We start from the raw sequence: 115,343 nt of genomic DNA on the forward strand, positions 1-115,343 counted from the left end.
CCCGAGGGACGGACGAACACGGCACCCGCCGGTTCATGAACGGAGAGACGATGACGACGGTACGCGCGGCGATTTCGCAGACCACCTGGACGGGCGACAAGGAGTCGATGCTCGACAAGCACGAAGGTTTCGCGCGCGACGCCGCGGCCCAGGGTGCGCAGGTGGTGTGCTTCCAGGAGCTGTTCTACGGTCCTTACTTCGGGATCACGCAGGACAAGAAGTACTACCGCTTCGCGGAGTCGTCCGAGGGGCCGATCGTGCAGCGGTTCGCCGCGATCGCGAAGGAGCTCGGGATCGTGACGGTGCTGCCGATCTACGAAGAGGCCGAGACCGGCGTGTACTACAACACCGCCGTGCTGGTCGGCGCCGACGGCACGATCCTCGGCAAGTACCGCAAGCACCACCTCCCCCATCTCGACCGGTTCTGGGAGAAGTTCTACTTCCGGCCGGGCAACCTCGGCTACCCGGTGTTCGACACCGCGGTGGGCCGGATCGGCATGTACATCTGCTACGACCGCCATTTCCCCGAGGGCTGGCGCGAGCTCGGCCTCAACGACGCGCACATCGTCTTCAACCCGAACGCCACGAAGCCGGGGCTGTCGAACCGGCTCTGGGAGGTCGAGGGTCCGGCCGCGGCCGTGGCGAACGGCTACTTCGTGCTGCAGCCCAATCGCGTGGGCCGCGAAGACAACGAGTACGGCGACCTCGCCGTGGACTTCTACGGCACGAGCCAGGTCATCGACCCGCGGGGCAACTTCGTGGGCGAGCGCGGCTCGGGCGAGCACGAGGAGCTGCTGGTGCGCGACCTCGACCTCGACATGGTGCGCGACATGCGCGACGACTGGCAGTTCTACCGCGACCGCCGGCCCGACTCCTACACGAAGATCGCGAAGCCGTGAGGAAGGCGGACTGACATGACCACCACACTCATCAAGGGCGGCACCGTCGTCTCGGCGACCGGCCGCGGCGAGGCCGACGTGCTCATCGACGGCGAGACCATCGCAGCGGTGCTCGCGCCCGGCTCGCAGCTTCTCGGGACGGATGTCGCGGCATCCGTCGACACCGTCATCGACGCGACCGGCAGATACGTGATCCCGGGCGGCATCGATGCGCACACCCACATGGAGCTCCCCTTCGGCGGCACGAACGCCTCCGACACGTTCGAGACCGGCACGCGGGCCGCGGCGTGGGGCGGCACGACGTCGATCATCGACTTCGCCGTGCAGCGCTACGGCGAGCGCGTGCAGGACGGCCTCGCCGCCTGGCACGAGAAGGCGGCGGGCAACTGCGCGATCGACTACGGCTTCCACCAGATCGTCGGCGGCGTCGACGAGGACTCCCTCGCGGCGATGCGGGGTCTCCTCGACGAGGGCGTCTCGAGCTTCAAGCTCTTCATGGCCTACCCCGGCGTCTTCTACTCCGACGACGCGCAGGTGCTCAAGGCCATGCAGGTGTCGGCCGAGACCGGGCTGCTCACGATGATGCACGCCGAGAACGGCCCCGCGATCGACGTGCTCGCCGCGCAGCTGGCCGACGCCGGCAAGAAGGCGCCGTACTACCACGGCATCGCCCGTGCGTGGCAGATGGAGGAGGAGGCCACCCACCGCGCGATCATGCTCGCGAACCTCACCGGTGCTCCGCTGTACACGGTGCACGTGAGCGCCAAGCAGGCGGTCGACCAGATCGCGTGGGCGCGCGACCAGGGCTGGAACGTCTTCGGCGAGACCTGTCCGCAGTACCTGTACCTGTCGCTCGAGGAGCAGCTCGGCGCGTTCAGCGAGGAGTGGGGGCAGTTCGAGGGCGCGAAGTGGGTGTGCTCGACGCCGCTGCGCAGCCAGAAGGAAGGCCACCAGCACCACATGTGGCAGGCGCTGCGCACGAACGACATCCAGATGGTGTCGACCGACCACTGCCCGTTCTGCATGAAGGGCCAGAAGGAGCTGGGGCTCGACGACTTCCGCGCGATCCCGAACGGCATCGGGTCGGTCGAGCACCGCATGGACCTGATGTACCAGGGCGTCGTGACCGGCAAGATCACGCTCGAGCGGTGGGTGGAGCTCACCTCGACCACCCCGGCGCGCATGTTCGGCCTGTACGGACGCAAGGGTGTCATCCAGCCCGGCGCCGACGGTGACGTGGTGGTCTACGACCCGAACGGCCACACCACCATCTCGGCGGCCTCGCATCACATGAACATGGACCACTCCGCGTGGGAGGGATTCGAGATCGACGGGCACGTCGACACCGTCATCTCGCGCGGCAAGGTCGTGGTCGACGGCGGCCAGTACCTCGGCGCCAAGGGCGACGGCCGGTTCCTCAAGCGCGGCCTCTCGCAGTACCTGATCTAAGGAACCCCATGGACTTCGGTGTCGTCCTCCAGACCAATCCGCCCGCCGCGCGGACGGTGCAGCTCGCCAAGCTCGCCGAGGCCCACGGCTTCAGCCACGTGTGGACCTTCGACTCGCACCTGCTGTGGCAGGAGCCGTACGTCATCCACTCCGCGATCCTCGCCGAGACGAAGCGCGTGACCGTGGGGCCGTTCGTGACGAACCCCGCGACGCGGGACTGGACGGTCACGGCATCCGTCTTCGCCACGCTCAACGAGATGTACGGCAACCGCACCATCTGCGGCATCGGCCGGGGCGACTCGGCGGTGCGTGTCACCAACGGCCGGCCGACCACGATGGCCGAGCTGCGCGAGTCGATCCACGTGATCCGCGAGCTCGCCAACTCGCGGCCGGTCGAATACAAGGGCGCGACCCTGCAGTTCCCGTGGAGCCGCGGCTCCGAGCTCGACGTGTGGGTCGCCGCGTACGGACCGATGGCACTCAAGCTCACCGGCGAGGTCGGCGACGGCTTCATCCTGCAGCTCGCGGACGTCGACATCGCCGCCTGGATGATCAAGACGGTGAAGGATGCCGCGGCCGCCGCCGGGCGCGACCCCGAGTCGCTGGCCTTCTGCGTGGCGGCGCCGATGTACATCGGCGACGACTGGGAGCACATGCGGGACCAGTGCCGGTGGTTCGGCGGCATGGTCGGCAACCACGTCGCCGACATCGTGGCGAAGTACGGCCACCACGGCGGAGGCGTGCCCGAGGCGCTCACCGACTACATCGAGCGGCGCCGGGGCTACGACTACAACACGCATGGCAAGGCCGACAACGACCACGTCGACTTCGTGCCCGACGACATCGTGGACCGCTTCTGCATCCTCGGAACGGCCGACGAGCACATCGCGAAGCTGGAGCAGCTGCGCGAACTCGGGGTCACGCAGTTCGCCGGGTACCTCCAGCACGACAACAAGGAGGAGACCCTCCGGGTCTACGGCGAGACGGTCATCCCGGCTCTTTCGGCCCACGTGACGGCCAAGAAGTGACGGCGGCCGCATGAGGCCCATCGGCTGGTCTGCCCGGCGACAGGGCGAGCTGCGTGGATGGATCGCAGCCGGCTGGGGTGCGCTCGGAGTGCTCGCCGTGCTCCTGCTGTGGGAACTGTACAAGTTCGCGGGCCCCAGCGAGGGCTTCGTCGTGGGCGGGGTTGCGGGCGAATCCGGTTCGGGCGTCATGATCCTCCCGCGTACGCACGACCGCGCCATGCCGCACATCTGGGACATGGCCGCCCGCCTGTTCGCGCCGACCAGCGGCGGCGACACCCCGCCCCTCTGGGTCTCGGTGGCCGGCGCCGCGCTGGTGACACTGGGCATCGCGGCGGTCGGCTGGCTGATCGGCGTCGCCGTGGGCGCAGTGCTCGGCCTCGTGATGCAGCGCTGGCGTCTGCTGGAGTGGGGCCTGCTCCCCTGGATCGTGGTGAGCCAGATCGTCCCGCTCATCGCGTTCGCTCCCGTCGTCAACGCCATCGGCAACCAGATCGACCGCGGAGGCGGCACGTGGCCGCAGTGGCTCTCGGTCGCCGTCATCGCCTCGTACCTCGCGTTCTTCCCGGTCGCGGTGGGCGTGCTGCGGGGCCTCGCGTCGCCGGACCGCATCCACCTCGACCTCATGAACAGCTACGCCGCCGGCTACTGGGCGACGCTGTTCCGCCTGCGCCTGCCGGCCGCGGTGCCCCACCTCCTTCCCGCGCTCCGGCTCGCCGCGGCGAACGCGGTGCTCGGCGCCGTCGTCGCGGAAGTGTCGATCGGCATGCGCGGCGGCATCGGGCGCATGCTCATCCAGCTCGCCGGCCAGGCCTCCTCGGACCCCGCCGCGCCGTGGGGTCCGACCTTCGGCTCCATCGCACTGGGCCTCATCGCAGCGGGCTCCGTGGCGCTCATCGGCCTCGGACTCGCCAACTACCGCAGAGGAGAAGCGACCGCATGACGGACCCCGCAGTCCACGCCGCCGGCGTCGGCAAGGTGTTCCCGACGAAGACCGGGGAGGTCGTCGCACTGACCGATGTCGAACTCGAGGTCGCGGCCGGGGAGTTCGTCTCGCTGATCGGCCCCTCGGGCTGCGGCAAGTCGACCCTGCTCCGCCTCATCGCGGACCTCGACCAGGCCACGAGCGGGATCCTCGAGATCTTCGGCAAGCCGGCCAAGCGCGCCCGCATCGACCAGGACTACGGCATCGCCTTCCAGCAGGCGGGGCTCCTTCCCTGGCGCACCGTCGGCGCCAACATCGGCCTGCCGCTGGAACTGCACGGCACCGGGAAGGCGGACCGCGCCGCGCGCGTCGCCGAGCTCGCGGAGCTCGTGGGCCTCTCGGACTTCGTCGATCGCTATCCCGATCAGCTCTCCGGCGGCATGCAGCAGCGCGTCGCGATCGCCCGCGCGCTCGCCGCGCGCCCGAAGCTCCTCCTCATGGACGAGCCGTTCGGCGCGCTCGACGAGATGACGCGCGAGCGCCTGCAGTCCGAGCTGACCCGCATCGCCGCAGAGACCTCTGCGGCCGTCGTGTTCGTGACCCACTCGATCCCCGAGGCGGTCTTCCTCTCCGACCGCGTCGTCGTGATGAGCCCGCGCCCTGGCCGCATCACCGACGTCATCGAGACGGACCTCGGCGACGTGCGCGACGAGGCCCTGCGCGAATCCCCCGAGTTCTTCGACCGCGTCACGGCGGTCCGCGAGGCACTCCACGGCACCCCCGTCACGAGGGCGAGGGAATCATGACGGATGCCGCGACCACGATGCTGCCCGCGGCCCCCGCACCGTCGGGCAAGACGCCGCGCCCGATGCCGGCGGAGCGGGAGCTTCCGGGCTGGCTGAAGTGGGTGGCGCCGATCGTCGTGGGGGTCCTCATCCTCGCGGGGTGGACCTTCTGGGTCGACGTGCTCGGCACGGCGCCGCGCATGCTGCCGAGCCCCATCGCGATCGCCGAGGAGTTCGTGCGGCGGTTCCCGATCATCCTCGACGACATGACGATCACGGCCACGAACGCGCTCATCGGCCTCGTGGTGGGCTCGCTCCTCGCGCTCCTGTTCGCGGGGCTCGCCGCAGCCGCCAAGCCGATCGACGGCATGCTCGCCCCTCTGGTGTCGGCGCTCGCGGTCATCCCCATCGTCGCCATCACGCCGATCCTCAACACGATGTTCGGCGCCTCCAGCCAGTTCGGGCGGCAGGCCGTGGCCACGATCGCCGCCTTCATCCCGGTGTTCGTGAACGTGCTGCGGGGCCTCAGACAGACCCGTCCGGTGCACCGCGACCTGCTGCGCGCGTCCGCGGCGTCCGGGTGGCAGACCTTCCGCGTGCTCACTCTGCCCACCGCGCTGCCGTACCTCATGACGGGCCTGCGCATCGCGAGCTCGCTCGCCGTGATCGCCGCGCTGGTCGCCGAGTACTTCGGCGGTCCTGCCGACGGCATCGGCACCGCGATCGCCACCTACGCGAAGTCCGGCCGCGCGGCACTGGCGTGGGCGTACGTGCTCGGCGGCATCATCATCGGCCTCGTGTTCTTCCTCGTCACCTCACTCCTGGAGCGGCTGGCGACGAGGCGGTCGTCGGCCTGAGCGTCGACGAGATCGACCACCGGCCACAGGCTCCACCGCCGAGGGAAAGACAACGCACCACACGAAAGGAACGCAATGAGACACAGCATCAGACGCGGCTTGGCCGCGGCATCCCTCCTCACCGTGGCGGCACTCGCGCTCGCCGCCTGTTCCGGGTCCGAGGACTCCGGCGACGGCGGAGGCGGGAGCGAGGACTTCGAGCCCCTCACGTCGATCAAGCTGCAGCTGCAGTGGCTGCCGCAGGCGCAGTTCGCGGGGTATTACGTGGCGCAGGAGAAGGGCTACTTCGAGGAAGAGGGGTTCGACGACGTCGAGATCATCCCGTCGGGCGGCGACATCGTGCCGCAGGACGCGCTCGTCGCGGGCGACGTGGACTTCGCGATCGCGTGGGTTCCCAAGGTGCTCGGCACGCTCGAGGCCACGGGCGTCGAACTCACCGACATCGCGCAGGTGTTCCAGAAGTCGGGGACGCTCCAGGTCTCGTGGGCCGGCGACGGCATCACCGAGGTCGCCGACTTCGAGGGCAAGCGGATCGGCTCGTGGGGCTTCGGCAACGAGTGGGAGATCTTCGCGGCGATGGCCGCGGAAGACCTCGACGCGACCACCGTGTCGATCACGACGCAGGACTTCTCGATGAACGCCCTCCTCGACCGCGACGTCGACGCGGCCCAGGCGATGACGTACAACGAGTGGGCGCAGATCCTCGAGGTCGTGAACCCGGCGACCGGCGAGCTCTACCAGCCCGAGGACTTCGACGTCATCTCGTACGAAGACACCGAGGGCGCGATGCTGCAGGACGCCATCTGGGCCGACACGCAGCGCCTCGAGGACGACCCGGCCTACGCCGACGCGGCGGTGCGGTTCCTCAAGGCGGTCACGAAGGGCTGGATCTTCGCGCGGGACAATCCCGAGGAGGCCGCGTCGATCGTGTACGACATCGCGTCGAACGCGGAGGCCGCATTCCCGGTCGGTCCCGTGCACCAGCAGTGGATGATGAACGAGGTCAACAAGCTCATCTGGACGGGCGCCGATTTCGGCCTCGTGGACGCGGCGGCGTGGGACAAGACGGTCGCCGGTGCGCTCTCGGCCAAGAACCAGGACGACCTGGAGCTCATCACGACCGAGCCCGCCGACTCGGCGTACTCGAACGAGTACATCGAGAAGGCGCTCGACGAGTTGAAGGACGAGGGCATCGAAGTCGCCGGCGAGTACACGCCGATCGAGGTCACCCTCACCGAGGGCGGCCAGTAGGCCCAACCACCAGCGGGGGCGCCACGCGAAGGCGTGGCGCCCCCGCGCCTCGACGAGGAGGATGAAGCGATGACCGAAGACCTCGACGCGCTCGCGAAAGAACTCGACCGCGAGCACGTGTTCCACTCCTGGTCCGCGCAGGCCGGCCTCGACCTCCCGGTGATCGCCGGCGGCTCGGGCACCGTCGTGTGGGACCACGCCGGCAACCGCATGCTCGACTTCTCGAGCCAGCTGGTCAACGTCAACATCGGGCATCAGCATCCTGCCGTCGTCGCCGCCATCCGGGAGCAGGCCGAGCGTCTCGCGACGATCGGCCCCGCCACGGCGAATCTCCACCGCGGCCAGGCGGCGCAGAGGATCCTCGACAAGGCGCCGGACGGATTCGCCAAGGTGTTCTTCACCAACGGCGGCGCCGACGCGATCGAGAACGCCATCCGCATGGCGCGCCTTCACACCGGACGCGACACGGTGCTCTCGACCTACCGCTCGTACCACGGCAACACCGGTGCGGCGATCGTCGCGACGGGCGACTGGCGACGGATGCCGAACCAGTTCGCCCGCGGACACGTGCACTTCTTCGGCCCCTTCCTGTACCGCACCGAGTTCTGGGCGACGACCCCCGAGGAGGAGTCCGAGCGGGCGCTGCACCATCTCGAGCGCGTCATCCAGTCGGAGGGACCGTCGACGATCGCGGCGCTGCTGCTCGAGTCGATCCCCGGCACCGCCGGCATCATGCTTCCGCCACCCGGGTACCTCGCGGGCGTCCGGGCGCTGGCCGACAAGTACGGGATCGTCCTGATCCTCGACGAGGTCATGGCGGGGTTCGGGCGCACCGGCCGCTGGTTCGCCTTCCAGGGCTACGACGTCGTCCCCGACCTCATCACCTTCGCGAAAGGCGTGAACTCCGGCTACGTGCCGGTGGGCGGCGTGATCATCTCGCCGGAGATCTCGGCGACGTTCGACGACCGCGTCTTCCCCGGCGGACTCACGTACTCGGGTCACCCGCTGGCCGCAGCATCCATCATCGCCGCGATCGATGCCATGGAATCGGAGGGCATCGTCGACAACGCCCGCCGCGTGGGCGAGGACGCCATCGGGCCCGGGCTCGCGGAGCTGGCGGAGAAGCACCCGCTCATCGGCGAGGTGCGCGGTGAGGGCGTCTTCTGGGCGCTCGACCTCGTGACCGACCGCGAAACGCGTGAGCCGGTCGGCGCCGACGTGATCGGCCGTCTCAAGAAGGAGCTCACGTCGCGAGGGCTTCTGCCCTTCGCCGCGGAGAACCGCATCCACGTCGTGCCGCCCTGCGTCGTCACCGACGGGGAGGTGCAGGAGGCGATGTCGATTTACGATGAAGCTCTGACGAAGGTCGAAGGCGACCTCGCGTGACACGTGCACGCCCTCTCACGAGGAGGGCTTCCGAAGGAGGAACACGATGACTGACACCCTGCCGCGCACCGAGACGGCGGTTCTCGACCACTGGATCAACGGCGCCCCCTGGGCCGGGACATCCGAGCGCACCGGCCACGTGTTCAATCCCGCACTCGGGACGGTCCAGAAGGAGGTGCGGTTCGCGTCGCGCGAAGACGTCGGGCAGGCGGTGGATGCTGCGTCCGCGGCGTGGCTGCAATGGCGCGACGCGTCGATCGCGAAGCGCCAGTCGGTGCTCTTCGCATTCCGCGAGCTGCTGAACGCCCGCAAGGAGGAGCTGGCCGAGATCCTCACCTCGGAGCACGGCAAGGTGCTCTCCGACGCGCGCGGCGAGATCGCCCGCGGCATGGAGGTCGTCGAGTTCGCGTGCGGCCTCGGGCATCTGACGAAGGGCGCCTACTCCGAGAACGTGTCGACCGGCATCGACGTCTACACGCTGCGCCAGCCGCTCGGCGTCGTGGGCATCATCAGCCCGTTCAACTTCCCGGCGATGGTGCCGCTGTGGTTCTTCTCGATCGCTCTGGCCGCCGGCAACGCCGTGGTGCTGAAGCCCTCCGAGAAGGACCCGACCGCCGCGAACTGGCTTGCGGGCCTGCTCACGGAGGCGGGGCTCCCGGACGGCGTGTTCAATGTCGTGCACGGCGACAAGGAGGCGGTCGACGCGCTGCTCGAGCACCCCGATGTGCGCGCGATCTCGTTCGTCGGCTCGACGCCGATCGCCAAGTACGTCTACGAGACCGCCACGTCGCACGGCAAGCGCGTCCAGGCGCTGGGCGGTGCGAAGAACCACATGCTGGTGCTGCCGGATGCCGACCTCGACCTCGCCGCCGACGCCGCCGTCAACGCGGGCTTCGGCTCGGCGGGCGAGCGCTGCATGGCGATCTCCGTCGTGCTCGCGGTCGACACGGTCGCCGACGCGTTCGTCGCGAAGGTCGCCGAGCGCATGGCGGGGCTCAAGGTGGGCGACGGCACGCGCGGCTGCGACATGGGTCCGCTCATCACCGGTCAGCACCGCGACAAGGTGACGTCGTACCTCGACGTGGCCGACGCCGACGGCGCCTCGGTGGTGGTCGACGGACGCGACGTCGAGATCGACGGCGACGAGAACGGCTTCTGGCTCGGACCCACGCTCATCGACAACGTGCCGACGTCGTCGACGGTGTACACCGACGAGATCTTCGGGCCGGTGCTCTCGGTCGTGCGCGTCGAGGGCTACGAGGAGGGCCTCGGGATCATCAATTCCAGCCGGTACGGCAACGGCACGGCGATCTTCACGAACGACGGCGGTGCCGCCCGACGCTTCCAGCGAGAGGCGACCGTGGGCATGATCGGCATCAACGTGCCGATCCCGGTTCCTGTCGCGTACCACTCGTTCGGCGGGTGGAAGGCGTCGCTGTTCGGCGACGCGAAGGCCTACGGCCCGCACGGCTTCGAGTTCTTCACGGCCGAGAAGGCGATCACCTCGCGCTGGCTCGACCCCTCGCACGGCGGCATCAACCTGGGCTTCCCCCAGCACGACTGACGCTCGCCCGCAGGAGGGCCCTCAATCGTCGACCGGCGGCGGGGCGAAGATCTTCACCGCCGCCGGCCGGGCGATGCAGCGCAGGCGGAACCCCGCGGCATCGCGCTGCTCGAGCTCGCCGTCGTGGACGAACACGGACGGGTGCCCGGGCTCGGGGCGAACGCCGAGGTCGAGCTCGCGCACCACGAGCCGCTCGATGTCGGTGTCGCGGGGGAAGAGCCGCAGCGCGCGCATCACCGCGGCCGTTCGCTTGCCGAACGCGAGCGACGCCAGAGCGCGCACCTTCGAGCCGCGGGCGTGGTGGATGCGCACGTCCAGCACGCCGGCATCGGCCTCCCGGCGCTGCATCGTGGCCACCCGGTCCGGGTCGTTGCGCCCGACGCTCACGAAGACCGACCACACGCGGGCACGGTGTCCGCTGCGCACGATCGTCAGGGGCTCGGCCCGTCGCAGAGCCACCGCGGTCGCCGCCACCCCTCCGAGCCACTTGCCGAGGCTGTTGCGGCGCTCCCGCTCCTCGATCAGTTCCGGGTAGGCACCGACCGACACCACGTTCAGCACCGTGAGCGGCGCATCGTCGTCCGCCCTCGCGTCGGCGACGCCGACCTCGACCGTCGAGCCGGCCTCATACGCGTCGACGGCGGCATCCACACTGTCGATCCCGAGCGCCCGCACGAAGTGGTTGAAAGTGCCGCCGGGCATGGCGAGGAGAGGCCGGTCGTACCGGCGGGCGAGATGCGCCATGCGCGACACCGACCCGTCACCGCCGTAGACGCCGAGCACCGTGGGTGGATCGTCGCCGGCCATCGCCACGGCGACGACGTCCTCGAGATCCTCGTCTTCGCCGATCTCGCGGATCTGCGCCGCGGGCAGCCGCGCGGCGAAGGTGCCGGCGGGATCCGCCCGCACCACCGCCGTGCCCGAGGCCGTGTTGCGGATGATGAGCACCCCGCGACCACGCGGTTCCGGCGCCGAGGCGGACTCCATACCCGCGACACTACCCACGCGCCGTCGCCGAGGCCTGGACTTGCGCCGCTGCCCCGGGGATGCACAGGGGCTCACCGCCCGCGGGTGCCGAACCGGAAACCTGCACCGAGACCACGGGCGACGTCCCCGGTCTCGACGGCGATGCCCTGGCTCGACGACCGTGCGGAGCTGCGCGGGTCGTCAGGCCGGGAGGATCGGGCGGTTCTCGTAGAACGTCTGCAGCACGACGGTCGTGCGGGTGTTGACCGAGGCGGCGGCGCGGATGTCGCGGATCAGCGACTCGAGGTGACGCGGCGAGGCGACCCGCACGAGAAGGATGTAGCTGGCGTCGCCCGCGATCGAGTGGCACGCCTCGATCTCGGACAGATGCTCGAGAAGCTCGGGCGCATTGTCGGGCTGCGCGGGGTCGAGCGGTGTGATCTCGACGAAGGCGGCGAGCGGCTTGCCGACGGCCTCGGCGTCGACCAGGGCGCGGTAGCCGGTGATGACGCCGCGGCTTTCGAGTCGGCGCAGCCGCGCCTGCACGGCGGACACCGACAGCCCGACCGCCGCCGACAGGTCGGCCAGCGTGGCGCGGGCGTCCTGGGAAACCTCGCGCACGATGGCGGCATCGATCGCATCGTCCAGGGCGGGCACGGCTCCACTCTAACCGCGGACAGGAAATTTTCCTGCTGAATCGTGCAGACAAGGGAAGTTCTCTAGAATCGAGAGCGAAACCGCACTCGAAGATCGGAGGTTCACCATGTCCAGCAGCGCCCTTCACACGACGAAGGCGATCGTCGGCGAACCCGAGGTCGTCGACGACGCCCGCATGGCTGAGACGAGCGACGCCTGGCTGCGCCTCAAGGCGGCCGCGACGGCGATCCAGAGCCTCCAGGCGCAGGACGGATCGATTCCGGATGCTGCCGCCCACGACGAGGCGCGCGCTCTCGTCTCCGAGATCACGGCCGGCATCCGCGCGCTGGCGCCCGCCTTTCCCCACGACGCCGAGTACCTGTCCGCCGCCGTGCGCGACTTCGAGCGCTGGGAGGACCAGGGGTTCGCCGTCCCCGACTTCCTCGACTCGCTCGAGGCCTTCCAGCCCCAACAGCAGCGGGCCGACGGCATTCGTCATCTCGTCGTGTTCCCGATGTACACGCAGAACGGCTCGCGCGACCGCCACGTCGAGGCGGTGCTCGTCGAGGTGATCTGGCCCGAGTTCATCGCGCAGCTCGAGGCCGGCGACTACGGCAACAAGCTGTTCGTGTCGCTGCGATTCGTCGACTTCACGCCCGGATACGACACGAACAGCGCGGTGCTGTTCCCTGAGACCGTCGCGATGCGCGAGATCCCCACCTTCACGTGGGGCGCGATCTTCCAGGACCGCGAGGCCGCGCGCTACCGCCGCGTCGTGCGCGCCGCCGCCGACATCACGAAGCTCGACCTGCCCGACGACGCCCTCCGCATGCTCGACGACCAGGAGCTCACCGAGAAGACGTTCGTGATGTGGGACATCATCCACGACCGCACCCACATGCGCGGCGACCTGCCGTTCGACCCGTTCATGATCAAGCAGCGGATGCCGTACTTCCTGTACTCGCTCGAGGAGCTGCGGTGCGACCTCACGGCGTTCCGCGAATGCGTCGCCATCGAGAAGCGCCTGGCCGCGCAGGAGTCGCTGACGACGGCCGAGGCCGAGATGCTCGAGCACGCGAAGCTCGTGCAGTACGCGGTCATCTTCGACCGCATCTTCCGGTTCTCGATCACCGGCTCGCGCGTGCGCAACTACGACGGGCTCGGCGGCCAGCTGCTGTTCGCCTGGCTGCACCAGCGCGACGTGCTGCACTGGACCGACACGGCGCTCGCCTTCGACTGGGACGACGTCCCGGCCGCCGTCATCGCGCTCGGCGAGGCGATCGACGAGCTCTACTGGCGCTCGATCGACCGGCCGAAGACCGCGCACTGGCTCGCGGCCTACGACCTGGTGCGTTCGACGCTGACGCCGAACCCCGCCTCGCAGTGGGCGCGGGGCCTGCCCGACGAGGTGCTCGCCGGCACTCCGAAGGGCTACACCGACGCGGTGCTGGACGACGAGTTCCCGCTGTCGATGTTCTTCGAAGCCCTCGACAAGAAGATGAAGCCCGTCATCGAATCGACGGCCGGGATCACGGGACGCGATTCCTGACGCGGGCGCGCGTTCTCGGCGAGACGTCGCTTCTCGCCGGGAGCGCTCGTTCGCGACGTGGGAGGCTGGAGACATGACCGTCTCAGGCAGACTCGTGATCATCGCCGGCGCGACCAGCGCTTCGGGCCTCACCGCCGCCCGCGTCCTGCGCGACGCGGGTGCAAGGGTGGTGGCCGTCGGCCGCGACGCCGGCAAGCTGCGGGACCTGGTGGACTCCCTCGACGCGGATGCTGAGCGCCTGGGCACCGCCCCGTCCGGAAGCGTTCGCACCGAGGTATGCGACCTCGGCGACGAGGACGCGGTCGCCTCTCTCGCCGAGCGCGTCCACGAGGCCGACGGACCCGTGGACGGCGTGCTGCACCTCGTGGGCGGCTGGCGCGGCGGAGGGGGCCTGGCGGGTCAGACGGACGCCGACTACCGCTTCCTCGAGGGCTCGCTCACCGCTCTCCGCCACGTCAGCCGCGCGTTCGACGCCGATCTCCGGGCGTCGGAGGCCGGCCGCCTGGCAGTGGTGTCGTCGACGGCCGTCACACGTCCCGTCGCCGCGGGCGCGAACTACGCCGCGGTGAAGGCGGCCACCGAGGCGTGGACGCGCGCCGTCGCGCAGGGCTTCGCGAAGGATGCGCGGGATGCGGACAAGCCGCTGGCCGCAGCATCCGTGATCTTCCGCGTGAAGAGCCTCGACGGACTCGAGGAGGCCCTCGCGCAGCGGTTCAGCGACCTCTGGCTCACCGACGCGGCGGATGTCAACGACACCATCGTCGAACTCACCGACCCCTCGCTCTGACGGCCGGCGGCACTCCCGCCCGGCCGCACGCGAACAAGATTGGACACCCGTGACCACGATCCACGACCCGAACCTGCGCGGCTTCGCCAGCGACAACTACTCCGGCATCCACCCCGAGGTCCTCGCGGCGATCGCTGCCGCCAACGACGGCCACCAGGTCGCATACGGCGACGACGTCTACACGGAGCGCCTGCAGGCAGTCATGGCCCGGCACTTCGGCGAGGGCGTCGAGGCGTACCCGGTGTTCAACGGCACCGGCGCCAACGTCGTCGGCCTGCAGTCGATGCTCCCCCGCTGGGGCGCCGTCGTCTCGGCCGGTACCGCGCACATCAACGTCGACGAGGGCGGCGCGCCCGAGCGCGTGGCCGGCATCAAGCTGCTGACCGTCCCGACGGACGACGGCAAGCTCACGCCCGAGCTCATCGACCGCGAGGCATGGGGCTGGGGCGACGAGCACCGCGCGCAGCCCCTGGTCGTCTCGATCACCCAGTCGACCGAGCTCGGCACCCTGTACTCGGTCGACGAGATCCGTGCGATCGCCGATCACGCACACAGCCTCGGCATGAACCTCCACATGGACGGCTCGCGCATCTCGAACGCCGCTGCGGCACTCGGCCTGCCGTTGCGCGAATTCACGCGCGACGTGGGCGTCGACGTGCTCAGCTTCGGTGGCACGAAGAACGGCGCGATGCTCGGCGAGGCGGTCGTCGTGCTCAACCCCGGCGCGTCGACGGGGCTGAAGTTCCTGCGCAAGCTCGACATGCAGCTCGCCTCGAAGATGCGCTTCGTCTCGGCGCAGCTGCTCGCCCTGCTCGAAGGCGACCTGTGGCTGCGCAACGCCTCGCACTCCAACGCGATGGCGCAGCGCCTGCGCAGCGGCATCGAGGCAGGTCTCGCCGCCGGCACGATCCGCGGCGTCGGGTTCACCCAGCCGACCCAGGCCAATGGGGTGTTCGCGACGCTGCCCGACGACGTCGCCGAGCGCCTGCGCACCTCGTTCCGGTTCTACGACTGGGATGCCGCGAAGAACGAGGTCCGCTGGATGTGCTCGTTCGACACGAGCGAGAACGACATCGACGCCTTCCTCGCCGCCATCGCGCGGGAGACCTCGGCCGCCTGATCCGGCGCGGCGACCGCCTCAACGGGTCAACCGGGCTTCCACAGGAGAGTCGTCGCTCGACGCTCCTGTATGGGCCCGGTTGCCTGTCGAAGAAGGGGCGGATGCCCCCAGACTCGGATTCCCCGCTCGGTGAACGAGCCGGGAACGAGTTGAGCGAGCGAGGGACGAGCGAGACGAAACGCCCCGAACCCCGGCGCGGGCCGCAGGTTCGAGGCGTTTCGTCTTCGGGCGCCAGAGCGCCCGCAGGCGCCGCAGGGGCCGCCGATCAGCCTTGGTTGTGCTCCTCGGCTGAGTGGGGGCGTTCGGACTCGGGCTGCTCGCCCTCGGGCTCGGTGGCCTCGTCGTGTTCGCCCTCGGGCTCGGTGGCCTCGTGGTGTTCGTCCTCGGGCTCGGTGGCCTCGTGGTGCTCACCCTCGCTCTCCTGGCCTTCGGACTCGGTGCCCTCGGCGTTCGTCACCTCGGCCTCGACAACCTCGGCCTCGACATCGACCGGGCCCGCAGCAGCCGTCGCCTCCGCTCCCTCGCCCTCGGCCTCGACATCGACCGGGCCCGCAGCAGCCGTCGCCTCCGCTCCCTCGCCCTCGGGCTCGGGCTCGGCCGTCGCGAGAACTCCCTCGGGGCGGATGAGCTCCTTGACCTCGGCCATGAAGCTCATGAGCTGATGCTGCTGCCAGCGCAGCTGTCGGGTGCGGTCCTCGGCGTCGCGCAGCACGGACTGCGAGTGCGTCGTGACCAGGTCGATGATGCGCTCGGCCTTCACGTGGGCGCGCTCGAGGTGCTCGCGGGCCCGCAGCTGCGCATCGGCCTCGATCTGCTGCGACTGGGCGCGCATGAGGCGCTCGAAGTCCTCGGCCTTCACCGAGACGCGCTGCGCGTGCTCGAGCGAGGCGGCGACCTGCTCGTTGGCGTCCTGCGTGATGCGCTCGGCGTGCGCGACCGCCTGATTGTGCAGCACGAGGAACTCCTGGTGCGCGTCGTCCTGGCGACGGGTGAGGGATGCCTCGAACTCGAGGGCGCGCAGCCGCAGCTCGCGCACCGTCTCCTCGGCCTCGGCGCGATCGCGGGCCGTCTCGCGGGCGACGGTCGAACGCAGCACGGCCGCGCCCTTCTCAGCCTCGGACCGGATGGCGGCGGCCTCACGCTCGGCCTGCGACACCTTCTCCGCCGCGTGGGCGGCCTCGCGCTCGAGGCGCGCCTCGTGCGCAGTGAGCTCGGTATCGATCTTCAGCTTGATCTGCTGGGCGTCGTGCTGGGCTTGCGAGACGATGGCATCGGCCTCTGCCTGCGCCGACGCGCGCCGGTTGGCGATCTCTTCCCGCGCGGCCTCGAGCAGGCGGTCGCCCTGGATCGTCGCATTGCGGATGAGCAGGCTCGCCTGGTCTTCGGCGACGCGCAGCACCTCCTCGAACTGCTGGCGGTTGGGCGACTCGGTCGTCGCGCCGACGAGCTCGTCGCTCAGGGTCTGCACACGCTGCTCGGCGTCGGCGATCTTCGCGTGCGCGAGCTCCAGCTCCGCCCGGAGCCGCTGGACGGCATCGCCCTCTTCCTCGCGGGCGGCGGATGCCTCGGCCGCGACGCGCTCGAGCTCCGCCTCGCGGGCCTGCTCGGCGTCGGCGAGGGCCGCTTCGAGCCGCTCGATCTCTTCCTGGCGGGCCGCCAGCGCGGCGTCGAACTCAGCCTGACGTTCTGCAATCGCCGCCTCGATCTCGGCCTGGCGACGCTCGGTGGCAGCCTGGAGCTCGGCCTCGAGACGCTCGGCCTTCGCGCGGCTCTGCGCGACCGCCGCACCGGCGCGACGCTGGTGCTGCTTCAGCTGCGCGACCTCGTCGGTGGCGGCGCGCATGCGCGCATCGAGCCCGGCGATGGCGGCGTCGACCTCTTCCTTGTCGTACCCGCGGAAGGTCGTCGTGAACCCCGACCCGAACGCGGTCGTCGCGGTGTCACCGATGAGGTTGTCGAACGGGGTCGGGTCGTCCTGACCCGTGTTTCCGGCGCTCTGAGCATGGTCGGACATCGGTTTCTCCGCTTTCTGTGGCGAGGGTGGTGCTGCGTCGGCGAGTGCTCGCGGCGGAGGCGTGCGGTATCGCGCCCGCCGCACCGGCGAAGTGTCGCCGCGCGCGCGAGCATCAGTGACCGCACCGTCCTCTACGACACCGGGGGGTGTGTCGCGGGTGACTGCGCTTCGGGGGTAGGTGAACCCTACAACGCCCGGCTGTGTGCGCGAAACGTCATTCGCCCGCCAGCCACCGACGGTACGCGTCGAACGAAGAGGGCCGTCCGAGGAACGCTTCGACGAGGTCCCGCGCGTCCCGCGATCCGCCCCGTTCCAGCACTTCCGTGCGGTAGCGGCGAGCGGCTTCGGGGTCCATCAACCCGGCAGCGAAACCGCTCAGCAGGTCGCGCGCGATCACCAGGCTCCACTGATACGTGTAGTAGCAGGCGCCGTACCCCGTGAGGTGGCCGAACCCGGCATACGGGTGCAGCCCGCGGAGAGGCTGAACCGGGCTGGATGCCGCGTACAAGCGCTCCGTCTCCGCCTGCAGGTCGGCCGGCCGGTCGACGTGCAGGTGGTACGACACGTTCGCGTGACCCAGCTGTCGGCGCACCTCGAGCGCGCGGCCGAAGGCGTCGGCGGTGCGCATGCGCTCGACGAGATCGGCGGGGATCGGCTCGCCGTCGGCATTCGCGCTGAACGAGGCGAGCACTTCGGCATCCCACGCCCATTCCTCGAGGAGCTGGCTCGGCGCCTCGACGAAGTCCCACTCGGTGGCGACTCCGCTGAACCGGGCGAACCGCTGCCGGCCGCCGAGTATGTCGTGCACGAGGTGACCGAACTCGTGGAAGAACGTCACGACCTCGTCGTGCTCGAGGAGGCCGCGCGAGAAGTTGCACAGCAGCGCCGCTTCGGGGAGCACGCGTCCGGCGACACCGGGCGCCAGCGGGAAGCACGCGGCGTGGCTGAACTTGCCCTCGCGCGGGTGCAGATCGAGGTGGATGCGGCCCAGGCGGTCGCCGCCCCGCACGACATCGAACGACTGCACGTCGTCGTGCCATGCGGGAACGTCGACGGGCACGTACTCGACGTCGAGAAGGCGCCCGGTCACGTCCAGCACGCCCTCCACGACCCGGTCGAACGGGAAGTACGAGCGCACGAGCTGCGCGTCGACGTCGTACTGCTCCCGCTTGATCGCGCCGAGCAGGTACCAGAAGTCGGCGATCGAGACGACGTCGGCGTCGGGGATGTCGCGGCGGAGGCGCTCGAGCAGGACCGGGTACTCGGCATCCGTCGCAGCCCGAGAGGCGTCGTCGAGACGCGAGAGGAAGGCCGGGATCTCGGCACCGCCACCGATCATGCGGGTCTCGGTCTCGTAGTCGGCCCAGTCCGGATAGCCGAGAAGGCGGGCGCGCTCGGCGCGCACCTCGAGCAGCTCGGCGAGGATCGCGTCGTTCTCGGGCCATGCGAGGTCGTTGTACGCGCTCACCAGCGCGACACGGGTCTGGCGGTCGTGCGCGTAGTCGCGGATCGGCATGAGATCGGGGTAGTCGGTCGACAGCGTCACCCGGCCGGCTTCGTCGGCGGGATGGGCGTCGATGAAGTCCTGCGGCATTCCGGCGAGACCGTCGGCCGGGACGGTGATCTCGCGGCGCCCGTCGCGGATGTTGCGGGAGAACGCCAGCGACAGCTCGGTGTCGCGGTCGGCCAGCCGGCGCGCCCGCTCGCGGTCCGCCTCGTCGAGCTCGACGCCGCCGCGACGGAAGTCGCGCAGCAGATGGGTGAGCAGACGCGTCTGATCGGCGTCGAGCGCCTCGGTCGAGGCATCCGCGAAAGCGCCCCAGAGGTCGCGGTTCAGCAGGCGCGCCGCCGACAGCGACTCGACCGCCTGCACCTGCGACTCCGCGGTCTCGCGCACCTCGGCATCGGGGTGCGCCTCGCTCACGACGTAGGCCTCGCTCAGCGCTTCGGCGAGCGCGATGTCGGCGTCGTTCCAGAGCTCCAGGCGTTCGGCGGTGCTCAGGCCGGTCTCGGAGGTCAGGCGCGCGTCGATCTCGTGCACGCGGGCGATGCGTTCAGCGGGGCGCTCGGTCACGAAGGCCGCCCACCCGGCGGCATCGGACGGGAAGGGCAGGGGTGCGAGGGTCACTCTGCGAGCCTAGGCGGGGACGGGGACACCGCGCGAGGGCGGGATCTCGGCCGCCGCGGAAGACGTCAGCGCAGCGCCCCGACGCTCGCGAGCGCCATGCGCACGAGCGTGCCGCGTCCGCCCTCCATCTCGGCGGAGAGGGCATCGGATGCCGCCTCCTCGGGTGTCAGCCATGTCACCTCGAGCGCGTCCTGTCGCGGCTCGCACGTGCCCGTGACCGGGACGACGAACGCGAGCGACACGGCGTGCTGACGGTCGTCGTGGTAGGCGCTTACACCCGGGAGCGGGAAGTACTCCGCCACGGTGAACGGCGTCGGCTGGGGCGGCAGCAGCGGGAAGGCCATCGGCCCGAGGTCGTTCTCCAGGTGGCGGAACAGCGCGTCCCGGATGGTCTCGCCGTAGCGCACACGGCCCGAGACGATGGTGCGCGAGATCTCGCCGATCGGGGTCGCCCGCAGCAGGATGCCCACCTGGGTGACCTGGCCCATCCCGTCGGTGCGCACCGGCACACCCTCGACGTACAGCATCGGCAGGCGGCGGCGGGCCTCTTCGAGCTCGATGTCGCTCAGCCACGCGGGGTTCGAGACGTTGCCGGCCGGCGGGCCGAACGGCTCGTCGCCCGCTGGTTCGGGGTCGGGAGTGCGCACGGACATGCCTCTTGTATACCCCGCGCGGACCGCTCGCGACGAGGATTCGCCCCCGCCGAGCCTCGGCCGTGTCGGCGCCGCGTGTCAGGATGAGGGCATGCCGGAAGCGCTCGTCCTCGATGCCGACGCCGTGCTCTGGTCGACCGACCCGTCGGCCCTCGCAGGGCGCCACCTCCTTCTGCTCCTGCACGGCTACGGCGCCGACGAGCACGATCTGTACCCGCTCCGCGGCTACCTCCCCGACGCGTTGGCCGTCGCCAGCCTCGCCGCTCCGCTGGTTCCGCCGTGGCCGGCACCGGGCCGTTCCTGGTACCCGATCGACGGGCTCGACGGCCGCGACCCCTCGCATGTGACGCGCGCCGCCGAGGCCGTGATCAGCTGGGTCGACGCGCACGCCGAGGGCGCAGCATCCGTGGGTCTTCTCGGCTTCTCGCAAGGGGGTGCGGTGTCGCTGCAGGCCATGCGGCTCGACCCGCAGCGGTTCGCCTTCGCCGTGAACCTGTCGGGCTACGTGACGCCCGGCGACCTCCCCAAGGACGCCGAGCTCGCCGACCGGCGCCCGCCGGTGTTCTGGGGCCGCGGCACGAGGGACGACGTCATCCCGGGGTTGCTGATCGAGCACACCACGCAGTGGCTTCCCGAGCGCGTCGACCTCAGCGGCCGCGTCTACCCGGGCCTCACGCACAGCGTCTCGGAGCAGGAGCTCACCGACGTGCGCGTCTTCCTCGACAAGCAGCTCGAAGAACTCACCACCGCCGACGCCTGACGCTCCCCCTCCCCTGGCCATGCCCGGGGATGTCGGCTATGGTGGCTGACGGCCTTGTCCCCTCCGTGAGGAACTCCCTTGAAGCTGATCGACGCGACCGCGCTGTAATCGCGCTGCTCCGTCGACTCTCGACGCACCAGCGCTTGAACAACTTCGCGCTGCCGTCGATCCGCCGCTTCCTCACTCGCTCCGGCATGCCCGGGCGACGTCCCGCGGCCCTCGGTGTCAGCGCACGTCTGACACAGGAGGCCTCATGCCCGCTCACACCCTTACCCCGGCGATCGTCCTCGACCGGGTCACCTTCACCTGGCCCGACGGCACGACCGCCCTCTCGGATGTCTCCGGCTCGTTCGGCACCGGCCGCACGGGCCTCGTCGGCCGCAACGGCTCCGGCAAGTCCACGCTCATGCGGCTCATCGCCGGCGAGCTCACGCCGTCCGGCGGTCACATCTCGGGGGCGACGGATGCTGCGTACCTTCCGCAGCGCCTGACCCTCGACGTCGACCGCCCCGTCGCCGACCTGCTCGGCGTGGGCGACACGCTCCGGGCGCTGCGCGCCATCGAGTCCGGAGACGCCGATCCTCGTCACTTCGACGCGGTCGGCTCCGACTGGGACATCGAAGCCCGCGCGCACGCGGCGCTCGCCGACGCCGGACTCGCCCCCGGCATGCTCGATCGGAGCGTCGGGCAGCTGTCCGGAGGCGAGGCGGTGCTCACCGCGATCGCCGGCATCCGGCTGCGCGGTCCGTCGATCGCGCTGCTCGACGAGCCCACCAACAACCTCGACCGCGAGGCGCGTGCGCGCCTGCACGACATGGTGCTCTCGTGGCGGGGTGCGCTCGTCGTGGTGAGCCACGACACGTCCCTGCTCGAGCTGATGGACGACACGGCCGAGCTGTACGCCAACGAACTCTCGACCTTCGGCGGCCCGTACTCCGAATGGAGGGCGTGGCTGGATGCCGAGCAGGGCGCCGCCCGCGACGCCGAGCGCGCCGCGCGCCAGGCCGTCAAGCGCGAGAAGCGCCAGCGCATCGAGGCCGAGACGACGATCTCGCGCCGCGCCGCGATGGGGAAGAAGGCGTTCGAGGAGAAGCGCGTGCCCAAGATCGTCGCGAACGGGCGTCGCATGGCGGCCCAGGTGTCGGCGGGCAAGCTGCGCGGCGAGAAGGCCGACCGCGAGGCATCCGCCCGGGAAGCGCTCGATGCCGCGGAGCGCCGCGTGCGCGACGACGACATCGTCAAGATCGACCTGCCCGACCCCGGTGTTCCCGCCGGGCGCCGCATCGCCACCCTCGGCGACGGCGAGCGCTCGTGGATCATCCAGGGCCCCGAGCGGGTGGCGCTCATCGGCCCGAACGGCGCCGGCAAGACGACGCTGCTCGAGAAGCTGGTCCGCCCAGCGGTTGGCAATTCAGGATCAACGGCCGCGATGCCGCAGGAGAAACACCGTGTGGACGCAACCATCCTGAATTACGCACACAGCGCGGTCCTGCACACCGACCGGGTCGGCTACCTCCCGCAGCGCGTGGACGGGCTCGATGACGCGGCATCGGTGCTCGAGAACGTCGCCCCATCGGCGCCGAACGTGACGATCGTCGAGCTGCGCAACCGGCTCGCACGCTTCCTCATCCGAGGGGCGGCGGTCGAGCGCCCGGTCGGCACGCTGTCGGGCGGAGAGCGGTTCCGGGTCGCGCTCGCGCGGCTCATGCTCGCCGATCCGCCGCCGCAGCTGCTCGTGTTCGACGAGCCGACGAACAACCTCGACCTCGACACGGTCGACAGGTTCGTCGAGGCGATCGCGGCCTACCGCGGCGCGGTGCTCGTCGTGAGCCACGACGACGCGTTCCTCGAGCGCATCGGCGTGGACCTCGTCATCGAGCTCGGCCGCGACGGCACCCTCACCGAGCGCTGACGCCCGGGCGCGGCATCCGTCTCTCGGGAATCGGGAGACGGATGCTGCGGCCCGCCCCCTCGCGGATCGGGGGCCTGCACCCGTGCGGTCACTCGCCGACGCGAGCAGGATGGGAGCATGAACGCACTCGTGAGACCTCAGCAGGGCCGATGGGTCGCCGGCGTCTGCGCCGCCATCGCCAACCGCTTCGGGTGGAACGTCACCCTCGTGCGCGCCCTCACCGTGATCGCCGTCGTCTTCTTCGGCCTGTCGCTGTGGATCTACATCCTGCTCTGGATCATCGTGCCCTCCGAGCGCTGACCCCTGGCGCGGCGGGGTCCCGCACGCCATGATGAACGCATGCATCGCCTGGTCCGCCCGGTGAAAGGGCGCATGATCGCGGGAGTCTGCCAGGGCATCGCCGACCGCTTCGGCTGCAGCGTGGTGCCGGTGCGCGTGCTCACGGTCGGCGCGACCGTGTTCTTCGGCATCTCGATCCTGCTCTACCTGGTGCTGTGGATCCTGATGCCGGACGAGCGCTGACCTCGGCTCACGGCTTCTTCTGCTGACCCGGGGCGTTGGCGCTGTTGCCCGGGGTGTCCGCGGTCTCCTCCGCCGGAGGCTGGGTCTCGGTCGGTGCGGGCGCGGGTGCGGGAACCGCCACGACCGGCTCCTCCACGGTTTCTTCGGGTTCGGTCGCCACATCCGGCTGCTCCACCGGTTCGACCGTCGGTGTTGAGGGACGCGACGGCGCGGTGGTGGGCACGGATGCCGAAGGGCGGGGCTCGGAGACCGGGGCGGGGTCGGCGGGCACCAGCGGCGGCGGGTTCTGCGACGCTCCGAGGATCGTCGTGACGACGACCAGGAGCGAGAGGCCCAGCGCACCGCAGAGGGCGCCGAGCCCGAACGTCTGCACGCGCCGGGAGCGCATCCACGAACGGTCGGCGAGCGCCGGATTGGTACGGCGGGTGAGCGGAGCCGGTGCCGTGGGCTCGCTCGAGGAGATCGGTTCCATCACGGGTCCTCGGCGGTGAGCGCGTGCCGGGGGTGCACGCACGCAGGGAGCTTACGCGACCCTCCTGGACGGAACCTGGCCCTATGTCGGTGATCGCGACGAAGATGGAGTGATGGGCGACGTCCTCGAGCGGTTCGGTCCTGCCACGCAGGACTGGTTCCGCGGCGCGTTCCGGGCGCCGACCGACGCCCAGAAGGGCGCGTGGCAGGCGATCTCCGCCGGCAAGCACGCGCTGGTGGTCGCGCCGACCGGCTCCGGCAAGACGCTGTCGGCGTTCCTCTGGGCGATCGACCGCGTGTTCCACGACAAGGCCGCGGCTTCGCCGGCTCCATCGGGTCGTAGGAAGCGGACGGATGCTGCGGCCCCCGCCACCCGGATCCTCTACATCTCGCCGCTCAAGGCGCTCGGTGTCGACGTCGAGCGCAACCTCCGGTCGCCGCTCGTCGGGATCGGGCAGTCGGCACGGCGCCTCGGACTCACCGTGCCCGGCGTGACGGTCGGCGTTCGCTCCGGCGACACGCCCGCGGGCGACCGGCGCAAGCTCGTCCAGACGCCACCCGACATCCTCATCACCACCCCCGAGTCGCTGTACCTCATGCTCACGAGTCGCGCGGGCGAGACGCTGCGCGACGTGCACACGGTGATCGTCGACGAGGTGCACGCCGTCGCGGCCACGAAGCGCGGCGCCCATCTTGCGGTGAGTCTGGAGAGGCTCGACGCGCTGCGGCGGTCGTTCGCCCCGGATTCTCCCCCGGCTCAGCGCATCGGGCTGTCGGCGACGGTGCGCCCGATCGATGAGGTGGCGCGGTTCCTCGGCGGTGCCGAGCCGGTCGAGATCGTCGCGCCGAAGGCGAGCAAGGCGTTCGACATGAAGGTCGTCGTGCCCATCGGCGACATGCTCAACCCACCGCCGCCACCGAGCCCCGTCACGCCCGACGGCGACGGGGCGTGGGAGGAGCCCGGCGCGGCGGCCGAGCCGATCGACGAGGACTGGTTCGCCGACGGCCAGTCGGCGGGCTCGGCATCGCGTGCGACCGGCGCCGGCGAGACGGAGATGACGGGCTCGGTCTGGCCGCACGTCGAAGAGGCGATCGTCGACCGCATCCTGCTGCACCGTTCGACCATCGTGTTCTGCAACTCGCGACGCCTCGCCGAGCGGCTGACCGGCCGGCTCAACGAGATCTACTCCGAGCGCCTCGGCCTCGAGCTGCCCGAGCAGACCGTGCCGGCCGCGATGATGGCGCAGGCCGGCGCGACGGCGGGCGCCGACCCGGTGCTCGCCAAGGCGCACCACGGCTCGGTGTCGAAGGAGCAGCGGGCGCAGGTCGAGGAGGAGCTGAAGTCCGGCGTGCTGCGCTGCGTCGTGGCGACCTCGAGCCTCGAGCTCGGCATCGACATGGGGGCGGTCGACCTCGTGATCCAGGTGGAGGCGCCGCCGAGCGCCGCCTCGGGTCTCCAGCGCATCGGCCGCGCCGGCCACCAGGTCGGCGAGGTGAGCCGCGCCGCCCTGTTCCCGAAGCACCGCGGCGACGTGCTGCACACCGCGATCGTCACCGAGCGCATGCTCGCGGGTCAGATCGAGGCGATCGCGATCCCGCAGAACCCGCTCGACATCCTGGCGCAGCAGACGGTGGCCGCCGCCGCCGTCGGCCCCGTCGATGTCGAGGGCTGGTACGAGACGCTCAAGCGCAGCGCGCCGTTCCGCTCGCTGCCCCGATCCGCCTACGAGGCGACGCTCGACCTCATCGCGGGGCGGTTCCCGTCGGACGAGTTCGCCGAGCTGCGTCCCCGCGTCGTCTGGGACCGTGACCTCGGTGTGCTCACCGGTCGCCCGGGCGCGCAGCACATCGCAGTGACGAGCGGCGGCACGATCCCCGACCGCGGCCTCTTCGGCGTCTTCATCGCCGGCGAATCCCAGAACGCGCGCGTCGGCGAGCTCGACGAGGAGATGGTCTACGAGTCCCGCGTCAACGACGTCTTCACCCTCGGCACCACGAGTTGGCGGATCGTCGAGATCACGCACGACCGCGTCAACGTGCTGCCCGCCTTCGGGCAGCCGGGCAAGGTGCCGTTCTGGCACGGCGACGGCATCGGGCGACCCGCGGAACTCGGCGAAGCCCTGGGCAGGTTCTCGCGCGAGGTGTCGGCGGCGAAACCCGACAAAGCGGAGGCGCGGCTGCGGGAGGCAGGCCTCGACGAGTTCGCGCAGGACAATCTGCTGGCCTACCTCGCCGAGCAGCGCGAGGCCACCGGCACCCTGCCCACAGACCGTCAGCTCACGGTCGAGCGCGGCCGCGACGAGGTGGGCGACTGGCGCGTCATCCTGCACTCGCCGTACGGCATGCAGGTGCACGCGCCGTGGGCGCTCGCCGTCAACGCGCGCATCCGCGAGCGTCTGGGTGTCGACGGGTCGGCGGTCGCAAGCGACGACGGCATCATCGCCCGGATTCCGGATGCGACGGCCGAGCCTCCTGGCGCGGACCTCTTCGTCTTCGATCCCGAGGAGCTCGACCAGATCGTCACCGAGGAGGTCGGAGGCTCTGCCCTGTTCGCCTCCCGGTTCCGCGAATGCGCGGCCCGCGCGCTGCTGATGCCCCGCCGCAACCCCGGCAAGCGCACGCCGCTCTGGCAGCAGCGCCAGCGGTCCGCTCAGCTGCTCGAGGTGGCCCGGCGGTACCCGACGTTCCCGATCATCCTCGAGACCCTTCGCGAGGTCCTGCAGGACGTCTACGACGTGCCGTCGCTCCTGCGTCTCATGCGCGGGATCGGCGAGCGCCGCATCCGGCTCATCGAGACGGAGCCCGCGCAGCCGTCGCCCTTCGCCCGCGACCTCCTGTTCGGCTACGTCGGCGCGTTCATGTACGAGGGCGACTCGCCGCTGGCCGAGCGCCGTGCAGCCGCCCTCTCGGTCGATCCGGCGCTGCTGTCGGAGCTCCTCGGCAAGGTCGAGATGCGGGAGCTCCTCGACCCCGACGTGATCGCCCAGTTCGAGCGCGAGGCTCAGCGGCTCGACCCCGAGCGCCGGGCACGGGGGCTCGAGGGCGTCGCCGACCTCCTGCGTCTGCTCGGCCCGCTCGATGCGGCCGAGGTCGCCGCACGGCTCGAGCCGGGCGTCGAGCCCGACGGCGCCGGGGCCGGTCACCTGGCCGAGGCCGAGGCATCCGCTCTCCTGGACGCCCTCGTCTCCGCGCGACGCGCGATCCCCGTCACGATCGCCGGCATCACCCGCGTCGCCGCGATCGAAGACGCCGGCCGCCTTCGCGATGCGCTCGGCGCGCCGCTGCCCGTCGGCATCCCTACCGCGTTCCTCGAGCCCGTTGCCGACCCGCTCGGCGACCTCGTCGCCCGGTACGCGCGCACCCACGGACCTTTCACGGCAGATGCTGCGGCCGACCGCCTCGGCATCGGCGTCGCGGTCGCACGCCTCACGCTGCAGCGACTCGAGTCGCAGGGACGCGTCACGAGCGGCTTCTTCCTGCCCGAGCCCTCGACAGTCTCAGGCGCCGAAGGGGCGACGCGCGCCGACGAGGTGGAGTGGTGCGACACGGAGGTGCTGCGGCGGCTGCGCATGCGCTCGCTCGCGGCGATCCGCGGCAGCGTCGAGCCCGTGCCGCAGCACGCGTACGCCCGGTTCCTCCCGGTGTGGCAGCACGTGACCCGACCGCTCGAGGGCATCGACGGCGTCGCGGCGGTCGTCGAGCAGCTCGCGGGCGTGCCGATCCCCGCAAGCGCGTGGGAATCGCTCGTGCTCCCGGCCCGCGTCTCCGACTACACGCCCGGCATGCTCGACGAGCTCACCGCCACGGGCGAGGTCGTGTGGTCAGGGCACGGCAGCCTCCCCGGCCGCGACGGCTGGATCGCCCTGCATCCGGCCGACGCCGTGCCGCTCACCCTCGCGCTCCCCGACGAGGCCGAGGAGATCGTCCCCGGCTCGCTCGATGCGCAGCTGCTCGCGGCCCTCGGGGGCGGCGGAGCGTTCTTCGCCGCGCAGCTGCGGCAGACCACCGGCGCCGAGAACGAGCAGTCGGTCGTCGACGCGCTGTGGCGGCTGACGTGGGCGGGCCTGGTGACGAACGACACCTTCGCGCCGGTCCGCTCTCTCGTCTCGGGAGGGTCCCAGGCCCACCGCGTGAGCCGTCGCACACCCCGGGCACGGCTGTACCGGGGTGCCGCGGTGCGGGCGGTCGCCGCATCCGTCCCTCCTCGCCCGCCGACGATCGGCGGGCGGTGGTCGCTGCTGCCGACGGCCGAACCCGATGCCGCGCTGCGGGCGACCGCGACGGCGAGCCTGCTGCTCGATCGCTACGGCGTGGTGACGCGCGGGGCCGTGCAATCGGAGGGTGTGCCCGGCGGATTCGCCCAGACGTACCGCGTGCTCGCCGGTTTCGAGGAGGCGGGCCACTGCCGCCGGGGGTACGTGATCGAGAAGCTGGGTGCTGCGCAGTTCGCGGCATCGGCCACCGTCGACCGGCTGCGCGAGTTCGCCGGGCTGGCCGACCCACCGCCGCTCCGAGCCGTCACGCTGGCGGCGACCGATCCTGCCAACCCGTACGGGGCCGCGCTCTCCTGGCCGGCGCTCGAGGGTGTGTCACACCGCCCGGGTCGAAAAGCCGGCGCACTCGTCGTGCTCGTCGACGGCGCGCTCGCCCTGTACCTCGAGCGGGGCGGCAAGTCGGCTCTCGCCTTCACCGGCGACGAGGCGGCGCTGGCCGCCGCGACGCGCGACCTCGCGGCGACGGCTCGCGCGCGGCGCCTCGACACGCTCACCATCGAGCAGGTGAACGGCGCGTTCGTCTACGGCACGTACCTGGGCAAGACACTGCGCGATGCCGGCTTCGTCGAGTCCCCGCGTGGGCTGACACTGCGCCGCCTCACGGCCGGCGACGCCCTTCGACAGGCTCACGGACCGGGCGCTCAGGGACCGGAGGACAGGGCGGGCGCCCGTGCCTGAGGGCGATTCCGTGTTCCAGGCCGCCCGGCGTCTGAACACCGCCCTCGCCGGGGCGACCGTGACCCGGTTCGAGCTGCGGGTGCCCCAGGCCGCGACAGTCGACCTCACCGGCGAGATCGTGCACAGCGTCGTCTCCCGCGGCAAGCATCTCCTTCACCGCATCGGCCCGTGGACGCTCCACACGCACCTCAAGATGGAGGGAGAGTGGCACGTCTACCGCCGCGGCGAGCGCTGGCGAGCCCCGGGTTTTCGCGCCCGGGCGGTCATCGGCGCGACGGCCCCCGACGCCACCGAGTGGGAGACCGTCGGGTTCGATCTGGCAGACATCGCCGTCGTGGCCACCACCGCCGAAGACGAGCTCGTCGGCTACCTCGGACCCGACCCTCTCTCCGACGCGTGGGACCCGGCGACGGCCACGGCGAACCTCCTCGCCGATACCCGCGCCGTGCACGTCGCCCTCCAGGACCAGCGCAACGTCGCCGGTTTCGGGAACGAGTACGTCAACGAGATCCTGTTCGTGCGGGGAGTGCTCCCGACGACACCCGCCAGCGAGACGGATGCTGCGGCCATCGTGGATCTCGGTGCCCGCATGATCCGCGCCAACCGCGACCGCATCGGCCGCACCTTCACGGGCGACTCCCGTCCCGGCCGGTCGACCTGGGTCTATCGCCGCGAGGGACGGCCGTGCCGCCGCTGCGGCACGCTTATCCGGGGCGGCAGTCTCGGCGCCGATCCCACGCGCGAGCGCATCGTGTTCTGGTGCCCCGCCTGCCAGCGCTGAGCCTGGCGCTGAGCCTGGATGCCGGCACCGCTGAACCCGGGTTCCAGCACGCTTTCATCACGATGCGAGACGGACGAAGTGTCGCAGATGATCGAAGGATCCGCCTGCCGCGGTCGTGTCCCGGCCGAAACCGCGCGGTTTCCTGGCCGTTACACAAGCTCGGACGATCTGTCCGGCCCAGGAGGATCAGCACCCCGGATCGTCTGGTTCGATCTGTCGCACATTGCGGGTGGCCAGTGCGGGTTATTGAATACCTCCACACCCGACCGGCCGTGCATCGTCGCGCGGCCCGCACCAGAAGGACCCTCACGAGGTGACGATGTCCACAGGCACGGCGACCGCAGCGCAGGCTTCGGCGGAGCAAATTCCCCCCGACGGCGATGGCGCGCGGGGGGCCGTACTCCTGTCGGGCATAACGAAGTACTACGGCGAGCAGCTCGCCGTCGACGACCTGTCGCTGAAGATCCAGCCCGGCGAGTTCATCTCGCTGCTCGGGCCGTCGGGTTGCGGCAAGACGACCACGCTGCGGATGATCGCGGGATTCGAGCATCCGGATGCCGGCGACATCCGCATCTCCGGTCGCTCGGTGCTTGCCGCGCCGCCGTACAAGCGCGACGTGAACACCGTCTTCCAGGCCTACGCCCTGTTCCCGCACCTGTCGGTCGCCGAGAACGTCGCGTACGGCCTGCAGCAGCGCCGCACCCCGAAGGCCGAGGTGCGCGAGCGTGTCACACAGGCGCTCGACATGGTGCAGATGCGTCGTTTCGGCGACCGCAAGCCGACGCAGCTGTCGGGCGGGCAGCAGCAGCGCATCGCGCTGGCACGCGCCCTGGTGAATCGGCCCGCCGTGCTCCTGCTCGACGAGCCGCTGGGGGCGCTCGATCGCCAGCTGCGCGAGGAGATGCAGCTCGAGCTGAAGCTCCTGCAGTCCCGCCTCGGCATCACGTTCGTCTTCGTGACCCACGACCAGGGCGAGGCCCTGTCGATGAGCGACCGCATCGCGATCATGCGCGCGGGTCGCATCGAGCAGCTCGCCGACGCCGACACCGTCTATGCGCGGCCGGCCTCGGCGTACGTCGCGGCGTTCGTCGGGCAGCAGAACTTCTTCCGCGGCCCCGCCGCCGAGGCGGGCGCCGCCATCACCTCGCCGTACGCGCTCGTGCGCGCCGCCTCACCGGTGCTCACCAGCACCAACCTGGGCGAGGCGGCCGTGCGCCCCGAGTTCATCCGCATCGAGAAAGCCGCACCGGCCGGCTCGGCGGCCGAGGCGATTCCCGAGGCCAACGCGACCCGCGGCGAGCTGATCGGGGTCTCGCACCTCGGCGACACCATGCAGTACCTGGTCCGCCTGGGCCCCGAGCAGAGCCTCATCGTTCGCCGGCCCACCCCCGACGCGCCCGCGCTCTCCGTCGGGGATCCCGTCTTGTGCACGTGGGCGGCGCACCATGTGCTGCTGTTCCCTGCCGCCGACGACGACGCGGCGAAGCAGGGCGGCTACATCGCACCCCCGACCGCCTGACCCCAGCCCCGAACGCCAGACGCACCACCCGCAAAACCCTTACGCCCGACGCACGCCCGCAGCCGCAGCATCCGCTCGCCCGGCTCCCTTTCTCGAATCCAGGAGTATCCGATGACTCAGCCTCGCACCCCGCTCCGCATCCTCGCTCCCGAGGGCGCCGCGCCCCTGATCGCGCGCGAGCTGTCGCGTCGGCGGTTCCTGAGCCTCGCCGCACTGGCCGGCGGCGCCACCGTGCTGGCCGCCTGCGCTCCCGGCGGCAGCGGCTCGCCCGCTCCGCAGGCGACCGGTGGCGAGCTCGAGGACAGCCTGTCGGTGTACACGTGGGCCGAGTACGACGCACCCGAGGTGGTCGAGGCGTTCACCGCTGAGCTGGGGCCGAAGGTCACGCTGGACTCGTACGGGTCCAACGAGGAGCTCATCGCCAAGCTCGTCGCGGCGAAGGGCACATCGGGTTACGACATCGTCGTGCCGACGGGCGTCTTCATTCCGCAGATGATCGAGCAGGGGCTGCTGCAGAAGCTCAACAAGGAGCTGCTGCCGAACATCTCGAACATGGACCCGGCTTTCCTCGGTCGGGCATGGGATCCGGGCAACGACTACTCGATCTGCAAGGCATGGGGGACGACCGGATACGTCTATGACAAGACCGTGATCACCCGCGAGCTGACCACGTGGGCCGACTACTTCGACGCCGCCCAGAACGAGGCGAGCGGCAAGACCGCGATGTCGGATGACCCCGCCGGCGTCGTCGGTTCGTACTTCTGGGCCAATGACCTGGACTGGAACACCGAGGACCCCGACGAGCTCGAGGCGGCACGCGCGTTCCTGGTCGAGAAGATCGCCCCTCATATCGCGGCGTTCGACTCCGCCGCGGGAGCCAACACGATCCCGCAGGGCACGCATGCCCTGCTGATGGCGTGGAACGGCGACGCACGGCTCGGCATCCAGGAGTCGTCCGAGCCCGACCGCTGGCAGTGGGTGCTGCCCGGGCCGCAGACCGAGCTGTGGATGGACAACTGGGCGATCGCGACCGGCGCAGCCCACCCCGAGGCGGCCCACGCGTTCATCAACTTCGCGATGGTCCCCGAGAACCAGCTGGCGAACCTCGAGTGGGTCGGCTACAACGTCGGCGGCAAGGACATGCAGGCAGCCGCTGAGGAAGCCGAGGTCGAGCGTCTCGACATGATCTTCTTCACTCCCGAGCAGCTCGAGAGCATGCACGAGCAGGTACTCAACGACTCGCTGAGCACGCGCGTGGAGATCTACAACGAGGTGAAGGCTGCCGCCGGTGCGTAATCGCGCCACCGGTGCGGTGGGGCCGGCGCTCGCGGTCCCCGCCTGGGCGTGGCTGCTCGTCTTCTTCGTCGCTCCGGTCGCGATGGTCGTGTGGTTCAGCTTCGGCTACAAGCCCGGCGTGTTCGGCACGCACGCGAACGACATCCTGTCGTTGGACCGGTACGTCGAGGCCGTCTCGCCGACGTTCCTCGCGACCTTCCAGAACACGCTGTGGGTGGGGATCATCGGCACGGTGCTCTGCTTCGCGATCGGTGCCCCGGTCGCGTACTGGATGGCCTTCAAGGTCAAGCCGGAGCGGCGCGGCATCCTGATCGCCCTGGTCCTCGTGCCGTTCTGGACCAACTTCCTCGTCCGCACGATCGGCTGGCAGGTGATCCTCGCTCCCGAGGGGTGGCTCTCGACGCTGCTTCAGGGGATCGGCGTGCTCGGCGGGCCGCTCGAGCTGCTGTACACCCGCACCGCCGTGATCATCGGCGTCGTCTACAACTACCTGCCGCTGATGATCCTGCCGCTGTTCGTGGCGTTCGACCGGGTCGGGCCTGCGCTGCGCGAGGCATCCAAAGACCTGGGCGCGGGCAAGATGACGACGTTCTTCCGGGTCACGCTGCCGCTGTCGCAGCCGGGCATCGTCGCCGGCGTGCTGCTGGTGTTCATCCCTCTGATGGGCGACTACATCACCGCTACGGTGCTGGGCGGCGCGAAGGGCAACATGGTGGGCCAGCTCGTCGCAGGACAGTTCCAGACCGCGCAGAACTGGGCTCTCGGCTCGGCCATGGCTGTGCTGCTCATGCTCCTGATCATGGTCACGATCGGGGTGTGCGCGGTGATCATCTGGCTGATCGCACTGCCCTTCCGCTCCCGCAACCGGCTGGTCCTCGGGTCGGCTCCCGAGATGGCGAAGACGGATGCTGCGCCCGCAGCGGCGATGGAGGTGACGAGGTGACCACCGAGACCCAGACGGAGACGATCCTCCAGGCAGAGGCGCGAGAGGCCCGCCCTGGGGCTGCGCCGCGCCGGCGTGCGCGCAGATCATGGTCGGACGTCGCCTTCGGCGTGTGGGGCGTGCTCGTCATGCTCTTCCTCTTCCTGCCGATCATCGTGATCGTCGTCCACTCGTTCAACACCGGCCGCCTGCTGGCGGTGTGGGACGGCTTCGGCTTCGACGCCTTCGGCTCGATCCTGGTGAAGCCGGCGATCCAGAACGCCGTGCGCGTGTCGCTCATCACCGCCCTGATCGCGGCGATCATCGCCACCGTGCTGGGCACGCTGGCCGGCATCGCCATGGCGCGGCATCCCGGCAAGTGGGTGTGGTGGTTCCTGGGGCTCCTGCTCCTGGTGTCGGTGACCCCCGAGATCGTCGACGCGGTCGCGCTGCTGCCCTTCATGGTGTTCCTGGGGCAAGACGTCGGGATCACGATGTTCAACGACGGCATCGTGCGCCTGTCGGTCGGATCGTCGCTGTTCGCGACAGCCGTGGTGTCGTACATCGTGCGGGCCCGGCTTGTCGGTCAGGACGCGCAGCTGGAGGAGGCATCCGCCGACCTCTACGCCACGCCCTTCACCACCTTCCGCCGGGTCACGCTCGCCCTCGCGATGCCGGCGGTGCTTGCGGGCTTCCTGCTGGCGTTCACACTGAGTCTCGACAACACGATCGTTGCCGCGTTCGTTCAGGTGTCGGGTACGACGCCGTGGCCCGTCTACGTGCTGAGTGCGCTGCGGACAGGCCTGCGCCCCGAGATCGCCGCGGTGTCGACGATCATGCTCGTGCTGACCCTCGTCGCCCTCGCTCTGGTCGCGCTCGTACTCAAGCGCGCGGGCGACTCCGCGACGCAGATCGCCCGAACGATGACGGGCGGCTGATCGCGCCTCGCGACCCTATGCTGTTGCGGTGACCCGACTCCTGCTCCTCATCGACATCCAGCGCGACTACTTCCCGGGAGGGCGGCATCCGCTCGTCGACCCGGACGCCGCCGCCGATGCCGCCGCACGACTGCTCGCCGGGTTCCGCGCGTCGGGTGAGCGTGTCGTGCACGTGCAGCACGTGTGGGACGGGCCGGATGCCGCGTTCTTCGCTCCGGGCACCCCCGGGGTCGAGTTCGATTCGAGGGTCGCGCCCGACGGCGAGGAGCACGTCGTCGTCAAGCACGAGCCGAACGCGTTCCTCGGCACCGGGCTCGAGTCGCTGCTGCGCGCAGCGGATGCCGACGAGATCGTCGTCGCGGGGATGATGTCGAGCATGTGCGTCGACGCCACGGTGCGCGCGGCGTCGGATCTCGGCTTCCGCATCTCCGTCGCACAGGATGCGTGCGCCGCGCCCGACCTCGCCTACGACGGCCGCACGGTACCGGGCGCCCAGGTGCACCTCGCTTTCATGGCGGCGCTCGACGGCACGTACGCGCGCGTCGCCGACGTCGACGCGCTGGTCGGCGAGCTCGTCGCCGGCTGACCCCGCGACAACCTGTCCGGCCCGCGCCGCAAGTTCCGACACGGAGCGCCCGCCGCGACCCGGCCCGCGGGTGAGGATGGGAGCACCACACACCGCATCGGAGTTGATAACCGTGGGCACGACCGTCTTCGAACGACAGCGGCCGGCAGCATCCGTCGTCCAGCACTCCCTCGCCGACACGAAGCACTCGGTGTTCTGGCGCGACGACCTTCCTGAGAACCTCCTACCCGATCGGCCCGCACTCGTCGGCACCCATCGCGCCGACCTGGTGGTCGTAGGCGGCGGCTACACGGGGCTCTGGACGGCCCTGCTCGCCACCGAGCGCGACCCCGGCGCGAAGGTCGTCGTCGTCGAGGCGCAACGCGTCGGGTGGGCCGCGTCGGGTCGCAACGGCGGCTTCTGCGAGGCCAGCCTCACCCACGGCCACGAGAACGGCATGGCCCGCTGGCCGAAGGAGATGCCGACCCTCGACCGCCTGGGCCGCGAGAACCTCGATGCGATCGAGGCCTCCGAAGCCCGCTTCGGCATGGACTTCCAGTTCGAGCGAACCGGACAGCTCGCGCCCGCCGTCGAGCCGCATCAGGTGGAATGGCTGAAGGAGTGGGCGGCCGAGGGCGAGGAGGGCGTGGTCTATCTCGACCAGGCCGAGGCCCAGGCATCGGTCCACTCCCCCACGTACCTCGCCGCGGTGTGGGAGAAGAATGCGTGCGGCATGGTCCACCCCGCACGCATGGCCGCCGAGCTCGCCCGCGTCTGCGAGGAGCGCGGAGTCGTGATCTTCGAGCGCTCGCATGTCACCGGGCTCGACACGAGCGGACCCGGCGTGGTCGTGATCACCGCCGATGGGCGGATCGAGGCATCCCGTGCCGCGCTCGGCACCAATGTCTTCCCGTCGCTCATCAAGCGCAATCGGCTCATGACGGTCCCCGTGTACGACTACGTGCTCATGACCGAGCCGCTCACCGACGCCCAACTCGGATCGATCGGCTGGCAGGACCGCCAGGGCATCGGCGACATGGCCAACCAGTTCCACTACTACCGGATCACCAAAGACAACCGGATCCTGTTCGGCGGCTACGACGCGATCTACCGGTACGGCCGCAAGATGAATCCCGAGTACGAGAACCGGCCCGAGACCTGGGCGAAGCTCGCGAGTCATTTCTTCACCACCTTCCCGCAGCTCGAGGGGCTGCGCTTCACGCACCAGTGGGCCGGCGCCATCGACACCTCGACCCAGTTCACGGCGTTCTTCGGCACCGCCCGCGACCGCCGCGTCGCGTACGCCGCCGGTTTCACGGGGCTGGGCGTCGGCTCCACCCGGTTCGCCGGCGAGGTCATGCTCGACCTGCTCGACGGTGTGAAGAACGAACGCACGCAGCTCGAAATGGTGCGCAAGCGCCCGCTCCCCTTCCCGCCCGAACCGGCGGCGTCGATGGGCATCAACGCGACCCGCTGGTCACTCGATCGCGCCGACCACAACGAGGGCAAGCGCAATCTCCTGCTGAAGATGCTCGACGCCCTGGGCCTGGGGTTCGACTCATGAACCCCGGGATCGTGACGGATGCCCTGCTCCTCCCGCTCGACCTCCAGCCGCTGCCCGCCGACCAGGTGGTGGACGGCACCCCGGCGACCGGCTACGTCGAGCTGACCGAGACCATCGGAGTGTGGGAGCACACACCCGGCACGTCGACCGACGTCGAGGCCGACGAGGTCTTCGTCGTGCTCTCCGGATCGGCGATCGTGTCGTTCGACGATCCGGCGATCGAGCCTCTTGAGCTCCGCGCGGGGTCGGTGGCACGCCTGACAGCCGGGATGCGCACGGTCTGGACGGTGACCGAGACCCTGCGCAAGGTCTACATCGCCGGCTGAGCACGCGTCTCACCACCGGTCGCCTCGGGTGCGGCGGTACCAGAGGTCGCACGGCTTGGTGGACCCCCGCCTCGCGCCGTGGCACGGCTTCACCTCGTCGGTCTTCGACCAGTAGACGTTCATCAGAACCTCGCAGTCGCAGAATCCGCCTCCGTCCTGGAGGCGGTCCTCGAGCGCGACGGCACGCGGCGCCCGCGCGTCGCGATACGTGCGCGAGAGGCGCAGCGATCCGTCACAGGGCGCGTCGCGCAGAACGCGATCGAGATAGCACGCGAGGCATTCGCCTTCCCTCGGAGCGACGATGGCGGCGGCGAGGTCGCGGACGAACGTTTCGGCTTGGATGTCGATGGCTGATTCCATGGCGAGAGCCTGCCGCCAACCTCCGACATTATGGCTACACTTTTCGCATGAGTGTGGACACAATCGGCATTCGGGAGCTCCGCGACGGACTCAGCAGGCACCTGGCCGACGTGCGAGAGGGCGGCGAGATCATCGTCACCGACCACGGCAAGCCGATCGCACGAATCGTGCCCTTCGGCAGCGAATCAGGACTGGAGAAGCTCGTCCGCGAGGGCATTGCGCGCCGGCCGACGTCGCCGCGGCGTCCGTTGCCTGAGCCGATCAAGGCGAACGGCACGGTCAGCGACCTCCTCGAGGAGAGTCGCGGAAGGTACTGAGTGCGCGCATACTTCGACAGCTCTGCGTTCGTTCCGCTGCTCATCGACGAGCCATCGACCGGGCGATGCACCATGGCGTGGACCTCCTCGATCGAGGTCATCTCGAGCGTCGTGACGTTCGTCGAGGTGCACGCGGCACTCGCAACAGCGGTTCGTTCGGGTCGATTGCACACGATGCAGCACCGGAACGCGATCGCCCACTTCGAGGTGATCTGGGAGGCGGTCACGCGGGTCGGCGTGGACGATGCCATGCTCCAGCACGCCGCAACTCTGACGGCCAGTCACCGACTTCGCGGCTACGACGCACTGCAGTGTGCGACGGCGTGGGCGGCAGCGTCCGACGATCTTCTCGCCGTGTCGGGCGATCGCGACCTCGTACGCGCGTGGGCCGACCTGGGAATCACGACGTTCGACACGACAGGCGACTCCTGACGCATAGGTTCGCTCGCCCAGTTTCAACGCGCGCGTCAGCGTCCTGCCGACCTCCGCACCAGCAGCGCCAGGTGCAGCGCGGTCTGGGTCTCACCGTCGTCGAGATCGGATCCGAGCAGTTCTTCGATGAGGGCGATGCGCTGATAGAACACCGACCGCGACAGATGCGATGCCCCGGCCGCCGCGGTGCGATTGCCCGGGTGAGCGAGCATCGCCTCGAGAACGTCGAGCAGGTCGCCCGAACGCGACAGGTCGTAGGAGATCAGCGGCGCCAGCATCCGCTCGCCATGTTCGAGCACGCGGTGGTCGTCGCGCAGGGCGGTCACGAGCTGCACGAGCGGCCGGTTCTCCGCTCGCCGTAGATGCGGACCGCGTCCCGAACGTCGCCGTCGGCCGCCCGCGAGGTCGACGGCCTCGTGCACCGAGGCGAGCGCCGCGTCGATGCCTTCGGCGGCCCGCCCGACCGACACCGTGACACGCTCCACATCGGCGGCGTCGACGAGCACGCGCACGAACGCGACCACGGCGGCATCGTCGAACACGGCATCCGGGGGCAGCGACACAAGCATCGTGGTCGCGGGTGCGACGACACCCGCCGGGCCCGAGCCCGCCAGCGCGCGCCCCCGGAGGGCGCGGGCCGCAGCATCCGCTCGCTCCACGGCGACTGACGCGCCAGAGACCACCAACCCGTAGAGCTTGGCGCCGCGCAGCGGGAGGCCGGCGGCTTCGAGCCGGGCGGCGGCGCCGCCGACCCCGGCGAAGCGTCCGGCGAGCAGTCCGTCGACGAGGCGCCGTCGCCCGATTCGCGCCCACTCGTCGGCCTCGCCGTCGGCGAGCCGGCCGACCGCGAGGGCGATCGCGCCCTGCTCGAGCACGGCGGTGCGCCCGGCTGCGTGCTCCGGCCCCGGCAATGCGATGAGATTGCCCCAACGGATGCCTCGTGCCTCGACCGGGACGATCAGCCAGTCGTCGGCGCCGGCGGGGATGCCGCGCTCGCGACGCTGCTCGGAGCGCCGGTGCGCGGAGCGCGACCGCAGCTCCCACTCGGTGAACAGCTCCTCCTCGATCGCCGGCGGCACCTCAGCGGCCACCACCTCGTAGCCCAGGTTCTCGAGCACGATGGGCGCGCCGAGGGTCTGCGCGAGCTGGTGAATGATGAAGTCGGCGGGCGATCCGCGCAGCACCAGGGAGGTGAAGCGCTCTCGCACCTCGTCGCGCGCGCGCAGGGCGTCGGTCTGCCCGGTGATGATGCGGCCGTGGACGGCCTCGGTGACGGTGACGAACTTGAGCTCGCGGTGAAGCACGATGAGGGCGAGTGCGCGTGCGCGGGCGGCCTCGACCACGACCGCGGGAACATAGCGGTAATGCGTACCCAGCTCGAGCACGAGACCGGACAGCCCCGCGTCGGCGAGCTCGTCGATGAATCGGCGCAGATCGTTCGGCTCGACCGGCCACGACGAACCGGTCGACAGCAGCATCTCACCGCCGTTCAGCAGGCGTGCGACCCCCGCGCTGTCGGAGACGTGCAGCCACCGCACGCGCGCATCGAGCGCCTCGTCGCCGACGAGCACCTCCGGCACGCCCTGCGCGACCGCCTCGAGCGCGATCACTTCGCGCACGGTCGGGAGGATCTCATCGGAGGATCTATCTGCCGGACGATCCGTGTGGATCGCCCGATCTTCGCGACGGTCGGGCACCGTGGCCGCCTCTTCTTCTCTGACAGGCTGGGACCCGTCAAGCCTAGGCGATCGCCGCACGATCTGTCCGACACCGAGGAGAAGCACCCATGAGCATCACCGAGACCTCCGTCGCCACGACCCGCAGCGATGCTGATGTGCGTGTCATCTCGCATTGGATCGATGGCGCCGAGCGCGCGTCGACGTCCGGCCGTACCGCGCCGGTGTTCAACCCGGCGACCGGGGCGGTGTCGGCGCGGGTCGCGTTGGCCGATCAGGCGGAGATCGATGCGGCGATCGCGTCGGCAGAGGCCGGTTACCGGGTGTGGAGGACGTACTCGATCGCGAAGCGTCAGGCGGTGCTGTTCGGCTTCCGTGAGCTGCTGAACGCGCGCAAGCGGGAGCTGGCGGAGATCATCACCGCCGAGCACGGCAAGGTGCTCTCCGACGCGATGGGTGAGATCCTCCGCGGCCAGGAGGTGGTGGAGCTGGCCACCGGGTTCCCGCACCTGATCAAGGGCGCCTTCTCCGAGAACGCCTCCACCGGGGTGGATGTGTACTCGCTGAAGCAGCCGCTGGGCGTGGTGGGGATCATCTCCCCGTTCAATTTCCCCGCGATGGTGCCGATGTGGTTCTTCCCGATCGCGATCGCCGCCGGCAACAGTGTGATCCTCAAGCCCAGTGAGAAGGACCCGTCCGCGGCGCTGTGGCTCGCGCAGCTGTGGCAGGAAGCGGGCCTGCCGGACGGGGTGTTCACCGTGCTGCAGGGCGACAAGCTCGCCGTGGACGGGCTGCTCACCAGCCCGGTGGTGCAGTCGATCTCGTTCGTCGGGTCCACCCCGATCGCGCAGTACATCTACGAGACCGCCTCCCGCCACGGCAAGCGGGTGCAGGCGCTCGGCGGCGCGAAGAACCACATGCTCGTGCTCCCCGACGCCGACCTCGACCTGGTCGCCGACCAGGCCGTCAACGCCGGCTACGGCGCCGCCGGGGAACGCTGCATGGCCATCAGCGTGGTCCTCGCCGTCGAGCCGGTCGCGGACGACCTGATCGGCAAGATCACCGACCGGATCGCGGGGCTCCGCATCGGCAACGGGGCGGGCATCGACGGCGTCGAGCCCGACATGGGGCCGCTGATCACCGACATCCACCGCAACAAGGTGTCCGAGTACGTCGACATCGCCGAAGCCGACGGCGCGAGGATCGTCGTCGACGGCCGCGGCTACACCGTCGACGGGCATGAGGACGGGTTCTTCTTCGGCCCCACCCTGATCGACGACATCCCCACCACCAGCCGCGCGTACCAGGAGGAGATCTTCGGACCCGTCCTCTCCATCGTCCGCGTGAACAGCTACGACGAGGGCCTCGACCTCATCAACTCCGGGCAGTTCGGCAACGGCACCGCGATCTTCACCAACGACGGTGGCGCCGCCCGCCGGTTCCAGAACGAAGTCGAGGTCGGCATGATCGGCATCAACGTGCCCATCCCCGTCCCCGTCGCCTACCACTCCTTCGGCGGCTGGAAGGCCTCCCTGTTCGGCGACGCGAAAGCCTACGGCGTCCACGGGTTCGACTTCTTCACCCGCGAGAAAGCCATCACCAGCCGCTGGCTCGACCCCGCCAGCCACGGCGGCATCAACCTCGGCTTCCCCCAGAACAACTGACCCCCAACATCCGGAATCTCACATGACCGACACGCTCGCAGACGCCGCCGTCTACACCGACCCGACCGGTGCCACCCGTGCGCTCCCCGACCCCGAGGCCGACGCCCGCGTGCGCGCGGACGACCGCGGCCACGTGTTCCACTCGTGGAGCGCGCAGGCGCTCATCGACCCGCTCCCCATCGCGGCGGGCGACGGCGCGACGTTCTGGGACTACAGCGGCAACGCCTACCTCGACTTCAGCTCCCAGCTGGTGAACCTCAACCTGGGGCACCAGCATCCCGATCTCGTCCGCGCCATCCAGAACCAGGCCGGCCGACTCGCGACGATCCAGCCGGCCATGGCGAACGACGTGCGCGGCGAGCTCGCCCGCCGCATCGCGGAGGTCGCCGGAGACGGGTTCGAGAAGGTGTTCTTCACGAACGGCGGCGCCGATGCGAACGAGAACGCCGTGCGCATGGCGCGCCTCGTGACCGGCCGGCGCAAGGTGCTCTCGATGTACCGCAGCTACCACGGCAACACCACGACCGCGATCTCACTCACCGGTGACCCGCGCCGCTGGCCGAACGAGCCGGCCGACGGCTCGACCGCGAAGTTCTTCGGCCCCTACCCGTACCGTTCGGCGTTCCACTCCTCGAGCGTCGAGGAGGAGACGCAGCGCGCACTCGAGCACCTCGAGCAGACCATCGTGCTCGAGGGTGCGACGACGATCGCGGCGATCATCATCGAGACGATCGTGGGCACGAACGGCGTGCTCGTGCCGCCGCCCGGCTACCTCGCCGGAGTGCGCGAGCTCTGCGACCGCTACGGCATCGTGTACATCGCCGACGAGGTCATGGTCGGGTTCGGCCGCGTGGGCGAGTGGTTCGCGTTCCAGGCGTTCGACGTGCAGCCCGACCTCATCACCTTCGCGAAGGGCGTGAACTCGGGCTACGTGCCGCTCGGCGGCGTCGTCATGTCCGACCGGATCGCATCCCACTTCGACACCGTGTCGTTCCCCGGCGGGCTCACGTACTCCGGCCACCCGCTCGCGTGCGCGGCGGGGGTCGCGACCTTCGAGGTGTTCGAGCGCGACGGGATCCTCGAGCGCGTGCGCGACCTCGGATCGCGCGTCGTGGAGCCGCGCCTGCGCGACATCGCGTCGCGGCATCCGTCCGTCGGAGATGTGCGGGGAATGGGCCTCTTCTGGGCGCTCGAGCTCGTCAAGGATCGCGAGACCCGGGAGCAGCTCGTGCCGTTCAATGCGAGCGGAACGGATGCTGCGCCCATCGCCGCGGTCGCCGCGGCGTGCAAGCGGGAAGGCGTGTGGCCGTTCACCCACTTCAACCGCGTGCATGTGGCGCCTCCGCTGGTGATCACCGAGGACGAGCTTGTGCGCGGCCTCGACGTCATCGACCGGGCTCTCTCGGCCGCCGACGAGTACGCCACGCACTGATCAGAGCCCCTTTCCGGCCCCGCGTCCGCTGAGGACGCGGGGCCGCGTCGCGCACCAGGCGAATCGTTCCGATGCGCGGGAATGAATCACCCCGGCCCGCCGTTATTCCTGTACTCAGCACTATGTGCTGCTCCAGGAGGGGAACGTGGGCAAGAACTACATCGACATCGAGAACGACCAGGGCGAGACGCTGCGCTACCGCAAGCACGTCAATGGTCGTGGCCTCATCGCGCATGGAGCGAAGGTGCACCCGAGCGCCATCGTCGAAGCGGGCGCGTATGTCGAACCGGGCGTGCAGATCGCCGCAGGCGCGCACGTCGGCCGTGGCGTGTGGGTCGAGACGGATGCCGTCATCGGGCCCGATGCCGAGATCGCACCGCACGCCCACATCGGGCCGCGCGCGGCGATCGGCCCGCGCGCCAAGATCGGCGTGCGCACCCAGGTGGGGCACGACGCCCGTGTGGCCGGAGGCTCGCTCATCGGCGACGACGAGACGATCGCAGACGGCGAGCGCGTCGCCACCGACAAGCGCGGGCTGCGCCTGGCCGCCTGACGCCGGCGGCCGGCGGCCGGCGGAACGTCGCCGCCACCGCCTAGGCTCGCGTCGTGGTCAGACGCGTCCTCCTCGGCATCCTGCTGCTCGCCGTCGCGGGTGGCGCGTACTGGTGGCTGATCGGGCGGGATGCGGGCTCGGAGGTCGCACGGCCGCCGGCGCCGGTAGGTTCGGCGACGATGCCGGCGATCCCGTCCGACGCATTCGAGATGACGGTCGAGAGCGTCCACGACGGCGACACGCTGCGCGCTCGCGTCGCGGTGCCGAACGCCGTCGTCGGCGATCTCGAGTCCACGCGCGTGCGCCTCCTGGGAATCGACACCCCGGAGATCTCCCCGGAGCTCGACTGCTGGGGCGCGGAGGCGACGGCGAAGCTGACGTCGCTCGTTCCCGTGGGATCGACGATCTGGGCCGCCGCCGACGTCGAGGTGCACGACCAGTACGGCAGAACGCTGCTCTACGTCTGGACGCCCGACGGCCGCTTCGTGAACGGCGAGCTCGTCTCGCAGGGCGACGCGCGGGTGGAGGTCTATTCGCCGAACCGAGCTCAGGAGTCGCTGCTGCGCTCGCTCGAGGCCGCGGCGGTCACCGCGGCGGACGGGCAGTGGGGCGCGTGCGGCTGAGCCGTCGGCTCAACGCCGGGCCCGGGCGGCGGAAGCCGGGCTCAGGCGAACAGGAAGAGCACGAACCCGATGAGCGGCAGCGTGCCCTGGATGAGCGCCGGCCGCAGGTACCGCAGCCCGGTCGTCAGCAGCACGAGTGCGGCGGCGACCATCGAACCGAGACTGAACAGCACCAGTGCGAGCCCCGCGGCAGCCACCGGCGAGCCGTCCGCGCCGGCGTAGATCAGCACGAGCCCGATCACGACGCCGACGGCGAGGAACAGGTTGTAGAAACCCTGGTTGTACGCCATCGGCTTCGTCGTGTCAGCCGCGGCCTGGTCGGCCACGCCGAAGCGCTTCCAGATCTTCGGCTGCGTCCACTGCACGCTCTCCATCACGAAGATGTACACGTGCAGCAGCGCCGCCAGCGCTGCGAAGACCGTTGCGAGGATCGTCACCATGAGCGAACCATATCGCCCCGGCTACGCTGAACAGCATGGCGAAAGGCGGGTCGCGCACGGGCGGACGAGGACGCGGCGCATCGGGCAGGCGTCCGGGCGCAGCATCCGGGTCCCCGAAGGCGAAGCCCGGCAAGGCCCAGCCGGCGAAGCAGCGTCGGCCTCAGCCCTCGCCCGGGCCGTCCCCGACCCCTCCCGTCGAGCCCGCCATGCCCGCGGCGTTCAGGCTCGGTGCGATCCCGGGCGCGACCCCCGGCAAGTGGATCGACATCTGGAACGAACGGATGCCGCAGACCAGCCTCGAACTCGTGCCGCTGGCTGCGGCCGATCAGCGCCGGGCCCTGCGTGACGACGAGGTCGACGCGGCGATCGTGCGGCTGCCGATCGACAAGGACGGCCTCCACGTCATCCCGCTCTACGACGAAGTGCCGGTGGTGGTCTGCGCGAGGGACTCGCACCTGACCGCGGCCGACGACGAGCTGGACGCCGCCGACCTCGTGGGCGAGGTGCTGATCGTGCCGCAGGACGACGTGCTCGGCATCCGTCTTCCCGGCACGGTGGCGCCGCAGTTCGATGCACCGGCCGACACAGGCCAGGCGATCGCCACCGTCGCGGCGGGTGTGGGAATCGTGGTCGTGCCGATGTCGGTGGCGCGGCTGCATCACCGCAAGGACGTCGAGTACCGCGCGCTCCGCGGCGGCCCGCTCTCGACGGTCGCGCTCGCGTGGGACGCTGCGCGCACCACCCCCGCGGTGGAGACGTTCGTCGGGATCGTGCGCGGCCGCACCGCGAACTCGTCGCGCGGCTGAGGACTGCGCTCCGCGAAGAGCGCAAGGGCGAGGGGCGCCGCCCCCCAGTCGTGTGCGGCACCCCTCAAGGATCGGCGGCGAAGACCTGCGATCGATTCTGCGTTCCCCAAGCGGGTCTTCTGTCAGCGCTGCCCGACCCCCGTCGGCGAAGCGCAAGCCGTTCCGCTGACCAGGAGCACGCGGCATCCGTCCTGATACACGGGAATGCGAGAAATCTCAGAACCCGGCGCCGTGCACCTGGAACGGGGCCACGATGCCGGTGCGAACGGTTGCCTCAGCCAGCGCTTCCGACGGCGCGACCCCCGCGGCGAGTCCCTCGTGCATCGCCCCCAGAAGCTCGCACGCCGCGTCGTCGGCGACGATCACCGGCGCGGCCACGACCGCACGGGTGCCGGCGTGCAGCCACACGCGCGTCATGCCGATGGCTTCCTCCCCCCAGCGCACCGAGGATCGCCCGACCTCGCACGCCGAGAGGACGACGGTGTCGGGAACCTCGGGGATCAGGTCGATGTCGTAGCCGAAGAGCGTCCCGTCCGCCAGCTCGAACCCCGAGAACATGGGGTTGTCGAGTGCGTGCCTGCCGTGCGCGGCCACGTGCAGCACATCGACGTCGCCTGCGAGACCCGTGACGGCGCGCACATCGGCTGCACCGCCTCTGAGTACCGCGGGATCGCGCCACGAACGTGCCGCCAGCTGTACCTCTTCGTCGCCGCGCGGCACCCGCGGTCCCACGGCGAACCCGGCGCGTGCGGGGCTTCTATACGGCTGCTCACGCCGGCGGAGCCAACCGCTCGCGGAGCCTGCCACCGAGATGGCGACGCCTCGAAACGCCGGCAGCATTGCCCATGGCACTCCCGCCAGCACACCAGGGATTGTGAGGACGACGCGGGCGGCACCGGTGCCGGCGAACCACGGCTGAAGGAGGCCTGCGGACAGAGCGGACAACCGATCTGCGAGCGATGCTCCCACGATGTCGGCCATCGGCCCCGTGGAGACGGTGGCATGCACGTCAAGGTCCGCGCGAAGGCCGCGCATCACTCGGCGGCACGCCGTCCAATCGAGCTCGGTGATCTGCGCGTCGTCGCCGTCGACGACCAGGACCGCGAGCCGCTCACCGTCGAAGACGAAGTTCGCGAGAACCTCTCCCGGCTTGATGCCGCCATGGACCTCTGCGAGTGTCGCTCGTCGCTGCACGCCGGCGACTCCGGTTCCCGACCACTGATGCTCCCGGGCGCGGTCCTGCAGCGCGCGTGCTCGGGGATCGGCCAGCCATTCTCCGTCGGGGCTGTTCATGCGCAGGACCCGGAGTTCCGCCAGATCGGCCGCGAGAACGGCATCGGGCGAGGGGCGCACGGGTACCACGCGCTCGCTTTGGAGCCGGGCACGCTCCGACCAGTCGAACACTGTCTGGGGCCGGCCGGATCGCAGAGCGGCCCCGAGGCCCGTGGTGAGCAGTCCGAGGCCTCGCATCATCACGGAGCCGTGCAGATCGAGGCTCGCGCCGTCGGAGAACGATGCGTCGAGCAGATCGAGTCCCCGCTGAGCATGACGGCGTGCCTCACCATCGCGGCGCCGCCGCACCGCGTCTGCCGCACGCAGTTCCTGGACCAGCAGCGCGGATTCGAGCCGGGTGCTCTTGGAGATCCGGAACCCCGGTGCGGGCGCGGCTCCGCCGCGTCGCACCCGCGCCAGGGCATCGGTGAGCACGAGCACCTCCGCGTCTGCGGAGAAGCCCAGATCCGCGAGTCGCCTCGCGACGCCGTCCACGGCTTCCTTCGAAGGCAGTCGTTTCGGGGGAGCGAGTGGATCGCCGGAGCGGTGGTGGTTCCTGGTCGACAACCGCGCGCGCAGGCGCACCGCCTCCGCCCGCGCCGCCCCGCCCGGGCTCCCCACACGACGGAATCGCCGGGCGGCGTTCCCGGCGACACGGGCCGCGCCTCCGGGGTCGTGATTGAGGAGGGAACGTGCCAGCTGATACTCCGCGGCCGCTCGTTCACTCGGTGCGTGATGACGCCCGAGCAAGGCCGCTACCGCGACGAGGCTCCGTTCGGCTTCCGTGGCCAGCCCGGCGTCGCGCAGCACCTCGGCACGATCCAGCTCGTTGATCGCGGCCCAGAGCTGCGATTCGCTGTCGAGGGGTTCGCGCACCGACTGCATCGTCCGCAGCGCGGCGACAAGGTCGCCGGCGAGCATGAGCGCGTAACCGCGGTTGTGCACCGCGAGGTTCGCCTCCTGCTCGAGGCCCGCGGTCCGGTAGACCTCTTCCGCCGCCTCGAGATCCCGGATCGCAGCGTCGAGCCTGCCCGTCTGCATCAGAGCGACACTGCGGTTCACGCGCGTGTTGGCCTGGCGCACGGGCTCGTCCGACAGACCGTGGATGCTCTTGCCGAACCACCCGATCGCTTCCTCGATCCGGCCGCGCTCGGTAGCGAGCATGCCTAGTTGCCCTTGCAGCTGAGCGACGGCCCCGGCCGAGAGTCCAGGCCGCTCGATGGCCTCGAGGCAGATGCGCTCGCCGGCGTCGGCATCGCCCAGCCGCGCCAGGACGTAAGCGGCGGTGCCGGCGATGCGTGCGCTGAGCTCGGTGTCGCCGTCGGCGTCCGCCGCGTCGGCTGCCGACGCGAGCGCGCGCCTGGCCTCGAGGTAGCTGCCGCGCGTCGCCAGATGACGCCCTCGTTGGTACAGCTGGTCTCCGGTCTCCCCCACAGAGCAATGATGGACCCGCCCGACACTCGGTGGCGAGCGGCAGGCGGGCCCCGCGTGCTACTTCTTCTTCGAGCGGTCCGCGTCGACGACCTTCCGCAGCGCCCGCTCGATCACTGCGTCCGTTGATTGGGCCACGGCGCCCGGATTCATCAGCCCCTCAGTCAATGCCTGGGCGATGATGCCCGAGACATACGGCGCGGCGAACGAGGTTCCGCTCCAGATGGCGAAGCCGCCGGAGTGATCGTCGGGGTCCAAGCTCTCTCGGAAACGGTCGTCGCTGTCGGCACGCGAGCCTGCCTGCACGCCGCCCTGGAACCTCGGGAAGGTGCTGACGATCGAGGTCCCGGGCGCGAAATGCGTGACCCACGGTCCGACGTTGCTGAACAGCGCGGCGGAGGTGCCCTGCGGATTCAAGGCGCCCACGGCGAGGTGCCGCGCGAGGCCCTCGGCATCGTCGAGTCCAAGGTCAGCGTCTCCGCCCTCCCGAAGGGCGGCGGGAAAGGCCGGCCTCTCAGTCGCGTCGTTGCCCGCCGAGCAGACGATCGCACAGCCCCGCGCGCGCAGTCGAACGAGCGCCTTGTACAACCGGTCGCTGTACTGCCCGTCCTCCGGGGTCTCGTGGTAGTAGCCCAGCGAGAGGTTCACGACGTCGAGCTTGTGCGGGTGCTCTTCCGAGTCTGCCTCGACCCATGCCGCCAACTCCTCCAGCGCGATGATCAGCTCGTTCTCGAGCGCCGTTCCGTTGCTGTCGGCCACCCGGATCGCGATGATGTCGGCCTCGGGAGCCACCTGGCGGACGATGCCGCAGACGAACGTCCCGTGTCCTGAGGCGGCGTCAAGATATCCGTCGAGCGGCCCGGATTGGTCGCCGTTCACCTCGGGATCCGTCAGGGGGTCTTGGAGACCGATGGTCTGTCCCCCTGGCAAGACCCCGCGGTAGACGATCTGAGTGGTGTTCTCCTTCATCACTACGACGTTCCCCACTTCCACCTTTCCGTACGGCGGAAGCCAGGGATGCACGCCACATCCGGTGTCTACGACGGCGACCACCGGCCTCCTGCCCTCGGCCGGATCCTTCGAGCGCACCGGCTCGGCTCCGATGAACGACACGATCTCGAGGCCGCCGTTGCCGGGATACGCGTAGCCGTCGGTGCCGGAAGGGTTGGTGATCGAGTGCGGGTTGGTGATCGAGTGCGGGTTCGTGATGCTGTGCGGGTTCGTGATGCTGTGCGGATTCAGTCCGATCGGATCGACGGTCAGAACATGATCCAGGCTGACGTTGCGCAGGCGCGTCGCGGCCACGGCGCGTCCCACGGCGCCGCGAGATCGGACCGGCGCGCGCCGAGAGGCGAACTCCTCGCGTTGGTTCGCCGCTTCGATGGCCACCTTCCGGCGCACTTCCGCCCGGATGCGACCTTCCTCGTCCGCGTCGTCGAGCGTCCGCGCGCTGGCCGTTCCCGCTGACCGCTCGGCGATCTCCGCCTGCTCGATCTCGAGCCGCCGAGCGTGCTGCAGCAGGCGCCAGGCGTCGACGGGGGGCACCGGCTCATCGTCGCGCGTCGGACTCGGCAGCTGGATGATCGTCGCCTTCCACATCTCCTCCTGCCCCGAGTCCTCGGGACGGATGCTGTCGACCTCCAGGTCCCAGCCGAGTTCCTGCGCCGCTGCGAGCAGTGCGCTCTCCGAGTCGGTCCTGTCGCCGAAGATCAGCAGATGACCCGGAGCGTACGCGGTCGGGAACGCCTCGTAGCCCGGTACCACGTTGCGCTCCGGGTCGAGGACCACTCCGCGTGGCGCTCCGGCTTTGACCCGATCCCGCCACGATCCGCTTGCGCTTGCCATATCCTCTTCTCCTCACACACATGGGTGCCGCGGCCCCCAGGCCGCGGCATCCGTTTCTCGAACTGGTTGTCAGACTTCGAACTGCGGGGTCTGGAAGTCGCGCAACGAGCCGTCGGCGTCGCGCACCACCAGGCGAAGCCGCGCCACCCCGGGCGTGACCTCGTCGAAGGCGAAGCGTCCGTGCTCGCCCGGTTCGGCCGACCACTCGCGGTCGCCCTGGATCAATCGGATGGCGAGGGCTGCGGCATCCACCCATCCGTCCACACGGCGCCCGCCTTCCTCCGTGGCGGTGACGTGCAGCAGCACGCTGGTCGTGCCGTCGCTGAACTGCAGTGTCGCGGTGTCGGTCTCGCCGCGCACGGCGGCGAACGTCCCCTCGACAAGCGTCAGGAGGGCGTACTCGCGCGACAGATCCTCGACGGCGACCGCGGCGACCATCCGGTCGACCAGGTCGGCCGGCACCGGATCCACGTCCTCCCACATGCGCCGCATTCGTGCGAAGAGCACGGCGTCGGCCGCGAAGTCCTCAGTGTCCATCGTCGTCACCTCTCCATCCGCCGCCCTCGAGGGCGGCGCGAAGCTTGGCGAGGCAGCGCTGGCGGGTCGGTCCGATCGACCCGATGGGCATCGCGAGATCTTCGGCGATGCGGGCATAGTCGGGGCGGTCCTCGAACGCGACGATCCGCAGCAGGCGCTGGCATCGGTCGTTGAGCGTCGCGACCGCTGTCCAGAGGCGACGGTTCTCGTCGTCCTGCGCGGCGGTCTGCTCGGCGGATTCGTGGACCGGAAGGTGCGGTTCGAGCGACTCGGCCTCGGTCGCATCGGCACGCCGATGCTGTTTGCCGACCCGCCACGCCTCGCGGCGTGCGCACATCGTGAGCCACCCCGACACCGCGAGGGGGTCGTTGATGGTCTCGTGACGGCGTACGAGCGTCAGCCAGGTCGTCTGCACGACGTCCTGCGCCAGCGAATGATCGAGCCCGTACGCCCTCACGACGTGCCACAGCGGCGGCGTCATCAGGCGGACGAGTTCGTCCATCGCACGGCTGTCTCCTTCACGCCACCGCACGAAGAGTGCGGCGGCGCGCTCCCATCGCGCCGGCTCCACGGAGTCGACGGAGGGTTCGGCGCCCGCCTGCGTCATAGCGCCCATTCTGTCCACACCATGCCCGAGCGCGATAGTGCGGGTTTGATACACGGATATCTCCTCGATATCCGCGGATTCCGGCGTTTCTCAGCTCGACCGGGCGGAGACCTAGACTGCGTGCATGACGACCGCGCCGCTGCTCTATGTCTGCGTGCGCCCGCAGCTGGGTGCGGCCGCCGCCGAATACGAGTCGTTCCGCACCGCGATGCACCTCGACCAGAGCCGCCTCGATCACCACGACCTCGTGCGCGAGCCCCTCCCCGACGACGCCTTCGAGCGATACGCCGGGTTCCTCGTGGGCGGCAGTCCGTTCAACGTGACCGACCCCGAGTCGACCAAGACAGACGCCCAGCGACGCCTCGAAGCCGATCTCGCGCGCATCGCCGAGCACACCGCATCGGGGGACGGGCCTGCCGCCATCTTCACCTGCTACGGCATCGGGATCGCCACGCGCACGCTCGGCGGTACGGTGAGTCGCGCCTTCCCCGAGGACACCGGTCCCGTGGCGGTGCAGCTGACGCAGCAGGCGTCGGCAGACCCGCTGTTCGGCCGACTCGCCCACCGCTTCACCGCCCTCACCGCCCACAAGGAGGGCACCGAGAGCCTGCCCCCCCGGGGCGATCCTTCTCGCCCGCAACGACGGATGCCCCGTCCAGGCGTACCGCGTGGGCGACCGGCTGTATGCGACCCAGTTCCACCCCGAGCCGACCACGAAGGCGTTCACCGAGCGCATGGCGGTGTATCGCGACGACGGCTACTTCGATTCGGCGGACTACGAGGCGATCGCCGGACGCGTGCTCGCGGCATCCGTCACGGAACCCATGCGTCTGCTGCGCGCGTTCGCGGACCGTTTCGCGGCCGCCTGATCACGCTTCCGCGTTGCGGAGGGCGATGACCTCGCGTGCCGCGGTGCCGATCGCCGCGGTACCGAGGATCACGGCGGCGACCACGATCGCCGTCACCCCGATCGCGGTGCTGTGGGGCTCGCCCGCGAGGCGGCCGACCGCGAGCCAGACGAGCCCCCAGGCGAGGGCGAGCGCGGGCGCGATGCGCCAGCGGCTCAGGGCCTCGATGGCGAGTCCGATGACACCGACGACGATCAGAACCACGACGCCCCACAGGTCCGCAGACGCCTCCCACTCGGGTGGGCCGATCGACGTCAGCCAGGCCGCGATGTTCGCCACGGTTGCGAGGGTCACCCAGCCGAGGTGGAGTCCGGTGACGCCGTCGACGAGCAGCCGGTCGGCCCAGCCCTCGGCGGGGTCGAGGACCGTCCGGCTGAACGTGACACCCAGGAGCGCCAGCAGCACGATGATCGCGAGCACGGTGAGGGCGAGCGACCCGAACTGGGCCGTCACGAGCCACAGCCCGTTGAGCGCCATCGTGCCCGCGATGAGGTAGCCGAGCACCCGCTGCCGCTCGCTGCTGCGCTGGCGCGGCAGCGCCTGCCACACCGTGTAGGCGAACAGGCCGACGTAGATCACCGTCCAGATCGAGAACGCCGGCCGCGCCGGCGCGAGGTACGAGCCGTCCTGGTCGAGCGCGCCGTCCTGCAGGTCCTGCACGGGGGTGCCGCCGAACAGCCCCGTGCCGACCATCGCCGCCACGATCATGAAGCAGAACGCGCTGATGACGACGATCTGCCGGGCGAGGTCCTTGCCGGTCATGCTCACACGCTAGGGCGGGCGGCACCCCTGGGCACCGGCTCTTGACATCGGGTCCCGCGGCCGGTACCGGCCTGCCTCATGCGCCGCGGGGCGGCTCGAGCAGCAGGGCGACCCGCTCCGAGAGGTACGCCTCGAGCGGCATGAGTCCTCCGGCGGCACTCCATCTCACGCTGGGCACGCCGTCGGCCGAGAAGAGCGGGGCGGATGCCTTGCCCCTGTCGACCGCGCCGGGCTGCAGCATCCGCCATCCGATGTGCACGGTCTCGCCCTCCGCGAAGCCGCCGCGACGTGCGGCGGCGGCGAGTTCTGCGCGGTGCCGCTGCGACTCGGCCGTGTAGCCGCGGCGCGCCTCCTGGCGGGCGCGGAGGATGTCGCCGGTGGCGAAGACGGCGTCGTCGGTGAGCAGCAGCACGCCCAGGTGCCATGCCGCACCCCGGCGCTCGATGCGCGGGGAGCGCGCGACGCCCAGGAAGCGCCGGGGCACGACCAGTTCGCCCAGGGCTTCGCGGGGCGCGTCGGCGAGCCGCGCGCGCGCGGCGTCGAGGAGCTCGAGGGTGCTCACGCCATGTCGTCCAGAAGCGACGGACTCGCCCTCAGGCGTTCGCCGCGCAGCGCCATGCCGAGGAGCGGGAACAGCAGCACGGAGAGCATCCCGCCGGCCACGAGCACCGTCTGCTGCGTCGTGTCGAGGATCTTCTCATCCACCCCGATCTGGGTCACGGCGACGATGATGGGCAGCCCGGTGGCCCCCAGGAGCGCGATCGAGAGGCGCTCGCGGCGGGACGATCCCTCGGGCGCCGCGAGGGTGGACGGCAGCCCGCGGACCACGAACAGCGCGACGAGCACGACGGGCACCAGCCAGAACAGCACGGGGTCGTCGAGCAGCGACTGCAGGTCGAAGGTGATGCCGGTGTAGATGAAGAAGATCGGCACGAGGAAGCCGAAGGCGACCCCCTCGATCTTGCTCTCCACGGCATGACGGTCGTGCTCGGACGCATCCCGCATCAGCAGGCGCCAGATGATGCCGGCGGTGAAGGCGCCGAGCAGCATGTCGAGGTCGAGGACGACGCTGAGCGCGACGAGGGCGGCGAGGATCACGAACACCACGCGGATCGCGAACTGCCCGGACGTGTGCAGGGTCGAGTTCACGAACGAATGCATCGCACCGCGCGGCACACGGAAGGCGAGCCAGATGGCGAGGCCCGCGAACAGGGCGAAGAGCACGAGCACGACGGTGGACAGGCCCGGTTCACGCCCGCCGAGGAAGATCGAGATGGCGATGAGGGGTCCGAACTCGCCGACGGCGCCGATCGCCGCGACCGCCTTGCCGAAGGGCGTCGGCAGCTCGCCGGCGTCCCGCAGGATCGGCAGGAGGGTGCCGAGAGCCGTCGAGCACAGTGCGACGCCGATCACGATGGCCGCCTCGCCGGGGGCGAGCAGCCAGCCTGCGGCGATGCCGGCGGCGAGGCTGATCAGCCAGCCGAGCGACGCGCGGCGGCCGAGCCGCCCTCGGAAGGACCCGAACTCGATCTCGGTGCCGGCGACGAAGAACAGCATCGCGAGGCCGAAGTTGGCCAGCGTGTCGACGAGAGGGCTCGGGCCCGTCCACCCGAGCACCGCCGGACCGATCAGGATGCCGAGCACCAGCTCGAACACCACCACCGGCACCCGCACCCAGTGCCCGAGTGCTCGCGCCAGCAGCGGCGCGAGCACCGCCATCAGCGGGATGAGCAGGAGCGTCGCGGGTGTGAGACCGTCCACGCGAACAGACTAGCCAGCCGGGTCACCCCGCCGGGACCTCCTCGAGCTGCTCCACGGGCGGGGTGAGCTCGGCGCGGTTGCGTCGATGCCCGATGACGGCGAGGATCACGCCGCCGACCAGCCACGCGGCGAGGGTCAGCCACTGGACGGCGGTGGCGGCATCCGGGAAGTACACGGCCGACCGCAGCAGCGTCGCCGACGCGCCCGGCACGAACCACTGACCGACCGTACCCCAGGGCTCGGGCAGGAACTGCGGCGGGGCCGCGGCGCCTGCCATCGGGTTCGCGATGAGCATCGTGATCACGGCGCCGACTGCGATTCCGGGCGGGCCCATCACGGCCGCGAGCCCCACGATGAGTGCCGAGGTCGCCGTGACGCCCAGCCCGATCACCGCCGCGTTGAGCAGCCAATCGCCCTGGATGATGCCGAACCATGTCTGCATCACCAGCGTGATGGCCGTCCCCGCCGCGACACCGAACACCGCGAGCCCCACCAGGCGGCGCACGACGCCCTGCACCAGCAGCGAGAGCAGGATGCCGCCGATCATGCCGCCCAGCACGAGCGGGAAGACGGATGCTGCGAGCCCCGCGCCCGTCGCGTCGCCCTCGGCGAGCGGCACGAGGTCGGTGACCTGCACGGTCGGGACCTCGGGCGCTCCACCCGAGGCGGCCGCGTCGGGGATCTGCGGCAATTGTCCGGTCTTCATGGCACCGACCATCGCAGTGAGCTGTTCCGTGAGCGCGGCCTGGGCGGCGTCGTCGATCTGCAGCTGCAGCTGGGTGGCCACGTTCCGCAGGGCCGCGGCCGCGGCGGGGCTCGCGGCGGTCGCGATGAGCACCTCGGGCTCGTCGCCCAGCAGGATCGCGCCGTACAGCTCGCGTTCCTGGATCCGCACGACCGCATCGTCGCGCGACTCGACGTCGCTGAGGGCGAAGGGAGCGGGATCCTGCTCGGCGAGCTTCTCCTCGACGGCGGTGACCGCCTCGGCCGGCCCCGAGATGCCGACGGGAAGGTTCTGCGGCTGCGACGCCGCCGCCGGCCAGACGAACGCCATCACGACGATGCCGACGAGGAGCGCGCCGACGAGGCCGAACAACGCGGCGAAACTCCAGCGCGTCGGGCGCGGCAGGGCGTCGTCACGAGCAGCCGGTTCACGACGAGCGTTCATCGCGTCCTCCTTAAAAAGAATACTGATTCTGTTTGTGACAATAACAGAACCACTATTCTTTTTCCATGCCCAAGGTGTCGGACCAGTACCGGGAAGCCCGCCGCGACGAGATCGCTCGCGCGGCGTTGCGGGTCCTGGCACGCAACGGAGTGCGAGACACGTCGATCGCCGACATCGTCGCGGAGTCGGGGCTGTCGACCGGTGCGATCTACTCGCACTTCTCGAACAAGGCCGAGCTCGCCCGGTACGTCGTGGGGCGGTTCCTCCTGCCCCGGATCGACGCACTCGAGTCCGCCGGCCGGAGCGGCCAGCTCGTGACGCCGCGACAGGCGCTGCAGGGCATGCTCTCGGTGTTCGCCGAGGCGGGCCTGTCCCCCGCGCTGGTCCTCCAGTTCTGGGGCGAGGCCATGGTCGAGCCCGGCCTGCACGACGAGATGCTCCGCACCGCCGCGCACCTGCGCGCCTCCCTCGCCCTCGCGATCGGACCGTGGGCGCGCACACGCACGTCGGACGAGACGGATGCCGCCTCCCTCGCCGCGGAGACGGCCCGGTCGATCGCGGCCCTGGCCCAGGGCTACATCGCGAACACCGCCGTGTTCGGCCCGCGCGCGGTCGACGAATACCTCGAGGGCGCCGCCGCCGTCCTCGCCAGCTGACCCGGACCGATCAGACCGAGCCCGCCGGTCAGACCGAGCTGACCTGGGCGTCGTCGCCGCGCGGGATCGCGGCATCCGGAGCCGAATCGGCCGGAGCGCGAACCGCGGTGATCTCGCGAACGGCGACCGGGGCGGTCTGACCGGCACTCCCCCCGCGGATCTGCCGGTGCAGGCGCTCCATGCGGGCGTCGAGCTCGGCGGCGGTCTCCGCCGCGTCCTTGAGGCTCTCCAGCAGCTCGTCGGGGACCTGCGTGGCGTACTTGTAGTAGATCTTGTGCTCCAGGCTCGCCCAGAAGTCCATGGCGATGGTGCGGAACTGCACCTCGACGGGCACCTCGATGCGCCCCGTCGAGAGGAACACCGGCACCTCCAGGATCGCGTGGAGGCTCTTGTATCCGTTGGCCTTGGGCGACGCGATGTAGTCCTTGACGTTCAGCACCCGCACGTCGTCCTGGGCGGTGAGCAGATCGAAGAGCCGGTACACGTCGGCAGTGAAGCTGCACGTGATGCGGATGCCGGCGATGTCGGTGATGTTCCGGCGGATCGAGGCGAAGTCTCCGTCGATGCCCTTGCGCTGCACCTTCTCGACGAGGCTGTCGGGCGACTTGACGCGGCTCGAGACATGCTCGATCGGGTTGTAGTCGTGCGTCAGCAGGAACTCGTCGCGGAGGATCCCGATCTTGGTCTCGACCTCCTGCAGGCCGAACCGGTACTCCATCATGAAGCGCTGCAGCTCGTCGCGGAGCTCTCGCAGCTCGCTCGGCGAGACCGTGATCTCACCCTCGTCGGACGCCGTCGCGGGCACCACAGGTGCGGGAGTCGCCATGCCGTTCACGCTAGGCGGCAGTCCTACGAGAGTCCTGTGAGAACGGATGCTGCGGCCCCGGCTTCACGCGCAGTCAAGCCTCGTCGACCGCACGTTGCGCGCGCTCCGCCGCCTGCGCCGCGTCGCGGGACTTCGCCGCCGCCTCGGACCGCTCGCGCTCGATCGTGTCGAGCTTCTCCACGGCCGCCCGCTCATCGGCTTCGAGGGCGGCGAGGTCGCGACGAAGGTCGTCGATGCGCTCGCGCACGTGGTCGACCCGCTCCTGCGCCTTCGCCCGTCGTGCGTCGACACGGGCGAGCTCGCGCTCCGCCTCGTTCGCGAGGCGCTCGGCCTCGCGCGCCGCCTTCTCGGCCGCCTTGCGGGCGCGGCGCTCGGCGAGGTCGTCGCGCGCCGGCGGTGCGACGGCCCCGGGAAGCGACCCGCCGACCGCGTCGGCGAGCGCCGCCGGATCGATGTCGCCGGCCTCCAGCGGCTTGACGAGCCGTGCGGTGAGAACGGCGGCCGCGGCCGCAGCATCCATCACCGCCGCATTGATCGTCGCCGCGACGTCGTCGCGCGCCGCCGCGCTCACGGTGCCGCCCGCCTCTTCGGCGAGCCCGACCGCCTGCTTCGCGAGGGCGGCGACCAGCTGACGACGCTGCCGGCTGAGACGTGACAGCTCGGCAGCGTCGAAGTCGTCCTGCGCTTCGCGCAGGGCCGCCGACAGCTCGACCGCATCGGCCAGCTGGCCGTCGCGCGCGAGAAGGTTTACCGCCCAGGCCGAGACGGTGGGCTTGCGCAGGGCTTTCAACCGCTTCGCGAGCGCGGGTGCCGCGAGCCCGGCGCGCGCGTTGCGGGCGGCGGTGAACTGCGCCGGCGGGAGGGCGTACAGCTCGGCGGCGAGAGCGTCCAGCTCGTCGTCAACGTCGGCCTGCGACATGCGCCCATTCTCACGCAGACGGGTTCGTAACTCAGGATGGTTGCGCCGAGCACCCTGCAGATCGGCGGATTTCCTTGCCTGCGGTCGAGCCCGACGTCGATCCATCCTGAATCGCGAACCACGTGGAACGGGTGCTGCCGCTCACACGATCTCGTAGAAGCGCCAGAGGCCGAACTCGGGGACGAGCACCCGGATGTCGCTCCACCCCGCCGAACGCGCGTACGCGCGCAGGGTCGAGGGGCGCATCACGGTGCCGGTGCCGGCGCTCGGAGTGTGCGACCTCCCGTCAGGAAGGCACACGAACAGGCTGAAGCCGTAGAGCAGTCGCTCGAGCTCGCTCGCGTTCGCCGCGAAGCGCTCCTCGGTCGCCTCGTCCATGATGACGACCATCCCGTCGTCGGCCACCGCGGCGCGGGCGGCGGCCAGCACCTCGACGGGATGCGGCATGTCGTGCAGGCACTCGAACGCGAAGACGGCGTCGAAGTGGCCGTACTCGGCGACGAGCGCCGCGTCGCACAGCAGGAACTCGACGCGATCGGCGACCCCTGCCTCGGCGGCGTTCAGCCGTGCCGCCTCGACCGAGGCCTCGTCGATATCGAGACCGACCACGCGAAGCTCGGGATACGCCTTCGCCAGTGCGATGGAGGACCAGCCTCCGCCGAAGCCGAGGTCGGCGATCCGCGCATCGGGCCCCCGGAGCACGGCGTCGAGCCGCTCGATCCCCGCGAAGAGCGCGGGCAGCTCGTCGAACCAGGGGCGGTTCATGTCGGCCTGCGCCTCGCGGGCGTGCCGGCCCAGCTGCTCCCAGCTGACGCCGCCGCCGGCGCGGTACGCGCCGAGGAGGGCGTCGATCTGGGCTCCCGATGCGGCCGCCATGCGGGCGAGGGGTTCGAGATACGACTGGCTGCCGCGGTCGAGCAGCACCTCGGCGACGCCGGACGCGAGGCGGAAGCGGCGGGTCGCGGAATCCTCGTCGGCGTCAGCGCGCAGGATGCCGCTCGCGGCCTGCTGTTCGAGCCACTCCCGCGCGTAACGGGTGTCGGTCTGCGTGCGGACGGCGAGCTCGTCGGCGGTGAGGCCGTCCGCCCGAGACAGCTCGGCGTACCACCCGAGCTGCGAGCCCAGGTGCACGGACATGAGGTCGAACCAGCCGAGGGTGGCCGCCATGATCCGGTCGGCGAACGTGGCGGTGGCTTCTGCTTCGGCGGCGGTCTCGATCCCGGTGTCGCTGATCGTCGTGGACATCGTCTTCTCCTTCATGGGTGCTCCGTCGAACATCTGGCCACGACGCTACGGAGCCGGCTCGGGCTCGCGCATCGGCAGAACCGCGCACATCCGGCGCGCAGGTCTGCACCATTCGATGCAGGGCCACGCGCGGCGCCGGTCACCGCGTGCGCTTCCCGGAATGCTCGTGCCACCACGCGGCGGCCGCGGTGCGCGAGGCGACGTCGAGCTTGAGGTAGACGTTCGCGAGGTGCCGGCTCACGGTCTTCTCGCTGATGAAGAGCTCGTCGGCGATCTGCCTGTTCGCCTTGCCGTGTGCGACGAGTTCGACGATCTCGCGTTCCCTGGCCGTCAGCGGCCCGCCGTCACCGGCCGCCGCCGCGAACCCGACGACGACCGGCAGCGCACCGAGCCGCTCGAAGATCACGCCCGCCTGCTCCCGCAGCTGCGCGGCGAGGGCCGGCTCCGCGCGGAGCTCCTGCGCGGTGGCGAGCCAGCTCAGCACGTTCGCCTGCTCCCAGGGCTGCCCGAGGCGGCGGAACAGGTCGAGGGCAGCGTGCAGCCGACCGATCGCACCCGCGGCATCGCCGGCGTGGATGAGGAGCATACCGCGCGCGTGCGCCGCCCACGCACGGAATCCGTCGCTACCGTAGGCCCGCGCGTCGTCCTCCAGCTCGTCGAGCAGGTGTTCGGCCTCGCGCGGGCGGCCGTCCGCGAGGGCGATCTCGATCCCGGGACGCAGCAGTCGCGCGCGGCCCATGCGATCGCGGCGGTCGAGCGCAGCGGCGATCATCGCCGCGGCGCGCCCGGTGTCGCCCTCCGTGAGCACCAGCAGCGCCTCGCCCGGCGCCGGGTCGATCCCCGCCTCGCTCGCGCGGCGATACGCCTCGCGCGCTCCGGCAGGGTCGCCTCGCAGGCGCCGGATCTCGCCCAGCTGGTTCCATCCCTCGCCCGCGATCCAGGGATGATCAGAGCCGAGATCCTCGCACGCGCGCTGCAGCGCCGCCTCCGCAGCATCCCAGTCCCCGCTGGCGGACTGCAGTTCGAGCCGGTGCACGCGGCACACGCCGGCGTAGACGACGTCCGCACCGCGCGACGCGCACCATGCTTCGGTGGCGCGGGTCCAGTCCGCCATCCGGCGGAAGTCCGCAAGCTCGTGGCACACGGCGATCGTGGTGCACAGCACGTCGCCGGCCCACTCCGCCTCGAGCTCGTCCGACACGACGCACAGCATCGCCTCGTCGAGCTGAGCGAACCCTTCCGCGGTGCGCCCCGCCCGGATCGCGGCCATCCCGGCCACGACGGCGCTCAGTGCCGAGACCGCCGGCTGGCGGAGCGCGGCCGCCAGCTCCTGCATCCGTGACACGCTCTCGGCCGGCCACAGCGCTCCGGTGTCGTCGAGGTCCATGGACGCCGCGACATAGACGTCGTAGGCGTGGCCCCTCCCCTCGGGCAGATCCGCGAGGATCCGGCGCGCGCGCCGGTGCCAGGCGCGCCCGACGGTGAGCCGGCCGCGGGTGAGCAGCACCAGCGAGAGCACCATCGCGGCCTCGGCGGCGCCCATGTCGTCCCCGTCTTCGGAGAGCATCCGGAAGGCCGAGTCCAGGTGTGCCAGACATGCCTCCTGACGGCCCAGCCACCACTCGCACGACGCGAGGGCGCGCAGGTCCGCGCCGGTGGCCGCACCGTCGCGGCGGGCCCCCTCGAACGCCTCCCGCGCCTTCTCCCAGTCACCGGACCGGAAAGCCGACCGAGCGCGCTCGAGTTCGGCGACCGTGTCCGCCATGCGGGAATGGTACCGCCGTCGCCGGCCCGTGTCCGGGTGTCGCCCCGCGGACCCGCCGCGCCCGCGCCGAGAGCCCGTAGAGCACGAGCATGATCGCCATCGTCGTGAGGTAGAAGCCGTGCAGGATCCAGATCGGCCCGAACGGCAGGCTCAGCACGTAGAGCGTGTACACGGCGTTGCCGACGTTGCCCATCACGAGGGCGCTGAGGCTGTAGGAGCGCAGGTCGCCGGAGCGGACGGCCTTGACCACCATCGGCAGGTTGGCCGCGGCGAATAGCACGGTCGAGACCGTACCGGCGAGCGTCGCAGCGTCCATACAGGGAAGATACGGATGCTGCCACCCGCGATACATCCGCAGTTATACCCATTTCCGCCGGGGGCTGCATGATTCGCCCCGTGCGGGGCCGCGTTCAGGCGGACAGAACGGATGCTGCCTGCCGCGCGGCGCCGAGTGCGACGTACTCGCCCGGCTCGGGCACCTCCACCGGCAGGCCCAGCACGAGCGGAGCGATCCGGCGCACCGCCTCGGACTGCGCGCCGCCGCCGACGAGCAGCGCCCGCTCGAGCGGCACGCCCAGCCCGCGCAGCGCCTCGAGCCCGGCCGCGAGGCCGGAGAGCATGCCCTCGACCGCCGCGCGCGCGAGGTTCTCGCGCGTCGTGGAGGCGAGGGTCATGCCGGTGAGGGATGCCGTGGCGTCGGGCAGGTTCGGCGTGCGCTCGCCCTCGAAGTACGGCACGAGGGTGAGACCCGCGGCGCCGGGAGCGGCGGCGAGCGCCAGTCGCGAAAGCTCGGCGTGATCGACCCCGAGCACGCGCCCGATGGCGTCGAGCACGCGGGCGGCGTTGAGCGTCGCGACGAGCGGCAGGAAGCGTCCCGTGCAGTCGGCGAAGCCCGCGACCGTGCCGGTGGGGTCGATGGTGCGCTCCTCGCTCACGGCGAAGACGGTGCCGCTCGTGCCGATCGAGACGACCACGTCGCCCGGTCCGGCGCCCAGTCCCAGGGCCGCGCCCGCGTTGTCGCCGGCGCCGCCGCCGACGCGTCGGCCGTCGGCATCCGTCACCCACTCCTCGGGTCCGAGCACGCGCGGCAGTACGGCGTCGTGGCCGAGGGCGGCGACGAGGAGGTCGCGGTCGTAGCCGCCGGTGGCGGGGTTCCAGTACCCCGTGCCCGAGGCGTCGGAGCGGTCGGTGACGAGCTCGTCGAGCACGGGCCCCCGAGGCGACTCGCCCGCCGGCCCGAAGCCCCGCAGCCGCCACGTCAGCCAGTCGTGCGGCAGGGCGACGGCGGCGACGCGCGCGGCGTTGTCGGGCTCGGCGTCGCGCAGCCAGCGGAGCTTGGTGATGGTGAAGGATGCCACGGGCACCAGGCCCGTCCGCCGCGCGAGCTCGTCGGCGCCGAACTCGGCGGTGAGGTCGGCCGCGGCCCGCGCCGAGCGGGTGTCGTTCCACAGGAGGGCGTCGCGGACGACCCGGCCGTCGGCGTCGAGCGCGACCATGCCGTGCTGCTGCCCGCCGATCGCCCAGGCGTCGACGTCGTCGATCCCGCCGGCGTCGGCGATCGCGGCCTGCAGCGCGGTCCACCAGGCTTCGGGGTCGACGGAGGTGCCGTCGGGGTGCGACGCGCGCCCCTGGCGCACGACCGCGCCGGTGGCGGCATCCGTGATCACGACCTTGCACGACTGCGTCGACGAGTCGACCCCCATGACGAGCGTCATTGCTTGCAACCTTCCTTCATGTCCCGATCAATGCTCTTGGTGTCCTGGTTTCCGCCCCTGGAGGACCCCCTACAGCGCAAAGTGGGACACGCCGCGCTGAGAACGGGAGGAAACGGATGCGGCGGCCGACCTCTTCGGTCGGCCGCCGCCCTCTCGGATCAGGTCAGCCGCGGGCGCCGAGCAGGTGCTCGGTCGCGAGCTGCTGCAGGCGGACGAAGCCGAAGCCCTTGCCACCCAGGTAGGCCGAGGCGTCGAAGTCCTCGTACGCCGAGCGGTCGGCGAGGAAGTCGTCGTACGACTCGCCCTCGTTGAGCGTCGGCACCGACAGCTCGTCGACCTTCGCGGCGGCGAGCGCCTCCTGCACCTCGGGGTCGGCGCGGAAGGCCGCGGCGCGCTCCTTGAGCAGCAGGTAGGTGCGCATGTTCGCGGCGGCCGAGTCCCAGACGCCCGTCTCGTCCTCGGTGCGCGAGGGCTTGTAGTCGAAGTGACGCGGGCCGTCGTACGCGGGCACGCCGCCGGGGCCGCCGTTCTCGAGCAGGTCGACGAGCGCGAACGCGTTGTGCAGGTCGCCGTGGCCGAAGACGAGGTCCTGGTCGTACTTGATGCCGCGCTGGCCGTTGAGGTCGATATGGAAGAGCTTGCCGTGGTACAGCGCCTGGGCGATGCCGGCGGCGAAGTTCAGGCCCGCCATCTGCTCGTGGCCGACCTCGGGATTGAGGCCGACGAGCTCGGGGCGCTCCAGCGAGTCGATGAACGCGATCGCGTGGCCCAGGGTGGGCAGCAGGATGTCGCCGCGGGGCTCGTTCGGCTTCGGCTCGATGGCGAAGCGGATGTCGTAGCCCTTGTCTGTGACGTAGTCGCCGAGGAGGTTGACGGCCTCGCGGTAGCGCTCGAGGGCGGCGCGGATGTCCTTGGCCGAGTCGTACTCGGCGCCCTCGCGACCACCCCACATGACGAAGGTCTTCGCGCCGAGCTCGGCACCGAGGTCGAGCTGGCGGAAGACCTTGCGCAGCGCGAAGCGGCGCACCTGGCGGTCGTTCGACGTGAAGCCGCCGTCCTTGAAGACCGGCGCCGAGAAGAGGTTGGTGGTCACCATCGGGATGATGAGGCCGGTGTCGTCGAGTGCGCCCTTCAGGCGGTCGATCTGCGTCTGGCGCTCGGCATCCGTCGACCCGAAGGCGAACAGGTCGTCGTCGTGGAAGGTGAGGCCGTAGGCGCCGAGTTCGGCGAGCTTCTCGACCGCGTGCACGACATCGAGGTGGTTGCGGGTCGGCCCGCCGAAGGGGTCGGTGCCGTTGTAGCCGATGGTCCAGAGGCCGAACGAGAACTTGTCGGCGCGGGTGGGGGTGGGCATGACGCTCCTTCGCGGTAAATGTTGCTGACGACAACCTATACCAGAACGGGTGCGGCGTCCACCCGCAGTCAGCGCGGCTCCGACGGGGCGGTCCACCGGGCGGCGCTCACGCGGCAGGCGGTGTCCGGTTGTGACAGGAAGTTCACCGGGCATTAACACGACGGGTGGCAGGCAGGACGGACAATGATCTCGGGAACGCGATCCGCTTCGCATCGACGTCGGCGTCAGCCTTTAGTCGGCCTTTCCCACCTGCGTCAACCCCTGTGCGGGAGCCGCCCGCCAGGCGGAGGATCGGGGCACGACGAGAGGAGTCTCCCCAATGGTGCTCGAGAGACCGTCCTCACCGGCAAGGCGAGGTGCCCTGCGCTCACGCGCCGTACCGGGACTGCACGAACTGCCGCCAAGACGGCCGCAGCCACCGGCGCCCGATGACTCGACCGTCCGGTGGGAGCGCATCGACATCGATCGGTACGAGGTCCGCGCCTCAGGGGTGACCGTCGGCTTCATCGACGTGGTCGGGGCTGTGTTCGTCGTCCTCGCCGGTCCTCGTTACGACCGGGCCGTGGAAGCGCTGCAGACGCTCGATTTCGCTGTCGCCGTCGACGCGATCACCCCCGCCGACACTGAGCGCCCGATCGCCTGATCCTCGGCATCGCGCGATGCCATCGGTTTGGATCTTCGCGCAGCAAATCCCGGTCGCCGCCCCGCCGCCCCCTACAGTGAGACGGTGAGCGATCCGTCGGCAGCCGAGGGTGTGCGTCAGCGCAACCTGGCCCGACTGCTGCGCCTCGTACACCTCGAGGGCCCGCTCTCCCGAGCTCGACTCACCGAGGCCACCGGACTCAATCGGTCGACGATCGCCGATCTCGTGGGCGAGCTGGTGCGCGAAGGCCTTGTCGTGGAGCGCGCACCCGATCCGTCTCGTCGCGTCGGACGCCCCTCCCCCGTGGTCGTCGCCGACGCGCGCGTGATGGCGATCGCCGCCAACCCGGAGGTCGACGCCCTCACGATCGCCGCCGTGGGGCTGGACCGCGGCATCCCGGTCCGCGAGCGCATCGAACTCGACCACCTGCTGTCACCGGATGAGACGGCCCGCCTCATCGCCGAGCGCATCGAGGCCTGGCGAACGGGGGATCTCGCGGGCGCGCGGATCGTCGGCGTCGGACTCGCCGTGCCGGGACTCGTCAGGGCGGCCGACGGACTGGTCCGCAACGCCCCGCACCTGCGCTGGGCCGACGCCCCCGTGCGCGACCTCGTCGCCGATGCCACCGGCCTGCCGACCGTCGCCGGCAACGACGCGACCCTGGGCGCCATCGCCGAGCACCTCTTCGGCGCCGCCGCCGGGTTCGATGACGTGGTCTACCTCAACGGCGGTGCGAGCGGCATCGGCGGCGGTCTCATCGTGCACGGGCAGCCGCTGCTCGGCGCCGGCGGCTACACGGGCGAGTTCGGGCAGAATCGGCCCGGCATCGCGTCGGCGGCCGACCGTCGCGCCGATGACGGCGTGCTCGAGGACGAAGTCAGCAGGGCTCGCCTGCTCGCCGCGGTGGGACTGCACTCCGCCGACGAACCCGCGCTGGCGGCGGCTGTGGCCGCAGCCGGCCCCACCGCCGCCGAGGAGGTCGCACGGCAGCGCCGCATCCTCTCCACGGCGCTCGCCAACGCCGTCAACGCGCTCAACCCCTCCATCGTCGTGCTCGGCGGTTTCCTCGCGACCATCGCCGCCGTCGATGTGCCGGGACTCGGGGCCATGGTGCAGGAGCAGACCATGTCGGCCACCAGCGAAGAGCTCCTCATCCGTGTCGCCTCGCTGGCTGAGGACCGCCTGCTCATCGGGGCCGCCGAGGCCGCCTTCGCCGAGCTGCTCCGGGACCCTGGCGGCGCCGCTCGGAGCTGACCTCACGCGGCGCCGCTCCGAGCCGACCTGGCCGGTGCGCCGCTCGGAGCCGACCTCACGGCGGCGGCGCGGTGGTGTCCCGCGGCACCAGGCGCGTGGGCAGCTTCACGTGGGTGACGGCGGGCGCCTTCCCCTCCATGAGCCCCATGAGCATCCCGACCGCCTCGGCCCCGAGCACCTGCATCGGCTGGCGCACCGTCGAGAGCGCCGGCGTCGCCTTGGACGCCTCCGGCACGTCGTCGAATCCGATGACCGACAGCTCGCGCGGAACATCGATGCCGAGCTCGGAGGCGACCTTGACGATCTCGAGGCCGGAGGTGTCGTTGGCGGCGAAGATCGCGGTCGGTCGGTCGGGGCGGCGGAGCATCTCGAGTGCGGCCACGCGGACGGCGTCCTGCTGGTAGCTTCCCGAGCCCACGAGCGCCGGGTCGAGCGGGATGCCCGCATCGGCCAACGCTCGTCGGTAGCCCGCGTCGCGCGCGATCGACGAGCGCAGATCCCGGCGACCGGCGATGAAGCCGATGCGCGAGTGGCCGAGCTCGATGAGATATCGCGTGGCCTGCAGCGCGCCTCCGAAGCTGTCGCACTCCACGATCGGCCGATCCGCAGGACCTGTGTGCGGATCGATGGCGACGACCGGCACCTCGGCCCCGACGTTCACCACCGTAGGGGTGACCATGATGGCGCCGTCGATGAGCGTGCCGCTGAGCCGTGAAAGCGAACGCCGCTCCCATCCCTCCGCTGCGCCATGCGATCCGGAGTACGCGAGCAGGTCATACCGGGAGTCGCGCAGCGCTTCTCCGACGCCCTTGAGGATCTCGGCGCTGAAAGGCTCGAAGTCGGCGACCAGGACCCCGATGACTCCGGTCTTGCGCGATCGCATGCTGCTGGCGATGAGGCTCGACTCGTAACCGAGCTCGGCCACGACAGCGAGGACCCGATCCACCGTTTCGCTGGCCACGCCATAGCGCCCGTTCACCGCCTTCGAGACGGTCGCGACCGACACGCCTGCGGCTGCGGCGACGTCGGTGATGGTGGGACGACGGTTCATGTTTCGGAATCATAACGGCTTCGAAACCGTTATTGAAAACGTTTGACAACCCTTTTGTTGTCAACGCAGACTTTTTCTCGCCCGGTCTGCACGCCGGGCGGCGCGCGACCCGATCGCGTCGACCATCAGCACCTCGCAGCAGAGGTGCCCTCGAAGAAGAGACGGGAATCACATGATGGGCAAGAGAATCCTCGCGGGTTCCGCAGCACTGGTCATCGGCGCGCTCGCGCTCGCCGGCTGCAGTGCCGGCGGATCCGAGAGCGGAGACGGCAACGTCGAGATGACGCTGTGGCAGAACTCGACGACCGGCCCCGGCCAGCAGTTCTGGAAGGACGCGATCGCGGCCTTCGAGGACGAGAACCCGAACGTGACGATCAAGATGCAGTCGATCCAGAACGAGGACCTGGACGGCAAGCTGCAGACGTCGCTCAACGCGGGCGACCCGCCGGACATCTTCCTCCAGCGCGGCGGCGGCAAGATGGCGGCGATGGTCCAGGCCGGTCAGCTCAAGGACCTCACCGGACAGGTCACGGGAGAGGCCGAGGAGAACATCTCCGAGGGCGCCTTCAAGTCCGTGAGCTACCAGGACAAGGTATGGGCCATGCCTCTGTCGATCCTGCCCGGCGGCATCTTCTACAGCCAGGATCTGTACAACGCGGCCGGCATCACCGAGACGCCCACCACGATCGACGAGCTCGTCGAGGCCAACGACAAGCTCAAGGCGACCGGCGTCGCCCCGCTTGCGCTCGGCGCGAAGGACGCGTGGCCCGCGGCGCACTGGTTCTACTGGTTCGCCCTGCGCGAGTGCTCTCCGGCGACGATGGAGGAGACGGGCGACTCCAAGGACTTCAGCGACCCGTGCTGGCTCAAGGCGGCTGAGGATCTCAACGACTTCGCTGCGACGGAGCCGTTCAACGAAGGCTTCCTCACGACCCCTGCACAGCAGGGCGCGGGAAGCTCGGCCGGTCTCGTGGCCAACCACAAGGCGGCCGGCGAGCTCATGGGTGCGTGGGACCCGGGTGTCATCGCGTCCCTGACGCCCGATGAGAAGCCGCTCCCCGACCTCGCGTGGTACCCGTTCCCCGAGGTTCCGGGCGGCGAGGGCGAGCCCGGCTCGATCATGGGCGGCGTCGACGGCTACTCGTGCGCGGCGCAGGCGCCGAAGGAGTGCGTCGACTTCCTCAACTTCGTGGCATCGGACGCCCAGCAGACGGCGTACTACAAGGCGTACAACTCGCCGCCGGTGAACCAGGTCGCGCAGGAGGCGGTCACCGAGCCCTACCTGAAGCAGATCCTCGAGGCCTTCAACGCGGCTCCGTTCGTCTCGCAGTGGCTCGACACGGTGCTCGGCCAGAACGTCGGCAACGCGCTCAATGTGGCCGTCGTCTCGATGCTCGCCGGGCAGAGCACGCCCCAGCAGATGATCGACGAGGCCAACAAGGCCGGGGCGAAGGGCTAGGAAGACTTCCCATGCGTACAAGCGAGACCCCGAAGACGGACGATCGCCCGGAGACGGATCTCGCGCAGCGTACCGGGGGCGGCGGCGTCACACCGCCGCCCTCGGCATCGCCGCGCCGCCGATCTCGAGGAATCGGCTGGTCGGGCCGTCTGGAGATAGCGATCCTGGCCGGGCCGGCGATCATCTTCTTCGTCGGCTTCGTCATCTTCCCCGTGATCATGGCGGCGTACTACGGCTTCTTCGACTGGCACGGCTACGGGCCGGCCACGGACTTCATCGGCCTGAAGAACTACGTCACGATCCTGACCGACCCCGACTTCCAGGAAGCCCTCGGCCACAACGCGTTCATCGTCGTCACGTCGATCCTCATCCAGGGGCCGATCGCCCTGCTGCTGGCGCTCCTGCTCAACCGCAAGATGCGCGGGCAGTCCGTCATCCGCGTGCTCATCTTCGTGCCCTACGTGATCGCCGAGGTCGTCGTGGGCACCGGGTTCAGCCTGCTGCTGGCGACCGAAGGCGGCCTCAACGGCGTGCTGGAGAAGTGGGGCCTCGACGCGCTCGTCCACGACTGGCTCGCCGATCCGAGCATCGCCATCTGGACGCTCGTGGCGATCATCACCTGGAAGTACGTCGGCTTCGCCGTCATCCTCTTCCTCGCGGGCCTTCAGAGCATCCCCGACGAGCTCTACGAGGCGGCTGCGATCGACGGCGCCACGTACTGGCAGATCCAGCGGCGCATCACGATCCCGCTGCTCGGGCCGACCCTGCGCATCTGGGCCTTCCTGTCGATCATCGGATCGCTCCAACTCTTCGACCTCGTGTACATCATCTGGGGCCAGTACGTCGCTCCCGTGGCGGGCACCTCCACGATGGCGACGTACATGGTGGCCAACGGCCGCAACGCCGGCAACTTCGGCTACGGCAGCGCGGTCGCGGTCGTGATCTTCCTGATCTCCCTCGTCGTCGCCCTCATCTATCAGCGCTTCGTGCTGCGCCGCGACACCGCGGGCGCGCTCACCGAAAGGAACGCAGAATGACCACCGCCACACTGGCGACGATCGAGCTGCCGCCGCCCCGCCGTCAGCGCATGCGGCGCGCCACGCCGGCCGTGTGGTTCGTCGCGCTCCTCGTGATCGGGCTGATGATCGCGCCGGTCCTGTACATCATCCTCGGCGGGTTCCGCTCGAACGCCCAGATCACGACCGACCCCGGAGGCCTCCCGGACCCGTGGGTCTTCACGAACTACCTCGAGGTCCTCACGGGGGGCGTCTTCTGGCAGCTCGTGCTCAACTCCACCATCGTCGGGATCGCGACGACCGCCGGCGTCATCGCGCTCGGCCTGATGGCGAGCTACGTGCTCGCGCGCTACCGCTTCCGCGGTAGGGGCGCGCTGTACGCGCTGTTCGCGGCGGGGCTCATGTTCCCGATCACCGTCGCCATCACGCCGCTGTACATCGTCGTGCGCGACCTCGGGCTCATCAACTCGCTCGCGGGCGTCATCCTGCCCCAGATCGCCTTCGCCCTGCCGACGACGATCATCATCCTCGTGCCGTTCCTCCGCGCCATCCCCGACGAGATCGAGGAGGCGGCGTTCATCGACGGCTGCAGCCGCCTGGGCTTCTTCTGGCGCATGGTGCTCCCCCTGGCCGTGCCGGGAGTCATCACGGTCGGCATCCTCGCCTTCATCGGAAGCTGGAACAGCTACCTGCTGCCGCTGTTCCTGCTCAACGACAACGCGAACTTCACGCTCCCCCTCGGCGTGCAGGCGTTCTCCTCGCAGTACTCCGTCGACACGGCGAAGGTGCTCGCCTTCACGTCGCTGTCGATGATCCCCGCGCTGGCGTTCTTCAGCCTCTTCGAGCGACGGATCGTCGGCGGGCTGACGGGAGCGGTCAAGGGATGACGGACAACGAACTGCGCGCCGTCTCGGAGCGCGTCCTCGCGCTGCACGCACGGATGACCGTCGACGAGAAGCTCGCACAGCTCGTCGGCTACTGGGTCGACCAGGGGAACGAGGTCGTCGCGCCGATGGCCGGCGAGATGGTGACGTCGACGCGGTACGAGGACGCCACGGTGAACGGCATCGGACACCTCACCCGGGTCTACGGCACACGCCCCGTAGACCCGGTCGCCCGGGCCGAGTGGCTCTGGGCGGAGCAGCGTCGCCTCCGGGAGCAGACGCGCCTGGGGATCCCCGCGATCGTGCACGAAGAATGCCTCACCGGGCTCGCCGCGTGGAAGGCCGCGACCTTCCCCACGCCGCTGGCCTGGGGCGCCGCCTTCGATCCGGAGCTCACCGAGGAGCTCGGCGCGGCGATCGGCCGCTCCATGGCCGCGCTCGGGATCCATCAGGGGCTCGCTCCGGTGCTCGACGTGATCATGGACCCCCGATGGGGCCGTGTGGACGAGTGCATCTCGGAGGACCCGTACGTGGTCGGCACGATCGGCACGGCGTACGTCAAGGGACTGCAGTCGGCCGGCGTCCACGCCACCCTGAAGCACTTCGCGGGGTACTCCGCGTCGCAGGCGGGTCGCAACCACGCCCCCGTGCACATGGGCCGCCGGCGACTGCAGGACACCGTGCTCCCGCCGTTCGAAATGGCCGTGCGCGACGGTGGGGTTCGCGCGGTGATGAACTCCTACGCGGAGATCGACGGCGTTCCGGTCGCCTCGAACCCCGAGCTGCTCACCGCCCTCCTGCGCGACGAGTGGGGATTCGACGGCACGGTCGTCGCCGACTACTTCTCCGTCGCCTTCCTCCACGCCCTGCACGGGGTCGCGGCAGACCTCGGCGAGGCCGCGCTGCTCGCACTGCGCGCGGGGATCGACGTGGAGCTGCCCACGGGCGACGCGTTCGTCGAGCCCCTGCGCGCACTGCTGGACTCGGACGCCCAGGCGCGCGCCGACGTGGACCGCGCCGTGCTGCGTGTGCTCTCGCAGAAGGAGGAGCTCGGTCTGCTCGACGAGGACTTCTCTTCCCCGCCGACGCAGGTCGACCTCGACAGCCCGGAGCTTCGCGGTATCGCCCGGCGCACGGCCGAGGAATCGGTCGTGCTCCTCCGCAACGACGGCGTGCTCCCGCTCGCGGCGCCTCGCACGATCGCGCTCATCGGCCCGAACGCCGACGCCGCGGAATCGCTGATGGGCTGCTACTCGTTCGCCAACCATGTGCTGGCGCACCATCCCGGCACGCCGCTGGGCTTCGAGATCCCCACGGTCGCCGAAGCTCTGCGCGTGGAGTTCCCCGGCGCCGACATCGTGCTCGAGCGGGGCTGTGATGTCGAAGGCGACGACGAGCACGGCATCGCGGACGCCGCCCGCGCGGCGGCCGATGCCGAGGTCGCGATCGTGGTCGTGGGTGACCGCGCCGGCCTGTTCGGACGCGGAACCGTCGGCGAGGGCAACGACGTGGACGACCTGGAGCTGCCCGGTGTGCAGCGCACGCTCGTCGAGGCCGTGGTCGCCACCGGCACCCCGACCGTCGTGGTCGTCGTCTCGGGGCGCCCGTACGCGATCGGCTGGATGCTGGACGGCGCCACCCCGGCCTCCGCGGTGCTGCAGGCCTTCTTCCCCGGCGAGGAGGGCGGAGCCGCGATCGCCCGCATCGTGTCGGGCGCGGCCGAGCCGTCGGGCCGGCTGCCGGTCTCGCTTCCCCGGTCGGCGGGCTCGCAGCCGTACACGTACCTGCATCCGGTCCTCGGCGGGCCGACCGAGATCACGAGCGCCGACAACACTCCGGCACGGCCCTTCGGGTTCGGGCTGACGTACACCGCGTTCGCCCGAGAGGATCTCACGGCGTCGGATGCCGCGACGGACGGCGCCATCACGGCGCAGGTGCGTCTGTCGAACGTGGGCGACCGCACGGGCACCGATGTCGTGCAGCTCTACGCCAGGGACATCGTGGGCTCGGTCACCCGCCCCGTCGCGCAGCTGCTCGCCTATCACCGCGTCACACTGGAACCGGGAGAGTCGGCGACCGTCGCGTTCTCGGTGCCCACGTCGCGGCTCGCCTTCACCGGACGCGACGGTCATCGCATCGTCGAGCCCGGTGCGGTGGAGCTGTGGGTCGGCGGATCGTGCGCCGAGCGCGACACCGAGACCCGGATCGAGCTCGTCGGAGCCGTGCACCCGATCACGGCCGACGCCCCCCGCACGGCGACGGCCACCGTGTCGGCCCTGGTTCCCGACCCTCGGTGAGACCGACCCCCGCAAGACGAAGGGCCCCGAGTGCGCAACGCACTCGGGGCCCTTCTTCGTGTCGGCAGGACGGGGCGGATGCCTCGGCCGGCCGGGTTCTCTCAGAGCCTGCGCCAGTGCTCGGCGGGGGTGAGCGGGACCAGCGACGGACGCTCGACGGTCGTCGTCAGCGACTCACGCACCCCCGACGCGGCCGATGCGGCGAGCGCGGTCATGATCTCGAGCACGTGCAGGGCCATGGCCCCGCTGGCGCGACTCCCGCCCGCGACGAGGTCCAGCAGCCCGATGCCGCGTCCCGAGTCGACGTACCCGGCGGAGGGCTCGAGCGTCTCCCACGATGCGTCGCGGGTGTGCAGCTGCACGTCGCCGTCGAAGTGGTTCGGGTCCGGCACGAGGAGAGACCCGTCGACGCCGTGCACCTCGATGGGCGCCGCCGTCGAGCGGACGCCGTCGAAGCTCATCGTGACGGTCGAGATCGCCCCCGACGCGTGGTGCAGGATGCCGGTGAGATGCGTGTCGACCTCGACCGGGACGCCCTCCCCCGCCCGAGGTCCCGAGCCGATCACGCGCTCGTCGCGCGACCGCGAAGACGCTCCCGACACCGCGGACACCGGTCCGAGCAGCTGCACGAGCGACGTGACGTAGTACGGCCCCATGTCGAGCAGCGGGCCGCCGCCCTCGCGGTAGTAGAAGTCAGGCTGCGGATGCCACGACTCATGGCCCGCCGAGATCCACATCGCCGACGCCGACACCGGGCGACCGATCCGCCCGTCGTCGATCGCGGCGCGGGCGGTCTGCACGCCTGTCCCGAGCACCGTGTCGGGAGCACCCCCGACATGCACGCCCGCGGCGGTCGCGGCATCCGTGATCCGCAGAGCGTCCGCGAAGGTCGCCGCGAGGGGCTTCTCTCCATAGACGTCCTTGCCGTGTGCGATGGCGGCGAGCGCGACCTCGGCGTGGGCGGCGGGGATCGTGAGGTTCAGGACCGTACGGATGCTGCGATCCTCGAGCAGCTCGGCGGTGGTGAGCGCGCGGCACCCGGGGATGCCCTCCGCCGCGGCGGCCGCGCGTGCCGGGTCGAGGTCGGCGACGGCGGCGATGCGCACGCTCGAGGCCGGGAGCAGGGTGTCGAGGTACTGGCGCGAGATCACGCCGAGCCCCACGATCCCGACATCGGTCACCGTGCCGCGGCTCATCGTGCTGCCCACAGCATGCCTCGCTCGATGATCGTGCGGACGTTGTCGTCCTGCAGCACGTCGAGGCTGTGTCCGGGCGTCGACACGAACACGCGCCCCTGTCCCCAGTCGCGCGTCCACACCGCCGGCGACGTGATCGGCCGGTGCCACGGGTGATACGGCTGCACGGGGTGCGTGGTGGTCGCGAGCACGTCGTTGAGGTCGTCGTGCAGCACCCAGTACTGCTCGGTCGTGAGCTCGAAGTCGTCGATGCCCGCCATGATGTCGTGGCTGCGGCCGAGTTCGGAGATCTCGACCGTGTAACGCAGGTAGTTGTCGCTCTGGTCGCCGTGCACCTCGTCGGGATGCTTCGACGGGTGGGTGGCGAACTGTCCTCCCACGAGCTGGAGATAGTCGGAGCTCGCGCGGAACGAATCCGCGATGCCCCCGTGCCACCCGGCGAGCCCGGTGCCCGCGGCCACCGCGTCGCGGAGGCCGCGGATCGCCTCCTGCGACGCCTCGGACATCGTCACCGACTGCACCACGAGGTCGACCCCGGCCATGCGGTCGGCGTCGGCGTACACCTGCGGGTCTTCCTCGACGGTGACGTCGAAGCCGCTGGAGCGGAGGAACGGCAGGAAGAGCTCGGTCGCCTCGACCGGGTGATGGCCGTCCCATCCGCCGCGGACGACGAGGGCGGTGCGTGTCATTCGGGGGTCCCTTCTTCGGTGCCGGCTGCCACCGGCGTGAGGATGCTGTCGTGAGCGGCGCTCTGCTCCACCGCGGCGAGCACGCGCTGCACCTGCGTCGCGTCGGCGAAACTCGGAGACACCGCGATCTCACCGGCGACCGCGCGCACGAAGTCGACGGCCTGGTGGGCGAACAGGTGCTCGTAGCCGAGTCCGTGTCCTGCGGGCCACCATGCTCCGGCATACGGATGCTGCGCCTCGGTGACCTGCACGCGCCGGAAGCCCTGCGCGGCATCGGCTTGTGCGTCGTACACCTCGAGCTCGTTCATGCGCTCGAAGTCGAACGCGATGGCGCCGCGGTCGCCGTTGATCTCGATGCGGTTGGCGTTGCGCCGGCCGGTCGCCATGCGGGTCGCCTCGAAGACGCCGAGTGCACCGCCGTCGAAGCGCGCAGTGAAGGCGGCGGCGTCGTCGACGGTCACCGAAAGCCGGTCGGAGGTGTCGGCGGCGACTCCGCCGAGTCCCTCCACGGCCGCGCGGCGGGGCCGGGAGGCCACGAAAGTTCGGATGGTGGCCGACACCGCATCGATGCGCTGGCCAGCGAGCCACTGTGCGGTGTCGATGCTGTGGGCGCCGATATCGCCGAGGGCGCCCGAGCCCGCCCGGTCGCGGTCGAGGCGCCACGTGTGCGGGGAGTCCGGGTCGCTCAGCCAGTCCTGCAGGTACTGCGCGCGCACGTGCCGGATCTCGCCGATGCGCCCCTCTTCGATGAGCCGGCGGGCGAGCGCGAGTGCCGGCGTGCGGCGGTAGCTGAAGCCGCACATCGCCACCGCACCGGACCGGACGGATGCTGCGGCCGCGGCATCCGTCATCTCCTGCGCTTCGGCGACGGAGTTGGCCAGCGGCTTCTCGCACAGCACGTGCTTTCCGGCGGCGAGCGCTGCGAGCGCGATCTCGGCGTGGGTGTCGCCGGGCGTGCAGATGTCGATCACGTCGATGTCGTCGCGCTCGACGGCTTCTCGCCAGTCGACCCCGTGCTCGGGCCACTCCCAGCGGGCGGCGGCCTCGGCCGTCGCATCGGCGCGGCGGCCGACGAGCAGCACGTTCTCCGGCGCGAGCGGCAGGTCGAAGAAGTGCGGCGCCGTGCGCCAGGCCTGTGTGTGCATGCGGCCCATGAAGCCGGTGCCGATCAGCGCGATGCGCAGCGGGGATGTCGTCGTCGTCATCGTGGTCGTCCCTTCCCGGAACAGACGATGCCACCGGGGACTCGCGCTGGTCGAGGAACTTGCGCAAAACTGGTCGCATGCCTGCCCGCGTGACCCTCGCCGCCGTCGCGGTCCACGCCGGCGTGAGCGTGGGCACCGCTTCGCGCGCCCTCTCGGGCCGCGGCGACCTCGCCCCGGCGACACGGCGCCGGGTGCTCGCCGCGGCGCGCGCACTGGGGTACGCCCGCGATCCGGCGGCCGGCGGGCGACCCTCCGGAAGCTCACGCCTCGTCGACCTCGTGCTCGGATGGTTCCACAACGCCTACTCCGACGAGGTGACCGCCGGTGCGCGCAGCGCGGCCGCGGCCGCGGGCTACGACCTCGTCCTCACCGAGGAGCGCGACACCCCGGACGACGACTGGCCGATGCGCATCCGCCGGCGCGGTTCGGCGGGCGTGGTCCTCGGGCTCATCTCGCCGACGGCATCGCAATTGGCCGCGATCACGGATGCGGAGATCCCGGTCGTGCTGATGGACCCGCAGGCCGAGACCTCCCGCGGCCTCGCGAGCGTCCGGACGACGGACCGCGAGGGCGCGTTCGCGGCGGCGACCCACCTCGTCGAGCGCGGCGCGACGCGATTCGCGATCGTGCTCGGATCCCCGCCGTACCGATACGGCCGCGCGCGGAACTCGGGTTTCCGGGAAGCGCTGCGGGTGGCGGCCCCCGGCGCCGACCTCGTCGCGCTGCAGGCGGACTGGAGCGGAGCGGCGGCGCGTGAGGCGGCACTGCCCCTCCTGCGTGGCCTCGCACCCGGCGAACGCCTCGGCGTCTTCGCGTGCACCGATGAGATGGCTGCGGGCGTGTACGCCGCCGCCGCGGCGACCGGGCGCCGCATCCCCGACGAGGTGCTCGTCGTGGGGTTCGACGATCTGCGGGGCGCGCGGTGGCTGACCCCGCCCCTCACGACCGTGCGGCAGCCGATCCGCGAGATGGCGGCGGCCGCCGTGACGGCCCTCGCCGACGCCGCGGCCGGCGCCGCACTGCCGCCGGCGCCGATCGTGCTGCCGACCCGGCTCGTCGAGCGCGGCTCCACCTGAGGATCCGGACGGACCGGTGGCCGCAGCATCCGAACCGGACGAAACGTCGCAGGTCGACGCGCGGGGCACCCGAGTAGCGTGGGAGCAGTCTGACGGAAGGCACCCCATGTCGATCACGACCGAACGCCACGCCCGCACCGATGCCGAACTGCAGCAGATGGCCAAAGACCACCTGTGGATGCACTTCGCCCGCCAGTCCGTGATGACCGACGGACCGGGTGTGCCGATCATCGTCAAGGGCGAGGGTCACCACATCTGGGACTCGCAGGGCAAGCAGTACATCGACGGCCTGGCGGGATTGTTCGTCGTCGCCGCGGGCCATGGCCGCAAGCGCCTCGCCGAGGTCGCGGCGAAGCAGGCCGAGCAGCTCGCGTTCTTCCCCATCTGGTCGTACGCGCACCCTGCCGCGATCGAGCTCGCCGACCGGCTGGCCGACTACGCCCCGGGCGACCTCAACAAGGTGTTCTTCTCCACCGGCGGCGGCGAGGCGGTCGAGACGGCGTTCAAGCTCGCGAAGTACTACTGGAAGATCCAGGGCCAGCCGACCAAGCACAAGGTGATCTCGCGCTCGGTGGCCTATCACGGCACTCCCCAGGGTGCGCTGGCGATCACCGGCATCCCAGCGATGAAGTCGATGTTCGAGCCGGTCACGCCGGGCGGCTTCCGCGTGCCGAACACCAACTTCTATCGCGCCGCCGACATGGGGGCGCCGTCGGGAAGCCTCGAGGAGTTCGGGGTGTGGGCGGCCGACCGCATCGAGGAGATGATCCTCTTCGAAGGCCCCGACACGGTCGCGGCGGTCTTCCTCGAGCCCGTGCAGAACTCGGGCGGCTGCTTCCCGCCGCCTCCCGGCTACTTCCAGCGCGTGCGCCAGATCTGCGACAAGTACGACGTGCTGCTCGTCTCGGACGAGGTCATCTGCGCGTTCGGACGCATCGGCCACATGTTCGCGTGCGACGCCTACGGGTACGTTCCCGACATGATCACATGCGCGAAGGCGATGACCAGCGGCTACTCGCCGATCGGCGCGACCATCGTGAGCGACAAGGTCTACGAGCCGTTCGCCCACGGCGACCGCGCCTTCTATCACGGCTACACCTTCGGAGGGCACCCGGTCTCGGCGGCCGTCGCGATGGCGAATCTGGACATCTTCGAGGAGGAGGGCCTCAACGAGCGCGTCCGCGAGAACTCTCCGCTGTTCCGCTCGACCCTCGAGAAGCTCACCGACCTGCCCATCGTCGGCGACGTGCGCGGGGACGGGTACTTCTTCGGCATCGAGCTCGTGAAAGACAAGGCGACGAAGGAGACCTTCGACGACGACGAGTCCGAGCGGCTGCTGCGCGGGTTCCTGTCGAAGGCGCTGTTCGATGCGGGTCTGTACTGCCGCGCCGACGACCGCGGTGACCCCGTCATCCAGCTCGCCCCGCCCCTCACGATCGGACCCGCGGAGTTCGACGAGATCGAGCAGATCCTGCGTAGCGTCCTCACGGAGGCATGGACTCGACTCTGACGCTTCCGCGCGCCCGACCGCGCAAGCGGGTTATGGTTGCCCCGTGGGCACGATCTACTACGGCGGTGGCGCGACGCCGATCCATATCGAGGACCGTGCGCTGGCGCATCTGAAGGTCGTCATCGCGACGAAGCTGCGCCGCGACGAAAGCTTCACGGTGTCATGGCAGCACCCCGACGACCAGCCCAGGGGCCGCAGCACGATCTGGCTGCACCCGTCGATCCCGCTGCGGTTCGTCTTCGACGACCCCGAACCCGCCGAGCTCAGCCGCGAGTGGATCGAGGAGCTCGCCAACTCGGCCAGCTCGACAGGCGGCATCATGCTGGTCGCCGAGCACTTCGACACCGGCCCCCTGCCCGTGCTGCAGGGTGTCGAGGGCGGCGACGCCCCCGATGTGGCACTCGGCAATGTCGACGTCGAGCACCTGGATGTCGATCGGCTCACCGTCGGCGGCACCGAGGTGACGCCCGACGACGTCACCGGCTAGGGCTCATCCCTCCGTCGGCCGCGGCGCGTCGTCGTCCTCGGGCTCCGGAAGGATCGCCAGCCCGTTGGGGCCGCTGGCCGAGAGCATCAGCTCCTCGACCCAGCGGCGGTTGATGCGCGGGTGCCGGCTGCCGAAGAAGTGGAACTGGATCGGCACCGAGGGGTGGATCCAGAAGCTCCGCCGGCCGCTGCCGTCGCCGATCTCGACGTCGAACATGAAAGGCTCGGAGCGGCGCAGCTTGTTCATCATGACGATGCGCAGATGCGCCAGCGTGCGGTCGTCGATGTCTACCGAGTTGGCGTTGGTGTCGTAGATGAACCGGCCCATGGCAGGAGCCTAACGCCGGATCAGGGCGGCGCGAATGCCCTGATCAGCGGGGCGCGAATGCCCTGTCAGCGCGGCGCGAACGCCGCCGCGAAGAGCGCACGGGCTCGGCGCGCGAGTGCGGGCCGCTGGGACCGATCGGCACGGGCGAGCTCGGTCGCCAGCATCCCGGTCGCGAGGGTCACATCTTCGGTCTCGATGTGCGATCCGATGCGCCCGGCGGCCCGGTCACGCGCGACCAGACGCTCCACGAGCGCCTGGAATCGCGCGCCGAGCGACGCGACCCGGCGGTCGGAGAGATCTGCGGTGATCAGCTCGATGAACGCCGTCGACACGACCGCTTGATCCACCACACGATCGAGCAGATTGTCGATCGTGCGGTCGGGCGGCGCCATGTACTCCTCGAGATCGCGCACGTTGTCTTCGAAGACGGCGACGGCGAGGGCGGTGCGGTCGGGGAAATGACGGTACAGGCTTCCTTGCCCGACGCCGGCGCGCTTGGCGACGGCGCTGAAGGGGGCCTGGAGCCCGCCTTCGGCGTAGACCTCGCGGGCAGCGGCGATCAACGCCTTGCGGTTGTCGGCGGCTGCGGCGGGGCCTCGGTTCCGGCGAGGAAGCGCACGGGGGGATGCGGTGCTCGGCACGGCTGTAGCCTAGTACCGGACAGAGGTGTCCGGTAAGATCGCCCCGAAGGGCCGCCGTGTCGTCGCGCTCACCGCCGATGTCGACGACGACATGATGCCATGGCGAGTCGCCGAATCTTCGGCGTCAGAACGGCCAGACGAGCGGGACGTACCAGACCGCCATCACGAGGAAGAACAGCACGAGCGGCAGGCCGAGCTTCCAGTAGTCACCGAAGCGGTACCCGGCCGGCTCCATCACCATGAGGTTCGCGGGTGTCGCGATGGGCGTGAGGAAGGCTGCCGCACCCGCGACGGTGAGCGCCATCATGAAGGGCTGCACCGACAGCTCGAGCGACTGCGCGACCGAGATCGCGATGGGCGCGACGATGAGCACCGTCGCCGTGTTGCTGATCAGCTGTCCGAGCACCACCGTCAGCCCGCACAGGGCGAGCAGGGCGACGTGGGGCCCCGCGTCGCCGAGGACCGCCAGCATCCCGTTCGCCACGAGGTCCGCCGTGCCGGTGCTGATGAACGCCGTCGACAGCGGGATCATGCCGGCGATGAGCACGACGGTCGTCCATGAGATCGAGTGGTACGCCTGCGTCACGGTGACCGTGCGGGTGAGCACGAGTGCGCAGGCAGCAAGCAGCGCGGCCACCGCGGGCGGGACCAGTCCCGTCGCGAGCAGCAGGATCATCGCGAGCAGGATGCCGATCGCACGCTTCGCCCCCTTGCCGAGCGGGACCGACCGCCGCAGCCGCGCGGGATCGTCGACGACGAGCACCCCCGGGTCGCTCGTACGGCGCGAGAGGTCGTCCCACGCGCCCTGCAGCAGCAGCGCATCACCGGCCTGGACGACGAACTCCGTGCCTCTCATCGGCTCGTCGCCCCGCCGCGCGGCGAGCACCACGAGGTCGCCGTCGGGCGTGGTCATGCCGGCGCACACGTGCTTGCCGATGAGGGGCGACCGCGGCGCCACGACCACCTCGGTGACGCCGGTCTCAGGCCCGAGGAGCACGCCGGTATCGAGGGTGAGCGAATACTGCTGGCGCAGCAGGCGCGCGTGCCGCACGAGGTCGAGCGGCATGAGGGCGCCCTTGCGCTCGGGGACCAGACCGCCGCCGGCGATGAGGATCGCGACGGTTCCGAGGAGGACGGGGATGCCGACCAGCGCGAACTCGAAGAACCCGAACTCCCGCCCGCCTGCCGAGGCGGCGAACTCGGAGACGATGATGTTGACCGGGGTGCCGGTGAGCAGCAGGAGCGAGCCCGCGGACGCCGCGAACGCGAGGGGCATGAGGAGCTTCGACGAGCCGATGCCCGCGCGGGCGGCGACGACCACCACGAGCGGCAGGAGCGCCGCGACCGCGCCGTTGATGCTGATGAGGGCCGTCAGCACGGCGACGAGGAGCGAGATCACGACGAGGAGAGTGGTGCGCTTCGTCCCGGCGCGGCCGATCACCTTCTGACCGGCCCACGCGGTGACACCCGTGGCGTCGAGCGCCTCGCTCACCACGAACAGCGCGGCGATGAACAGCACCGTCGGGTCGCCGAAGCCGGCCAGCGCCTCCGGCAGCGTCAGCACGCCCGTGAAGAAGAGGGCCAGCGCGACACCGATCGCCACCACGCCGATCGGCATGCGGTTGCTCACGAACGCGACCACCGCGAGCAACAGGATGACGAGCGTTGCGGTGACGGGGTCCACGGCCCCAGCGTAGCCACCGCCCTCCCGACGGGTTCGGACCTCAGCCGCGGAGGGTCGCGAGGCCCGCGACATCGTAGGCGAGTTCCACCGCCTCGAAGATCGCGGCGTCGATCGTGCGGGGGGCGAAGGCGTCGCCGATCACGACGACACGGGCAGGCACGGATGCTGCCGCCGCAGCATCCGTGTCCAGCCCGGGAACACCGATCGACGCCCGCGGCTCGATCGCGACGACGGCGTCCACCCCGCGGATCGCGTCAACGGCCCCGGTCAGCGCATCGCGGATCGTGACCGCGCCCGGCTCGATGCGCTCGACGCGGCGGGCGACGCTCCGCCGGAAGCCGCCGTGCGCGCCGAGCCGATCGAGCAGGAGCGGGCGGTCGTACCCGGCGCCGATGTGCGGGAAGACGGTCTCGAACGGGGTGATCAGCTCGAGCTTGTCGACCTGCTCGAGCAGGGTGAGCACGATGCCGGCCGCGTACGCCGTGCCGTCGGCATCCACCACCGCGATCCTCCGGCCGAGCGGAGCCCCCGAGACGGCTGCGAATGCGTCGACCGTGCCCTCGGCCGGGAACCCGCCGGCGTAGGCCCCGCCGAGCGCGAGCGAGGTCGTGGCCGGCGCGGCGGCTCCGGTCGCCACGACGACGCCGTCCGGCCCGAGTCCGCGCACCGCCTCCGCCGTCGCCGCGACGCCGAGCCGCACATCGACGCCGACCGCCGCGAGGTCGCGTTCGAGGTCGTCGACGAGCAGCCCCACGCTCTCCCGGCCGGGCACGCGGCGGGCGAGGCGCAGCTGTCCACCGAGCTCGCCGGTCCGCTCCAGCAGCGTGACCGCGTGCCCGTCGGAGGCCAGCTCGACGGCCGCACGCATGCCCGCCGGGCCGCCCCCCACGACCACCCACCGCCGCGACGACGCCGCTCGCGGACGCCCGCCGCGTTCGAGCTCTCGGCCGGCGAGCGGGTTCACGGTGCACGACATCGCGAGTCCTCGGCTGCCGCGGCCGAGGCATCCCTGATTCAGCCGGATGCAATGACGGATGCCGCGCTCCCCCGTGTCGACGGGTGCGACCCCGAGCAGCTTGCGCCCGAGATCGGGGTCGGCGATCTGCGCGCGGGTGAGCGCGACCATGTCCGCGACGCCGGAGCCGACCACCTCCTCGGCCTCCTCGACCGCGCGGGCCGCGCCGACGCCGAACACCGGCACGTCGGGGTTCGCGGCCTTGATGGCGGCGACGTCGTCGCGCAGCCAGGCGTAGGGCATCGGTGACGACGGGAAGACGTAGTGCACGTTGTGGTAGCCGCCGGCGGCGAGGTCGAGGAAGTCGATGCGCGCCTCCTGCCGCAGGCGCGCGATGACCTCGCGCATCCCTGCGCCGTCGATCCCGTCGGGGTGGAACTCGTTCGCCACGATGCGGATGCCCACGGTGAAGTCGTCGCCCACCCGCTCGCGCACCGCGCGCAGCACCTCGCGAGGGAACCGCGTGCGGCCCTCGAGGCCGGCGGCGTCCTCGCCGGCGCCGTATTCATCGGTGCGGGCGTTGTAGAGCGGCGAGAGGAACTGATGCAGCAGGTAGCCGTGCGCCATGTGGATCTCGACGCCGTCGAAGCCGCCGTCGCGGGCGCGCTCGGCCGACAGCGCCCACCCCTCGACGAACGACGCGATGTCAGCACGATCCATCTCGCGGGTCGCGTGTCCGGTCGACGGCGAGATCGACCGGGACGGCGCGTACACCGCCCGCGGCCCGTCAGGCCCATCGGGCTGCGCCTGCGCGCCGTGGTGGTTGAGCTGCACGAAGATCTTCGCGCCCGCCTCGTGCACGGCATCGGTCATCCGTTTCGAGGCGGCCACGCCCTCAGGGCGATACGCGTCCTCGAAACCCCGGATCGAGCCGGTCGGGTGCACGAAGTGGTTGCCGGCGACGAAGAGCCCGCATCCGCCGAGGGCGCGGCGCACGAAGTACGCCGTCTCCCGGTCGGACTCGACGCGGTCGGAGTACTGCTTGGAGTGCGCCGTCTGCATGATCCGGTTCGGCACCGTGACGGCGCCGATCCGAAGCGGCTGCGCGAGGACGGACGATCGGATGCCGGGGCTCGCGGTCATGCCCTCGAGCCTACGTCCGGTGGCGTCAGAGGCCGGAAAGAGCCTGGTCGAGATCCGCGAGGAGGTCGGCGGACGACTCGATGCCGACCGAGAGGCGCACGACCTCCGGCGGAACGGCGAGCTCGGTGCCGCGCACGGAGGCGTGGGTCATCTCGTCGGGGTAGTTCATGAGCGACTCGACGCCGCCGAGGGACTCCGCCAGCTGGAACAGGCGCGTCGACTCCGCGAAGCGACGTGCGCACGCAGCATCCGCCAGCGCCACCGACACGATCCCGCCGAAGCGGCTCATCTGCCGCGCGGCGAGCTCGTGCCCGGGGTGCCCAGCGAGCCCGGGGTAGTAGACCCGCGCCACCGAGCCGTGACCCGACAGGAACTCCGCGATCTCCTGCGCGTTCTCGCTGTGCCGCTGCATGCGCAGGGCCAGCGTCTTGATGCCGCGGGTCGTCAGCCACGCATCGAGCGGGCCCGACACGGCGCCGACCGCGAACTGCAGGAACTTCACCTCGCCGTACAGGGTGTCGTCGTTGAGCACGAGCGCGCCGCCGACGACGTCGGAATGCCCGCCCAGGTACTTGGTCGTGGAGTGCACCACGACGTCGGCGCCGAGCGCGAGCGGCTGCTGGAGCGCCGGCGACGCGAACGTGTTGTCGACGACGACGAGCGCACCGGCGTCGTGCCCCAGCTTCGCGAGGCCCGCGATGTCGGTGATCCGCAGCAGCGGATTGCTCGGCGTCTCGACCCACACGATGCGCGCCGGGCGTTCCTCGAGGGCTGCGCGCACCGCGCCGAGGTCGCTCATGTCGACGACCCGGATGCCGACGCCCCACGCGCCGAGCACCCGCGCGATGAGGCGGTACGTGCCGCCGTAGACGTCGTTGCCGAGAAGAACCTCGTCGCCGGGCTTCAGCGCGGCGCGCAGCAGTGCGTCCTCGGCGGCGAGGCCGGAGGCGAACGACAGCGCGTGGGCACCACCCTCGAGCGCGGCCAGCTGCGTCTCGAGCGCGGTGCGCGTGGGATTTCCGCTGCGGCCGTACTCGTATCCCTGGCGCAGCCCGCCGATGCCGTCCTGCGCGTACGTCGTCGAGAAATGCACCGGCGGGATCACGGCCCCCGTCGTCGGGTCGAAGGCCTGCCCGGCATGCACCGCGCGGGTCTCGAACCCGCGGTCGTTCGTGGACTCGGTCATTCGGGTGCTCCTTGGGTGGGGGTGACGGATGCCTCGGGCCCGCGATGTGCGCCGGGTGAGAGGTCGGATTCTCCGACCTCGAAGCCGTGGTCGCGCATCCAGCCGTCGTCGTAGAACCGGTCGAGGTAGCCGCGGCCGTGGTCGGGCAGCAGCACGACGACGACCGCATCGGCGGGGAGATCGCGCGCGGTGCGCAGCGCCGCTACCACCGCCATCCCGCTCGATCCGCCGACGAGGAGCCCCTCCTCGCGGGCGAGTCGGCGCGTCATCGCGAATGCCTCGGCGTCGGAGACGCGATGGATCTCGTCGGGCACCGACGGGTCGTAGCTCTCGGGCCAGAAGTCGTCGCCGACGCCTTCGACGAGGTAGCCGTGCAGCGGCCCGCCGGAGTAGATCGACCCCTCCGGGTCGGCCCCGACGACCCGCACGGCGCCGCCCGACACCTCGTGGAGAAAGCGGCCGGTGCCGGTGATGGTGCCGCCGGTGCCGATGCCCGCGACGAAGTGGGTGACCCGCCCGTCGGTGTCGCGCCAGATCTCCGGCCCGGTCGTCTCGTAGTGGCTGAGGGGTCCGTTCGGGTTCGCGAACTGGTTCGGCTTGAATGCTCCGGGGATCTCGCGCACGAGCCGGTCCGCCACACTGTAGTACGAGCGGGGATCCTCGGGCGGCACGCTCGTCTCGGTCACGACGACCTCGGCCCCGTAGGCCTTCAGCACGGCGACCTTGGCGCCGGCGAACTTGTCGGGCACGACGAAGATCATCCGGTAGCCGCGTTCGATGGCGACGAGGGCAAGGCCGACTCCGGTGTTCCCGCTCGTCGGCTCGATGATCGTGCCGCCCGGCAACAGCTGCCCGTCACGCTCGGCGGCGTCGATGATGCGGCGGGCGATACGGTCCTTGGCGGACCCGCCGGGGTTGAAGTACTCGACCTTCGCGAGCACCGTCGCGGCGATGCCGTCGGTGACACGGGTCAGCTGGACGAGGGGGGTGTCGCCGACGAGGTCGGCCACGCTCTGGGCGTAACGCACGTTGTGTCCTGGTGTGTTGCCGCGCGGGTGCGCGGGAGGTTGTCGGGGTCGCGGGAGTGTGTGAGAAGCGAACGCTTCAACAACAGGGGCGACAACACCGACAGGTCAACACGACCGTCAGTCTATGTGCACGGGCGGCGCGGCGTCGAGGCGCCGCGGATCACCAGGTCGCGACGTACTCCGATCGGCGAACCAGCGCGGCCTGCTCGACGAGCGGCAGCGAACGGTCGACGGCCTGCACGACGCGGCGTGCGACGTCGGGCGAGGTGAGTTCATAGTTCACGAAGTCGCTGTTCGACGCATAGACGCCGATGGGCAGCGTCAGCGCCTGGAAGAAGCCGAACAGCGGCCGCAGCTGGTGCTCGATGATGAGCGCGTGCCGCTCCCCGCCCCCGGTGGCAGCGAGGAGCACGGGCGTGCCGACAAGGTCGTACTGGCCGACGAAGTCGAACAGGTGCTTGAACAGCCCGGTGAACGACGCCCGGTACACCGGGCTGGCGACGACGAGAAGGTCCGCGGACTCGATCCCCTGCAGGGCGTTCTCGACCTCGGGGGCGACCTCTTCCCGGGTGAGCGCGCCCGCGAAGCCGGCGCCGAGCGTCGCGATCTCGATGAGCTGCGTCTCCGCCGGGATGCGCTCGGCCACACCGGCGAGGATCGTCCGCACCAGCGCGGTGGTCCGGCTCGGCTCGTGGAGCGAACCCGACACCCCTACGACGCGCAGTGGTCGGTCGGCGATGGTCTGGATGGCGGGGGCCTCCCGCAGCGCCTCCGTCATACCGGCACCACGTCCAGCGACGGCGCAGGGCCGACGGCGGCCAAGCGGCCGCGCGTACGCGACCACTGACTCCACGACCCCGGATAGACCACGACCTCGATGCCGGCGAGCGCGCCCGCGAGCGCCGTGTGCGTCGCCGCGATGCCGGACCCGCAGTAGGCCGCCACCGAGACGCCGTCGACCACCCCCGCGGCGGCGAACTCGGCGCGGATCTCCTCGGGCGAGCGGAACTTGCCGGCGGTCAGGTGCACCGTCGTCGGGAGGTTCACCGCGCCGGGGATGTGCCCACCGACCGGATCGAGCGGCTCCGCGTCGCCGCGGTACCGCTCCGGCGCGCGCACGTCGAGCAGCAGGCCGTGGTCCGGCCACTCCTCCACGCCGTCGATGTCGGCGACGCCCTCGGTGATCTCGTCGAGCACGACGTCGCCGGGCGGGCGGGGCAGCACGTCACCGGTGTCGAGCGGAAGTCGTTCGGCCAGCCAGCCCCGCAGACCGCCGTCGAGCACGCGCACATCGGCGAGCCCCGATCGCGTCAGCACCCACCATGCGCGGGCGGCGGCGACCGAGTGCACGTCGTCGTATGCCACGACGGTGTCGCCGTCGCGAATGCCCCACCGCCGAGCCGCAGCCTGGAGCTGCTCCCGCGGCGGCAGCGGGTGGCGCCCCTCCCGCGGGTCGCCGCGGCGCGCCAGTTCGTGGTCGAGGTCGACGTAGACCGCGCCCGGCAGGTGCCCGTCGAGGTATGCCGGCCGACCCTCGGGCTGGTCGAGCCGCCAGCGCACGTCGAGGATTCGCGGCGGGGTGCCGCTGCGGATGAGGTCGGCGAGCTCGGTCGGCGAGATGATCGGGGAAGGCATGCGGCCATGCTCGCCCGGTTGCGGAACACGCGGGTCGTCGTGACGACACACGCCGCGACACGGCGACACGGAGCGTCACACGTGGTCACACGGAGTGTCACCGCGAAGCCGTCTCGGGCCGGGCGACGGTACGGCCGGTACGGAGTGTCTCGATCCGAATCCGGCTCGGGTCAGGCGCGGGGCCATACGATTCCGCCAGAACCGATGGAGGAAACGGATGCCGCACCCTCGCGCGACACGTGAATCCCGGGCTTCACGGGGTGCCCGTGCAGCTCGGCTGCTCGCTGGAGTCGCTCTCGTGGCGGGGCTCACGCTTCTCGCCGGATGCGGCAACGGCGGCATCCCCCTGCCCACCGCTCTCCCGACGGCTCTGCCCACCGACCTGCCGACACGGCCGGCATCCCCCGAGCCGACCGTGCAACCGACCCCGCAACCCACGCGGACGCCGCTGGTACCGACGCGCTCCCCCGCGCCTTCGCCGGAGCCGACGCCCGAGCCCACACCGGAACCGACCGTCGTGCCGGAGCCCACCGCCGAGCCGACGACGCCGGTGCCGGTGCCCACGGCGGTGCCGGAGCCGACGGCGACTTCTACGCCGGAGCCGACGGCGACCACGACCCCCACCCCCACGCCGACGGCTCCTCCCACGCCGACGCCCACTGCCGCCGCGACGCCTTCGCCCACCGCCGAGGCAGGAGACAGCGCCGCCGCACCCATCAACTGGGTGCCGTGGGTCGTGCTGGTGGTGCTGCTCGTCGCTGCCGCGGTGATCTACCTCATCGTGCGCCGGCCGCGACCGAAGCCGCCCACTCAGTCCTGAGTCCCTCGCCACGAAGGGCGGGAGGGCCGGCGGGAGCGCGCAGGCGTCAGCCGCGGAGCGCGAGGGCGAACGGGAGCACCTCGGTGGCGCCCGCGCGGCGGAGTTCGCGCGCGGCGACGGTGAGCGTCCAGCCGCTGTCGACGCGGTCGTCGACGAGGAGCACCGGCCCGGCCGGGATGTCCAGGCCCGCGGCGGAGAACCGGCCCCAGACCCCCGCGACGCGGAAGGCGCTGTTGCCACCGGGCTGCCCGGTCGGCCCGCCGTCGACGAGGTCGAGCGTCCCGAGGAACGGCAGCCTGCCGATCTCGGCGATGCCGCGCGCGAGCGAGTCGACGAGCATCGGCTTCGCCCGAGACGGCATCGCGACGACCGCGACGGGGCGGTTCTCCCAGCCCCAGTCCGCGAGGACCCGCACGCACGCGCCCAGCACGTTCTGCGGTACGGACGCGTCGGCGGCTCCGGCCGCGAACAGGTCGCGGAGCGCGCCGCCCCAGCCGAGGTCGGTGAGCCGCCCGAGCGCACGCCCTTCCGTGGCCTGTTCGCCCGCGGCGATGCGACCCTTCACCGGCACGCCGAGCCGGTCGGCGCCGGTCGGCCACTGCCGCCTCACCTCGATGGGCACGCCGACCCTGTCGAGGGCGGCGGCCGCGGCATCCGTCGCTGCAGAGCCGATCGTCGTGGGGAACCACGCTCCTGCGCAATTGTCGCAGCGGCCGCAGGGCGCTGCGGTGTCGTCGTCGAGCGAGCGCTGCAGGAACTCCATGCGGCAGCCCGGCGTCTCTTCGTAGTCGATCATGTGCTGCTGCTCGGCGATGCGCTCAGCCGCGATGCGGCGATAGCGCTCCTCGTCGTATGCCCACGGCTCACCGGTGGCGATCCACCCGCCGCGCACACGACCGACGGCGCCGTCGACGTCGAGCACCTTCAGCAGCAGTTCGAGCGGCGTGCGCCGGATGTCGACGACCGCCTCGAGGGCCGGCGTCGACATCGGTCCGCCCGCGGCTGCGAGCGCCGCGAGCACCCGCTCGGCGCGGTCGCGATCGGGCATCGATGCGGTCGCGAAGTAGTGCCAGATGTCGCGATCCTCGACGCCGGGGAGCAGCAGCACGTCGGCGGAGTCGGTCGCGCGGCCGGCGCGGCCGACCTGCTGGTAGTACGAGACGGGCGATGACGGCGCTCCGAGATGCACGACGAAGCCGAGGTCGGGCTTGTCGAACCCCATGCCGAGTGCACTGGTCGCCACGAGCGCCTTCACGCGGTTTTCTTTGAGGAGCGCCTCCGACTCTTCGCGCTCGTCGGTGTCGGTCTGCCCGGTGTAGGCGCGCACGTCGTACCCGCGCTCGTGCAGCAGCCGTGCGGTGTCGTTCGCGGCCGCCACGGTCAATGTGTAGATGATGCCCGATCCTGGCAGGTCGCCGAGGTGGCTGATGAGCCACGCGAGCCGCCTCGGGGAGTCCGGCAGACGTAGCACGCCGAGCCTCAGCGACGCCCGAGCGAGCGGACCGCGGATCGTGAGGACGCCGGGAGTCGAGGCATCCGTCTCGGCCATGCCGGCGTCGAGCTGCTCGGCGACGTCGGCGACCACGCGGCTGTTGGCGGTCGCGGTGGTCGCGAGCACCGGCACTCCCGCTGGCATGCGCGCGATGAGGTCGCGCAGGCGCCGGTAGTCGGGGCGGAAGTCATGGCCCCAGTCGCTGATGCAGTGCGCTTCGTCGACGACGAGGAGGCCGATGCGGGCGACGAGCTGCGGCAGCTGCTCGTCGCGGAACGAGGGGTTGTTGAGGCGCTCGGGTGAAACGAGCAGAACATCGACCTCGTCGCGGTCGAGCCGGGCGAGCACGTCGCCCCACTCGTGCGCGTTGGTCGAGTCGATCTTCACGGCCCGCACCCCGGCGCGGGCCGCCGCGGCGATCTGATCCCGCATGAGCGCCAGGAGGGGCGACACCAGCACGGTGGGCCCCGCCCCGCGCCGTCGCAGCAGCAGCGTCGACACGAAGTACACCGCCGACTTGCCCCACCCGGTGCGCTGCACCACGAGCGCCCGGCGGCGATCGTCGACGAGCGCCTCGACCGCCTCGAACTGGCCCTCGTGGAAGTCGGCGTCGTCGCGCCCCACGAGGGTGCGGAGCACGCCGAGGGCTTCGATGCGGGTGGTGGCGGTCGCTGTCACCCCTCCACCCTGCCTGAGAGGACCGACACCGGCGACTGCGACGCAACGGCGGTGGCCACTCGCCCCGGCGCCTCCGACCGGCAGCCTCCACCCCACGTGCTACGGTGGCGGCGAGGAGGGAGGCGCCCATGGCCGAGACCATCGCCGTGGTGCTTCGCCTCGTCCTCGAGGTGCTCGCCTCCGCACTGCGCCCGGCGGCGGACCTCCTCGGCATGGCCGCGCGATCACTGTTCGAGATCGCACCCGCGCCTCACCCCGAGGCCGCCGCGCTCGTGATCGCGGTCGCCGTCGCCGCGACGCTCGCGCTCCTCGCCGTCGCGATCGCCGTCTTCCTCGTCCCCGCTCGCACGATCGCCGCCTCGGCCCACCCGCGCCGCGCGATCGCCGACTCTACGCGGCTCACCGCGTCGCACCCCGACGCTCCGGGACACTCCCGTCCGCGCGCCCCGGGTAGCGCGGCCCTGGCCGCGTAGCCCGACGCACGCTCCCCCGAGGACCGCTCGTCGGTGCCTTCGTGGCCGCACGCCACGAATCAGCACCCGACGAACGGACACCCCTTCATGGACTTCTACGCCTTCCCGCCTGTCGCCGCGATCCTCGACGCGGCCTACTCCCTGCTCATGGGGCTCGCAGCGCTGCTCGAACCTCTCGCCGGATCCGCGGCGGCCGCGGCATCCGTCATCGTCCTGACCCTGCTGGTGCGCGCGGCGCTCATCCCCGCGGGGATCGCGCAGGCGAAGGCCGAGCAGACCCGCAGCCGCCTCGCACCGAGGCTGCGTGAACTGCAGCGCAGCCACAAGAAGGACCCGGAGCGCATGCAGCGCGAGACAATGAAGCTCTACGCCGACGAGAAGGCGTCGCCCTTCGCAGGCTGCCTGCCGATGCTCGCACAGGCGCCCGTTGTCGCGATCGTCTACGCGCTCTTCCTGCACCCCGCGATCGCCGGGCACGCCAATGCGCTCCTCGCCCACGAGCTCGTCTCGGTACCGCTCGGAACCAGCCTCGTGGGAGCCATCGCCGCAGGGACCGCCTCCGCGGCGACCCTCGGGGTGTTCGCGGGAGTGACCGTCGTGATCGTCGTGGCGGCCGAGGTCACGCGCCGCGCGTTCCGCCCGCAGATGGAGGATTCGACGGATGCGGCGGCCCCCGCCGGCGCCGGCATCGCAAGGATCGCCGGCGCGCTGCAGTTCACGACCGCGGTCTTCGCCCTGTTCGTGCCGCTCGCCGCCGCGCTGTACCTCGCCACCACCGTCGCGTGGACTCTGGTGCAACGGGTGGTGCTGCGCAGGATCTACCCGCTCGCGAGCGCATGAGCCGCGACCGCGGTCAGCCCACCCGTTTGTCGCGGGCGTGCAGCACGCCGCTCGCGGCGCCCAGCACGGCGCCGGCCAGCGTGTCGATCACGCGCTCGCTCGCGACCGCGAGGGTGTCGACCGCTCCGGTGGCGGCGCCGGTGAGCAACAGCACGAGCGGCGTGATGAAGACGAGCGCGAGCGCGTAATTGCGCACGACGAACAGCTCGATCGTGAACTGGAGCACGCCCAGGAGCAGCGCGAGCCACAGCGCCGGGAGCGGCAGAGGAGCGAGGAGCAGATACACGCCCGCGCCGAGGATCGTGCCGATCATGCGGTGCAGGCCCCGGCTGAACGCGGCCCGCCGATCGGCGGCGACGCCCACGACCGCGATCCCGGCACCGACGATCCAGTACGCGCGGCCCGGGTCGACGAACAGCCCCACCCCGATCCCGACGACCGTGACGAGCGCGACGCGGACCACGAGCATCCGCTCCCCCGGCGGCCACGCGGGGCCCGGCAGCACCTGCCGGAGCGGCCGCGCGGCGACGCGACGCCGGCTTCGCAGCACCACCGGCGCCAGCGAGACGAGCGAGGAGAAAAGGATGCCGCAAGCCACCGCCGCGACGTAGGTCGCGGCATCCGCCCCCGACGCGACGATGTGCGCCGACAGCCCGTAGACGAGCACCGCGAACAGCGGACCGGGCGGACCGACCGCGAAGCCGAACATCGCGACGGCTGCGGCGATCGCGATCACCACGAGCCCGATCAGCGTCGCCACGGGCGACGGACCCGCCAGGGCGCCGAGCACAGCCGCGAGGACGAGGCCGCCTGCGACGAAGGGCACGACGCGCGATCGCTCGAGCACCGGGAGGTGAGTGCCGTACAGCGCGACGAAGGCGCCGGTCGCCGCCTGGAAGCCGAGGTCAGGACGCCCGAGCAGCGTCATCGCCGCGATGGGCACCGTCATCGCGATCGCCGCGCGCAGGCCGATCGCCCACCGCGGGGCCGGCGCGGGCGCGAGGCGGAAAAGGCTGGTCGCGGCGTGCCGCAGATCGGCTGCGAACCTCCGGGCGGCGCTGTGCTGCGGCATCCGTTCGGCCGTCAGACCGCCGGGCGCTCAGCCGGCGCCGGCTCCGAGAGAAGCTGGTCGAGGAGGGCGAGCGCGGCATCCTGCGGGGCGTCCGGGTCGAGCAGCCACTGGGTCTGCAGACCGTCGGATGCGGCGATCACGAGTGCGGCGGCGGCCATCGGGTCGACGTCGGACCGGATGCGGCCCGTGCTCTGGTTGTGCCGCACGCGTTCGGCGATCTCGGCGCGAACGCGCACGAAGCGCTGCGTCGCGAACTCGCGCGCGGCAGGATGCCCCTCTTCCAGGGCCGAGGCGACCAGCGACGAGTAGAGCTGGACGAGGCCCTGCACCTCGTGGTTGGCGTCGCTCCACCGGCGAAGGAGCTCGGTGGGCGTCACATCGGGCGGAACGGGCTCCCAGTCGTCGCCGCGCGCCTCGGACTGGCGGTATACGGCGATCAGGAGCTCCTCGAGCGACCCGAAGTAGTGCTTGAGGGCGGCGTGCGTGACGCCGACCTCCTCGGCGATAGCCCGCAGGCTGGTGCGGTCCGAGCCGCGCTTCGCGAACACTTCGATGGCCCGGTCGAGGATCTCCTGCCGACGGGCGACGCCCTTGGCGTACGACCCGCGCGGCGTCGGCTGGTGTTCCTCGTCGGCCATTGCACAATGCTATCGAATAAAAACCTCCACCTGGAGGTTTTCGTGGTACCGTTTCCAGGGACGGGGCGATTCGCCCGCGTCCGCCATTCAGACAGACCCGTCGAAGCAGACACCGAAGGAGCGCGACCGATGCCGGTCCAGACATCCATCCAGCTGTTCACCGTCCGGGAGGCTCTCGAGGCCGACCTCGAAGGCACCCTGGCCGAGCTCGCCGCACGCGGCTTCACCGCCGCCGAGCCCTACGACTTCGTGCACCGGGCCGAGCCCCTCGCAGCTGCGCTGAAGGCCAACGGCATCGCCGCGCCGACCGGCCACGCCTTCCTCGCCTCGACGTCTTTCGTCAACCCCGACGGCACGACGACGACCCGCGCGGTGCCCGCCCCGGAGGCCGTCTTCGACGCCGCCGAGACCCTCGGCATGACCACGGTCATCGAGCCGTACACCGACCCCGCTCTCTGGCAGAGCCGGGAGCACATCGCCGACATCGCCCGGCAGCTCAACGCCGCGGCCGAGCTCGGCGCCGCCCGCGGCATCCGTGTCGGCTACCACAACCACGCGCACGAGCTCGAGGCGACGTTCGACGGCAAGACGGGCCTCGAACTGCTCGCAGAGCTGCTCGACGAGCGCGTCGTGCTCGAGGTCGACCTTTACTGGGCGGCCCGCGCCGGCGTCGACTCGCCGGCTCTCCTCCGCGTGCTCGGCGACCGGGTGATCGCCGTGCACGTCAAGGACGGCACTCTCGAGGCCGAGGCCATCGCCGCCTACCCGCCGGCCGACCAGGTCCCCGCCGGCCGGGGCGTCGTCCCGCTGGCCGAGGCGCTCGCCGCGGCGAACGCGCTCGAGGTCGCGATCGTGGAGTTCGACCACTTCAACGGCGACCTGTTCGACGCGGTCGAGCAGAGCCGCGTCTTCCTCGACGAGACGCTCAGCGAGAAGGCAGTCGCCTGATGGCCACGTCTTCCTCCGGAGCCGTCGGCGTCGGCATCATCGGCGCGGGCAACATCAGCGACCAGTACCTGACGCATCTCACGAGCTTCCCCGACGTACGCGTGCTCGCGGTCGGCGACCTGCTCGAGGACCGCGCGAAGGCCCAGGCCGCCAAGTACGGCGTGCCGCGCGGGGGCAGCGTCGACAGCGTGCTGAACGATCCCGACGTCGACATCATCGTGAACCTCACGATTCCGGCCGTGCACGTCGAGGTGTCGCTGGCGTCGATCGCCGCCGGCAAGCACGTGTGGACCGAGAAGCCCATCGGCATCGACCGCGAGGAGTCGCAGCGACTGCTCAAGACGGCGGATGCCGCGGGCCTGCGCGTCGGCGTCGCCCCCGACACCGTGCTCGGCCCGGGCGTGCAGACGGCCAAGCGCGCGATCGCACGCGGCGACATCGGCCGCCCGCTGTTCGCGACCACCACGTTCCAGTGGCAGGGTCCGGAGCTCTGGCACCCGAACCCCGCGTTCCTCTACGCCAAGGGCGCCGGCCCGCTGCTGGACATGGGCCCGTATTACGTGTCGACTCTCCTTCACGTGTTCGGGCCGGTCGCCTCGGTGGCCGCGCTCGGCCTGCAGGGAGTGCCGACGCGCACGGTCAAGTCCGGCGAGCTCGCCGGCCAGGAGTTCCCGGTGGAGATCCCGTCGACGCTGTCTGTGCTCATGGACTTCGAGCAGGGCGGTCAGGCGCAGAGCCTGTACAGCACCGACTCGCCGCTCAAGCGCCACGGCATCGTCGAGATCAACGGCACGGAGGGCACTCTCGTGATCCCCGACCCGAACACCTTCGGCGGCGACATCACGATCGTCCGGCCGCTCACCGACGCGTCGGTGAGCGACCAGGAGATCCTCGAGGTGCCGCAGGAGGGTGTGCTCGCCGGCCGCGGGCTGGGCCTGCTCGACATGGCCCGCTCGATCCGCGACGGCCGCCCGCACATCGCGACCGGCGAGTTCGGCTACCACGTGCTCGACACTCTGCTGTCGATCGAAGAGGCCGCCGCATCGCGCACGTACGTCGACGTCGAGAGCACCCTCGGCGAGGTCGGGTCGCTTCCCGCGGACTTCGACCCGCTGGCCGCCACGCTCTGACCGACCGCGGTCCGCGCGAAGGCCCTCTGCCGCCAGGCAGGGGGCCTTCATGCAGGTTACGGATGCTGCAGCCCGCGGCATCCGTCACCCCACCGCGTCGACATCGTGCGCTCTCGACACCGCTACAGGCGGCCGACGGTCTCGATGTCCTCAAGGAAGTCGGCGGCGACCTGGGCTGAGACGGTGGCGCGGGTCCCCGCGATCGCGGCGGTGTAGTCGTCCATGAACGGGCCGGCGGGCTCGTCGGCACCGGAGTCGACGGCGTTCTCGAGCGCGGACTGCGATGCCTTGCGCGCCGCGAACTCGATGTCGGCGGGCGAGAACCCGTCGGTCATCGCAACCAGCTCCGGTACGTCGATCCCCACCGCCGCCTCGGGGATGTACCGGCGCCAGATCGCATCGCGGGCCTGCTGATCAGGAAGGCCGATCGGGATGACGTAGTCGAACCGGCCGTGACGGAGGAACGCGGCATCCAACGATCTGATGAAGTTCGTCGCGCAGATCAGGAGGCGTCCGGGCTGCTCGCGGAAGGCGGGGATGATCTTGAGCAGCTCGTTCGTGACGCCCTGCGTGGGCGACGGAGGCTCGCCCTGGCGGTGCGAGGCGATCTCCTCGACCTCGTCGATGAAGACCACGGCGTGCTCGAGCTCGGCGATCGTGGCGAACGTCTCGCGCAGTGCGCCGGCGAGACCGCCGGGATGCGCGGCGAGCCGCGAAGGGAAGACCTCGACGAACGACCACTCCAGGCGCGACGCGATCGCCTTCGCGAACGTGGTCTTGCCGGTTCCGGGTGGGCCGAAAAGCACGATCGCGCGCGGCGGCACCACGCCGAACCTCTCGGCGAGCTCAGACTGCGCCAGCGGCAGCACGACCCGCCGCTCGAGCAGCTCCTTCTCGGTGTTCATGCCGCCGACGGCGTCCCAGAGGCCGCGGGGCAGCACCCGTCCGCCGAGCTCAGCCAGGCGCTTGAGCTCCTCGCGCTGCACCGGGATGTGCCGCTCGAAGTAGTGGAGGTCCTGGATCAGCGCGAACCCCTGATGCAGGAAGGCGCCCATCCGGGTCTCGGCCGCGGGCATGAGCGCCGACAGCTTCGAGATGCCCTCGGGTGCCATCCGCGCCTCGAGCGCCGCGAGCAGCGACGACCCGATGCCGACACCCCGCACGTGCGAGGCGGTGGCCAGGAACACCACCCAGCCCTGCGCGTGCGCGACGCGGCCGATCGCGGCGCCGACCACCTGCTCGCCAACGACCGCGACCACGGCGTGGTCCTTCGCACACGACGCGAGCACCTCGGAGAGGCTGTAGACCGGCTCGGACCCCTCCGCTGTCACCTGCTCCCATAGTCGCAGGATCCCGTCGACGTCGTCGGCGTGATAGTCGCGGATGCGCCAGCCTGCCATGCCCGGACTCCCTTCGGTGCGAGGTGGGTCGCCTCAGGCTACCCATCCGCCGGGTGTACGGGCAGCCGCATGACGGCGGCCGGCGCCGCCAACCGGTCACCCGAGCAGCGGACGCTGCCGCCCTCGCTGCGCGAGATACTCCTCGCGCGCCCGCTGCGTGCTCTCGAGCGTCGAGACCTCCGACACCGGCACGTCCCACCATCCGTCGCCGTCGGGCGCATAGATGAGCGGGTCGCTGTTGATGTGGATGAAGGTCGAGCGATCGGATGCCTTCGCCTGCGCGACGGCCGCCTTCAGGTCGTCGATGGCCGAGGTACCGGGCTCGATCTCGATGACATCGAGGCCGTAGCTGCGCGCGTTCATGGCGAGGTCGACCGGAAGGACCTTCTCGCCCTGGAAGTTGCGGGCCTCGCCGTCGTACTCGCGGTACCAGGTGCCGAAGCGCTCGGACCCGACCGTCTCCGACAGGTGGCCGATCGACGCGTACCCGTGGTTCTGGATGAGCACGACGATGATCTTGATGCCCTCAGCGACCGCGGTGACGAGCTCGGTGTTGAGCATGAGGTACGAGCCGTCGCCCACCATCACGATCACGTCGCGATCGTCGCCGTCGGCGAGGAGGCCCCGCTTGGCGCCCAGGCCGCCGGCGATCTCGTATCCCATGCAGGAGAAGGCGTACTCGACGTGGTACCCGAGCGGATCGCGAACGCGCCACAGCTTGTGCAGGTCGCCGGGCAGAGAGCCCGCCGCCTGAACGATGACGTCCTCCGGCGCGCTGGTCGACTGCACGGCGCCGATGATCTCGGGCTGGCCCGGGAGCGCGAGACCAGAAGGCTCGAACGCCGCGTCCACCGCAGCATCCCATTCCGCCTTCGCGCGGGCGATGCGCTCGGAGTACTCGCGACCGACCTCGAAGCCCTCGAGCTCGATCGCGAGCTCAGTCAGCGCCTCGCGCGCGTCGGCGACGACGGGAAGCTGCGACCCATGCTTGTAGGCGTCGAAGGACGCGACGTTGATGTTGACGAACACGACGTCGGGGTTCTGGAACGCGGTGCGCGACGCGGTCGTGAAGTCGCTGTACCGCGTGCCGATGCCGATGACGACGTCGGCCTCTGCCGCGAGGCGGTTGGCCGCGAGGGTGCCGGTCGCGCCGACGCCGCCGAGGTTCTGGGCGTGGTCCCAGTTCAGCACCCCACCACCGGCCTGCGACGTGCCGACGGGGATGCCGGTGGCCTCGACGAGTGCGCGCAGCTGGTCCTCGGCGCCGGAGTAGATCACGCCGCCGCCGGCGACGATGAACGGGTTCTTCGCGCCCCGGATCGCAGCGACGGCGCGGGCGAGCGGCCCGCGCTCGGGCAGCGGGCGGCGGATGTGCCACTCGCGGTCCTGCAGGAATTCGACGGGGACGTCGAGGGCCTCGGCCTGGACGTCCTCGGGAAGCGCGATCGTCACGGCGCCGGTCTCGGCCGGGTCGGTGAGCACGCGCATCGCGGCGAGGGCGATCGAGTAGAGCTGCTCGGGGCGCTGCACGCGGTCGAAGAAGCGCGACAGCGGGCGGAAGGCGTCGGTCACCTGCAGGCCGATGTCCCACGGCTGCTCGAGCTGCTGCAGCACCGGGTCGGCGACGCGCGTCGCAAAGGTGTCGCTGGGCAGCAGCAGCGCCGGAAGGCGGTTGGTGGTGGCGAGGGCCGCGGCGGTGAGCATGTTCGCAGCGCCCGGGCCGACGGACGCGGCTGACGCGTACGTGCCGCGGCGGCGGTGCACGCGGGCGTAGCCGACGGCCTGGTGCACCATCGCCTGCTCGTTGCGGGCCTGGTGGTACGGCATCAGGTCGGGGTCCTCGACATTGACCTGCTTCAGCGCCTGCCCGATCCCTGCCACGTTCCCGTGCCCGAAGATGCCGAACATGCCCGGGATCGTCCGCTCGCGGATGTCACCGTCCACGGTCCACTGGTGCGCCAGGAACTCCACGAGCGCCTGGCTCACCGTCATCCGCTTCGTCGTGCCCATCAGCGGTCGCCTTCCTTCTTCGTGCCGGTCGTGTAGGGCAGGCGCTCGTCGAAAGCCTGCCCGGTCCAGGTGTCGCGCACCCACGCGTGCGCGGGGTCGTCGCTGATCAGCCACTGCCGCTCGGGGTCGGGGCCGGCCATGACGTTGAGGTAGTAGAGGTCGTATCCCGGGGCCGCCACGGCGGGACCGTGGTAGCCGAAGGGCACAAGCGCGATGTCGCCAGTGCGCACCATCGCGTTGATGTCGATCTCGCCCGCCGGGGACGAGTACGTGCTGAACATGCCGAACGAGCTCTCGGCCGCAGCATCCGATCCCGCCACCGGCGCCGTCTCGAAGTAGTAGATCTCCTCGAGGCGCGACTCGTGGCCGGGCACGTGCTCGTCGTGCTTGTGCGGCGGGTACGACGACCAGTTCTCGGCCGGCGTGATGACCTCGCACACGATGAGGCGTGCGGCGTCCAGCGCCTGCGGCGTGCCGAAGTTGTGCACCTGACGGCTCGAGCGACCGGCGCCGCGCAGCTCGATCGGAGTGTCGGACGCGGGGATGTACTGCCACGGGCGCGTCTCGGTCGTCGGAGCCTCGGTGACAGCGACGCGCCCGTGACCACGTACTTCGGCGGTCGTCCCTGACGGCAGATACAGCACATCGGTGGGGCCGTCGAACACCGAGGCGCGCCCGTGCAGGCGTGTCTCCCACTCGCCCGGGAAGTGGTGGTGCACGACGCGGAACTCGCCCGCGAGCGGCACCACGATGCGCTCGACACCGCGATCGTCGAGCGTCAGCGTCTCGCCCTCGCGGAGTTCGGCGATGCGGATGCCCGTGTGCTGCCATCCGGGAGTGGTCGCGTCGACGACGCTCTCCCAGCCGTCACGGGCGAGGTCACCTCGGCGGTGGAACCAGCGCTGGTCCGTTGTGGTCATGTCGTGCTCTCGTGTGTCGATTGTGTGGGACGGATGCCGCGGCCGCGAGTCCCCCCGGATCGCGGCCGCGGCAGCTCTGGGGCCGGCTCAGTTGTTCTGGGGGAAGCCGAGGTTGATGCCGCCGTGGCTGGCGGGGTCGAGCCAGCGGCTGGTGATGGCTTTCTCGCGGGTGAAGAAGTCGAAGCCGTGCACGCCGTAGGCTTTCGCGTCGCCGAACAGCGACTGCTTCCAGCCGCCGAAGGAGTGGTAGGCGACGGGGACGGGGATGGGCACGTTGATGCCGATCATGCCGACCTCGACTTCGTTCTGGAACCGGCGGGCGGCGCCGCCGTCGTTGGTGAAGATCGCGGTGCCGTTGCCGAACTGGCCCGAGTTGATGAGGTCGAGGCCCTCGTCGTAGCTGTTCACGCGGACGATGGAGAGGACGGGTCCGAAGATCTCCTCCTGGTACGCGCGGCTGGTGGTGGGGATGTCGTCGATCAGGGTGGGGCCGAAGAAGAACCCGTCCTCATGACCGTCGACGGTGTAGCCGCGGCCGTCGACGACGATCCTCGCGCCGTCGGCTTCGGCGATGTCGACGTACTCGGACACCTTGTTGCGGTGGATGTCGGTGATCAGCGGCCCCATGTCGGGCTCGACGCCGTCGATACCCGCCCCGTTGCCGATGCGGAGCCCCGCGATCCGGTCGGTGATCTTGCCGATCAGGTCGTCCGCGACCGGCTCGACGGCGAGGACGACGCTGATGGCCATGCAGCGTTCCCCGGCGGCGCCGTAGCCGGCGTTGACGGCCTGGTCGGCGACCAGGTCGAGGTCGGCGTCGGGGAGCACGAGCATGTGGTTCTTCGCGCCGCCGAGCGCCTGCACCCGCTTGCCGTGGCGGGAGGCGGTCTCGTAGATGTACTGCGCGATCGGGGTGGACCCGACGAACGAGATCGACTGCACCACCGGGCTGGTGAGCAGCCCGTCCACGGCGAGCTTGTCGCCCTGCAGCACGGTGAACACCCCGTCCGGCAGGCCCGCTTCCTGCCACAGCTGCGCGAGCCACAGCGCCGCGGACGGGTCCTTCTCACTGGGCTTGAGGATCACACTGTTGCCGGCGGCGATCGCGATCGGGAAGAACCACATCGGCACCATCGCGGGGAAATTGAACGGGGAGATGATCCCCACCACGCCCAGCGGCTGCTTCAGCGAGTACACATCCACCCCGGTGGAGGCGTTCTCGGAGAAGGCGCCCTTGATCAGGTGCGGGAACCCGGTGGCCAGCTCCACCACCTCCTGGCCGCGGAGGATCTCACCCATCGCGTCGGAGAGCACCTTGCCGTGCTCGGCGGTGATGATCTCCGCCAGCTCCCGCTTCCGCGCGTTCAGCAGCTCACGGAAGCCGAACAGCACCGCCTGACGCTTCGCGATCGAGTACGTCCTCCACACCCGGTAACCGGCCTCGGCCGACGCGATCGCCGCATCGATCTCCGCCTGATCCGCCAACGCGACCCGCGCCGACACCGCCCCGGTCGCCGGGTTGAACACCGGCGCGGTACGGCCGGACGTCGACGCGCGCTCGGCGCCATCGATCCAATGCGAGATGACACGCACATCGGCGTCGCTGCGGGTCGTGGCGACGGAGGTCTCGGTGATGCTCATGGATCTTCCTTCTTGGGGGAGGGGTCAGAGGTCGGTGTGTACGAGGCCGGCCGCGATGTCCACGGCGGCGGCGACGTCGTCGTCGGGCGGGTAGAGAAGCGTGCGTCCCACGGTGAGTCCGCGGACACCGGGGAGCGACAGTGCGTCCTCCCAGGCGGCGAAGGTCTCGTCGGGATCGACGCCGGCGTCGCCGCCGAGCAGCAGCGTCGGCATCGTGGTGGCGGCCATCACCCGTTCCATGTCGTCGACGACGGGCAGCTTCATCCAGGTGTACGCGCTCGAGGCGCCGAGACCGGAGGCGATGGCGATCGACAGGATGACGGCATCCGTCGACAGGTCGTTGACGATGCGCCCGTCGACGCGGTTGCTGAGGAAGGGCTCGAGCATGATCGGCAGTCCCGCGGCCGATGCCTGAGTGACGGCATCCCTCATCGCGGTCAGGGTCGCGACGGTGCCGGGGTCGTCGAGGTCGACGCGCACGAGCGTCTTCGCGAAGTCGATGCCGGAGGCCACCATGGTGGGAACGTCGTAGGCGGTCATGCGGTCGTCCATCTCGAACGACGCTCCTCGGAGGCCGCCGCGATTCATGGACCCCACGATGATCTTGTCGTCGAGCAGACCCAGCGCCGCGAGGTCGTCGATGATGTCGGGCGTTCCGAGCACGCCGTCCACGCCGGGACGGCTGAGCGCCGTCGCCAGACGGTCGAGGAGCTCGTACCGGTCGGCCATCGCTACCGGATTCGACCCGACACCGAGCGCACCGCGCGCGGGGTGGTCTGCAGCGACGATGAACAGGCGTCCATCACCGCGGAGCACCTCACGCCGGCGGCGGTCGGCCAGGGCGGCGCCGATCATGGCAGGTTGCGTGGCACGGATGTCGCGGAGGCGCGCGAAGTCGTCCGCGGTGAGGAACTGCGTCATCGGGAGACTCCGGTCTCGAGGATCGCGGCGATCTCGGCTTCGGTGGGCATCGCGGTGGAGCACTCCAGGCGCGACGCGACGACTGCGCCCGCGACGTTCGCGAAGCGGAGGATGCGCTCGAGGTCCCACCCGGCGAGAAGGCCGTGGCACAGGGCGCCGCCGAAGGCGTCGCCCGCGCCGAGTCCGTTCACCACCTCGACCCAGTACGGTGGCACGACGACCGACTCGTCGCGGGTCTTGGCCAGCACGCCCTTCGGGCCCTGCTTCACGATCGCGAGTTCGACGCCGCGCTCGAGCAGCGCGTCTGCGGCGCGCTCGGGCTCGGTCTCGCCGACGGCGACCTCGCACTCCTCGCGGTTGCCGACGGCGACGGTCGCGTGCTCGAGTGCTCGCGACACCTGGACGCCGGCCTCGGCCGGGTCTGCCCAGAACATCGGGCGGTAGTCCAGGTCGAACACCGTGTGCCCCGTGGTGCGCGCCTGCAGCGCGGCGTGGTGGGCCGCCCGACTCGGCTCCTGGCTGAGACCGGTCGCGGTGAACCAGAAGATGCGCGCCGAGCGCACCGCCTCGAAGTCGAGGTCGGCAGGGGCGACATCGAGGTCGGGTGCCTTGGGCTCGCGGTAGAAGTACAGCGGGAAGTCGTCCGGCGGGAAGATCTCGCAGAAGGTGACCGGAGTCTTCAGCGTCGGATTCACACCCACATAGCGGTTGTCGACACCCAGGCGCTCGAGCTCGGACAGCAGATAGCGGCCGAACGGGTCATCGCCGACCCCGGCGATGAGCGCGACGCGGCGCCCGTGCCGTGCGGCGGCGACGCTGACGTTCGCGGCGCTGCCGCCGAGGAACTTGCCGAACGTCTGCACCTCTTCGAGCCCGACTCCGGACTGGAGCGGGTAGATGTCGACGCCCAGCCGTCCGAAGGCCAGGACGTCGAAGGGAGAAGTGTTCTCGGTCATACTCCGCTGTACAACTCTCTGCGCGTCCCGCGGGGTGCGCATTGGTGGACCATTTGTCCTGACAATAGCACAAGGACGGTCCTGCGCAACACCCTGCGCGTGTCGTCGAGTGACAAAGTGCAGCCGATGTATCATTGTCGGGACATTATGCTGTCGGGACTTGGAGTTGAGTGATGGCAGACGACGTGGTCAAGATCGACGACCTGCTCGCGGGCCTGGACCGCACCGGACCGGTGCCGCTGTACTTCCAGGTGTCCACAGCCATCGAACAGGCGATCCGCTCCGGCGAGATCCCCGCCGGAGCGCGCCTCGAGAACGAGATCGCGATCGGCCAGCGGGCGGGGCTGTCACGGCCGACGATCCGCCGCGCGATGGAGGAGCTCGTCGACAAGGGGCTCCTGGTGCGCCGCCGCGGGATCGGCACGCAGGTCGTCCAGGGACAGGTCACCCGCCAGGTCGAGCTCACGAGCCTGTATGAAGACCTGAAGAGCTCGCAGCACGAGCCGAGCACCCTCGTCCTCGAGCACGACACCCGCCCCGCCGATCCGGCTACTGCCGAGGCGCTGCGGGTTCCGGTCGGCTCCGACATCGTCTACCTGCGCCGTCAGCGTTCCACCGACGGCGTACCTGTCGCGGTGCTCACGAACTATCTCCCGATCGAGTTCGCCGACATCACGACCGAGCAGCTGCAGGTGAAAGGTCTCTACGAGATCATGCGCGCGCGGGGCGTCACCATCCGCGTCGCCAACCAGAAGATCGGCGCGCGCCGCGCTCACGGTGACGAGCCGGGGCTGCTGGACATCGACAAGGGCGGCCCCGTGCTCACGATGGAGCGCGTCGCCTTCGACGCGTCCGGCCGCGCCGTCGAGTTCGGCCACCATTGCTACCGCCCCGACATGTACAGCTTCCAGACGACGCTCGTGGCGAAGTGAGCGTGGGGGAACGGATGCTGCGGGCCGCAGCATCCGTTCCCCCACTGCTCAGCGGGGCACGAGAGCACCGGTCACGTCGTAGGCGCGAAGCCGGCCGCACATGCCGAACCCGCGTTCGCCCACGAGCGGCGGCGCCTGCGACACCGCTGCCACCGAGAGGTGCCCGGCGTCGCCGGCGGCGAGCGCCCGCGTGACGTCGAGACTGTGCGCGGCCTGCGCAGCGGGACCGCGGTCGACGACGGCGGTCCAGTCCTCTGCCCGCTCCCGCACGAGCCGCGCAGCGGCGGCATGAAACTCCTGCAGTGGGCCGAAGTCGCCCGCCGATGCGGAGTCGCGCAGGACGAAGAATCCCGTGACCGCGAGATCGCGTCGGCGGGCAGCCGCCGCGGCCCGCGCCTGCAGCGATTCGGTCGGGAGCGTCGCGGCCGCGGCGTAGCGCTCCGGGTCGGCGACGACATCGACCGGGAAGGTCATCACGGCGTCGCCCGCCTCGGGGAGCCCGGCGTTGCCCATCACCACGAGCACCTCGAGGCCGCCGTGGTTCACCGCACGGTGGATCGTACCCGGGGTGAACCACACCACGGAGCCCTTGCTCAGCTCGGTCGTGCGCGGTCCGCCGGGATCGAGCGTGTGCAGCTCGCCGCGGCCGCCGATGACGACGTAGCACTCGGTCGAGGCGAGATGCATGTGCGGACTCCCGCCGCGCAGGCCGTCGGGCGCGACGTCGTCGTAGACGTCGAGCAGGGTCACGGAAGTGGCGCCGGGAAAGGTCGGCGGGGGCGTGGTCACGATGGCTCCTCTCCCTCGCGACTCAGACTACGTCCGCTGGAGGAGGCCTCGAAGGACCTCTGCGACCGGGCTGCAGCATCCGCTCCTCCGTTCAGATCACGCTGCGCTCACAGTGTTCGCAGACTCGGCGCGATCGCGCAGGAACGCCTCGGATCAGTGCGAACTCCGTGCGGTTCTGCGAAGACTGTGAGGGGACGGATGCCGCGTCCGCAGCTTCTACTCGCGCGTGCGCGCCTCGAGTTCGGCGCGGGCGGCCTCGATCGCGGCGTCGGTCGCGGAGTAGCCGTGCTCGGGACCGGGGAAGACGCCGCCGCGCACCTCGCGGGCGTACGCTGCGACGCCGGCCACCATGTCAGGACCGATGGCGCCATAGCGCTTGACGAACGCGGCGGTCCTGCCCTCGGTGATGCCGAGCAGGTCGTGGATCACGAGCACCTGGCCGTCGGCGGGACCGGCGCCGATGCCGATCACGGGGATCTCGAGCGCCGGCAGCACCACCGCGGCGACGTCGGCGGGCACCGCCTCGATGACGAGCACGCTCGCGCCGGCGTCCTGCACGGCGAGAGACTCGCGCACGATTCGTGCCGCCGACTCCGCGGTGCGTCCCTGGGCGCGCAGGCCTCCGAGCGCGACCGCGGTCTGCGGCGTGAGACCGACGTGCGCCACGACGGGGATGCCGGCCTCGGCGATCGCACGGATGCGGCTGAGTCGCGCCTCTCCCCCGCCCTCGAGCTTGACGGCGTCGGCGCCGGCCTCCTTGACGAACCGGATCGCGGTCGTGACGGCCTGCTCGTCCGACACCTCGGTCGAACCGAAAGGCAGGTCGGCCACGACGAACGCCGACTGCACGCCGCGGCGCACGGCACCCGCCAGCACGAGCATCTCCTCGACGGTGACCGCGACGGTCGAGTCGTGACCGAGCACGACCTGCGCGCCGGAGTCGCCCACGAGCACCATGTCGACCTCGGCCTGCTCCGCGACCCGAGCGGTCGGGTAGTCGTACGCCGTGACCATGACGATCGGCTCGCGGCGCGCCTTCATCTCGGCGAGTCGCTGGAGAGTGACCTGTGCGCGCATCACGCACCTCCTAGGACGGTGTTGTCGATGAGCCGCGTGCTGCCGACGCGGGCCGCGATCGCGACGAGAACGGGCTCGTCGACGACGGCGGCGGGGGCGAACGTGATCGGGTCGACGAAGGCCACATACTCCGGACGGATGCCGGCTGCCCCGAGCGTCTTCAGCGCCCGGGAGCGCAGCGCGTCGGTGTCGGCGGTGCCGGCGGCCACAGCATCCGTCACCTCCTGCAGGGCGTGCGGGATCGCGAGGGCACGGGCGCGCTCGTCGGGTGAGAGACGCGTGTTGCGGCTGGAGCGGGCGAGGCCGTCGGCGTCGCGCGACGTCGGGCAGATGACGAGGTCGACGGGGATGCCGAGGTCCGCGACGAAGCGCCGGATGACCGCGACCTGCTGGGCGTCCTTCGCGCCGAAGTAGGCGTGGTCGGGGAGCGCCGCGAGCAGCAGCTTCGTCACGACGGTGGCCACACCGTCGAAGTGGGCGCGGCCGCGCTCGGCGCCCTCGAGGGTCTCGGCGATCGGGCCGCTCACGCTCACGGTGGTGGCGAAGCCCTCGGGATAGACCTCGGAGACGTCGGGCGCGAAGACGACGTCGACGCCCTCGGAGTCCGCGAGTGCGAGGTCGGCCTCCTCGGTGCGGGGGTAGGCGGCGAGGTCGGACTTCTCGTTGAACTGCGCGGGATTGACGAAGATCGTCATGACGACGGTGTCGTCGGTCCTGCGGGCGGCCCGGAGGAGGGTCGCGTGGCCTTCGTGGAGGGCGCCCATGGTCGGGACGAGGGCGATGCTGCCGCCGCGGCGCTCGCGCAGTGCGGCACGCAGGTCGGCGACGGTGCGGACGACGATCATGAGCCCACCCCCTGGCGTGCGCGGAGGTCGCGGGTCGCGGCGACCAGGGCGTCGAACACGTGGGCGCGGTCCGGGAGCCGCTCAGCCACGGCGGCACGCTGGCGGATGACCGTCGCCTCGTCGCCGCGGGCGATCGGGCCGGTGAGGGCGGCGGCGCCGTGGGTCTCCCAATTGGCGACCGTTGCGCGCACGAGCGGCGCGAGCGCCTCGCGGGGGACTCCCGCGGTCGCCGCCAGGTCCTCGGCGAACGACTCCAGCGTCACGAGGAAGTTCGAGGCGATCGACGCAGCCGCATGGTACGCGGGACGGTCTGCATCGGAGACGTCGAAGGGCACCATGCCGAGCGCCTCGGCGAGCGAGTGGGCGGTCGCGCGGGCTCGTTCGCTCGAGCCGGCGAGGGCCGCGGGCATGCCTGCGAACGACGTCTCGCCGGTCACGGTCGTGAGGGGATGGATGCTGAGCGCCTCGTGCGGTGCGAGCGGTTCGAGGGTCGTCGCGCCCGAGAAATGCCCGACGAGGCGCCCTGCCGCGATGAGCGCGGCAGCGGCGCCGATCTCGGCATCCGGAACCGCGAGCAGCACGATGTCGGCGTCCTCGCCAGTCGCGCCGCGACCGAGGGGACCGTGCACATCGACGCCTGCTGCGCGGAGCGCAGAGGCCATCGCGCGGCCGACGCGGCCACCGCCGACGATCGCGACGCGGGCAAGCGCGTGCGCGGAGTGCGAGTCCGGCATCGTCGTCGTCTCCCGTCACGGCGCATGGATCCGGTCCAGGACGGCTGAACCAGGTTCAAAAATACCCGGGACGACGCCGGCAGGCGAACGGGACGGATCGACCGGCTCGTGCGACCGGCGGAGGAACGCAGCATCCGCCGCGCGTGAACGGGAGCGGCCCTCGACCGGCGAGAGTCGAGGGCCGCCGCTTCGGATCCCGCTACGCCTGAGCGGGCACTTTGTACGCCACGCGAACCCGGCCGATCTCGCCGTCGAAGGCGAACGGCATCTTGTCGGCGTACACCCTCGACACGGCGCCGCCGTATGCGCGGCCGACGTCCAGGCAGTCGTTCGCGGAGAACAGCAGCGGCGCGCTCACCGGCACCGTGCCCGTGGCGATCTCCGCGCCGTCGACCCTCAGCACGACGCTGAGCGGGCCGCCGGGTCGCGGCTCGAGGTACGAGGTCTCGATCTCGATCGTATGGTCGCCTGCGGCGAGCGGCTCGGACGCCGCGATCGTCGTCCGCTGCACGAGGAACAGGTTGTACTCGTACGTCAGGACGCCGTCGACCACGAACGCCGTGAGGCCGCCACCTGCCCCGCCGAGCTTGTACAGCACGCCGTTCGCCTGATCGCCGACCTTGACTTCGATCGATACGACGTTCGGCTTGTTGCCGAGGGCGGGTGCGCAGAACTCGGGCACGCGGAACGTATCGCCGGTGAACTCCCATTGCGTGTAGGGCGGAGAGATCCGCAGCTCGGGGTGCAGAGGTGCGACCCACAGCCCGCCGCCGATCGGCAGCACCTTGTTCTTGGCCGCCTCGATCGCGAACAGCTCCTTCATCGCGGCGAGCTTCTCGGGATGCTGATCGGCGAGGTCCTTCGACTGGCTCCAGTCCTCATCGAGGTTGTAGAGCTCCCACTTGTCGTCGTCGGGCGTCCAGGTCTGGATGCCGGCGGGCATGCCGGGCACCCAGGGCAGCCGCGGGCCGGTCGTCGACGCGATCCAGCCGTCCTCATAGATCGAACGGCTCGCCATGACCTCGAAGTACTGCACGCGGTGGCGGCCCTCCGCTGTCTTGTCGTCGATCGAGTACGCGAAGCTCGTGCCGTCGATCGGGTCCTGCGGGATGCCGTTCACGGTGTCGGGATGCGAGATGCCCAGGATCTCGTAGATGGTCGGCGCCAGATCGATCACGTGGTGGAACTGGGTGCGCGGCACGGGGTCGTGCTCGATGCGCCCGGGCCACTGGATGAACATCGGGTTGCGGGTGCCGCCGAGGTGTGAGGCCATCAGCTTCATGCCCTGGTACGGCGAGGAGCCGGCCCAGGCCCAGGCCGCGTGGTACTGGTTGTCGGTCGCCGGGGTGCCCAGGGCGTCGAGGCCGCCGAGCTCTTCGAGCGCCGCGATGTGCTGGTCGATCGTGGTCGGGATCATGTTCTGCGCGAGCAGCTCGCTGATCGTGCCGTTCTGGCCCTCGCCCGACGAGCCGTTGTCGCCCCAGATGTAGATGACGATCGTGTCGTCGGCGTACCCGAGCCGCTCGAGCTCGTCGACCACGCGGCCGGCCTGCACGTCCGCGTGCTCGCCGAAGCCGGCGCACACCTCCATGAGACGCGCCTGGAACGGCTTCTGGTGGTCGGGGATGTCGTCCCAGCCCTGCATCGAGTCCGGCCGCGGCGTGAGCACGGCATCCTCGGGGACCCAGCCCGCCGCTTTCGCTCCGGCGAGCGCGTCCTCCCGATAGGCGTCCCACCCGTCGTCGAAGACGCCCTTGTACTTGTCAGCCCACTCCTTGTGCACGTGGTGCGGGCCATGGATGGCGCCGGTCGCCCAGTACATGAAGAAGGGCTTGTCGGGCGAGAGCGCCTTGTGGTCGCGCAGCCACGCGATCGCGTCGTCGGCGATGTCCTCGCTGAGGTGGTAGCCCTCCTCGGGCGACTTCGGCGGCAGCACCGACGTCGTGTTGCGCACCAGGTTGGGCTCGTACTGCGACGCTTCGCCGGCCAGGAACCCGTAGAAGTACTCGAAGCCGTTGCCGGTGGGCCAATTCTCGTAGGGCCCGGCCTTGGTGGTCTCTTCGGCGGGCGTGTTGTGCCACTTGCCCCACGCCGCAGTCGAGTAGCCGTAGTTGCGCAGCACCTCGGCCATGGTGGCGCTCGACTTGGGAATGTGGCCCGAGTAGCCGTCCCAGTCGTTGGCGAGTTCGGCGATCTGGCCCGCGCCGACCCGGTGGTGGTTGCGGCCGGTGAGCAGCGACGCGCGAGTCGGCGAGCACATCGACGTGGTGTGGAAGCGGTTGTAGCCGATGCCGCCTTGACGGATGCGGTCGAGCGTCGGGGTCGCCACCTTTCCGCCGAGCGGCGCGGGCAGCGCGGGACCTGCGTCGTCGATGAGGATCACGAGCACGTTCGGCGCGTCCTCGTTCAGGTGGCGCTCCGGCGGCAGCGGCGAATACGTCGACTCGGCGAGCGTGCGCCCCGCGTAGCTGCCGGACGGCTTCGGCGGGAAAGGGAGCGTCCGTGCAGGTGGGAGCGGCGTGCCCACGACGGAGCGGCGGTCGTCAGCGGTCATGAGTGTCTCCTGTCCCCCAGCAGTGGGCGGGCGCAACGGGCCCCCCAGAGGTCACGGTATCGAGCGGCGCGCTCAGCGGACATCATGCGGATCGCGTGAACACCTCCACCGCGGTGAACACTGCGTGACTGCGGCGGAAGCTGCCGGGACGGGGCGGGGTCTGCGCACGCAGAGACGCGACCTTCCTGCCACTACCAGGATATCCGGGGGTGGGGGCCTTGCGGCAAGGGCCCCTCGAGGGCGCATACTGGTCGGTCGCGACGCTCCCCTGCCCCGTTCCTCCACACTCACTCCGCTCGAACCGCGTCGCGAAGCCGCCAGGAGCCGATGCCGTGAATTCCTTTCCGATCAGCGATTCGCCCCCTTCCTCCCGTCCATTCGATGCCGCCGCGTTCCACCTCCCCGCTCGGCTCGCCGCCAAGTCCGACCCGGTGCTGATCGGCGGCGACGAGCAGCACTTCGCCGCGATCGCCGACACACTCGCGCGCTCGATCGCGGGACTCGAACAGCGCCTTGGCGAGCTGCGCCGCCGCCCCGCCGGGCACGGCCAGGCGGGCGTCGAGCGCGATATCGAGATCCACCGCGTGTCGGCGCGGCTGCGGGTGTTGCGCCGCTTCGGCGTCGACGCGTGCCTGGGTCGCATGGTTCCCGCCGACGGCTCCGACCTCGTCTACATCGGCCGCTTCGGATTGACGGATGCCGCCGGCCGCCGCCTCCTCGTCGATTGGCGCACGCCGGCCGCCGGGCCGTTCTTCTCCGCCACGCACGCGCACCCGTCGGGGCTCGTCAGCCGCCGCCGATACCGGTGGACGGGCGGCCACGTCACCGACTACTGGGATGAGGTGTTCACCGCCGAAGGGCTCGATCACAACGCCGCGCTGGACGACCAGTCCGCGTTCATCGCCAGCCTCGGAGCCAGCCGCTCTCCGCGCATGCGCGACGTGCTCGGCACGATCCAGTCCGACCAGGACGCGATCATCCGCGCCGGCTCACGTGGTGCGCTCGTCGTCGACGGAGGCCCCGGGACGGGCAAGACCGTGGTGGCGCTCCACCGTGCCGCGTACCTCGTCTACTCCGACCCGCGCTTCGGGGAGGGGCGCGGTGGCGTGCTGTTCGTCGGCCCGAGTCCCGCGTACCTCTCGTATGTCGAGGATGTGCTCCCGAGCCTCGGCGAGGAGAGCGTGCAGACCTGCACGCTGCGCGATCTCGTCGCCGAGGGTGCGACGGCCGAGCCCGAGGCCGACCCGGTCGTCGCGCGCCTGAAGGCCGACGCGCGCATGGTGGATGCGATAGAGCCCGCCGTGCGGCTCTACGAGGAGCCGCCGGAGGAGGGCCTCGTCGTCGAGACACCGTGGGGCGAGCTGTGGCTCGCACCCCAGGACTGGGCCGAGGCGTTCGCGTCGGCCGAGGCGGGCCTGCCGCACAACGAGGCGCGCGACCAGGTGTGGGAGACGGTGCTCGACATCCTCACCGACCAGGTAGACGGCGAAGAGGTGCCACTGCACCAGCTGCGGCGGGCGCTGGCCCGCAATGAGGAGCTGACCCGCACCTTCGGTCGCGCATGGCCGCTGGTCGAGGCATCCGTTCTCGTGTCCGATCTGTGGAGTGTTCCCGCGTATCTGCGGCGCTCGGCGCCGTGGCTCGAACCGGATGAGATCGAGGCGCTGCAGAGGACGGATGCTGCGGCCTGGACCACCGCGGACCTGCCGCTGCTCGACGCGGCACGGCGACGGCTGGGCGACCCGGGCGCGTCACGGCGCCGGCGGGAGCGCGACGCGAAGCTCGCGCAGGAGCGGGAGTACATGGCGCAGGTCGTCGACCGCCTCAAGGAGGCCGGCGACGAGATGCTGCAGTGGCTCGACGGCGACGACCTGCGCAACAGCCTCGTCGACGAATCGGTGCTCGACGTGGTCGACCCCGACCTCCTCGCGGGGCCGTTCGCGCACGTGATCGTCGACGAGGCGCAGGAGCTGACCGATGCGGAATGGCGGATGCTGCTGGCTCGCTGTCCGTCGCGCAGCTTCACGGTGGTCGGCGATCGGGCGCAGGCGCGTCATGGCTTCCACGAGTCGTGGCAGGAACGCCTGGAGCACGCCGGTCTGACCGAGGTCGCCGTGTCGTCGCTCACGATCAACTACCGCACCCCCAGCGAGGTGATGGCCGAGGCCGAGCCGGTGATCCGCGCCGCGATCCCGGACGCGAACGTGCCGACCTCGATCCGCTCGAGCGGAGTGCCGGTGCGCCATGGCGCGGTGGCGGAGCGCGACGCGATCCTGGCCGAATGGCTCGACGCGCACGGCGAGGGCGTGGCCTGCGTGATCGGCGACCCCTCGCTCGCACCGCAGGAGCGTGTGCGCACGCTCACCCCCGAGCTGGCGAAGGGCCTCGAGTTCGACCTCGTCGTGCTCGTCGAGCCGTCGGCGTTCGCCGAGGGCATCGAGGGCGCCGTCGACCGGTACGTGGCGATGACCCGCGCGACCGAGCGGCTGGTCGTGCTGGAGGGCTCCTAGCCGAGCACCGCGCTCGCGCTTGACCGGCACCGAACCCAGGAGTAGACCTCTTGGCGTTGGGCTGAGCGGAGGCGCATCCATGTCCGTCCGGTTGAGCGGAGCGGCCTTATCGATTCCCGGGGTCGCGGTGGCCCTGGTCTTGATCCTGGCCGGATGCTCGGCGCCGAGTGCGGGAACCTCCTCGACGCCGCCCGTCGGGCCGAGTCGGGAAGAGTCGACGCCATCGATGTCACCCGGCTCCGAACCGACGATGACTCCCCAGTGGTGCGAGGGTGCGGAATTCCCCCGTGCGTCGCTGGATGAAGCAGCGCTCCCCGCGAAGGGTGAGCGACTGACTCTGGATGAGGACCCGTGCTTGACGGCGAAGAGCCTTCTCGGCTCATACACCTGGCTCGAGGACCAGGGCATCGACGCCGATCTCATCCAGGGCTTTCAGAGCGTCGGCGGCGTCGAGCCGTGGACGGCTCCCCTCGCCGACGGCAGCGGCGACTGCATCCTCATCCGTGCGGACGACGACAATGGCTGGCGCGACATCGCGTGCGACTCCCCCGGCGTGCCCGCAGAGGTCGAGCGCACGGTGGACGGCGCAATACTGCGGCTCACGATAGGGGTCGACGGAGTCGTCGCGCAGGTCACTTCGCCGTGACCGTGATCCCCGGCGGGGTGCGAGGCGTTGGTCATGGCTCTCGTCCCGATCGCGCGGAGGGAACGGCGATCCCTCGCGACACTGCGCACGAGACCCTGGGTCGACTCATGAGTGTCGTAGGTTTGTTCTAATCTCACGGTATGTGCTCGACCGATGCCCTCCATTGCGACGACGCCGCGATGATCGTCGGCGAGCTGGCTCGGGTGCGGCGTGCGCAGGCGGCACTGGAGGCGGAACGCACCCGGCTGCTGGATGAGCTGCGGCGCGTCAGCGAGAATCACCAGGAGCAGATCGTGTCATACGACCCGGGCTCACCGGCCGCGAAGAAGGCGGCGCGCGGCAAGGATGTCGCGACGGATGCGGCGGACTGGGTGGCCCGCTCCACCCAGGCCGAGGTCGCCTGCGTGCTGCGGGTCACCGAACGGCAGGCCGCCGACCTGCTGCGGGAGGCCCGGGTGCTGTGCGCCGACCTGCCCGCCACCATGACCGCCCTCGCCTCCGGCGAGATCTCCTACAAGCACGCCACCGCTCTGGTCGAGGACGCCGAGATGTTCACGCCACTGCACCGGGCCGCGTTCGAAGACGCCGTCCTCGCGGGCCGGCTCGATGTCACGGCGGGCCGGTTCGCGCACCGCTGCCGCCGGATCCGGGAACACCTCGACCCCGACACCATCCAGGAACGCGCCCACGGCGCGATGCAGTCGCGGGACGTGACCGTGCACCCCGCCCGCGACGGCATGGGCTGGCTAATGGTCTACGGCCCCATCATGCAGATCCACCTCGCCCACACCCTGCTCACCGGAACCGCGAAAGACGAACAAGAAGCCGGGGACCCGCGCACGTTGGGCCAGTTGCGGTTCGACGCGCTCATCGACGCGCTGCTGCGCAACGACCGTCCCCTCGGCGTACCCGACAGCGCCGACCCGGCGAAGTCGCTGCGCCCCGTCCGCGTTGACGTCACCGTCACCGTGCCCGCGCTCACCCTGCTCGGTCAGGGCGACGAGCCCGCCGTGCTCGACGGGTACGGACCCATCCCGCTCGACGTCGCGCGCACCCTCGCCGCCGGCGCCACCTCCTGGCGGCGGGTGCTCACCCACCCCGTCACCGGCATCCGCCTCGTCTACGACCGCACCACCTACAAGACCCCCGCCGCCCTGCGCGCCTGGCTCGCCGACCGCGACGGCACCTGCCGGTTCCCCGGCTGCGACACCCCCGCCACCGGCTGCGAAACCGACCACAACCTGGCATGGGAACACGGCGGCTGCACCGACCACGACAACCTCGCCCACCTCTGCAAGAAACACCACCGCCTCAAACACCACACCCGCTGGACCGCCCGCCTCGACGAGGAACTCCTCACCTGGACCAGCCCCACCGGGCACGAATACACCACCAGCACCCGCGAAGACCGCGCCCCCGCACTCACCCCGCTCCGCACCTGAGGCGAGGGCACCCGGTAGCCGGAGGGACGAGAAGGCGTGTTGGCGCGCGGACAGCATCGCCGCCGTCGTGTTCGAGACCGTTTCCGGCGGAACCGGCGCGAATCGCCGTGATGGGCTCAGCCGCGCTGCAGGTAGTGGCGCACGGTGTCGTCCCGCTCGACGAGGAACCGGTCGTCCTCCGGGTAGTACACCGCCCTGTCGATGTCGTCGCCCGCGAACCCCCGGATGCTGTCGAGGCTGTCCCACCGCGAGACGGTCAGGATCTCCGTCAGGCCGTCGGCGAGCTCGCGCGTCAGGGTCCACGCGTCCTTGTTTCCCGCACGCGCGCGATACTCCGCAATTCCCGTTCGCTCGACGTAGGCGACGTATTCGTCGCGGTCCTCCGTGCGGATCACTCCACGCCACACTCTGACGATGTTCCGATGATGGCTGTGGTCTTCGACGTCGGGCTCTGCCCGCGCGACGTCGGCGACCTCCTCCTCGGGGCGCGGTGGGATCGTCTCGTCGACTTCGAGCTCGGGGATGCTCGACTCACCCGGCCGGGGAACGTGGGGGTGAGAGAAGTGCTCGTCATAGGTGGACACCGCGACTCCTTCCTCAGGCGACAGTCACAGCGTAGATCCAGCCGGGGTCAGCGCACCCGCAGTTCCTCCGGCAGCACGACGACATCGACCAGCGCGCCGTTGCGCCAGACCGTCATCTCCATACGGCGGCCGATCGCGCCCTCGACCATGCGCCGCTGCAGCGCCGTCGGGTCGGCGATCGTGGCGCCGTCGAGCGACAGCACGATGTCGCCGACGCGAGCACCAGCCACGGCGGCCGGGCTGTTGGGCACCACTGAGACGACCTGCATCCCGACCTTCGACCCCGCCTTCGCCGCGACCTCGGGACCGAGCGGCACGGTCGAGCCGGC

At 70.8% G+C, this 115,343-nt stretch carries 103 protein-coding genes and 1 pseudogene (1 of these 104 running past the window's edge); 52 read left to right on the forward strand and 52 right to left on the reverse strand.

Going from position 1 to position 115,343, the window contains the following annotated elements:
• Positions 1–50: 50 nt before the first annotated feature.
• The 9 genes from JNB61_RS14900 to JNB61_RS14940 all read left to right on the forward strand — a co-directional run bounded on the left by JNB61_RS14900 (position 51) and on the right by JNB61_RS14940 (position 10,141).
• Complete coding sequence (locus tag JNB61_RS14900) at positions 51–899, forward strand: nitrilase-related carbon-nitrogen hydrolase (RefSeq protein WP_220340185.1); 849 nt, start codon at positions 51–53, stop codon at positions 897–899.
• A 15-nt stretch (positions 900–914) separates the two neighbouring features.
• The gene (gene hydA / locus JNB61_RS14905) at positions 915–2,348 is read left to right on the forward strand and encodes a dihydropyrimidinase (protein ID WP_220340122.1); all 1,434 of its coding nucleotides are present in this window, start codon (positions 915–917) and stop codon (positions 2,346–2,348) included.
• Between the two features lie 8 nt (positions 2,349–2,356).
• Complete coding sequence (locus JNB61_RS14910) at positions 2,357–3,376, forward strand: TIGR03842 family LLM class F420-dependent oxidoreductase (RefSeq protein ID WP_220340123.1); 1,020 nt, start codon at positions 2,357–2,359, stop codon at positions 3,374–3,376.
• 10 nt (positions 3,377–3,386) lie between these two features.
• A complete protein-coding gene (locus JNB61_RS14915) occupies positions 3,387–4,316 on the forward strand; it encodes an ABC transporter permease (protein WP_159847003.1) in 930 nt (309 codons plus the stop codon).
• Complete coding sequence (locus JNB61_RS14920; protein ID WP_159847006.1) at positions 4,313–5,104, forward strand: ABC transporter ATP-binding protein; 792 nt, start codon at positions 4,313–4,315, stop codon at positions 5,102–5,104. The genes JNB61_RS14915 and JNB61_RS14920 overlap by 4 nt, the downstream gene beginning before the upstream one ends.
• A complete protein-coding gene (locus JNB61_RS14925) occupies positions 5,101–5,940 on the forward strand; it encodes an ABC transporter permease (protein ID WP_220292470.1) in 840 nt (279 codons plus the stop codon). Before JNB61_RS14920 ends, JNB61_RS14925 begins: the two co-directional genes overlap by 4 nt.
• Before the next feature lie 75 nt (positions 5,941–6,015).
• Positions 6,016–7,191 carry an ABC transporter substrate-binding protein gene (locus JNB61_RS14930; RefSeq protein WP_220340124.1) on the forward strand — a complete coding sequence of 392 codons (1,176 nt, stop codon included), beginning with the start codon at positions 6,016–6,018 and terminating at the stop codon, positions 7,189–7,191.
• Positions 7,192–7,260: 69 nt separating this feature from the next.
• Entirely contained in the window at positions 7,261–8,577 is a 1,317-nt protein-coding gene (locus JNB61_RS14935; RefSeq protein WP_159847015.1) for an aspartate aminotransferase family protein, read from the forward strand.
• A 46-nt stretch (positions 8,578–8,623) separates the two neighbouring features.
• The gene (locus tag JNB61_RS14940) at positions 8,624–10,141 is read left to right on the forward strand and encodes a CoA-acylating methylmalonate-semialdehyde dehydrogenase (protein ID WP_220340125.1); all 1,518 of its coding nucleotides are present in this window, start codon (positions 8,624–8,626) and stop codon (positions 10,139–10,141) included.
• Positions 10,142–10,162: 21 nt separating this feature from the next.
• Here the strand turns inward: JNB61_RS14940 and JNB61_RS14945 are convergent, their stop codons facing one another.
• Both JNB61_RS14945 and JNB61_RS14950 read right to left on the reverse strand, forming a co-directional pair.
• Positions 10,163–11,128: a diacylglycerol/lipid kinase family protein gene (locus tag JNB61_RS14945; protein WP_222855464.1), complete on the reverse strand. Its 966-nt coding sequence runs from the start codon at positions 11,126–11,128 to the stop codon at positions 10,163–10,165.
• A gap of 180 nt (positions 11,129–11,308) precedes the next feature.
• The gene (locus tag JNB61_RS14950) at positions 11,309–11,755 is read right to left on the reverse strand and encodes an Lrp/AsnC family transcriptional regulator (RefSeq protein ID WP_220292504.1); all 447 of its coding nucleotides are present in this window, start codon (positions 11,753–11,755) and stop codon (positions 11,309–11,311) included.
• 115 nt (positions 11,756–11,870) lie between these two features.
• Here JNB61_RS14950 and JNB61_RS14955 point away from each other — a divergent pair, with 115 nt between their 5' ends.
• The 3 genes from JNB61_RS14955 to JNB61_RS14965 all read left to right on the forward strand — a co-directional run bounded on the left by JNB61_RS14955 (position 11,871) and on the right by JNB61_RS14965 (position 15,199).
• Positions 11,871–13,292: a DUF6421 family protein gene (locus tag JNB61_RS14955; RefSeq protein ID WP_220340126.1), complete on the forward strand. Its 1,422-nt coding sequence runs from the start codon at positions 11,871–11,873 to the stop codon at positions 13,290–13,292.
• Between the two features lie 73 nt (positions 13,293–13,365).
• Positions 13,366–14,079, forward strand: a complete 714-nt coding sequence (locus JNB61_RS14960) for an SDR family NAD(P)-dependent oxidoreductase (RefSeq protein ID WP_220340127.1) — start codon at positions 13,366–13,368, stop codon at positions 14,077–14,079.
• Between the two features lie 49 nt (positions 14,080–14,128).
• A complete protein-coding gene (locus tag JNB61_RS14965; RefSeq protein WP_220340128.1) occupies positions 14,129–15,199 on the forward strand; it encodes a threonine aldolase family protein in 1,071 nt (356 codons plus the stop codon).
• A gap of 265 nt (positions 15,200–15,464) precedes the next feature.
• On the opposite strand, the gene JNB61_RS14970 is transcribed toward JNB61_RS14965, so the two are convergent.
• The 3 genes from JNB61_RS14970 to JNB61_RS14980 form a co-directional block, all read right to left on the reverse strand.
• Complete coding sequence (locus tag JNB61_RS14970) at positions 15,465–17,213, reverse strand: hypothetical protein (protein WP_223214873.1); 1,749 nt, start codon at positions 17,211–17,213, stop codon at positions 15,465–15,467.
• 214 nt (positions 17,214–17,427) lie between these two features.
• Positions 17,428–19,341: a M3 family metallopeptidase gene (locus tag JNB61_RS14975; protein WP_220340129.1), complete on the reverse strand. Its 1,914-nt coding sequence runs from the start codon at positions 19,339–19,341 to the stop codon at positions 17,428–17,430.
• A 65-nt stretch (positions 19,342–19,406) separates the two neighbouring features.
• Complete coding sequence (locus tag JNB61_RS14980; RefSeq protein ID WP_159847036.1) at positions 19,407–19,994, reverse strand: NUDIX hydrolase family protein; 588 nt, start codon at positions 19,992–19,994, stop codon at positions 19,407–19,409.
• 91 nt (positions 19,995–20,085) lie between these two features.
• On the opposite strand from JNB61_RS14980, the gene JNB61_RS14985 reads away from it, so the two are divergent.
• The 4 genes from JNB61_RS14985 (at position 20,086) to JNB61_RS15000 (ending at position 23,188) form a co-directional block, all read left to right on the forward strand.
• Positions 20,086–20,754 carry an alpha/beta hydrolase gene (locus tag JNB61_RS14985; RefSeq protein ID WP_220340130.1) on the forward strand — a complete coding sequence of 223 codons (669 nt, stop codon included), beginning with the start codon at positions 20,086–20,088 and terminating at the stop codon, positions 20,752–20,754.
• A 253-nt stretch (positions 20,755–21,007) separates the two neighbouring features.
• A complete protein-coding gene (locus tag JNB61_RS14990; RefSeq protein ID WP_220340131.1) occupies positions 21,008–22,666 on the forward strand; it encodes an ABC-F family ATP-binding cassette domain-containing protein in 1,659 nt (552 codons plus the stop codon).
• Positions 22,667–22,783: 117 nt separating this feature from the next.
• Positions 22,784–22,966: a PspC domain-containing protein gene (locus JNB61_RS14995; protein WP_159847044.1), complete on the forward strand. Its 183-nt coding sequence runs from the start codon at positions 22,784–22,786 to the stop codon at positions 22,964–22,966.
• 39 nt (positions 22,967–23,005) lie between these two features.
• A complete protein-coding gene (locus tag JNB61_RS15000) occupies positions 23,006–23,188 on the forward strand; it encodes a PspC domain-containing protein (RefSeq protein ID WP_220292480.1) in 183 nt (60 codons plus the stop codon).
• A 7-nt stretch (positions 23,189–23,195) separates the two neighbouring features.
• Here JNB61_RS15000 and JNB61_RS15005 read toward each other — a convergent pair whose 3' ends face one another.
• Positions 23,196–23,660, reverse strand: coding sequence for a hypothetical protein (locus JNB61_RS15005; protein ID WP_220292482.1), 465 nt, complete (start codon positions 23,658–23,660; stop codon positions 23,196–23,198).
• Between the two features lie 112 nt (positions 23,661–23,772).
• Between JNB61_RS15005 and JNB61_RS15010 the strand changes: the two genes are divergently transcribed.
• The 9 genes from JNB61_RS15010 (at position 23,773) to JNB61_RS15050 (ending at position 36,522) form a co-directional block, all read left to right on the forward strand.
• Positions 23,773–28,611: a DNA glycosylase AlkZ-like family protein gene (locus tag JNB61_RS15010; protein WP_220340132.1), complete on the forward strand. Its 4,839-nt coding sequence runs from the start codon at positions 23,773–23,775 to the stop codon at positions 28,609–28,611.
• Positions 28,604–29,392: a DNA-formamidopyrimidine glycosylase family protein gene (locus JNB61_RS15015; protein WP_220340133.1), complete on the forward strand. Its 789-nt coding sequence runs from the start codon at positions 28,604–28,606 to the stop codon at positions 29,390–29,392. The genes JNB61_RS15010 and JNB61_RS15015 overlap by 8 nt, the downstream gene beginning before the upstream one ends.
• Positions 29,393–29,711: 319 nt before the next feature.
• A complete protein-coding gene (locus JNB61_RS15020; protein WP_220340188.1) occupies positions 29,712–30,911 on the forward strand; it encodes an ABC transporter ATP-binding protein in 1,200 nt (399 codons plus the stop codon).
• 111 nt (positions 30,912–31,022) lie between these two features.
• Positions 31,023–32,207, forward strand: a complete 1,185-nt coding sequence (locus tag JNB61_RS15025; protein ID WP_220292488.1) for an extracellular solute-binding protein — start codon at positions 31,023–31,025, stop codon at positions 32,205–32,207.
• Entirely contained in the window at positions 32,200–33,150 is a 951-nt protein-coding gene (locus tag JNB61_RS15030) for an ABC transporter permease (protein WP_220292490.1), read from the forward strand. Before JNB61_RS15025 ends, JNB61_RS15030 begins: the two co-directional genes overlap by 8 nt.
• On the forward strand, positions 33,147–34,067 hold the full coding sequence (locus JNB61_RS15035; RefSeq protein ID WP_308291276.1) for an ABC transporter permease: 921 nt from the start codon (positions 33,147–33,149) through the stop codon (positions 34,065–34,067). The genes JNB61_RS15030 and JNB61_RS15035 overlap by 4 nt, the downstream gene beginning before the upstream one ends.
• Positions 34,068–34,095: 28 nt before the next feature.
• On the forward strand, positions 34,096–34,653 hold the full coding sequence (locus JNB61_RS15040; RefSeq protein ID WP_220292492.1) for a cysteine hydrolase family protein: 558 nt from the start codon (positions 34,096–34,098) through the stop codon (positions 34,651–34,653).
• Positions 34,654–34,765: 112 nt separating this feature from the next.
• On the forward strand, positions 34,766–36,196 hold the full coding sequence (locus tag JNB61_RS15045) for an NAD(P)/FAD-dependent oxidoreductase (RefSeq protein WP_220292494.1): 1,431 nt from the start codon (positions 34,766–34,768) through the stop codon (positions 36,194–36,196).
• Positions 36,193–36,522 carry a cupin domain-containing protein gene (locus JNB61_RS15050; RefSeq protein ID WP_220340134.1) on the forward strand — a complete coding sequence of 110 codons (330 nt, stop codon included), beginning with the start codon at positions 36,193–36,195 and terminating at the stop codon, positions 36,520–36,522. Before JNB61_RS15045 ends, JNB61_RS15050 begins: the two co-directional genes overlap by 4 nt.
• Before the next feature lie 9 nt (positions 36,523–36,531).
• Here the strand turns inward: JNB61_RS15050 and JNB61_RS15055 are convergent, their stop codons facing one another.
• Positions 36,532–36,882, reverse strand: a complete 351-nt coding sequence (locus tag JNB61_RS15055) for a DUF2695 domain-containing protein (RefSeq protein WP_220292497.1) — start codon at positions 36,880–36,882, stop codon at positions 36,532–36,534.
• A gap of 47 nt (positions 36,883–36,929) precedes the next feature.
• Between JNB61_RS15055 and JNB61_RS15060 the strand changes: the two genes are divergently transcribed.
• Positions 36,930–37,199: a type II toxin-antitoxin system Phd/YefM family antitoxin gene (locus tag JNB61_RS15060; protein WP_159847077.1), complete on the forward strand. Its 270-nt coding sequence runs from the start codon at positions 36,930–36,932 to the stop codon at positions 37,197–37,199.
• On the forward strand, positions 37,200–37,631 hold the full coding sequence (locus tag JNB61_RS15065; RefSeq protein WP_220292498.1) for a type II toxin-antitoxin system VapC family toxin: 432 nt from the start codon (positions 37,200–37,202) through the stop codon (positions 37,629–37,631).
• A 35-nt stretch (positions 37,632–37,666) separates the two neighbouring features.
• On the opposite strand, the gene JNB61_RS20540 is transcribed toward JNB61_RS15065, so the two are convergent.
• Positions 37,667–39,250 carry a PucR family transcriptional regulator gene (locus JNB61_RS20540; protein ID WP_220340135.1) on the reverse strand — a complete coding sequence of 528 codons (1,584 nt, stop codon included), beginning with the start codon at positions 39,248–39,250 and terminating at the stop codon, positions 37,667–37,669.
• Between the two features lie 167 nt (positions 39,251–39,417).
• Between JNB61_RS20540 and JNB61_RS15075 the strand changes: the two genes are divergently transcribed.
• The 4 genes from JNB61_RS15075 to JNB61_RS15090 all read left to right on the forward strand — a co-directional run bounded on the left by JNB61_RS15075 (position 39,418) and on the right by JNB61_RS15090 (position 43,579).
• On the forward strand, positions 39,418–40,971 hold the full coding sequence (locus tag JNB61_RS15075; protein WP_220340136.1) for a CoA-acylating methylmalonate-semialdehyde dehydrogenase: 1,554 nt from the start codon (positions 39,418–39,420) through the stop codon (positions 40,969–40,971).
• A gap of 22 nt (positions 40,972–40,993) precedes the next feature.
• A complete protein-coding gene (locus tag JNB61_RS15080) occupies positions 40,994–42,403 on the forward strand; it encodes an aspartate aminotransferase family protein (protein WP_220340137.1) in 1,410 nt (469 codons plus the stop codon).
• A 145-nt stretch (positions 42,404–42,548) separates the two neighbouring features.
• A complete protein-coding gene (locus tag JNB61_RS15085) occupies positions 42,549–42,956 on the forward strand; it encodes a transferase (protein WP_159847092.1) in 408 nt (135 codons plus the stop codon).
• Between the two features lie 53 nt (positions 42,957–43,009).
• Positions 43,010–43,579: a thermonuclease family protein gene (locus JNB61_RS15090; RefSeq protein WP_220340138.1), complete on the forward strand. Its 570-nt coding sequence runs from the start codon at positions 43,010–43,012 to the stop codon at positions 43,577–43,579.
• 41 nt (positions 43,580–43,620) lie between these two features.
• On the opposite strand, the gene JNB61_RS15095 is transcribed toward JNB61_RS15090, so the two are convergent.
• On the reverse strand, positions 43,621–44,019 hold the full coding sequence (locus tag JNB61_RS15095) for a DUF1304 domain-containing protein (protein WP_220340139.1): 399 nt from the start codon (positions 44,017–44,019) through the stop codon (positions 43,621–43,623).
• 206 nt (positions 44,020–44,225) lie between these two features.
• Here JNB61_RS15095 and JNB61_RS15100 point away from each other — a divergent pair, with 206 nt between their 5' ends.
• Positions 44,226–44,825 carry a LysR substrate-binding domain-containing protein gene (locus JNB61_RS15100; RefSeq protein ID WP_220292165.1) on the forward strand — a complete coding sequence of 200 codons (600 nt, stop codon included), beginning with the start codon at positions 44,226–44,228 and terminating at the stop codon, positions 44,823–44,825.
• A 216-nt stretch (positions 44,826–45,041) separates the two neighbouring features.
• Here JNB61_RS15100 and JNB61_RS20545 read toward each other — a convergent pair whose 3' ends face one another.
• The 4 genes from JNB61_RS20545 to JNB61_RS15120 form a co-directional block, all read right to left on the reverse strand.
• Entirely contained in the window at positions 45,042–47,531 is a 2,490-nt protein-coding gene (locus JNB61_RS20545) for a CHAT domain-containing protein (protein ID WP_220340140.1), read from the reverse strand.
• A gap of 57 nt (positions 47,532–47,588) precedes the next feature.
• On the reverse strand, positions 47,589–49,373 hold the full coding sequence (locus JNB61_RS15110) for a S8 family peptidase (protein ID WP_220292139.1): 1,785 nt from the start codon (positions 49,371–49,373) through the stop codon (positions 47,589–47,591).
• A gap of 69 nt (positions 49,374–49,442) precedes the next feature.
• On the reverse strand, positions 49,443–49,910 hold the full coding sequence (locus JNB61_RS15115) for a hypothetical protein (protein ID WP_220340141.1): 468 nt from the start codon (positions 49,908–49,910) through the stop codon (positions 49,443–49,445).
• Positions 49,900–50,517: an RNA polymerase sigma factor gene (locus tag JNB61_RS15120; RefSeq protein WP_220292129.1), complete on the reverse strand. Its 618-nt coding sequence runs from the start codon at positions 50,515–50,517 to the stop codon at positions 49,900–49,902. The genes JNB61_RS15115 and JNB61_RS15120 overlap by 11 nt, the downstream gene beginning before the upstream one ends.
• Before the next feature lie 668 nt (positions 50,518–51,185).
• On the opposite strand from JNB61_RS15120, the gene JNB61_RS20150 reads away from it, so the two are divergent.
• Positions 51,186–51,386: a hypothetical protein gene (locus JNB61_RS20150; protein WP_223214874.1), complete on the forward strand. Its 201-nt coding sequence runs from the start codon at positions 51,186–51,188 to the stop codon at positions 51,384–51,386.
• Here the strand turns inward: JNB61_RS20150 and JNB61_RS15130 are convergent, their stop codons facing one another.
• The 4 genes from JNB61_RS15130 to JNB61_RS15145 form a co-directional block, all read right to left on the reverse strand.
• On the reverse strand, positions 51,387–52,187 hold the full coding sequence (locus JNB61_RS15130) for a tryptophan-rich sensory protein (protein ID WP_220292125.1): 801 nt from the start codon (positions 52,185–52,187) through the stop codon (positions 51,387–51,389).
• A gap of 76 nt (positions 52,188–52,263) precedes the next feature.
• Positions 52,264–52,749, reverse strand: coding sequence for a glutaminase (locus tag JNB61_RS15135; RefSeq protein ID WP_220340142.1), 486 nt, complete (start codon positions 52,747–52,749; stop codon positions 52,264–52,266).
• The gene (locus JNB61_RS15140; protein WP_220292121.1) at positions 52,746–53,948 is read right to left on the reverse strand and encodes a cation:proton antiporter; all 1,203 of its coding nucleotides are present in this window, start codon (positions 53,946–53,948) and stop codon (positions 52,746–52,748) included. The genes JNB61_RS15135 and JNB61_RS15140 overlap by 4 nt, the downstream gene beginning before the upstream one ends.
• 22 nt (positions 53,949–53,970) lie before the next feature.
• Positions 53,971–55,116 (reverse strand): hypothetical protein, encoded by a 1,146-nt coding sequence (locus JNB61_RS15145; protein WP_220292111.1) that lies wholly within the window; start codon positions 55,114–55,116, stop codon positions 53,971–53,973.
• Positions 55,117–55,181: 65 nt separating this feature from the next.
• Between JNB61_RS15145 and JNB61_RS15150 the strand changes: the two genes are divergently transcribed.
• Positions 55,182–55,772, forward strand: a complete 591-nt coding sequence (locus JNB61_RS15150; RefSeq protein WP_220292108.1) for a TetR/AcrR family transcriptional regulator — start codon at positions 55,182–55,184, stop codon at positions 55,770–55,772.
• Positions 55,773–55,800: 28 nt separating this feature from the next.
• On the opposite strand, the gene JNB61_RS15155 is transcribed toward JNB61_RS15150, so the two are convergent.
• From JNB61_RS15155 to xylA, 7 genes are all read right to left on the reverse strand, one after another.
• Positions 55,801–56,598: a GTP pyrophosphokinase gene (locus tag JNB61_RS15155; RefSeq protein WP_223214875.1), complete on the reverse strand. Its 798-nt coding sequence runs from the start codon at positions 56,596–56,598 to the stop codon at positions 55,801–55,803.
• A 73-nt stretch (positions 56,599–56,671) separates the two neighbouring features.
• Complete coding sequence (locus JNB61_RS15160) at positions 56,672–57,517, reverse strand: transposase (protein WP_220340143.1); 846 nt, start codon at positions 57,515–57,517, stop codon at positions 56,672–56,674.
• Between the two features lie 141 nt (positions 57,518–57,658).
• Positions 57,659–58,762 (reverse strand): class I SAM-dependent methyltransferase, encoded by a 1,104-nt coding sequence (locus tag JNB61_RS15165; protein ID WP_220340144.1) that lies wholly within the window; start codon positions 58,760–58,762, stop codon positions 57,659–57,661.
• A gap of 139 nt (positions 58,763–58,901) precedes the next feature.
• Positions 58,902–60,527: a LuxR family transcriptional regulator gene (locus tag JNB61_RS15170; protein WP_220340145.1), complete on the reverse strand. Its 1,626-nt coding sequence runs from the start codon at positions 60,525–60,527 to the stop codon at positions 58,902–58,904.
• Positions 60,472–60,843 (reverse strand): hypothetical protein, encoded by a 372-nt coding sequence (locus JNB61_RS15175; RefSeq protein ID WP_220292105.1) that lies wholly within the window; start codon positions 60,841–60,843, stop codon positions 60,472–60,474. The genes JNB61_RS15170 and JNB61_RS15175 overlap by 56 nt, the downstream gene beginning before the upstream one ends.
• A gap of 94 nt (positions 60,844–60,937) precedes the next feature.
• Entirely contained in the window at positions 60,938–62,242 is a 1,305-nt protein-coding gene (gene xylB, locus JNB61_RS15180) for a xylulokinase (protein ID WP_220340146.1), read from the reverse strand.
• Positions 62,243–62,405: 163 nt separating this feature from the next.
• Complete coding sequence (xylA, locus tag JNB61_RS15185) at positions 62,406–63,596, reverse strand: xylose isomerase (RefSeq protein ID WP_220292101.1); 1,191 nt, start codon at positions 63,594–63,596, stop codon at positions 62,406–62,408.
• Positions 63,597–63,915: 319 nt separating this feature from the next.
• Here xylA and JNB61_RS15190 point away from each other — a divergent pair, with 319 nt between their 5' ends.
• Positions 63,916–64,239, forward strand: coding sequence for a hypothetical protein (locus JNB61_RS15190; protein WP_220340147.1), 324 nt, complete (start codon positions 63,916–63,918; stop codon positions 64,237–64,239).
• A gap of 84 nt (positions 64,240–64,323) precedes the next feature.
• Positions 64,324–65,493, forward strand: coding sequence for an ROK family transcriptional regulator (locus tag JNB61_RS15195; RefSeq protein ID WP_220292091.1), 1,170 nt, complete (start codon positions 64,324–64,326; stop codon positions 65,491–65,493).
• 55 nt (positions 65,494–65,548) lie between these two features.
• Here JNB61_RS15195 and JNB61_RS15200 read toward each other — a convergent pair whose 3' ends face one another.
• Positions 65,549–66,544, reverse strand: a complete 996-nt coding sequence (locus tag JNB61_RS15200; protein WP_220340148.1) for a LacI family DNA-binding transcriptional regulator — start codon at positions 66,542–66,544, stop codon at positions 65,549–65,551.
• 172 nt (positions 66,545–66,716) lie between these two features.
• On the opposite strand from JNB61_RS15200, the gene JNB61_RS15205 reads away from it, so the two are divergent.
• From JNB61_RS15205 to JNB61_RS15220, 4 genes are read left to right on the forward strand one after another with little or no spacing between them, the layout of a single operon-like run.
• Positions 66,717–68,003, forward strand: coding sequence for an ABC transporter substrate-binding protein (locus tag JNB61_RS15205; protein ID WP_220292087.1), 1,287 nt, complete (start codon positions 66,717–66,719; stop codon positions 68,001–68,003).
• A gap of 11 nt (positions 68,004–68,014) precedes the next feature.
• Positions 68,015–69,040, forward strand: a complete 1,026-nt coding sequence (locus JNB61_RS15210) for a carbohydrate ABC transporter permease (protein ID WP_220292085.1) — start codon at positions 68,015–68,017, stop codon at positions 69,038–69,040.
• The gene (locus tag JNB61_RS15215; RefSeq protein WP_201448830.1) at positions 69,037–69,906 is read left to right on the forward strand and encodes a carbohydrate ABC transporter permease; all 870 of its coding nucleotides are present in this window, start codon (positions 69,037–69,039) and stop codon (positions 69,904–69,906) included. Before JNB61_RS15210 ends, JNB61_RS15215 begins: the two co-directional genes overlap by 4 nt.
• Positions 69,903–72,200, forward strand: a complete 2,298-nt coding sequence (locus JNB61_RS15220) for a beta-xylosidase/alpha-l-arabinosidase (protein WP_220340149.1) — start codon at positions 69,903–69,905, stop codon at positions 72,198–72,200. The genes JNB61_RS15215 and JNB61_RS15220 overlap by 4 nt, the downstream gene beginning before the upstream one ends.
• A gap of 101 nt (positions 72,201–72,301) precedes the next feature.
• Here JNB61_RS15220 and JNB61_RS15225 read toward each other — a convergent pair whose 3' ends face one another.
• From JNB61_RS15225 to JNB61_RS15235, 3 genes are read right to left on the reverse strand one after another with little or no spacing between them, the layout of a single operon-like run.
• On the reverse strand, positions 72,302–73,396 hold the full coding sequence (locus JNB61_RS15225) for a Gfo/Idh/MocA family protein (RefSeq protein WP_220292163.1): 1,095 nt from the start codon (positions 73,394–73,396) through the stop codon (positions 72,302–72,304).
• Positions 73,393–74,085: a ThuA domain-containing protein gene (locus tag JNB61_RS15230; protein WP_220340150.1), complete on the reverse strand. Its 693-nt coding sequence runs from the start codon at positions 74,083–74,085 to the stop codon at positions 73,393–73,395. The genes JNB61_RS15225 and JNB61_RS15230 overlap by 4 nt, the downstream gene beginning before the upstream one ends.
• Entirely contained in the window at positions 74,082–75,290 is a 1,209-nt protein-coding gene (locus JNB61_RS15235) for a Gfo/Idh/MocA family protein (RefSeq protein WP_220340151.1), read from the reverse strand. The genes JNB61_RS15230 and JNB61_RS15235 overlap by 4 nt, the downstream gene beginning before the upstream one ends.
• Before the next feature lie 77 nt (positions 75,291–75,367).
• On the opposite strand from JNB61_RS15235, the gene JNB61_RS15240 reads away from it, so the two are divergent.
• The 3 genes and pseudogenes from JNB61_RS15240 to JNB61_RS15250 all read left to right on the forward strand — a co-directional run.
• The gene (locus JNB61_RS15240; protein ID WP_220340152.1) at positions 75,368–76,366 is read left to right on the forward strand and encodes a LacI family DNA-binding transcriptional regulator; all 999 of its coding nucleotides are present in this window, start codon (positions 75,368–75,370) and stop codon (positions 76,364–76,366) included.
• 106 nt (positions 76,367–76,472) lie between these two features.
• The gene (locus JNB61_RS15245) at positions 76,473–77,876 is read left to right on the forward strand and encodes an aspartate aminotransferase family protein (protein WP_220292076.1); all 1,404 of its coding nucleotides are present in this window, start codon (positions 76,473–76,475) and stop codon (positions 77,874–77,876) included.
• Between the two features lie 43 nt (positions 77,877–77,919).
• A pseudogene (locus tag JNB61_RS15250) lies at positions 77,920–78,222 on the forward strand (DUF7882 family protein); the annotation flags it as partial.
• Positions 78,223–78,366: 144 nt separating this feature from the next.
• Here JNB61_RS15250 and JNB61_RS15255 read toward each other — a convergent pair.
• The 8 genes from JNB61_RS15255 to JNB61_RS15290 all read right to left on the reverse strand — a co-directional run bounded on the left by JNB61_RS15255 (position 78,367) and on the right by JNB61_RS15290 (position 86,962).
• Positions 78,367–78,690, reverse strand: coding sequence for a DUF7882 family protein (locus JNB61_RS15255; protein WP_220292074.1), 324 nt, complete (start codon positions 78,688–78,690; stop codon positions 78,367–78,369).
• Between the two features lie 65 nt (positions 78,691–78,755).
• Positions 78,756–79,331: a TetR/AcrR family transcriptional regulator gene (locus tag JNB61_RS15260; RefSeq protein WP_220340153.1), complete on the reverse strand. Its 576-nt coding sequence runs from the start codon at positions 79,329–79,331 to the stop codon at positions 78,756–78,758.
• A 124-nt stretch (positions 79,332–79,455) separates the two neighbouring features.
• Entirely contained in the window at positions 79,456–81,015 is a 1,560-nt protein-coding gene (locus JNB61_RS15265) for an SLC13 family permease (protein ID WP_220340154.1), read from the reverse strand.
• Positions 81,016–81,055: 40 nt separating this feature from the next.
• Positions 81,056–83,113 carry an NADH:flavin oxidoreductase gene (locus JNB61_RS15270; protein ID WP_220340155.1) on the reverse strand — a complete coding sequence of 686 codons (2,058 nt, stop codon included), beginning with the start codon at positions 83,111–83,113 and terminating at the stop codon, positions 81,056–81,058.
• Positions 83,114–83,138: 25 nt separating this feature from the next.
• On the reverse strand, positions 83,139–84,299 hold the full coding sequence (locus JNB61_RS15275) for a cystathionine gamma-synthase (RefSeq protein ID WP_220340156.1): 1,161 nt from the start codon (positions 84,297–84,299) through the stop codon (positions 83,139–83,141).
• Positions 84,296–85,327 carry a pyridoxal-phosphate dependent enzyme gene (locus JNB61_RS15280; RefSeq protein WP_308291277.1) on the reverse strand — a complete coding sequence of 344 codons (1,032 nt, stop codon included), beginning with the start codon at positions 85,325–85,327 and terminating at the stop codon, positions 84,296–84,298. The genes JNB61_RS15275 and JNB61_RS15280 overlap by 4 nt, the downstream gene beginning before the upstream one ends.
• Before the next feature lie 160 nt (positions 85,328–85,487).
• Complete coding sequence (msuE, locus tag JNB61_RS15285) at positions 85,488–86,105, reverse strand: FMN reductase (protein ID WP_220292064.1); 618 nt, start codon at positions 86,103–86,105, stop codon at positions 85,488–85,490.
• Positions 86,102–86,962 (reverse strand): sulfurtransferase, encoded by an 861-nt coding sequence (locus tag JNB61_RS15290; protein WP_220292062.1) that lies wholly within the window; start codon positions 86,960–86,962, stop codon positions 86,102–86,104. The genes msuE and JNB61_RS15290 overlap by 4 nt, the downstream gene beginning before the upstream one ends.
• Positions 86,963–87,260: 298 nt before the next feature.
• Between JNB61_RS15290 and JNB61_RS15295 the strand changes: the two genes are divergently transcribed.
• Positions 87,261–87,782 (forward strand): hypothetical protein, encoded by a 522-nt coding sequence (locus JNB61_RS15295; RefSeq protein ID WP_220340157.1) that lies wholly within the window; start codon positions 87,261–87,263, stop codon positions 87,780–87,782.
• 46 nt (positions 87,783–87,828) lie between these two features.
• Here the strand turns inward: JNB61_RS15295 and JNB61_RS15300 are convergent, their stop codons facing one another.
• Positions 87,829–89,952, reverse strand: coding sequence for a RecQ family ATP-dependent DNA helicase (locus JNB61_RS15300; protein WP_220340158.1), 2,124 nt, complete (start codon positions 89,950–89,952; stop codon positions 87,829–87,831).
• A 128-nt stretch (positions 89,953–90,080) separates the two neighbouring features.
• On the opposite strand from JNB61_RS15300, the gene JNB61_RS15305 reads away from it, so the two are divergent.
• Positions 90,081–90,425 (forward strand): DUF6412 domain-containing protein, encoded by a 345-nt coding sequence (locus JNB61_RS15305; RefSeq protein ID WP_220292025.1) that lies wholly within the window; start codon positions 90,081–90,083, stop codon positions 90,423–90,425.
• A gap of 87 nt (positions 90,426–90,512) precedes the next feature.
• Positions 90,513–91,265, forward strand: coding sequence for a YidC/Oxa1 family membrane protein insertase (locus JNB61_RS15310; protein ID WP_220292161.1), 753 nt, complete (start codon positions 90,513–90,515; stop codon positions 91,263–91,265).
• Positions 91,266–91,278: 13 nt separating this feature from the next.
• Here the strand turns inward: JNB61_RS15310 and JNB61_RS15315 are convergent, their stop codons facing one another.
• Positions 91,279–92,337, reverse strand: coding sequence for an FUSC family protein (locus tag JNB61_RS15315; RefSeq protein WP_220340159.1), 1,059 nt, complete (start codon positions 92,335–92,337; stop codon positions 91,279–91,281).
• Between the two features lie 11 nt (positions 92,338–92,348).
• Positions 92,349–92,975, reverse strand: coding sequence for a TetR/AcrR family transcriptional regulator (locus JNB61_RS15320; RefSeq protein WP_159847199.1), 627 nt, complete (start codon positions 92,973–92,975; stop codon positions 92,349–92,351).
• A 129-nt stretch (positions 92,976–93,104) separates the two neighbouring features.
• On the opposite strand from JNB61_RS15320, the gene JNB61_RS15325 reads away from it, so the two are divergent.
• Together JNB61_RS15325 and JNB61_RS15330 are read left to right on the forward strand one after the other, a co-directional pair.
• Complete coding sequence (locus tag JNB61_RS15325) at positions 93,105–93,923, forward strand: sugar phosphate isomerase/epimerase family protein (RefSeq protein WP_220292021.1); 819 nt, start codon at positions 93,105–93,107, stop codon at positions 93,921–93,923.
• On the forward strand, positions 93,923–95,053 hold the full coding sequence (locus JNB61_RS15330; RefSeq protein ID WP_220340160.1) for a Gfo/Idh/MocA family protein: 1,131 nt from the start codon (positions 93,923–93,925) through the stop codon (positions 95,051–95,053). Before JNB61_RS15325 ends, JNB61_RS15330 begins: the two co-directional genes overlap by 1 nt.
• A gap of 122 nt (positions 95,054–95,175) precedes the next feature.
• Here JNB61_RS15330 and JNB61_RS15335 read toward each other — a convergent pair whose 3' ends face one another.
• The 6 genes from JNB61_RS15335 to iolC form a co-directional block, all read right to left on the reverse strand.
• Positions 95,176–96,453 carry an ATP-binding protein gene (locus tag JNB61_RS15335; protein WP_220292010.1) on the reverse strand — a complete coding sequence of 426 codons (1,278 nt, stop codon included), beginning with the start codon at positions 96,451–96,453 and terminating at the stop codon, positions 95,176–95,178.
• Between the two features lie 96 nt (positions 96,454–96,549).
• Positions 96,550–98,463, reverse strand: a complete 1,914-nt coding sequence (gene iolD / locus JNB61_RS15340) for a 3D-(3,5/4)-trihydroxycyclohexane-1,2-dione acylhydrolase (decyclizing) (protein WP_220340161.1) — start codon at positions 98,461–98,463, stop codon at positions 96,550–96,552.
• Positions 98,463–99,383: a 5-deoxy-glucuronate isomerase gene (gene iolB / locus JNB61_RS15345; protein WP_220340162.1), complete on the reverse strand. Its 921-nt coding sequence runs from the start codon at positions 99,381–99,383 to the stop codon at positions 98,463–98,465. The genes iolD and iolB overlap by 1 nt, the downstream gene beginning before the upstream one ends.
• Positions 99,384–99,470: 87 nt before the next feature.
• The gene (locus tag JNB61_RS15350) at positions 99,471–101,024 is read right to left on the reverse strand and encodes a CoA-acylating methylmalonate-semialdehyde dehydrogenase (RefSeq protein ID WP_222855468.1); all 1,554 of its coding nucleotides are present in this window, start codon (positions 101,022–101,024) and stop codon (positions 99,471–99,473) included.
• A gap of 24 nt (positions 101,025–101,048) precedes the next feature.
• Positions 101,049–101,945, reverse strand: a complete 897-nt coding sequence (locus tag JNB61_RS15355; protein WP_220340163.1) for a class I fructose-bisphosphate aldolase — start codon at positions 101,943–101,945, stop codon at positions 101,049–101,051.
• Positions 101,942–102,901, reverse strand: coding sequence for a 5-dehydro-2-deoxygluconokinase (iolC, locus tag JNB61_RS15360; RefSeq protein ID WP_220340164.1), 960 nt, complete (start codon positions 102,899–102,901; stop codon positions 101,942–101,944). Before iolC ends, JNB61_RS15355 begins: the two co-directional genes overlap by 4 nt.
• Before the next feature lie 173 nt (positions 102,902–103,074).
• Here iolC and JNB61_RS15365 point away from each other — a divergent pair, with 173 nt between their 5' ends.
• Positions 103,075–103,833 (forward strand): GntR family transcriptional regulator, encoded by a 759-nt coding sequence (locus JNB61_RS15365; protein WP_220340165.1) that lies wholly within the window; start codon positions 103,075–103,077, stop codon positions 103,831–103,833.
• Between the two features lie 48 nt (positions 103,834–103,881).
• On the opposite strand, the gene JNB61_RS15370 is transcribed toward JNB61_RS15365, so the two are convergent.
• The 5 genes from JNB61_RS15370 to JNB61_RS15390 all read right to left on the reverse strand — a co-directional run bounded on the left by JNB61_RS15370 (position 103,882) and on the right by JNB61_RS15390 (position 109,832).
• A complete protein-coding gene (locus JNB61_RS15370; protein WP_220340166.1) occupies positions 103,882–104,622 on the reverse strand; it encodes a cupin domain-containing protein in 741 nt (246 codons plus the stop codon).
• A 216-nt stretch (positions 104,623–104,838) separates the two neighbouring features.
• On the reverse strand, positions 104,839–105,699 hold the full coding sequence (panB, locus tag JNB61_RS15375; protein WP_220340167.1) for a 3-methyl-2-oxobutanoate hydroxymethyltransferase: 861 nt from the start codon (positions 105,697–105,699) through the stop codon (positions 104,839–104,841).
• Complete coding sequence (gene panC, locus JNB61_RS15380; RefSeq protein WP_220340168.1) at positions 105,699–106,544, reverse strand: pantoate--beta-alanine ligase; 846 nt, start codon at positions 106,542–106,544, stop codon at positions 105,699–105,701. The genes panB and panC overlap by 1 nt, the downstream gene beginning before the upstream one ends.
• Positions 106,541–107,278, reverse strand: coding sequence for a DUF2520 domain-containing protein (locus JNB61_RS15385; protein WP_220340169.1), 738 nt, complete (start codon positions 107,276–107,278; stop codon positions 106,541–106,543). Before JNB61_RS15385 ends, panC begins: the two co-directional genes overlap by 4 nt.
• Positions 107,279–107,477: 199 nt before the next feature.
• Positions 107,478–109,832 (reverse strand): arylsulfatase, encoded by a 2,355-nt coding sequence (locus JNB61_RS15390; RefSeq protein WP_220340170.1) that lies wholly within the window; start codon positions 109,830–109,832, stop codon positions 107,478–107,480.
• 332 nt (positions 109,833–110,164) lie between these two features.
• Here JNB61_RS15390 and helR point away from each other — a divergent pair, with 332 nt between their 5' ends.
• From helR to JNB61_RS15405, 3 genes are all read left to right on the forward strand, one after another.
• Positions 110,165–112,342, forward strand: a complete 2,178-nt coding sequence (gene helR, locus JNB61_RS15395) for an RNA polymerase recycling motor ATPase HelR (RefSeq protein ID WP_308291278.1) — start codon at positions 110,165–110,167, stop codon at positions 112,340–112,342.
• 355 nt (positions 112,343–112,697) lie between these two features.
• Positions 112,698–112,988, forward strand: coding sequence for a hypothetical protein (locus tag JNB61_RS15400; protein ID WP_220292656.1), 291 nt, complete (start codon positions 112,698–112,700; stop codon positions 112,986–112,988).
• Between the two features lie 140 nt (positions 112,989–113,128).
• Positions 113,129–114,430, forward strand: coding sequence for an HNH endonuclease signature motif containing protein (locus tag JNB61_RS15405; RefSeq protein ID WP_220340171.1), 1,302 nt, complete (start codon positions 113,129–113,131; stop codon positions 114,428–114,430).
• A gap of 116 nt (positions 114,431–114,546) precedes the next feature.
• Here the strand turns inward: JNB61_RS15405 and JNB61_RS20155 are convergent, their stop codons facing one another.
• Both JNB61_RS20155 and JNB61_RS15415 read right to left on the reverse strand, forming a co-directional pair.
• A complete protein-coding gene (locus tag JNB61_RS20155; RefSeq protein ID WP_223214876.1) occupies positions 114,547–115,014 on the reverse strand; it encodes a hypothetical protein in 468 nt (155 codons plus the stop codon).
• 47 nt (positions 115,015–115,061) lie between these two features.
• Positions 115,062–115,343: the 3' end of a S1C family serine protease gene (locus tag JNB61_RS15415; RefSeq protein ID WP_220340172.1), read on the reverse strand. It continues 642 nt past the right edge of the window; the window shows 282 of its 924 coding nt (coding positions 643–924); its start codon lies off the right edge, out of view; the stop codon is at positions 115,062–115,064.

Source organism: Microbacterium ureisolvens (assembly GCF_019511645.1).
GTDB lineage: Bacteria > Actinomycetota > Actinomycetes > Actinomycetales > Microbacteriaceae > Microbacterium > Microbacterium ureisolvens_A.

Coding starts and splice junctions, on each gene's coding strand:
- JNB61_RS14900 (WP_220340185.1), top strand. CDS start 51: ATGACGACGGTACGCGCGGCGATTTCGCAGACCACCTGGACGGGCGAC.
- hydA (WP_220340122.1), top strand. CDS start 915: ATGACCACCACACTCATCAAGGGCGGCACCGTCGTCTCGGCGACCGGC.
- JNB61_RS14910 (WP_220340123.1), top strand. CDS start 2,357: ATGGACTTCGGTGTCGTCCTCCAGACCAATCCGCCCGCCGCGCGGACG.
- JNB61_RS14915 (WP_159847003.1), top strand. CDS start 3,387: ATGAGGCCCATCGGCTGGTCTGCCCGGCGACAGGGCGAGCTGCGTGGA.
- JNB61_RS14920 (WP_159847006.1), top strand. CDS start 4,313: ATGACGGACCCCGCAGTCCACGCCGCCGGCGTCGGCAAGGTGTTCCCG.
- JNB61_RS14925 (WP_220292470.1), top strand. CDS start 5,101: ATGACGGATGCCGCGACCACGATGCTGCCCGCGGCCCCCGCACCGTCG.
- JNB61_RS14930 (WP_220340124.1), top strand. CDS start 6,016: ATGAGACACAGCATCAGACGCGGCTTGGCCGCGGCATCCCTCCTCACC.
- JNB61_RS14935 (WP_159847015.1), top strand. CDS start 7,261: ATGACCGAAGACCTCGACGCGCTCGCGAAAGAACTCGACCGCGAGCAC.
- JNB61_RS14940 (WP_220340125.1), top strand. CDS start 8,624: ATGACTGACACCCTGCCGCGCACCGAGACGGCGGTTCTCGACCACTGG.
- JNB61_RS14945 (WP_222855464.1), bottom strand. CDS start 11,128: ATGGAGTCCGCCTCGGCGCCGGAACCGCGTGGTCGCGGGGTGCTCATC.
- JNB61_RS14955 (WP_220340126.1), top strand. CDS start 11,871: ATGTCCAGCAGCGCCCTTCACACGACGAAGGCGATCGTCGGCGAACCC.
- JNB61_RS14960 (WP_220340127.1), top strand. CDS start 13,366: ATGACCGTCTCAGGCAGACTCGTGATCATCGCCGGCGCGACCAGCGCT.
- JNB61_RS14970 (WP_223214873.1), bottom strand. CDS start 17,213: ATGTCCGACCATGCTCAGAGCGCCGGAAACACGGGTCAGGACGACCCG.
- JNB61_RS14980 (WP_159847036.1), bottom strand. CDS start 19,994: ATGTCCGTGCGCACTCCCGACCCCGAACCAGCGGGCGACGAGCCGTTC.
- JNB61_RS14985 (WP_220340130.1), top strand. CDS start 20,086: ATGCCGGAAGCGCTCGTCCTCGATGCCGACGCCGTGCTCTGGTCGACC.
- JNB61_RS14990 (WP_220340131.1), top strand. CDS start 21,008: ATGCCCGCTCACACCCTTACCCCGGCGATCGTCCTCGACCGGGTCACC.
- JNB61_RS14995 (WP_159847044.1), top strand. CDS start 22,784: ATGAACGCACTCGTGAGACCTCAGCAGGGCCGATGGGTCGCCGGCGTC.
- JNB61_RS15000 (WP_220292480.1), top strand. CDS start 23,006: ATGCATCGCCTGGTCCGCCCGGTGAAAGGGCGCATGATCGCGGGAGTC.
- JNB61_RS15005 (WP_220292482.1), bottom strand. CDS start 23,660: ATGGAACCGATCTCCTCGAGCGAGCCCACGGCACCGGCTCCGCTCACC.
- JNB61_RS15010 (WP_220340132.1), top strand. CDS start 23,773: ATGGGCGACGTCCTCGAGCGGTTCGGTCCTGCCACGCAGGACTGGTTC.
- JNB61_RS15020 (WP_220340188.1), top strand. CDS start 29,712: ATGTCCACAGGCACGGCGACCGCAGCGCAGGCTTCGGCGGAGCAAATT.
- JNB61_RS15025 (WP_220292488.1), top strand. CDS start 31,023: ATGACTCAGCCTCGCACCCCGCTCCGCATCCTCGCTCCCGAGGGCGCC.
- JNB61_RS15050 (WP_220340134.1), top strand. CDS start 36,193: ATGAACCCCGGGATCGTGACGGATGCCCTGCTCCTCCCGCTCGACCTC.
- JNB61_RS15055 (WP_220292497.1), bottom strand. CDS start 36,882: ATGGAATCAGCCATCGACATCCAAGCCGAAACGTTCGTCCGCGACCTC.
- JNB61_RS15060 (WP_159847077.1), top strand. CDS start 36,930: ATGAGTGTGGACACAATCGGCATTCGGGAGCTCCGCGACGGACTCAGC.
- JNB61_RS15075 (WP_220340136.1), top strand. CDS start 39,418: ATGAGCATCACCGAGACCTCCGTCGCCACGACCCGCAGCGATGCTGAT.
- JNB61_RS15080 (WP_220340137.1), top strand. CDS start 40,994: ATGACCGACACGCTCGCAGACGCCGCCGTCTACACCGACCCGACCGGT.
- JNB61_RS15095 (WP_220340139.1), bottom strand. CDS start 44,019: ATGGTGACGATCCTCGCAACGGTCTTCGCAGCGCTGGCGGCGCTGCTG.
- JNB61_RS15100 (WP_220292165.1), top strand. CDS start 44,226: ATGCCCGCGGCGTTCAGGCTCGGTGCGATCCCGGGCGCGACCCCCGGC.
- JNB61_RS15110 (WP_220292139.1), bottom strand. CDS start 49,373: ATGGCAAGCGCAAGCGGATCGTGGCGGGATCGGGTCAAAGCCGGAGCG.
- JNB61_RS15115 (WP_220340141.1), bottom strand. CDS start 49,910: ATGGACACTGAGGACTTCGCGGCCGACGCCGTGCTCTTCGCACGAATG.
- JNB61_RS15120 (WP_220292129.1), bottom strand. CDS start 50,517: ATGACGCAGGCGGGCGCCGAACCCTCCGTCGACTCCGTGGAGCCGGCG.
- JNB61_RS15130 (WP_220292125.1), bottom strand. CDS start 52,187: ATGACCGGCAAGGACCTCGCCCGGCAGATCGTCGTCATCAGCGCGTTC.
- JNB61_RS15145 (WP_220292111.1), bottom strand. CDS start 55,116: ATGAACGCTCGTCGTGAACCGGCTGCTCGTGACGACGCCCTGCCGCGC.
- JNB61_RS15150 (WP_220292108.1), top strand. CDS start 55,182: ATGCCCAAGGTGTCGGACCAGTACCGGGAAGCCCGCCGCGACGAGATC.
- JNB61_RS15155 (WP_223214875.1), bottom strand. CDS start 56,598: ATGGCGACTCCCGCACCTGTGGTGCCCGCGACGGCGTCCGACGAGGGT.
- JNB61_RS15160 (WP_220340143.1), bottom strand. CDS start 57,517: ATGTCGCAGGCCGACGTTGACGACGAGCTGGACGCTCTCGCCGCCGAG.
- JNB61_RS15165 (WP_220340144.1), bottom strand. CDS start 58,762: ATGTCCACGACGATCAGCGACACCGGGATCGAGACCGCCGCCGAAGCA.
- JNB61_RS15170 (WP_220340145.1), bottom strand. CDS start 60,527: ATGGCGGACACGGTCGCCGAACTCGAGCGCGCTCGGTCGGCTTTCCGG.
- JNB61_RS15175 (WP_220292105.1), bottom strand. CDS start 60,843: ATGGACGCTGCGACGCTCGCCGGTACGGTCTCGACCGTGCTATTCGCC.
- xylB (WP_220340146.1), bottom strand. CDS start 62,242: ATGACGCTCGTCATGGGGGTCGACTCGTCGACGCAGTCGTGCAAGGTC.
- xylA (WP_220292101.1), bottom strand. CDS start 63,596: ATGCCCACCCCCACCCGCGCCGACAAGTTCTCGTTCGGCCTCTGGACC.
- JNB61_RS15190 (WP_220340147.1), top strand. CDS start 63,916: ATGGTGCTCGAGAGACCGTCCTCACCGGCAAGGCGAGGTGCCCTGCGC.
- JNB61_RS15200 (WP_220340148.1), bottom strand. CDS start 66,544: ATGAACCGTCGTCCCACCATCACCGACGTCGCCGCAGCCGCAGGCGTG.
- JNB61_RS15205 (WP_220292087.1), top strand. CDS start 66,717: ATGATGGGCAAGAGAATCCTCGCGGGTTCCGCAGCACTGGTCATCGGC.
- JNB61_RS15210 (WP_220292085.1), top strand. CDS start 68,015: ATGCGTACAAGCGAGACCCCGAAGACGGACGATCGCCCGGAGACGGAT.
- JNB61_RS15215 (WP_201448830.1), top strand. CDS start 69,037: ATGACCACCGCCACACTGGCGACGATCGAGCTGCCGCCGCCCCGCCGT.
- JNB61_RS15220 (WP_220340149.1), top strand. CDS start 69,903: ATGACGGACAACGAACTGCGCGCCGTCTCGGAGCGCGTCCTCGCGCTG.
- JNB61_RS15225 (WP_220292163.1), bottom strand. CDS start 73,396: ATGAGCCGCGGCACGGTGACCGATGTCGGGATCGTGGGGCTCGGCGTG.
- JNB61_RS15230 (WP_220340150.1), bottom strand. CDS start 74,085: ATGACACGCACCGCCCTCGTCGTCCGCGGCGGATGGGACGGCCATCAC.
- JNB61_RS15235 (WP_220340151.1), bottom strand. CDS start 75,290: ATGACGACGACGACATCCCCGCTGCGCATCGCGCTGATCGGCACCGGC.
- JNB61_RS15240 (WP_220340152.1), top strand. CDS start 75,368: ATGCCTGCCCGCGTGACCCTCGCCGCCGTCGCGGTCCACGCCGGCGTG.
- JNB61_RS15245 (WP_220292076.1), top strand. CDS start 76,473: ATGTCGATCACGACCGAACGCCACGCCCGCACCGATGCCGAACTGCAG.
- JNB61_RS15255 (WP_220292074.1), bottom strand. CDS start 78,690: ATGGGCCGGTTCATCTACGACACCAACGCCAACTCGGTAGACATCGAC.
- JNB61_RS15270 (WP_220340155.1), bottom strand. CDS start 83,113: ATGACCGCGAGCCCCGGCATCCGATCGTCCGTCCTCGCGCAGCCGCTT.
- JNB61_RS15275 (WP_220340156.1), bottom strand. CDS start 84,299: ATGACCGAGTCCACGAACGACCGCGGGTTCGAGACCCGCGCGGTGCAT.
- msuE (WP_220292064.1), bottom strand. CDS start 86,105: ATGACGGAGGCGCTGCGGGAGGCCCCCGCCATCCAGACCATCGCCGAC.
- JNB61_RS15290 (WP_220292062.1), bottom strand. CDS start 86,962: ATGCCTTCCCCGATCATCTCGCCGACCGAGCTCGCCGACCTCATCCGC.
- JNB61_RS15305 (WP_220292025.1), top strand. CDS start 90,081: ATGGCCGAGACCATCGCCGTGGTGCTTCGCCTCGTCCTCGAGGTGCTC.
- JNB61_RS15310 (WP_220292161.1), top strand. CDS start 90,513: ATGGACTTCTACGCCTTCCCGCCTGTCGCCGCGATCCTCGACGCGGCC.
- JNB61_RS15315 (WP_220340159.1), bottom strand. CDS start 92,337: ATGCCGCAGCACAGCGCCGCCCGGAGGTTCGCAGCCGATCTGCGGCAC.
- JNB61_RS15320 (WP_159847199.1), bottom strand. CDS start 92,975: ATGGCCGACGAGGAACACCAGCCGACGCCGCGCGGGTCGTACGCCAAG.
- JNB61_RS15325 (WP_220292021.1), top strand. CDS start 93,105: ATGCCGGTCCAGACATCCATCCAGCTGTTCACCGTCCGGGAGGCTCTC.
- JNB61_RS15330 (WP_220340160.1), top strand. CDS start 93,923: ATGGCCACGTCTTCCTCCGGAGCCGTCGGCGTCGGCATCATCGGCGCG.
- JNB61_RS15335 (WP_220292010.1), bottom strand. CDS start 96,453: ATGGCAGGCTGGCGCATCCGCGACTATCACGCCGACGACGTCGACGGG.
- iolD (WP_220340161.1), bottom strand. CDS start 98,463: ATGGGCACGACGAAGCGGATGACGGTGAGCCAGGCGCTCGTGGAGTTC.
- iolB (WP_220340162.1), bottom strand. CDS start 99,383: ATGACCACAACGGACCAGCGCTGGTTCCACCGCCGAGGTGACCTCGCC.
- JNB61_RS15350 (WP_222855468.1), bottom strand. CDS start 101,024: ATGAGCATCACCGAGACCTCCGTCGCCACGACCCGCAGCGACGCCGAT.
- JNB61_RS15355 (WP_220340163.1), bottom strand. CDS start 101,945: ATGACGCAGTTCCTCACCGCGGACGACTTCGCGCGCCTCCGCGACATC.
- iolC (WP_220340164.1), bottom strand. CDS start 102,901: ATGACCGAGAACACTTCTCCCTTCGACGTCCTGGCCTTCGGACGGCTG.
- JNB61_RS15365 (WP_220340165.1), top strand. CDS start 103,075: ATGGCAGACGACGTGGTCAAGATCGACGACCTGCTCGCGGGCCTGGAC.
- panB (WP_220340167.1), bottom strand. CDS start 105,699: ATGCGCGCACAGGTCACTCTCCAGCGACTCGCCGAGATGAAGGCGCGC.
- panC (WP_220340168.1), bottom strand. CDS start 106,544: ATGATCGTCGTCCGCACCGTCGCCGACCTGCGTGCCGCACTGCGCGAG.
- JNB61_RS15385 (WP_220340169.1), bottom strand. CDS start 107,278: ATGCCGGACTCGCACTCCGCGCACGCGCTTGCCCGCGTCGCGATCGTC.
- JNB61_RS15390 (WP_220340170.1), bottom strand. CDS start 109,832: ATGACCGCTGACGACCGCCGCTCCGTCGTGGGCACGCCGCTCCCACCT.
- JNB61_RS15405 (WP_220340171.1), top strand. CDS start 113,129: ATGTGCTCGACCGATGCCCTCCATTGCGACGACGCCGCGATGATCGTC.